This window comes from Saccharopolyspora sp. NPDC003752, from assembly GCF_053605825.1.
The window spans coordinates 55,827-165,264 of record NZ_JBSGJZ010000013.1; the positions used below are offsets into that span (position 1 = coordinate 55,827).

Sequence of the window (109,438 nt, forward strand, 5' to 3'; positions counted from 1 at the left end):
CGCCCGGCCACCGTGGCGGACCAGCCGCCGGTTCCGCCGGATCTGCCGCGCGCCGCTCACCAGGAAGACCGCGCCGAGCACCACCGGCACCAGCACGGGCAGCACGCCGAGGTCGAAGTCCACGCCCGATCAGACTCGCGCCGGGCGCCGGCGGTTCCTCAGCGGTCGGACACCAACGGCAGACCGGCCCGGTGCGCGGCGGCGAACTCCTCGTCGACCAGCACCACCTCGCGGCCCGCGCGCGCCAGCAGCGACGCCGCCGCGGCGGCCCGGTACCCGGCGCTGCAATGCACCCACACGACCCCGTCCGGGAGCTCGTGCGTCCGGTCGCGCAGCTCGAAGAGCGGGATGTGCACGGCGTTCTTGAGGTGGCAGGCCCGCCACTCGCGGCGCATCCGCACGTCCAGCACGACCGTTCCCGGGCCGGCTTCGGCGAGGTCGTCGAACGTCGCGGACGGCAGGTTGCGCACCAGGCTCGGGTCCGCGGCGAGCTCGTGCGGATGCCCGACCGCCGCCATCGGCCGCTCGATGCCGATGCGCGCCAGCTCGCGTTGCGCGGCGCAGACCTGCTCCGGCGATTCGCCGACCAGCGTCAGCGGCGCGCCCCGGTCGGCCAGCCAGCCGAGCCAGGTGGCCAGTGGCCCGTCCAGGCCGAGGCTGATCGTGCCCGCCAGGTGCGCGCGCGAGAACGCCCGGCGGGACCGCAGGTCCACCACCCAGTCGCCGACGCGCAGCCGCCGGGCCAGCTCAGCCGGCCGCACCCGGGCCGGTTCCCGCAGGTCGACCGGCTCCGGCCCGGCCGCGTTCCGCGCGCCCATCTGCGCGTAGTACGCCGGGAACGCGTCCAGCGCGGACAGGGCGTGGTCGACGAATTCGTCCTCGCCGAGCCGGAACGCGGCGTTGACCTTCTTCTGCTGGCCCACGGTCGCGGAGCCGCGGGACACGGCGTCGGCCGAGCAGTAGCTGCCGAAGCCGTGCGTCGGCCAGATCGCCGCCTCGTCCGGCAGCACCTCGGCGAGCTTGCGCACCGAGGCGTGCTGCTGCCGGGCGAGCTCCTCGCTGTGCTGCTGGCCGAGCAGATCCGTGCGCCCGGTCGAGCCGAACAGCAGCGAGCCGCCGGTGAACACCCCGACCACGCCGCCGGGCTCTTCGAGCACGTACGACAGGTGGTGGAAGGTGTGACCGGGCGTCGCCAGCACGCGCAGCCGCATCCCCGGCGACACCGCCACCACGTCGCCTTCGGCCAGCGGGCGCCGCGCGAACGACACCACGTCCGACGCCGACACCCCGTACTCCGCACCGGTCAGCCGGCACAGCTCCAAGCCGCCGGAGAGGTAGTCGTTGTGGATGTGCGTCTCCAGCACGTGGGTGATGCGGACCCCTCGGCGACCGGCGACGGCGAGCATCCGGTCGACGTCCCGCTGCGGATCCACCACGGCCGCCACCGCGCCGTCGGTGACGAGGTAGCTGCGGTCGCCCAGCGATGACGTCTCGACGACTTCCACCGCGACCATGACACCACCCGCGGGTCAGCCGGACTTCTCGTCGCGGCCGTGGACCTGGGCCGGCGGGTGCGTGGCCTCGACGGCGGTGAACGTTTCGAGAATCTTGTAGCGGTGCTCGGCGCCCTTCGGGATGATCCACGAGTCGCCCGGTTCGAGCAGCACCGTCTGGCCCTCGCTGTGCAGCTCCGCGCGGCCGCTGATCACGTATCCGGCCGTCTCGTAGTCGCGGGCCGCCGACTGCTTGTCCACGCCCGGCGGCTCGTCGCGCCACAGCCGCATCGCCAGGCCGACGCCTTCGGCGAGGTAGTACTGGCCGAGGGTGCCACGCGGTGAGTGCGCGCCGTCCACCTTGATGATCGTGGTGTCGCTCATCGAATCCCCCTCCCGTGCCCGTTTCGCCTCGATTCTCCCGCCGCGGGGGCGGTAGGGCAGCGCGGCGGGTCAGCCCCAGATCGCGGCGGCCAGCACCACGCCGAGCACGCCCGAACCGATCCCGGCGAGCGTCGTGACGACCACGTTGAGCACCGCGAACAGCCGCGCGCCGTCGAGCAGCAGCCGGACGGTTTCGTAGCTGAACGTGCTGAAGGTGGTCAGCGCGCCGCAGAAGCCGACGCCGAGGAAGGTCTGGAGCACCGGGATCGGCATGCCGAAGAGCGCGACGCCGGCGAGGAAGCCGAGGACCAGCGAGCCCATCGCGTTGACCGTCACCGTGCCCCACGGGAAGCCGGTGTCGTGCCGCGCCTGCACCCAGCGATCGGTGTGGAACCGGAGGCACGCGCCCAGCGCCCCACCGAGCGCGACCAGCACGAACGTCACCGCGGCTCCTTGCCGGCGTAGCGGATCACCTCGACCTCGTCGAGCAGCACCAGGCCGTTGGTGACCAGCCCGTCGAGCTCCGGCAGGAAGCTTCGCACCCGCTGCTCGTCGTCGACGATCACCACCGCGACCGGCAGGTCCTCGCTCAGCGACAGCAGCCGCGCGGTGTGGATCGCCGCGGTCGCGCCGAAGCCCTCGACGCCGCGGAACACCGAGGCGCCGGCCAGCCCGGCGTGCCTGGCCCGCAGCACGATCTCGTGGTACAGCGGTTTGTGCTGGTAGGTGTCGCCTTCGCCGACGATCGCGGTGAGCCGGAACGCCTCGCCCTGCAGCCGCATCACCGATCACCCCGTCCGAACAGGCGCGCCACCGAGCGCGCCGCGAGAACCCCGACGAGCACCGCGAGCAGGCAGCTCAGCACGGTCCCGACCAGGTAGGCCAGGGCGAGCGCGGGCTGGTGGTCGAGCACGAGGTGCAGCGCGTCGACGACATAGGTGGAGAACGTGGTGAACCCGCCGAGCACGCCGACGCCGAGGAACGGCCGGACCAGGCGGTGCGCGACGACGAGCTCGGTGATCACGTGCATCAGCACCCCGATGGCCACGCAGCCGATCATGTTGACCAGCAACGTCGACAACGGCCCCGGCCACGCCAGGGACGCGCCGTAGCGCAGCAGCGAGCCCAGCGTGCCGCCAGCCGCGACTACCGCGTACACGTCCCACGCGGCCCTGGCCCGGGGCTTGCTCTGCGGCTGCAGCTCAGCCGGGAATGCCGAACTCATCACGCACCTCACCTGTTCCGGTGCGAAACGCTACCTCGCTCCCCGGCGGACGTCGCCGTGGCCAGGTGATCACCGTTGGCAGGGCGGGTGATGGCCGCAATTTCCATTGAGGTTTTTCCAACCTCGTTTTGCGTGGCGGTGCGGGTAGCGGAACCTCAGAGGCTCCCTGGACTGTGGGTGCCCCTCCTGATGTATGCCCAAATACACGGCGGAGGGGCCGTCCTCGCCAGGAAGCCTCTGAGAACCCGCGGCGGTGCCGGTGTCGTAGGTGGGCTATGCGCCTGCGGCGCATGCGACACCCCATCGACATGCGGCTTTGCGACCCGCGGTTGCGGGCCGACCAGGATGAAAAACGCTCATTGAAATCGAACCTTCGATTTCAATGGAAATTGCGGTGATCCGGGACGGGCCGGCTACGCGCCGGCTCGGGTGGCGTTGGCGTTGATCGCCGTCCGGACGTACTCGGCGAGGCCGGGCACGAGCTTCTCGAAGTTCGCCGCGAACCGCTCGTCCGCCACGTACATCTCGCCGAGACCGCGGTGGATCTCGTAGGTGCAGTCGTAGCACCAGCGCGTGATGTGCCCGCGGTGCGCCTCGGCGAGGTCCATCGCCGCCTCGCCGTCCGGCGCGTGCCCGGCCCGCATCGCCTCGGCGAGCCGGCGGCCGATGTCCTCCTGCTCGGCCATGAACCGCTTCCAGTCCGCCTTGGTGAAGCCGGACATCTTCTGCTGGGACTGCCGGTAGGCGTCGGTGCCGCCCCAGCGCTGCTCGGCCTCCGCGGCGTGGTCGTCCGGGTCGAAGTCGCCGAACAGCTCGAACTTCTCCTCCTGCGTCAGGTCGATCCCCATCGTGTTCGCCTCCATCTCGCGTTCCACCGCCGCGACCATCCGCTGCAACCGCTCGATGCGGGCCAGCAGCAGCTCGTGCTGCCGCTTCAGGTGCGCGTGCGCGCCACCGTCGGCGAGGATGCTCGCGATGTCGTCGAGGCCGAGGTCGAGCTCCCGGTAGAACAGGATGCGGCGCAGCCGGTCCAGGTCTGGGCCGGAGTAGCTGCGGTAGCCCGCCGCCGTCCGGCCGCTCGGGATCAGCAGGCCGATCTCGTCGTAGTGGTGCAGCGTCCGCACGGTGACCCCGGCGATCCGGGCCGCCTCGCCGACCGAGTAGCTCATGGTCCTCGCCTCCTCGGCACCGAGCATGCGGCCTCACGTGACGTGAGGGTCAACCCGGAATTCGCCGTGCGCATGCCTACTCGGCCGGCGCCGCGCAGCCTTCGGCGCCACCGAGTGCGGGCCGGTTTCGCGCGAAACCGGCGCCCGCCTGAGGGTCGCTTTCGCGCGAAACCGGCGTCCTGCCCCGACCCCTGCCGACTAGACGTTCTCGCCTTCGGTCGTCGACGGGGGCTTGATCAGGAACGACGCGACCAGCGCCAGCGCCGTCACGGCCACCGAGATCCACAGCGCCGTGTGGTAGTCGCCGCCGTCGACGGTCGGCGCGACGATGCCGATGCCCAGCGAGGCGCCGATGCCGAACGCCGCGCCGTTCATGCCGGGCAGCGCACCGGGGCTCTCCTTCGGCGAGAGCACCACGCCGAGCCCGCTGAGCGTCGTCATGACCAGGCCGTTGTAGCCGATGCCGAGCCCGATGAACGCGGCGAACACCAGCCACCGCGAGTCGGCGAAGGCCGCGGCGAAGACCAGCGAGGCGATGCTCAGCGCGAGCCCCACGCGCAGCACCAGCCGCCAGCCGACGCGCGGCGCGAGCCAGCCGGCCAACGGCCCGGACGCCAGCCCGATCACCGCGGGCGGCGCCAGGAACATCAGGGCCGACAGGGTCGCGTTCATGCCGTAGCCGAGCTGCTCGTCCTGGCTGAGCAGCACGACGGTGAAGTTGATCGCGCAGAACACGCCGGTGAGGGCGAGCAGCGTGGTCGCCACCAGCGGCCACACCTGCCGGGACCGCAGGTGGCGAGCGGCCATCAGCGGCTCGCCGACGCGGTTCTCGACCCGCCAGAACACGGCCAGCAGCACGGCGCCGCCGATCAGCAGGCCGAGCGCGAGCGGGCTGAGCCAGCCCTGGTCGTTGCCCTGGCTGATGCCGAGGTTGAGGGCCGCGAGCGCGCCGGTCAGCGCGACCGCGCCGGCCCAGTCCATCCGGCCGCCGGTGCCGGCGTGGGTCTCGGGCACGAACCTGCCCGCCAGCAGCGCGGCGATCACGCCCAGGCCGAGGATCACCGCGAACACCGCGCGGAAGCCGACGGTGTCGGCCAGCGCGCCGCCGGCCAGCCCGTCGAGGCCGCCGACGCCGCCGTTGATCGCGGTGACCAGGCCGAGGGCCTGACCGAACTGCTTCGGCGACAGGACGTCGCGCAGGATCAGGTAGGTGAGCTGGAACGTCGCGCCGGACGCGCCCTGCAGCACCCGGGCCGCGATCAGCACGCCGATGTTCGGCGCGAGCATCGCGATCAGCGAGCCCGCGGACATCACCAGCAGCGAGATCACCAGGACCTTGCGCCGCCCGACGTGGTCGCTCAGCCGCGACAGCACGACGCCCGCGAGGCCGCCGATCAGCAGGAACATGGTCTGCGACAGGCCGACCAGGTCGGTGGTGGTGCCCAGGGTGCGGGCGATGTCCGGCATGGCCGGGGTGACCATGGTGGCGTTGAGCTGGAAGCTCACCACACCGATGATCAGCGCTGTGAGCACCAGCCCGGTGCGTTGCCGCGTTGCCGCGGGCCGATCCACGACGGACCCGACCATGATCACTCCCGTAGTGATGGAATCGATTTCCGTAGAAGGTAGGCATCGGTCGCTGGAACGTCAACGATTCGCCTAACTTTTTGTTGAAACAGCTGATAGAACTAGATCCAACTGCGCGGATAACGATTGCCGTGATTCGACCCGAGCGAGGTGGCGACTTGGCCAAGATCATCTTTGATGGCGACTACGGGATCGACGACGCGCTCGCGACGCTGTTCCTCCTGGGCCGGGACGACGTCGAGCTCGTCGCGGTCGGCACGGTGCACGGCAACGCGCCGGCCGACGCTGCCGCCGCCAACGCCCTGCAGGTGCTCGACGTCGCCGGCCGGCGGGACGTCCCGGTCGCTGTCGGCGCGCAGCGCCCGCTGGCGCAACCGCTGGACATCTCCGCGCTCGTGCACGGCGAGGACGGCCTCGGCGGACACGCCAGCCCCGTGCCCGAGCTGCGCCCCGAGCCGGTGTCGGCCGCCGAGCAGCTCGTCCGGATCGCGCGGGAGCTGCCCGGTGAGTGCACCGTCGTGGCCACCGGGCCGCTGACGAACCTGGCGCTGGCGCTGCTGCTCGAACCGCGGCTGCCGGAACTCGTGCGCAACGTGGTCGTCATGGGCGGCACGACGCGGGAACCCGGCAACATCAGTCCGTTCGCCGAGGCCAACATCTGGCACGACCCGGAGGCCGCCGCGCTCGTGCTCGGCGCGGGCTGGCCGCTGACGCTGGTCGGCCTGGACGTCACGATGCGCACCTGGCTCGACCAGTCCGATGTGGACCGGATTGCCGCGGCGCCCGGCCGCAAGGCCGAGTTCGCGCACGCGATCCTCCAGCACTACCTGCAGTTCTACCGCGGCAGGCACGCCCGGCCCGGCTGCCCGTTGCACGACCCGAGCGCCGCCGTGCTCGCGGTGCGGCCCGATCTCGCGCGCTGCGAGCAGGCCCCGGTCCGGGTGGAGCTCCGCGGAGAGCACACCCGCGGCATGCTCGTCGTCGACCGCCGCGAGTTCTCCGAGCCCGACGGCCCGCTGATCGACGTGGCGGCCGAGATCGACCGGGATCGCCTCGTCGCGGAATTCCTCACCGGCTTGCTGGGCTCGTGAGCGGTCAGCGGCTGGCGACGCGGCGGTAGCGGGCGACCGCGAGCGGCATGAAGATCGCCAGGATGGCCAGCGCGGATCCGATCGAGTAGAGCACCGCGTGCTGCGCCGGCCAGCTGTCCGGCGGCGGGCCGGTGACCCGCAGCGGGTTGCCGTAGAGCTGGCGCAGCGCGTCCGCGGTGACGGTGATCGGGTTCCACTCCGCGAAGGCGCGCAGCGGCGCGGGCATCGCCTCCGCCGGCACGAACGCCGACGAGACGAAGGTGACCGGGAACAGCCAGAGCAGCCCGGCGCTCTGCGCCACCTCGACGCTGCGCGAGATCAGCCCGATGAACGCGCCGACCCAGGAGATCGCGAACGAGAACAGCAGCAGGATGAAGAACGCGAGCAGCGCCTCGAACAGGCTGCCGCGGATCCGCCAGCCCACCAGCAGCCCGCACGCCGACATGATCACCACGGTCAGCACGCTGATCACGAGGTCCGACGAGGTGCGGCCGAGCAGCACCGCGATCCGCGACATCGGCAGCGACCGGAACCGGTCCACGATGCCCTTGTTCAGGTCGTTGGCCAGCCCGATCACGGTGAACGCGCTGTTGAACGCGACGGTCTGCACGAAGATCCCGCCGATCAGGAACTCCCGGTACGCCTCGCCGCCGAGGCTGCCGCCGAAGACGTAGGCGAACAGCAGCACGAACATGATCGGCTGCGCGGTGCTGGACAGCAGCCAGTCCGGATTGCGCTTGATGTTCACCAGGTTCCGCCACGCGACGACGCTGCTGTCGCGGATGCCGGCGACGAGCGCGCTCATGGCAGTTCCGCCTCTCCGCGTTTCACAGTCGTGGTTGCGTCCGGCTCAATCCCGCGTTTCGCTCGTGGCTGGTTTGCGTCACGTTCCCCTGAGGTGCGGTTGAGGAGGACTCGGGTTGACACAGGGCTACTCACGGCTGCCCCTCCTGCTCCTCGGTGCGGCGGCCGGTCAGGCCCAGGAACACGTCGTCCAGGGTCGGCCGGTGCAGTGCGACGTCGTGCACCGCGACGTCTTCGGCGTCCAGCCGGCGCAGCGCCTCGATCAGCGACTTCGGCCCGCTGTCCACGGCGACGAACGCCTTCCGCAGGTGCTCCTCGACCTCCGGTTCCCCGGCGCCGACCTCGCCGAGCACCCGAGCGACGACCGGCAGGTCGGCCGCGTCCTGCACGACCAGTTCGAGGCGCTCGCCGCCGACCTGCGACTTGAGCTCGTCGGCGGTGCCGCTGGCGATCACCCGGCCGCGGTCGATCACCGCGATGCTGTCGGCCAGCTGGTCGGCCTCCTCCAGGTACTGCGTGGTCAGCAGCACGGTGGTGCCGTCGGCGACGAGTTCGCCGATGACCTGCCAGGTGTCCATCCGGCCGCGCGGGTCCAGGCCGGTGGTGGGCTCGTCGAGCACCACGACGGCCGGGGCGGCGACCAGCGCGCCGGCCAGGTCGAGCCGTCGCCGCATGCCGCCGGAATAGCCCTTCGACGGCCGGTCGGCGGCCTCCTGCAGGCGGAACCGGTCCAGCAGCCGCCGGGCGCGCGCGGTCGCGTCGGCGCGGGTCATGCCGTACAGCCGGCCGACCATGTAGAGGTTCTCGTAGCCGGTGAGGTTCTCGTCGACCGCCGCGTACTGCCCGGAGAGGCCGATCGAGCGGCGGACCGCCTGCGGGTCGGCGAGCACGTCGTGCCCGGCCACGAAGGCCCGCCCGGAGTCCGGCTTGAGCAGCGTGGTGAGGATCCGCACGGCGGTGGTCTTGCCCGCGCCGTTGGGGCCGAGCAGGCCGAGCACGTGGCCGGCCGGGATCTCCAGGTCCACGCCGTCGAGCGCGCGGTTCGAGCCGAAGGTCTTCACCAGGGCTTCCGCGCGCACCGCCGTCATCGGGGCCTCCGCTGGGGTAGTCGCGGGAATCGTGAGCGCAACTCTAGGTGTCCGGTCGGACACGCCGCTGGTGCTTTCAGGCGATCGATCTCGGGGGATCGGGATTTTTCCGGTGGAACGCCCCTGGTCGCGGCCCGATTCCGGAAAGCGTCCGGAAGGCCGCTTGGCAGAAGTTACCGTCAGGTAATACCCTCTTGTTACCGACGAGTAAGGGCCGGGCCGGGCCCGCCCGCAGCAGCGCGCACGAGGGAGCCTTCGATGGGCCACTACAAGAGCAACGTCCGAGACCTGGAGTTCAACCTCTTCGAGGTCTTCAAGGTGCAGGAACGGCTGGGCAAGGGCGCCTTCGAGCAGTCCGACGAGGACACCGTGCGGGGCGTGCTCAGCGAACTCAACGAGCTGGCCACCGGACCGCTGGCCGACTCCTTCGTCGAAGGCGACCGCACCCCCGCCAAGTTCGACCCGGCCACCCACTCGGTGACCCTGCCCGAGGCGTTCAAGAAGTCGTACCAGCAGGTCATGGACGGCGAGTGGTGGCGGCTGAGCCTGCCGGACGAGCTCGGCGGCTACGGCACCCCGCCCACCGTCATCTGGTCCGCCGCCGAACTCATGCTCGGCGCCAACCCGGCCATCTACATGTACATGGCGGGCCCGAACTTCGCGACGATCCTGTGGCGCAACGGCACCGAGGAGCAGCGCCGTTGGGCCGAGCTGATGATCGAGCGCGGCTGGGGCGCCACCATGGTGCTCACCGAGCCGGACGCGGGCTCCGACGTCGGCGCCGGCCGCACCAAGGCCATCAAGCAGGAGGACGGCTCCTGGCACCTGGAGGGCGTGAAGCGGTTCATCACCTCCGCCGACCAGGACATGACCGAGAACATCATGCACCTGGTGCTGGCCCGCCCCGAAGGTCCCGGCATCGAGGCCAAGCCCGGCACCAAGGGCCTGAGCCTGTTCCTGGTGCCCAAGTTCCACTTCGACAGCACCACCGGCGAGCCCGGCGAGCGCAACGGCGCCTTCGTCACCAACGTCGAGCACAAGATGGGCCTGAACGCCTCGGCCACCTGCGAGCTGACCTTCGGCCAGCACGGCGTACCGGCCAAGGGCTGGCTGCTCGGCGAGGTGCACGACGGCATCGCGCAGATGTTCCAGGTCATCGAGTACGCCCGGATGATGGTCGGCACCAAGGCCATCGGCACCCTGTCCACCGGCTACCTCAACGCGCTGGACTACGCCAAGGAGCGCGTGCAGGGCGCCGACCTGACCAGGGCCACGGACAAGGCCGCGCCGCGCGTGACCATCACCAACCACCCGGACGTGCGCCGCATCCTGATGCTGCAGAAGGCCTACGCCGAAGGTCTGCGCTCGGTCTACCTCTACACCGCGACCTTCCAGGACCAGGTCTTCCAGGGCCAGCACGATGGCACCGACTTCAGCGTCGCCGAGCAGGTCAACGACCTGCTGCTGCCCATCGTCAAGGGCGTCGGCTCGGAGCGGGCCTACGAGATGCTGACCCTGTCGCTGCAGACCCTCGGCGGCTCCGGCTTCCTGCAGGACTACCCGATCGAGCAGTACATCCGCGACTCGAAGATCGACAGCCTGTACGAGGGCACCACCGCGATCCAGGCCCAGGACTTCTTCTTCCGCAAGATCGTCCGCAACAACGGCGCCGCCATCGGCCACATCGCCGCCGAGATCCAGGCGACGCTGGAGGCCGAGGGCGCCGACGAGCGGCTCAAGGAGGAGCGCGCGCTGGTCGCCCGGGCGCTGCAGGACGCCCAGGGCATGCTCGGCACGCTGATCGAGTTCCTGACCTCCTCGCAGGAGGACGTCAAGAACATCTACAAGGTCGGCCAGCACGCGGTGTCGTTCCTGATGAGCATGGGCGACGTGCTGATCGGCTGGCTGTTGCTGCGCCAGGCCGAGATCGCCCTCGTCGCGCTGGACGCGGGCGCCTCGGCCAAGGACCAGCCGTTCTACCAGGGCAAGGTGGCGGTGGCCCGGTTCTTCGCCAAGAACGTGCTGCCGGAGCTGACCGGCCGCCGCAAGATCATCGAGGCGGCGGACAACTCCCTGATGGAGCTGGACGAGTCCGTCTTCTGACGAACCCGGTGGTCTGCAGTTTCAATTGAAACTGCAGACCACCGGGGGTGTCTCGTGGGTGCAGTTTCAATTGAAACTGCACCCATTCGTCCTAAGTGGACCTCGGCTCAGCCCAGGGTGTAGTCGAACTCGTAGGGCACCGTGAGCTCGCCGCTGGTGGCCGTGTAGCGGCCGGTCCCGCGCAGCCCGGACAGCTCGCCGGTGCCCGATTCCGGCACCACCTCGAAGGTCGAGCGGATCGAGCCGTCGCCGCCGAAGTGGCCGCGCTCCTCGATGGCGAAGGCGCCCTCGCGCCCGTCCAGCGTCCCGCGGATCAGCTGCATCCCGGTGAACGAACCGGTCAGCTCGGTGCTGTACACGAGGGTGTACTCGCAGGCGACCTCGGCCGCCTCGATGCCACCGGTGAACTTGTTGGTGATCGCGGCGCGCGCGAGCTTCGGGTGCTGCTCGCCGTCGCCCACGATGCTCTCGTCCCAGCGGACGACGGTGAAACTGCCGGTGGTCATGGACATCCCTTCGATCGGTCTTGCGACCAGCCTGAACGCCGTACCTGACATCTCCTGTCAGGTACGCGGGGCAGAATTCGGCCATGCGCGCCGACCGGCTCCTCACCGTGCTCCTGCTGCTGCAGAACCGCGGCCGGATGACCGCGACCGAACTCGCCGAGGCGCTGGAGGTGTCGGTCCGCACCGTCTACCGCGACATCGAGGCCCTCGGCGCGGCCGGCGTCCCGGTCTGCGCCGACCGCGGACCCGACGGTGGCTACCGCCTGATGGACGGCTACCGCACCCGGCTGACCGGCCTCACCGACGCCGAAGCCGGCTCCCTCTTCCTCGCCGGCGCGCCCGGACCGGCCCGGGAACTCGGCCTCGGCGCGGTCCTGGCCACCGCGCAGCTGAAGGTCCAAGCCGCGTTGCCCGCCGAACTGGCCGAGCGGGCCCGCCGCATCCAGGACCGGTTCCACCTCGACGCGAAGGGCTGGTTCCGGGACGCCGACGACGTGCCGCACCTGGCCGAGATCGCCCAGGCGGTGTGGGAACAACGCGTCCTGCGCGTGCACTACCGCCGGTGGCGCGGCGAAGTGCACCGAGAGCTCAACCCGCTGGGCATCGTCCTGAAGGGCGGCATCTGGTACCTCGTGGCCCAGGCCGGCGAAGCCATCCGCACCTACCGGATCACCCGCATCCTGGCCGTGGAGGTCACCCCGGACGCCTTCGCCCGGCCCGCGGGATTCGACCTCGCCGCGAGCTGGGCCGAATCCGCCCGGCGCATGGAAGCCGAGATGTACCGCGGAACCGCGCGCCTGCGGATCTCGCCGCTCGCGCAGAAGCTGCTCACCGCGAAGTTCGGCTCCCTCGGCACCAACGCCCTCGCCGCCGCCGGGCCGCCCGACGAGCACGGCTGGGTGGAGGTCGACCTGCTCGTCGAACGGCAGGACGTCGCCGTCCACGACGTGCTCCGCCTCGGCGCCGAGGCCGAGGTGCTCGGCCCGCCCGAACTCCGCGCCGCGGTCGCCGAAACCGTCACCGCGCTGGCGACTCGCTACGCAACCTGAACGCGCTCCGCACCGGGCCGAAATCGTCCACAGTGGAGCGCGCCGCGAGGAATGCCACGAACAGTCCTACCAGCAGCGCCGCCCGGCCCCAGACGCCGATCATCAGCGCCTGCGACGTGAAACCGTCGTGGATGCCGTTCGGCTCGCCCGCCATGTTCAGGTAGAACCAGCGGAAGATGCTGATGCCCATCGCCAGGTCCGCCACCAGGTACGCCACGATCCAGCCCCAGCGCACCGCCACCAGCACGAAGAACGGCAGCAGCCACAACGTGTACTGCGGCGAATGCACCTTGTGCAGCAGCAGGAAACCGCACAACATCGCCGCCGAAACCTGGATCCAGGGATACGTCCCGGTGCGCTCGTAGCGCAACCAGCCGACCGCGCAAGCCACCGCGAACGACAGCAGCATCAGCAGCGGCGACACCACGCCCATCGCCGACTGGAAACCCTCGTACTCGGTCCAATGCCGGAAACCCCAGTACCAGATCGAGTTCGTGCTGATGTCCACCTGCCGCCGGGACTGGAAGTCGAACGACGCCAACCAGCCGCCGAACCCGGCCACCATGAACGGCACGTTCACCAGCACCGCCGTCCCGACCGCGGCCCCCACCACCTGCAGCGCGCCGCGCACGTCGAACCGCCGCTCGTCGCGGCCCTCGGTCAGCACGTACAACGCCAGCGGCAGCACGAAAAGCGCCGGGTACAGCTTCAGCGCGAAACCCAAGCCCAACAGCACCGCGGCCGCCGTCGCCCGCCTGCGCAACGACGCCGACGTCCACCGGTGCACGACGAACACCGCGGCCACCGCGCACGCCACCACCGGCAGATCCCAGTTGTGGAAGGCGTAAAGCACCAGCGGCGGGCTCAACGCCCACAACAGCGCCCGCCAGCCGCTCAACCGGCCCAGCCACCACGCGACGGCCAGCCCGAACGGCGCCATCAACAACGCCGACGAGGCCAGGAAACCCGCGTCCGTGTCGGCGAACAACGCACCCACCCAGATCAGCACGCCGGTCAGCACCGGGTACTCGACCACGCCGCCGTACAACGTCCCGTCGGGCTCGATCCCGCCGTGCACGTAGGGGAAGACGTGCCGGTCGATGTCCCGGCCGACCCACAGGTTCTGGATGTCGGAGTAGCACACGTCGCCGTACGCCCGCTCCTGGTAAGCGGGCTCCGAACGGCCCCACTCGTCGAAGAGCGGGCCGGTGCACCGCGCCTTGTTGGCATACCCCAGCGCCAACGCCAACGCGGTGAACATGCACAGCGCGACCAAGCCGGAGATCGTCAACCTGCGGGCCGTCTTGACGCCGATGCCGATCACTCCCGTTCGATACCGCGAAGAAGTCGATGCGTTCAGGCGACCTTGCCGCGGAGGAACGCGATGTCGTCGGCCTGGCCCTCGTCCGGCGTCTCCACCACCACCGGCGCCCCGGCGCTCGCGCACACCGCGACCAGCAGGTCCGGATCGATGTTGCCCGCGCCGATGTTGGCGTGCCGGTCCCGCGAGGAGCCGAACTCGTCCCGCGAATCGTTGAGGTGCACCAGATCGATCCGCCCGGTGATCGCCTTCACCCGGTCGACGATGTCCAGCAGCTCCTCGCCCGCGGCGTGCGCGTGGCAGGTGTCCAGGCAGAAACCCGCCCCGAACTCGCCGACCGCATCCCACAACCGCGCCAGCGCATCGAACCGCCGCGCCATCGCATTGGCGCCGCCCGCAGTGTTCTCGATCAGGATCGGCACGTCGAAACCGCCGTCCGCGGCCTGCCGCTCGAACAGCTTCCGCCAGTTCGACACGCCCTCGGCCGGCGCATCGTCCTTGGTCACGTGCCCGCCGTGCACGATCAGGCCCGTCGCGCCCACCGCGGCCGCCGCCGTCGCCTGCTGCGCCACGGCCTTGCGGGACGGGATCCGGATCCGGTTGTTCAGCGAGGCCACGTTGATCACGTACGGCGCGTGGATGAACACCTCGACGTCGCTGTCGCGCAACTGCTCGGCCTGCGGATGCGGCTTCGGGGCCTTCCAGCCCTGCGGGTCCGACAGGAAGAACTGCACGACCTCCGCGCCGCGCTCGGCGGCGGCGGCCAACGGGTCATCATCGCGAACGTGGGCGCCGATACGCATACCCGAAGTCTAGGCGGCCGACCGGACCGCCTCCCGGCGGCGTGAACGGCCCGATCCCACAGCGCGGGAAGCCACGGGATTTCTCCCGGGCCGTCACCAATGGCGGTGTTCGGGCGTTATTAATCTTGAGAGAGTGATCGGCATTCGCACGGCCGTGGGGAGACGAGACATGGGAGCACGGGGGAAACCCAATCCGCTGGTCCGGCCGAACGCGCTCGGCCGGACCGTGTCCGCGGGGCTGGTCGGCTTAGCGATCACCGCGAGCACCTTCCTCGGCGCCGGCGCCGCCTACGCGGCCGACCCGCTGGTCGTCGACCAGCCCCTGGCCATCGTCGACGCGGAACCCGGCCAGCAGATCACCATCGCGCCGTCCACGCTCGACTTCAAGGTCCGCGAGGCCGTGCTGCTCGCCATGCCGCTGGCCTTCGGCCAGGCCGACGACGCCGCCAAGAAGTTCGCCGCCCTGACGCCGATCTCGCTCGGGCCCGCGCGGGAAGGCCGCACCTTCTACTCCGGCAAGGACATCGCCGAGGCCGCCGCGCCCCGGCTCGCCGAGATCGGCCTGCCCGAGAAGAAGGTCGACGCGGTCACCTGGCACTTCACCAACCTCGTCAGCATCGGCAACGCCCTCACGGTGAAGGTCGCGAAGCCCGCGGTCGAACCGCCGCCGACCACGCATCAGCCGCCGCCCGAGCAGCCCAAGCCGACGCCGAACCCGCCGCCCAGCACGAACCCGGCGCCGCCGAGCCCCACCCTGCCGCCGCCCACGACGCCGCCACCGGCCCTGACGCCCAGCGGCGGGGCACCGGGAGCGGTCAGCGTCCTGCCGCCCAGCCTGCGGGACCTCCAGGGCGGCTCGCTGCCGTGGGCGCAGGCCCGCTACGGCCAGGTGCCGGGCCTGACGCCGGACATCGGCGACCTCCAGAAGCAGTCCCAGGAGCAGCAGAAGGCACGTGAGCAGCAGGAGGAGATCCGAGCCGCGGGCAAGGCGGAGGCGTTGCCGACGGAGGTGACGGAGCGGGTGGCGGCCCCGGTGCTGCTCGCCGCGATCTCGCTGGCGGTGGTCACGGCGGCCCTCGTCCGCAGCTGGGTCCTCCGCCGCCACTGACCTTCCTGGCGCAACCTCGACCCCACCCGGTGTCCCGCAGTTTCAATTGAAACTGCGGGACACCGGCGTGTCGCACCCCGACACGCCGACGCCTGTGGACAACTTCCGCAATTTCAATGGAAATCGGATCTTCGATTTCCATTGAAATTGCGGCACCACGAACGTCGTCGGGGGTGGGGTGGGGTGGGGTGGGGTGATGGTGGCGGCGTCGGTGCCGCTTGCTAGCCTTGTTCAGTTCGTCGACGCGAACGACCCTCCTGCCACGGAAAGCCCGTGGCCGTGAGTCCACAGGAGGTGAATGGTCTTCATGCGTCACTACGAGCTCATGGTCATCCTGGACCCGAGCCTGGACGAGCGCACCGTCGCTCCGTCCCTGGAGAACTTCCTCAACGTTGTCCGCAACGACGGTGGCACCGTCGAGAAGGTCGACGTCTGGGGCCGCCGGCGTCTCTCGTTCGAGATCGAGAAGAACGCCGAGGGCATCTACGTCGTCCTGGACCTCAACAGCGAGCCGGCCACCATCAAGGAACTGGACCGGCAGCTGAACCTCAACGAGTCGATCCTGCGGACGAAGGTCATCCGCAAGATCGTCGAGCCCCGCAAGGCCGCGCGCGCCGCCAAGGCCCGCGCCGCTCAGGCGTCCGCCTGACCGGCCCGATTCCGCTAACGACCAGACTGGAGTCCCCAGGTCATGGCTGGTGAAACGGTAATCACGGTGGTCGGCAACCTGACCGCCGACCCGGAGCTGCGGTTCACGCCTTCCGGTGCCGCGGTCGCGAACTTCACGGTCGCGTCCACGCCCCGGACCTTCGATCGCCAGTCCGGCGAGTGGAAGGACGGCGAGGCCCTGTTCCTGCGCTGCAACATCTGGCGGCAGGCCGCGGAGAACGTGGCCGAGTCGCTGACCCGCGGCATGCGGGTGGTCGTGCAGGGCAGGCTGCGGCAGCGTTCCTTCGAGACGAAGGAAGGCGAGAAGCGCACGGTCGTCGAGCTCGAGGTCGATGAGATCGGGCCGTCCCTGCGCTACGCGACCGCCAAGGTGAACAAGGTCAGCCGCGGCGGCAGTGGCTTCAGCGGTGGCGGGGGCCCGTCCGGTCCCCCGGCCGACGACCCGTGGGGTTCCGCGCCGCCCGCCGGCTCCGGTGGTGGGTTCAGCGACGAGCCGCCGTTCTAAACGGCGCAGCAACGCTTACGAAGTTTTCGCTCAGGAGGAAGACCGATGGCCAAGGCGCCCGTGCGCAAGCCGAAGAAGAAGGTCTGCGTGTTCTGCAAGGACAAGGCGGCGCAGATCGACTACAAGGACACGACGCTGCTGCGGAAGTACATCTCCGACCGCGGCAAGATCCGTGCCCGTCGCGTGACCGGCAACTGCAGCCAGCACCAGCGCGACGTCGCCATCGCGGTGAAGAACGCCCGCGAGATGGCCCTGCTGCCCTACACCTCGACCGCTCGCTGACCCGGAAGGAGACACGTCGTGAAGATCATCCTCACCGCTGACGTGACCGGTCTCGGCGAGTCTGGCGACATCGTCGAGGTCAAGGACGGTTACGCGCGCAACTACCTGCTGCCCCGCAGCCTGGCCATCGTGGCCACCAAGGGCGCGCAGAAGCAGATCGAAACGATCCGCCGCGTGCAGGAGAACCGCCGGGTGCGCAACCTGGAGCACGCCCACGAGCTCAAGCAGCAGCTGAAGGACCTCGGCGCGGTCACGCTGACCGCGAAGGTGTCCTCGCAGGGCAAGCTGTTCGGCTCGATCACCAGCGGCGACATCGTCGCCGCGGTCCGCAAGGCCGGTGGCCCGAACCTGGACAAGCGCTCCGTCGAGCTGCGCGGCCACATCAAGTCGCTCGGCAAGCACGTCGTCGACGTGCAGCTGCACCCGGACGTGACGGCCAACGTCAGCGTCCAGGTCGCCGGCGAGCAGTGACCCGGTAGTACCGGTTTCCACAACGCGGCATCGTCCACTCCGGCATTCGTGTGACGGGTGGACGATGCTGCGTCCGGTGTGCGCACCGGTTGTCACGGCGGTGACCGAGCCTCGCCGAGTTCCGACACGCCGACGAGAGCGACACGCCGGGACTTTTCCACGGATTTCTTCCACAGCCTTCGCACAGGGGCTGAACTGGGGTTTTTTGTCGATCATGCCGACTTGTCCCCAAGTTGTCCCCAGCTGCGCGAAAGGCTGCCGCGAGTTATCCACAGCTCGATTCGATCTATCCACAGGTTGTCCCGAGCTTTGTCCACAGCTTGACTTGCCTGCTCCAGGCGGGCGATCTAGCTTCGCGCGCGGGCGTTCACGCACACCACGCGTGAACGCCCTGTGCCGGAGGAGGTGACGGGTCCGGTGGCGGTGCCCGACGAGCAGGAAGATCCGTACTTCGACAGCGACGGCGGGTCGAGCAGCAGCACCACCTTCGAACGGCAGCCACCGCAGGACCTCGCCGCGGAGCAATCGGTGCTCGGCGGCATGATGCTGAGCAAGGACGCCATCGCCGACGTCGTCGAGGTGCTCAGCCCCAACGACTTCTACCGCCCGGCGCACCAGGCGATCTACGACTGCGTCCTCGACCTCTACGGCCGCGGCGAACCGGCGGACGCGATCACCGTGTCGGCCGAGCTGGAGCGCCGCCAGGAGCTGCTCAAGGTCGGCGGCGCGCCGTACCTGCACACCCTGATCGCCACGGTGCCCACGGCGGCGAACGCCGGCTACTACGCGGAGATCGTCTCGGAGAAGGCGATCCTGCGCCGCCTGGTGGAGGCGGGCACCCGGATCGTCCAGCTCGGCTACCACGGCTCCGAGGGCGCGGCGATCGAGGAGGTCGTCGACCGGGCCCAGTCCGCGATCTACGACGTGTCGGAGCGCAAGGCCAGCGAGGACTACCACGTCCTCGAAGAACTCCTCCAGCCGACGATGGACGAGATCGACGCCATCGCCTCCCGAGGAGGAGAATCCCAAGGCATCCCAACGGGTTTCGCGGACCTCGACGCCCTGACCAACGGCCTCCACGCGGGCCAGATGATCATCATCGCGGCGCGACCCGGTGTCGGTAAGGCGCTCTCGCTGGATACGCCGCTACCGACCCCGGACGGCTGGACGACGATGGGTGAGGTCGCCGTCGGCGACCACCTGATCGGCGCGGACGGTAAGCCGACGAAGGTCGTAGCGGCGACCGAGGTCATGCACGACCGCGCCTGCTACGAAGTCGAGTTCTCCGATGGCACGGTCATCACTGCGGACGCCCAGCACCAGTGGTTGACCGACACCCGGGCATCGCGGAAGTCGGCTCAAGCCGCTGCGGTCGGATACAACCGCACCCGCAACCAACGAACTTTTGCGGAAGTGCGGACGACCGAGGAGATTGCGGCGACCCTGCGTTGCAACACCGCCGACCGACGGCTCAACCACTCGGTGAACGCCGCGCAGGCACTCGACTTGCCGGAGCGAGATCTCCCCATCGCGCCCTACGTGCTGGGTGTCTGGCTGGGTGATGGCACATCGGCGTCGGCGGCCTTCACAAGCGCAGATCCCGAGATTGCGATGTACGTGGAGGCGGAGGGCTACCGCGCTCCGCGGGGGACTGTTCAGGCACTGCTCCGGACGATGGGCGTGCTGGACAACAAGCACATCCCGGCCGAGTACCTCCGAGGCTCCGAATCTCAACGCCGAGCCATCCTCGCGGGTCTTCTCGACACCGATGGCACGGTGACACCGGGTGGGTCCGTGCAGTTCAGCGTGACCAGCGAGCGGCTTGCCCGCGATGCGTACGAGCTCGTCGTCGGTCTCGGCTACCGCTGCACCTGGACGACCAAGAGGGTTCGTGGCCGAACCGAAGCGTCGTCCACGGCCTTCACGCTCACGTTCACCACGCAGGACGATGTCTTCCGGCTGAATCGCAAGAAGCTGGTCCACAAGGAACGCAACGCGCGTACTCCTCGGATGGTCGGAACCCGCTTCATCACTGATGTGCGGCCGGTGGCGAGTGTGCCGGTTCGATGCGTCGAAGTGGATTCGTCGGATCACCTGTACCTGGCCGGCCGGTCGATGATTCCGACTCACAACTCCACGCTCGGACTGGACATCGCCAGGTCGGTGTCGGTGAAGCACGGGCTCGGCAGCGTCATCTTCTCGCTGGAAATGGGGCGCACCGAGATCGTCATGCGCATGCTCTCCGCCGAGGCCCGGATCCGGCTCGGCGACATGCGCGGTGGCCGGATGACCGACGACGACTGGACGCGGTTGGCGCGGCGGATGAGCGAGATCAGCGAGGCGCCGCTGTTCGTCGACGACTCGCCGAACCTCACCATGATGGAGATCCGCGCGAAGGCCCGGCGGCTCAAGCAGCGCCACGACATCAAGCTGATCGTGCTGGACTACATGCAGCTGATGACCTCGGGCAAGCGCGTCGAGTCCCGGCAGCAGGAGGTCTCGGAGTTCTCCCGAAACCTCAAGCTGCTGGCCAAGGAACTCGAAGTCCCGCTGATCGCGATCTCCCAGCTGAACCGAGGCCCGGAACAGCGTACGGACAAGCGCCCGCAGCTCTCGGACCTCCGTGAATCCGGTTCGCTGGAGCAGGACGCGGACATGGTGATCCTGATCCACCGGCCGGACGCGTTCGAGCGGGACGACCCGCGGATGGGCGAGGCGGACCTGATCCTGGCGAAGCACCGTGCGGGCCCGACGGCCACGATCACGGTCGCCCACCAGCTGCACTACAGCCGCTTCGTCGACATGGCCCAGGAGTAGTTCCGGGTTCTTGTAGGTTCGCAAATCTGGTGGCCAATTCTCAATCTTGATGGCCACTGCCTGAGGCCGTTCGCGGTTGGAGACCGTGCCCCATGCCTGGGCAGCAGAATGATCAAGCAGCTGCGCTGGGCGAATTGCGCGGTTAGCCTCCGCGCATGCTCTCTTCGAGGTGGCGGATCCACCGGTACTTGATCATCGCGGTAGTGGTATTCGTCCTGTCGGGCGGCGGGTACTTCTGGTTCATGCACCAGAAGGTCACCGAGCCCGTCGGCATTGCGACGAACAGGGAGCCGCGGCGGGAGCCGATCCCACGGGATCGCCTTGTGCCCAGCGAAGCGACCCTGATCAAGCTGCGCACCTCAGAAGGGGGTTGCAGTGGGGATCAGGAGTCGGTCAACAGGCTCTGCGACTTCAGACCGGAATGGGGTCTGGACGGTAGCAACGAGCGTGAAATGACCGTCGACTATCTGGATTTCGGCAGGGGGCATCTCGATGCCGACCAGTACCTCGACGTCGAGCTCGAGGATTACCTCGAGGTCGAGCTCGCGACACAGCTCGATGAGTTCGACACCGTCGAGAGGTATCTCGATCGAGAGGCTTACGCCGGCGTCGACCCGGTGTTCCAGGCCGAGCGCTACTTCGGCTGGGTGCGTGGTGAAGACACCCAGGACTTCAACGGACTCGACAAGGACGACCCTGATCAACAACCGGACCCGGACAAGAGCCTGACCGAGCTCGCCGGGCCGTGGGATGAGGCGTACCTGTACGAGTGGGACATGGGCACGCCCTACTACCGCTTTGCCATGGTCGTGTTCCGCAAGGGCACTCAGGTGGTCAAGGTCGAGTACAGCGGTTCGAACAAGACCTACTGGCTCTGGCAGGACGAGGTGCGGATGCCTGCGAACGAGGCCCGCGACGGCGCCAAGGCGGCAGCTCTGGACATTGCCGCGAAGCTCTAGCCTGGGTGTTTCGCGCGGTTGTGCTCGACACCGGGTCTGAATGCGCGAAGGTTCCTATCCGGTGAGGGAAACTTGAACTTGCGACAGATCGAGTAGTCCTCACGGGAAGGCACCCCGCGAGTGAAGCGTAGCGGTAGACGTGTTCGGGTCAAGGTCAGCGCGGACGGTCTCCTCCGGTGTGGGCGTGAACGCTTCGGCCAGCTCTTGCACGGACACCGCGCAGCAGGTAGGCCGCGAGGACGGGTCCCAGGGCACGCAAGATCAACATATCGCGCGGTTTGATGGCCAGTTCTCAGTCGTGATGGCCAGTGTCCGGCCGACTGGCCATCGCCTGAGTCAGCATCAGTCGTCGGCGAGGATGGCGTACAGGTCCGAGTCGCGCCAGCCATCGCGAATGTACGCGGTGCCACGCATCCGGCCCTCGTATCGCATGCCGATCTTGCGCAACACCGCCGCCGAGGCGAGGTTGCGCGGGTCGCACGTGCCGAATATGCGGTGGCGGCCATGCTCGCTGAAGCCCATGCGCAACAGCTCCCGCGCCGCAGCCGTAGCTATGCCTCGCCTCCACAGCCGTGGGTGTACCGCGTACGCGATCTCGCCGGTGCTCGGACCGTGCAGCTTCAGCTCGGCGCTGCCCACAACGTCGCCATCGACGAGCAACCCGAACACCAGGCGGTCTGGGGGTGCCGCCACCGCAGCCCGCACATACGCCTGCGTCTGCTCGTAAGTGTTGGGGCCCCACGCCTGATAGCGGCACGACTCCGGCAAGCGGGCCCAGTCGTGGACAGCCGTGGCGTCGTCGAGCGCGAGCGGCCGGAGTTCGAGCGCCATGGCGGCAGCTTAGATCAGCACACGCGCTTCGGCGCCCGACATCCCGTGTGGCCCGTGTCAGGCCAACTCGACCAAGTAGCCCGGCGAGTCGTTCCGGTGCAGACCAAAACGGCCACAGCGGCGTTCCATTCGCCGTCCACCACACGATCTTCGCGGCACGTCACGTAGGTGGTCTGCACCTGGCGCTCCGGTAGATCCGGACAGGTCTGCTGATACAGCGCGGTTGCATCGGGGCGCAACCGTCCAGCCGCGTCGGCGGGCGTCAGCTGGGAGGCCGTCGTGGTAGAACAGCTCGGTCGCCGAGCACCTACAGATTCACGCTTTGCTACACCTGCGCCCGAAAACCGGTTTCCTGGTCGTCAGCCAGGTTGGAAGAATGCGAGCATCTTCTGGGCGGCGTCCGGCGACATCAGCAATTCCTGCACGTCCGCGGACATCCGGGCGGCAGCGCTGGTGCGTTCGAACATCTCGCGTTCGTATTCCTCGACGGCGGCGGGATAGTCGTCCGGGTGCGCGGCCAGCGCGAGGCCGAGCAGGGCACCGTCGAGCAGCGCCATGTTGGCGCCCTCCCCCACCGGCGGCATCAGGTGCGCGGCATCGCCGAGCAGCGTGACGCCTGGCGTCGCCGGCCAGGTCAGGCCGACCGGGAGAGTGGTGATCGACCGTGGCACGATCGTGTCGTCGCAGGCTGCGATCAGTGCGGTGGACCGCGGGTCCCAGCCGGTGAACTCCTCGATCAGCCGCGCCCGGGCGGCGGCTGGGTCGTCGAACGGGATCCCGCTGGTGGCGAACCAGTCCTCGGCGGTGTTGTAGAAGTTGAGGCCGATGCGTACGCGGCCGTCGCCGTTGCGCTGCGCCGCCAGGGATCGTCCGTTGCCGAGCACCCAGTAGTTGCCGCGTCCCACCATCGCCGCGAGGTCGGGGTAGGTGCGGTCGATGTCGGAAATGCAGAGCTCGACGACGTTGTGGCCGATGTGCTCTGGCCGAGCGTCGGTGAGAAGTGCGCGGACCCGGGAGTTCGCGCCGTCGGCGCCGACCAGCAGGTCGTACGTCGCACTGCTGCCGTCGGCGAAGTGCAGCACGCCGTTGTCGGCGGATTCGAACGCGTGCCCCCAGCGCACCGCGTGTTCGGGAAGCGAGTCCAGCAGCAGGTCGCGAAGATCGGCGCGGTCCACCTCGGGTCGCTCGAGCGGGGCGCCCTCGGGCGTGTCCTCCTGGAGCAGCAGGGTGCCGTCCGGCTCGAGAAGCCGCATGTCCTGGCCTTCGCCACGGGCAATCGCGTAGAACTGGTCGATCAGACCGGCCTCGCGCAGCGCCCGCTGGCCGGAATGGATGTCGAGCATGCCGCCCTGACCGCGCGCGTCGCGCGACGATTCACGTTCGTGCACAACGGCGTCGATGCCGTTTACGTGCAGCACCCGAGCAAGGGCCAAGCCGCCCAAGCCGGCTCCGACGATGGCGATGGTCATGGTTCCTCGATTCACCGTATCAGTCAATACACTGTATCAATCCCAACGCTGTATCGTCGTCGGCATGTTGGTGTGGGAGCGGCCGGAGCCGCCGGATCGACCGGTGCCGGCCCCGCTGAGCCGGGAGCGGATCGTCCAAGCGGCGATCCAACTCGCCGATGCGGACGGCCTGGACGCGGTGTCGCTGCGCAAGGTCGCCGCGGCGCTGGACGTCGGACCGATGCGGCTGTACGGCTACATCGCCACCAAGGAGGAGTTGCTCGACCTGATGGTCGATGCGGTCCACGCCGAGATCCGGCCGACCGGGGACGGCTGGCGAGAGGTGCTGCGTTCCCTTGCCGAAACCACCCGGCGGGCCGCCCACCAGCACGAATGGCTCGCCGACCTGATCGGTGGGCGCCCCCAGCTCGGGCCGAACACGCTGGCCGCCGGAGAGGCCGTGCTGGCCGCGATGGGCGGCGTCGACCTGGACACCGTCGTGCCGGCGGTCGCCGCGGTCAATGCGTACGTGATCGGCGCGGTGCGCCGGGAGATCACCGAGCGGCGCGCCGAGCGAGCCTCCGGGATGGACCAGGAGCAGTGGCAGGCCACCTTCGGGCCTTATCTGCAGCGGACCTTCGCCACCGGCCGATTCCCCGCGCTGGCCGCGGTCGTCCACGACGGCCCCCACCTGGACGCCGACCAGACCTTCCGGACCGGCCTCGACTTCGTCCTCGACGGCATCGAAGCCCGCATCTCAAGCTGACGCGCGGCCGAGGGACCAGGCGAGCGCCGACCGTTGAGACGACGCAACCTCACCGAAACTGGGGAAATGCCGCGGAAGGTGGATCTTGCGAGGTCTCACTGCGTCGCGGACCGACCTCCTCGGCCGGGCTCATGCCGAGGCCGGGGCCGCGTGGTGTGGCCGGTGTTGGGTCAGCACCAGGGGGCCGTTTTCGGTGATCGCGATCGTGTGCTCGGAGTGGGCGGTGCGTGAGCCGTCGGCCGAGCGGATCGTCCAGCCGTCGGGGTCGAAGACGATCCGGTCGGTGGTGCGGGCGAACCAGGGTTCGAGTGCCAGGGTCATGCCCGCTCGGAGCTTGAGGCCGCGGCCGGCGCGGCCCGTGTTGGGGACGTGGGGATCCTCGTGCATCGTCCGGCCGAGCCCGTGGCCGCCGAATTCCGTGTTGATCGGGTAGCCGTAACCGGTGGCGACCGCCTCGATCGCCGCTGAGACATCGCCCAGCCGGTTGCCCGGCCTCGCGGCCTCGATGCCGACGGCGAGCGCTTCTTCGGTCGCGCGGAGGAGTCGCAGGTCATCGTCGGCCGGCGTGCCCACGATGATGGTGCGGGCGGCGTCCGCGACCCAGCCGTCGATCCCGACCGCGAGGTCCATGGTGAGGACGTCCCCGTCGCGCAGTGCGTAGTCGTGGGGCAGTCCGTGGAGCACGGCGTCGTTGACCGACAGGCAGGTGACGTTGCGGAACGGGCCATTGCCGAAGGACGGGGCGTAGTCCCAATAGCAGGATTGCGCGCCGCGTTGCCGGATCCGGTTGCGGACGTGGTGTTCCAGGTCGAGGAGGTTGACGCCCACGTCGGCGAGTTCGCTGAGCTCGGACAGGATCTGGGCGACGAACTGCCCGGTGGTGTGCATCCGTTCGATCTCTGCGGGCGACTTCAACTCGATCACGGGTACCCTCACGTCCTACGTCGGTATAATAATACCAACGTAGCACCTTGCGGTATTAAAATACCAACCGTACCCTGGTGCCGTGGTCCGCAATCCGCTCACGCTCGAACAGATCGAGGCCGGCAGGCGTCTCGGGAGGCTGCTGCGTGAAGCGCGAGCAGACCGCGATCTCGGTGACGTGGCGCAGGCGGCCGGCATGTCGCCGGAGACGTTGCGCAAGATCGAGACCGGTCGGCTCCCGACCCCCGCGTTCGGCACGATCGTCTGCCTGAGCGAGGCGCTCGACCTGCCGATACAAGACCTGGCCGCCGTATGGCGCAATGGCCTGCGGCTTGAGGCGGCGTCGTAACGACCGCCTCCGCGAGGAGGCCCGATGCGGCTGACCGACTTAGGCGAGAAGGTCGCCGCTGAGACTGATCACGGGCCGACGAAGGAACCCCGGGTCGTACGAGATCGGCATGGCATGGGAGCCGACGTCCGATTCTCGGTCGCGATGTCCGCTGTCCGTCCAAATTGGACGCCTGCGAGGGAGTTCTCGGTCCTACAGCGCGAGCATCGCCGCGGCGACCTCATCGGCGGCCGCGTCGGGGATCGCGGTCGCTGCCTGTTCGAGCACGAGCAGCCGCGCGCCAGGGATCTCGCGCGCGAGCGCCTCGCCGTTGCCGACCGGGAAGAACATGTTGCGGCGACCGTGCACCACGAGCGTCGGCATCGTGAGCTCGGGCAGGCGCTCGCGCCAGCGCGGCTTGCAGTCGAGCCTGGAGAACACCATGCCCATCTGGTTGGCCAGCTGGACCGCGGGCTCCGTGCCCGGCGTGCGGTCGAAGATCCGCTCGGCGGTCGCGCGTGCCGCGGCGGGGTCGTTGCCGAGGATCTCCGCGCCGGCGGCGGCGAACTCCGCCACGGCAGCGCGGTCGGACCAGTCGGGCATCGGGAGCGCGAAGCACCTGCCCATCGTCGCCGCGTCGTGGTCGGGCAGGTCGTCGTCGACCGGGCCCGGTGCGACGGGCCGCGTCCCGGCGAGGGTGAGGGCCGAGAACGCGTCCGGGTGGTCGAGCGCGGCGACCTGGGCGACCATCCCGCCGACGCCGATGCCCGCCAGGTGCGCCGGGCGGTCGTCGAGTCCGCGGGCGAGCGCGGCGGCGTCGGCGGCGAGGTCGCGCAGCGTGTACGCCGGCGCCTCGGGGTCGACGGTCGTCGACGCGCCGGAGTCGCGCAGGTCGTAGCGCACGACGTGACGTCCGCCGCGCGCGAGCGCCTCGCAGAGCGCGTCGGGCCAGGAGAGCATGGTGGTGCCGCCCGCGAGCAGCACGAGGGGCGCCGCCGCATCGCCGAAGTGCTCGACCCCGAGCGTGACGCCGTCGGGCGTGCGGAACGAGGGGACCGTCGAAGACATCGTCAACCTCCAGAATGGCTGTGTGACCGCGGCACACGCTACGCGCGAAACGTCGCCCGCCGCCTCGGAACCGGCACCGAACACCGCGGAAACAACAGGGGCCGCCCGATCCGGGAAGGCCGCCGACAGCAGCCGAACGACTCGCCGGGAACGGGGAGAAGACGATCCCCTGGTGGCCTTCACCGAGGTGGTGACTTCCGCTCGGCGTGGCGCACGCGTGCTGCTTCGCGGGTGAGGTGATCGCGTTCCGCCAGGCTGGTGGCGGCGCGGGCGGCTTCGGCGTACAGGTCGGCTGCGGGGCCGAGATCTCCTGCTCGCTCGCGGAGGTATGCCGCCACCGCGGTGTAGCGGGGCAGGGTGGGGTCGATTTCGGCGAGTTCGGCGAGGCCTGCCTGCGGTCCGTCGGCTTCGCCGACCGCCACGGCGCGGTTGAGCCGCACGATCGGGCTGCCGGTGAGGAGCAGCAGTTCGTCGTACCACTCCGCGATCTGCACCCAGTCCGTCTCGGACGTGGTGGGGGCGTCGGCGTGCAGGGCCGCGATCGCGGCCTGGGCCTGGTACTCGCCGAGCCGGTCGCGGGCCAGTGCGGTCTGCAGGATCGCCACTCCTTCCGCGATCAGCTCGGTGTCCCAGCATGACCGGTCCTGCTCCGCCAGCGGCACCAAGCGACCGCCTGGCCCCGTGCGGGAAGCCCGGCGCGCGTGGTGCAGCAGCATGAGCGCGAGCAACCCGGCCGCTTCGGGCTCGTCGGAGAGGGCGGCGAGTTGGCAGGCGAGCCGGATCGCCTCGGCCGCCAGGTCGACATCCCCGCTGTACCCCTCGTTGAACACCAGGTAGAGCACGCGCAACACGGTCGCCAGGTCGCCGGGCTGGTCGAGCCGGACCTCGGCGATGCGCCGCTTGGCCCGGCTGATCCGCTGGGCCATCGTCGCTTCCGGGACCAGGTATGCCGCCGCGATCTGCCTGGTCGTCAGGCCGCCGACCGCGCGCAGGGTCAGCGCGACCGCCGAACTCGGCGGCAGGGTGGGATGCGCGCACAGGAAGTACAGGCGCAGCGTGTCGTCCGCGGCAGGCACCGGGCCGCCGGGTGGTTCGGCCTCCACCGCGAGCTCTCGTTCGCGCCGGGCCTTCTCGGCTCGGGCGGCGTCGAGGAATTTGCGCCACGCGACCGAGATCAGCCACGCTTTCAGGTCGCGCGGCTGATCCCCCGGGCCGGCTTCGAGCGCCCGGATCAGGGCCTCCTGCACGGCGTCCTCGGCCGCGGCGAAGTCTGCTCCGCGACGGACGAGGACGCCGATCACCGCGGGCACGAGCTCCCGCAGCCGTGGCTCGTTCATTCGGTTACCGCGGGCGGCTCGGTGAGGAACGGCCGCAATTCGAGCCATTCGTGAAGAGGTTCGCCACCGGGCCCGGGCGCCGCGGACAGCTCGCCGGCCAGTTCGACCGCGCGATCCCAGGACTCCACGTCGATGATCATCCAGCCCGCGACGAGATCCTTGGTCTCGGCGAACGGGCCGTCGGTCACCGGAGGCCGTCCCGCGCCGTCGGATCGCACGAAGGTGCCCTCGGGGGCCAATGCCTGGGAGTCCACGAACTCGCCGGTCTCCTCCAGGCGGGCGGCGAAGTCGTTCATGTACTGGATGTGCGCGTCGACTTCCTGCGGGGTCCACTGATCCATCGGCGGGTAGTCCACAGCCGGTGCCGGGCCGCCGCGGTAGTGCTTGAGCAGCAGGTACTTCATGGTCAGCTCCCTCTCGGTGGTACGGCCTGTTGGGCCGATCGTGCCCCAGGGACGGAGCCGACGTGCTGTTCTCGACAGCCGCGCCGGAAAATCCGCACATCTTTTTTGATGTGTGCCGGAGCGTGCCTAGCCGGCCGGGTCTTGGCGCGCCTGCTCCGCCGCGTGGGAGGCGAGGCCGTCGGCCATCTGCTGCATGACCCGCTGCATGACGCGCTTCATCAACCAGCCCATTCCCCATCGGGCGGCATAGGTGCCGTGCCAGTGGATGGCCGTGCCGCCGCCGGGCGCGGGCGTGAGGTCGATGACCGCCCGGTAGTCGTGGATGGCCGAGTTGAAGGCGTCCTCGTACGTCAGCTGCTTCTCCTCGTCGAGCCCGGTCAGCCGTTCCCCGGTGACCGTCCGCCCGGTGCGGAACGCGCGGACCGCGCCGACGGGATCGCGGCCGTCGGGGTCGAGGCCGCTGGAACGTTCGGTGACCAGGCTGTCGACGGTCGACCAGGTGGGCCAGGTGCGTGCGTCGACGAGCAGGCGCCAGACGACGGCCGGAGGCGCTGTCGAGGTCGCGGTCGCGTCGTAGCGGAGCATGGTCGGAATCCTTTCGTTCGCCGCCGCACCACCGTTCTCATCGCGAGAACCGCGTCCGGGCGAGTGCGCGGCGACGCCGGAGCTGCTTGGCACGGCCGAAATTAGACGACGCGGACGGCCGGGGACATGCGCTGGATTGCCGACCTTCGATCAGATCTTGCGGTACGCCGACGGCCGGACGCCGACATGGCTCAGGAAGGCCGTCGACAGCGCTCCGGGACTGGCGAAACCGCAACGCCCGGCGATCTGCGCGACGGTGAGGGCGTCGTCGGAAAGCAGCCGCTGCGCCCGCTCGATCCGCAGCCGGGTGAGGAACCGGTGGGGCGTTTCGCCGGTCGCAGCCCGGAAGACGCGGATGAAGTGGTACGCGCTGAGGTGCACTTCGGCGGCGATGTCGGCCAGCGTCAGCGGCTCTGCCAGCCGGTCCCGCATGACGGCGATGCCCGCGCGGACGGCGGCGTGTTCGGGCCCCGGCAGGCGTTCGTGCCGGCCCTGGGTCAGCAGGTGCGTCGCGAGGAACGCCCCGGCGGATTCCGCGTAGAGATCGTTCGCGCCACCGGCGGCGGGCAGTGCGCGGATGATCTGCTCGACGACCGGATCGCCCGCGCCCGCCGCGACCGAAAGCGCTTCGAAGTCCGGTCCCGGACCGCCCAATTGCGCCGCGGCTCGTTCGACGGTCGCCGATGGGATGTGCACCTGGATCGTGCGCATCGCGGACGCCGCCCGGTAGTCGCGCACGCTCGTCCGGCCGGGAACCATGAGCTCCAGATCGCCGGGAACCCAGCGGCGGCGGACCGGTTTTCCGCCGGCGCGCGTCCGCGTGGCCACGTCCCCGGCCACGAAGAGCACGAGGTGCAGGTCGGACACCCCGGGCATCGGGACGTGGTCGGCCTCGGGCGCGTGGTCGAAGCACTGCACGAGCAGCGACCGCCAGCCCGCGTCGCCCCAGCTGCAGTAGGTGCGCCGCACCAGCTCCGACGTGTCGAACTCCGCGTACGGCGCCAGATCGAAGTCAGGCGAGTCGAACACCGCACAAGGCTAGTCGATCGACGTGTCGCGCCCGTGCCACGCGATGTCGTCCACCGCCAGCCACGTCTCGCCGGCCACGGTCGTCGGGGTCGCCCCGGTGAACGCCAGGACGTCCCGATGCAGGTGGGACTGGTCGACGTAGCCGGACTCCGCCGCGATCCGGGCCGCGTTCCCGCCCGCCGCCAGGCGGTGCGCGGCGTGGTCGAAGCGGACCAGCTTCGCGGCGCGCTTGGGCGGGAGGCCGATCTGCGCCCGGAACCGGGACCACAGGCGCTTGCGGCTCCACCCGATCTCGGCCGCCAGCCCGTCGACCCGGACCCGGCCGCGGCTGCCGGCGATCTGCTGCCAGGCCCAGGCCACCTCGGGATCCACGGGCCGCCCCGCCTCGCGGCGACGGGCGAGCAGGGCGTCGGCCAAGGCGAAGCGGTCCTGCCACGACCGGGTTTCGCCGAGCTGCTCCCGGATCCGCGCCGCGTCGCGGCCCCACAGGTCGTCGAGGGTCACCACCAGGTGGTCCAGCTCCGCCGGGGAGACGCCCAGCACCTCGTGCGCGACCACCGGGGACAGGCGCACCTGCACGCACTCGACCTTCTCGCCCCGCACGCGAACAGCGCCGTGCATGAACCCGGTGACGAGATTTCCCCGCCGCTGCCGACCGGTTTCGGCGTCCACGACGAGCGGGCCGTCACCGAATTCCAGCGCCAGCGTGACGGCCGGGTGCGGGACCACCCGCACGTCGACCGGGCCCGCGCCGCGGTCGCGGAACCCGGCCATGCCGACGCCGGCCATCCGGCTGGGCCTCGGCGGCCTCGCGACGCACCACCTGGCCACCGCCTCGCGCTCGTTCCCGGCGGGTCGCATCACCCCATGCTATGGGCGGATCGACGGGAACATTCGTCCAAGACATCGGCCTGCGCCGAGGGAAACAGTGGATTCCATGAGCATCGTCCAGAACGCCTTCCAAGCGCTCGCCGGCAAGGATCCCGACAAGATCTCCGCAGTTCTCACCGAGGACGCCGAATGGCTGTCGCCACCCGGGAACGCCACGGCCGTCGCGCTCGGGGCTCCCGACCACATGGTGGGCAGGGAGGCGATCGTGCGCTTCTTCGCCGAGGACTTCCCCCGTTTGTACGCGCGTGACGTCGACGTCGTCTTTCACGGGCAGCACGTCGACGGCGAGCGGGTGGTCGTGGAGGCGACCATGACGGCGACCCTCGCCAACGGCAACCACTACAGCAACGACTACTGCTTCGTCTTCGAACTCCGGGACGGGCTGATCCACCGGGCCCGCGAGTACGCGGACACGGCGCGCGGGCACCGCATGATCTTCGGGGCAGAACCGCAGTGATCAGCGGCGCCGCAGCCGGTTCCGGCGAGTCCGAGTCCGATGTGGACGGTTGCGATGCGCGGCGAACGCGGGGTGCGGGAGCCCGCACCCCGCGGCACGTCACCGGCGCTTCGCGAGCAGCTCGAACAGGCTGGAGAAGCCCTGATCGCCGTGGCCTTCGGCGATCCGGCGGTCCATCAGGTCCTTGACCTCCCGCATCCGCACGGCCTCCACGCCGACGGATTCCCGGTGGTCGATCATGTCGTCCATCAGCGCGGCCTGGACGTTGAGCGGGCCGAGGTCCGGCGCGTACTCGCCGCTGCCGACCGCCTTGGCCATCGAGGTCAGCAGCGGCGGGTAGGCGGCCATCGAGCCGGCGATGCGCTCGGTGAACTCCACGACGTCTACGCCCTCGGCCTGGACCAGCTTGAGCGCGTGCAGGAAGCCGATGAGCAGTTCGTAGGCCACCGCGACCTGGGCCATGAACTCCACGGCTGCAAAGCCGGCGTCCTCGCCGTGGTACGCGACGCTGCCCAGCTCCCGCAGCACCGACTCGTGGGCTTCGAAAGCGCTGCGGGAGCCGCTGAACGGGAACATGACGTTCGGCGTGCCCACGTACGGCGGATCTCCCATGATCTTGCCGTCGATGTACTCGGCGCCGCGCTCGGTCGCCCAGCGCTCGTTCTCCCGTGCCTGGGCGGGAGAACCGCTCGTGACGTTCACCAGCACCTTGCCCGCGACCGCGGTTTCGATGGCGCCCAGCACCTCGTCGACCGCCGTGCTGTCGAGCAGGCAGATCACGACCAGCGGGCTCGCCGCCACCGCCTCCGCGGCCGTCGCGGCCGCCGTGGCGCCGGCGGCGACCAGTGGCTCGCTCTTGCTCGCGGTCCGATTCCAGACCGTCGTGCGGTATCCGCGGTCGACGAACGTCCTGGCGATCGCCGACCCCATGTCGCCGAGGCCGAGCACGGTGACCTGGCCGGGGTCGTCGGTTGTCGTTGTCGTCATGGGGTTCCTTCCCAACCAATCGCTCCCGGTCTGTCGCCGAGGCGAACATCGAGAGCTTGTAACTTCAAGTTATGTCGAGGTCAATGCCCTGCGACAAATCCGGTCGAGAATTCGTGACGATCCTTCTGACCTGGCGCGATGGGGTCGTCAGCTGGTATTTCGGGCCACCGGGGTGAGTGTCCGGAGTGGTTGACAATGTCAAGGTGACAATGTCACTGTGATCTCGTGCAAGATGGATGCGACCCGATGTCGGACCTGTGCGAACCGGTGCCGGGCAGGCGGGTGCGGGCCAATCCGGGCGAGGGCGGGCGGCTGCGCGAGGAGATCCTCCTCGTGGCCGAGCGGATGCTGGTCGAGGCGGGCACCGAGGAGGCGCTCACGCTGCGCGCCGTGGCCGAGCGCGCCGGCGTCACCACGCCGTCGGTGTACCGGCACTTCGCGAGCAAAGACCGGCTGGTCGAGGCAGTGTGCCTGCGGGCGTGGGACGGGCTGGGCAGCCGGATCCGCGAAGCCTGCGCGCGGCTGACGGACCCGTTCATCGCGCTGGGCCAATGCGGACGCGCCTACGTCCGGTTCGCCCTCGATCATCCGGTGCAGTACCGCGTTCTGATGCTGCACCGGCCCGGTGGCCCGGAGCTCTCGCCCGCGGCGGAGGAGTGCTTCGCGCACATGGTGGATGCGGTCACCGCGTGCGTGGACGGCGGAGTGCTGCGCGGGGATCCTCGCACGCTGGCGCTGAGCCTGTGGTCCGCGATGCACGGGTGCGTGTCGCTGCTGATCAACCAGCCTTCGCTGCCGTGGCCCGAGGATCTCGACGAGTTCGTCAACGACGTGGTGCGGATCGCCGGTTTCGGGGCGGCCGTGAGCACCCGGCTGGCGCGGACCGCGGTGCCCCGGAGCGCGGACGTGGCCGCCGGCGCCGACGCGATGGTCATGCGGGCGAGCCATGAGTAGCCCTGTGTCAACCTCAGCTCTCCTCGGCCGAGCCTCAGGGGACCGTGACGCGAGCCAGCCACGGGAAACCACGCAACGGGCGAGTGAGCTGAACGCAACCACCACTGTGGATCGCGGAGAGGCGGGCGAGTCAAGCGCGCTCAGCGGGTCGTCGACGAGATCGCCCGCGCGGGCGGCGCGGCCTCGGCCGTTCGCGCGGACCTCACCGACCGGGCCGATGTCGCGGCCATGACCGGCGAGATCCGCGACCTGTGCGGCCGCCTGGACCTGCTGGTCCTCAACGCCTCCGGCGGGATGGAGCGCGACGTCCCGCCCGATTACGCGCTCCGGCTGAACCGCGACGCCCAAGTGTCACTTGTGGACGCTGTGCTGCCGTTGCTGCCGCCGTCGGCGCGGATCGTCTTCGTCACCAGCCACCAGGCGCACTTCCACGGCAGGCGGCCCACCTACGACGAGTACGAACCGGTGGCCGCGAGCAAGCGGGCCGGCGAGGACGCGCTGCGCGACCGGATCCCCGACCTGGCGGCCCGCGGGATCGGCCTGGTGGTCGTCTCGGGGGACATGATCGAGGGCACGATCACCCCGACGCTCCTGGAGTGCGCCCGCCCCGGCATCATCGACGCCCGCCGCGCGGAGGCCGGTTCCCTGCCGACGATCTCCGAGTTCGCCGCCGAAATCGTGTCCGCGGCAACCGCCCCGCTGGAGACCGGGCACACCGCCTACGTCGGCGGCGAGGACTACCTGGCCGACCGGGGCTGAACCTCGGCCGGTGGTTCATGCGCGGTGGAGCAGGGTCGCGGCGCCATCGCCGTCGAGTTCGTCGAAGTAGGCCGTGCGGCCGGTCATGGCCATGGTCAGCGCCAGGGTGGTGCCGGACACCAGCGGCCCGGAGCCGGTGGCGAAGGGGCCGTCGGTCGCGGCGAGCCGGAGACCGGCGATCCGCTTCTTGACTGGAACTACGAGGTCGGAGCCCTGGTAGTACTCGGCCAGGCGCGTCAGGGTGTCGATCGGGTAATCGCGGTGGATGCCCAGCGGTCGCCGGATGTCCTCGGCGTGCACGATCGTTTCGCCGAGCATCGCCACGACCGGCAGCGGCGGCTTGGTGGTGCTGGTGGTGACCCGGCGGAACCTCGTGAGCGTTTCCGCCGGGTTGGCGCCCAGCTGCTCCGCCAGCCGCATGGCCACCTGCTTGTCGAAGTCGAACCGGCAGCGGATCACGCCCGCGAACCACCGAGCGGGGGTGAGGCTCGCGCCCGCGGTGAGGTGCGCAAGCACCTCGCGCACCGTGAATTCGGTGCACAGCGACGGCGTCGCCCATTGCTCGTCGGTCAGGTCGGCTAGGTCGGCGGCCAGGGCCGCCCGCTCGGCGTGCACCAACGGCCAGATTCCGGGCGCGCGTCGGGGCGTCGGTTCTGCTCTCGTCACGGCTGGATCTCCTGTGCTTCAGGTCGGTCGCGAGTAGGACCGCGGAGGGCGGGCCGAATCGTCGCTCGTGCGCGAACTTTTTCAGGGCATCCGCGACCAGAAGTCGAGGGCGTGCCCGGCCGCGTAGTCCGTGCCGCCGATCCGTTCCGGCGCCAGGGACTGGACGTGGCCGGTGGCGGCGTCGGGCCAGGCCGGCAGGTCGGCGCAGGCGGGGTCGCCGTTGGCCGCGAAGGAGCTCCAGTAGCGGTTCATCCGGTCGGCGAGCTCGCGCTGCGCCGCCGTCAGCGGCGGCGCGCCGGGGATGTCGAACTGGTACGCCAGCTCGCTGGAGTGCTGCGCGCCGGTCGGGGCTCCGGGGAGCGGCACGAGCGGCGGGGCGTCCCGGTCGGCGAACTCGTAGAACCAGGTGTCGGTGTGCGCGGCGAGAGCACGGCCCAGTTCCCAGGCCGGTCGCGCCCACGCCCGGTCGGTGCAGATCTGCGCCCAGGCGAGGTTGGGCGTGGGGAAGCCGTCGAGCGCGTAGCGCGCGGCGACATCCTCCGCCGCGTCGCCGAAGGCCTCCGCGAGCAGGTGCGGGTAGCTCTCGGCGGTGACCGGGTTTCCGGCGAGCCCGACGAAGAACCGGGCCTCGTCGAGCGTGGTGCCCAGCAGCACCGGCATCCGGTGGAAGCGCCCGGCGAGCAGCGCTTCCGCAGGTGATTCGGGCAGCGTGGTGCCGCCGAAGGCCGGCCGGATGAAGTTGCCCGACACCTGCAGCAACTCCTCCGCCGGAACCCGCCGGAGCTGCGCGAGCGCCGATCCGGCATCGCTGCCGGGCGTGATCCAGCCGTGCTCGGCGGCGGTGGCGGCACCGAGCCGGTCCAGCTCGGCCAGTGGTGTCCACATTGGAGGGAGCGCCGGAACGCCGGGCATGAAGGTGTGCGCCGGTGTCGGGCCCAGCACGCCGAACGCGCTCTGCAGGATCGCGCGGTGGAACAGCCCGGCAGAGGCGGGCGACATCAGGTGCGCCGCGACCGCGAGGGCCCCGTTGGATTCCCCGATCAGCGTCACGTTCGCCGGGTCGCCGCCGAATCCTGCGATCTCCCGCTGCACCCAGCGGAGCGCGGCCTGCTGGTCCTGCAGGCCGAAGGTGCCGCCGTCGGCGAGGCCCGGATGCCCGAAGCAGCCGAACACGCCGAGCCGGAAGTTCGGCGCCACGACGACGACGTCGCCGGAGATGGCTAGCCGCCGCGGGTCGTAGATGGCGGCGGTGCCGTTCGTCCCACCGCCGCCGTGCAGCCACACCAGCACCGGGCGTCCGGTGCCTGCGGTCGAGGGCGCGGTGACTTCGAGCGTCAGGCAGTCCTCGTCGACGGAGGTCACGTCCGCGAACGACTGCGCCAGCTGCGGCGCGGGATTCCCGGGGACGGTCGCGTCGCGGATTCCGGACCACGGCTCGACCGGCGCGGGCGGGCGCCACCGCCGCTCGCCGACCGGTGGGGCGGCGTACGGGATGCCTTGGAACGAGAGGTGTTCGTCGAGCCTGCGGCCGCGGATGGCACCGCTGCTCAACTGCGCGGTCACGTGTTCGGTCATCGTGCGTGCCCCTCGCTGAGCAATAACAATACGAGCATATTGCTACGATAGCCGCACGGCCGCGGAGTCGTCGTGAGTTTTTCTGCGATGAGGAGATCAGCGATGCCCGGTGAACACCGTGGCGATGACCGGGCGCAACGCGTCGCGCGCCGAGAAGGCGTCCGCGCCCGAGAGCGCGACCTGATCGGCCAGGCCCTGCACGGTCGCGAGGATCGTGCGGGCGGCGAGCACGGCGTCGACACCGGGCTCGACCTCGCCGCGCTCCACGCCGTCCTGGATCACCTTCGTGACGTAGTCGAGGATGGCGCCGCCCGCCTGCCGGGCGACCTCCGCGAGACCGGCGTGATGCAGCGCCTGCGCCTGCAGGCCCTGCCGAACGCGGTATTCGACGTCCCGTTCCTCGTCGAGCGGCAGCAGTTCGACGAGGCTGTCGAGCAGCACCTCGGCGATCGGGAGGCGGGCAGCCTCGCCATCGCGGACGCGAACCCGCACCCGCTCGCCCAAGCGGCGCGTGGCGTCCTCGTAGGCGAAGTGCAGCAGCGCGTCCTTGCCCGCGAAGTAGTGCTGGATGAGCCCGACCGAGATCCCGGCCTCGGTCGCCACCCGCGAGAACGAGACGCCCGCGAAGCCCTCCGCGGCGAGCAGGCGCTGGAAGGCCCGCGCGATCTGGGCGCGACGCTGATCATGATCGGCAACCCGCGGCACCCGAATATCGTACAGCCGTACTGCTATCGAGGGCAGGCCGGCGGCACCCGGATTGGAGTCCCGGCACATGCGCACCAGCCTGCGTGACGACCTGAAAACGGCCCTCAAGGCCCGGAACAACATCGCCGTCGCGGCGCTCCGCTCGGCCTTGGCGGCGATCGACAACGCCGAAGCCGTGCCCGTGGACCGCTCGCTGAGCGGCGGGAACGAACACGTCGCGGGTGCGGCGCTGGGCGTTGGCGCGGCGGAGGCGCAACGCCGCCGGCTCACCGAGGCAGACTTGCGATCGATCGTGGCGAACGAGGTGCGGGAGCGATCGGCGGCGGCGGAGGAGTACGAGCAGGCCGGGCGCGACGACCTCGCCGAACGGCTCCGCGCGGAGGCCGCGGTGCTGAGCCGCCACCTGGGAACTCCCTGACGCGTTTGCTGTTCCCGCAAACGGCGTTGCCGGATTTCGGATCGCGGGGTCATGTTGGTGTCGGAGGTGGTCGAGATGACCGAACGACAAGCCGCGCGGGATCCCTTCTCGAACGAACTGGAAGCGCGCATCTGCGAACTCGTCATGGGAGACCGGCGTCATGGCATCTGAGGTGACCGGGCAGGAGTTCTGGGACGAGCGCTACGGCAGCCAGGACCAGTTGTTCAGCGGCGAGCCGAACGGGGCGCTCGTCGCGGAAGCGGCGGACCTGCCGCCCGGGCAAGCGCTCGACGTGGGATGCGGCGAAGGCGCGGACGCGCTCTGGCTGGCCCGGCGCGGGTGGCAGGTCACCGCAGTGGACGTCTCGCGGGTCGCGCTGGAGCGCGCCGCCCGAGTCGCGGCGGGTGGTCCAGAAGTCGCCTGGACGCGCGCCGACCTGAACGCCGTCGCGCCGCCGGCCGGGGCGTTCGACCTGGTGTCGGTGCACTACTTCCCGCTCGTGAAGCAGTCCGGGCACGCGGCCCTGCGCGGCTTGCTGGCCTCGGTCTCCCCGGGCGGCACGCTCCTGTTCGTCGGCCACGACATGACGGACATGCCGCCGGAAGCCGCGCACGGCTACGAGCCGGGCGAGTTCTACCAGCCCCACGAGATCGCCGAACTCCTCGACGGCGATTGGACCGTGATGGTCGACGAATCCCGCCCGCGGAACCCCCCGTCGCCCGGCGGCCACACCCACGACACCGTCCTCCGGGCCCAACGTCTGCGGTGACGCGGCGTCTGTCCTATTAGGACTGTGTTTCAGGAGGGCTCTACCCGGCTCGTCCCGAAGCTGTCCGGTGCCTGACAACGGTGGCGGTTTCGCGCGAAACCGCCATCCCGCCCCACGCGGATCGCCGGTTTCGCGCGAAACCGGCGATCCCCGCGTTCGAGCCGCTCTGAAACCGGCCCCTACGAGCAGAGAGCGGCGTCGATGGCGGCGAACATGTCGCGGTGGATCTCGGGCGTGGCCGGGTTCAGGTTGGCCACGGCGGTGGCGCCGCGGCCGTCGGTGGTCGCGGCGGACAGGGTGGTGAAGCCGATGATGTCGCCGCCGTGGCCCCAGAATTCGCCGCCGCAGGACAGCGGCACGCTCGCCAGCCCGAGCCCGTAGTGCGCGTTCTTACCCCCGAGATCGGCCGGGACGGTGCGCTGCATCTCGGCGAGCTGCTCGGCAGGCAGCAGGCGGCCTTCGAGCAGGGCCGCGAAGAAGTGGTTCAGGTCCCGCTCGGTCGACACCAGGGCACCCGCGGCCCCGCCGATCGACGGGTCGAACTCGGTGAAGTCGATCAGCCCTGCGGGTGCGGGTGCGTAACCCCTGGGGTGTGGCGCCGGGAGGATCTCGTCGCCGCGCTTCGGCAGGTACGTGTCGTGCAGGCCGAGCGGCCCGGTGATCCGCGCGGCGATCTCGGTGTGGATGCTGTGCCCGGTGACCCGTTCGACCAGCATCCCGGCCAGGACGTAGTTGGTGTTGGAGTAGGACCACTTCGCGCCCGGCGGGAACGGCGGCTGGTGCTGCATCGCGATGCCGACCAGTTCGGCCGGGTCGGCGCCGCGGTGGCGCAGCTGTTCGGGGTCGACGTCGAGGAAATCCTGGAGGTAGTCGTAAAGCCCGCTGGTGTGCTGCAGCAGCTGGCGCACGGTGATCGCGTTGCCGTCGTTGCCGTTCCCGGCGATCACGCCCGGCAGGTACCGCTCGACCGGTGCGTCCAGTTCGACCTGGCCGTCGGCGACCAGCTGCAGCACGACGGTCGCGACGAACGACTTGGTGGTGCTGCCCGCGCGGAACCGCCCGTCCTCCGGGAACGGCAGGCCGGTGCTCACGTCGCCGACGCCGCTGCGCACCGACCAGCTCGGCCCGGTGCGGTCGTGCGCGGTGACCTGCGCTCCGGGCACGCCGTCCTGCGCGGTGAGCACGTCCAGCGCGCGCTGGACGTCCTGGTGCCCGGTCGCGGCGAGCGCGGGCGCGGCCGTCGTGGCGGTGAGCAGGAGGGCAAGGGTCGCCGCCGCGGTTATTCGCCTGCCAGGCTTGGAATTGCGCATGTCGACTCCGATCGTTGGCCTGCCGACACGCTAGGGATCGGCGCCGCACCGGGGTATCGGGCAGATCCCGGAATTCGGCTCAGGGAATTCACCAACGCCGCAGCTGATCGGGGCAGCACCGGAGGGACTTGTGTCATGATTTCGGCATGACGATTCACCGAAAGGGCGATGCCGCGTAGGTCGCCGGGCGCGTTGCGCGCCGAACGAACGCACATTCCCGGACTCCGGCCGGCGGGCCGGATTCGCGGCGCCGGACGTGGGCCCTGGTCGGAGCTCGACCGGGTCGAGGCTCGCAGGTTGTTCTGGCTCATCCTGGTTTCCCGCCCGCTCGACCGGTATCGGAGATTCGTGCGGCGGCCAGGCCGTTGGCTCTACATCCCGTCGTACGACTCACCCGGAAGTCCGGTCATGGCACGTGACGCGCTGGAACGCGTGCTGCCGAGGATGTCTCCCCGGGCCCGAGCCGAGCTCCGCCGGGTGTTGGCTCCGCTGGACGAGGAGTTCCGGCGGCGCACCATCCGGCATCCGCGGGCGCCTGCGCTGGGCGAATGGCATGCCGGGGCGTGGTGGCGACAGCGGATGGAGGAATGACCGGATCAATTAGTCCTAAGTGGACTGATTGATCCGGTGGACGTCGAGCAGGCTGAGCGGGGCAGGCGGCGGCAGGGGCCCGGCCCCCTTCAGCGGCTCGGCGAACGTGCCGAGCTTGGCGCGGCGGCGAGCTCGTGCTTGAAGTGTTCGGCGCAATCGACGGCGAGGGCGTCGTAGCCGGCACGACTGGAGAGCCTTGGCCACGGGACGTCCCTTTTTGTGGACCCGAGCAACTTTCCGGCGAGCGGAGCGTCTTTTCGGATATGAACACCTATCGGTTCCGGAACGACTGGGACGCGACGAATCGCGGTGCTGGGAAACCACGCCGGAGGGGCCGCAAGATCTTCGCGGTCGTGGTGGTCCTGGTGCTGTTACCGGTGGTGTTCGGGGCATGGCTGTGGTTCCACGTCGGCTCCTCGATCCAGCGGGTCGACGCCTTCCCGGACTACCCGGGCCGCCCGGCGGCGGGCGCGGGCACGAACTGGCTGATCGTGGGCTCGGACAGCCGCGAGGGGCTGGATCCGGAGACGGCGGCCGGGCTGCACGTCGGCGAGGCGGAGGGCCGGCGCACGGACACGATCATGATCGCGCACCTGCCGGACAACTCCACGGCCCCGACGCTGATCAGCCTCCCGCGCGACTCGCGGGTGCCGGTCCCCGGCCACGGGCGGACGATGATCAACGCGGCCTTCGCGGAAGGCGGCCCGCAGCTGCTGGCGCAGACGGTCGAGCAGGCCACGGGCCTGCGCATCGACCACTACGCCGAGATCGGCTTCGGCGGGTTCGCGGAGATCGTCGAGGCGGTCGGCGGCGTCGAGATGTGCCTGGACCAGGAGATGCACGACACCAAGACCGGCCAGACGCTGCAGGCGGGCTGCCAGCGCTTGGACGGCGCGAACGCCCTGACCTTCGTCCGCATGCGCTACAGCGATGCGACCCCGCGTTCGGACCTGGACCGGGTCGCGAACCAGCGCAAGTTCATCGGCGCCCTGGCGCAGGAGGCGTCGAGCTTCACGACACTGATCAACCCGTTCACCACCTACGCCCTGGCGGACGCGGGCGCCCAGGCGATGACGATGACCAGCGACGACGGACCGAGCGACCTGCTGTCGCTGGCGTGGGCGATGCGCGGCATCTCCTCGGGCGCGGTGGTGACGACGACGGTCCCGGTGACCGACGGCACCGCGAAGAGCTGGGACAAGAAGAAGGCCTCCGAACTCTTCGAGACCGTGAACGCCGACCAGCCCGTCCCGGAGGACCTGATCGTCGACTGAGCGCATACTCGTCGGATGTTCCCGGAACCCACGGATCCCGCGGCCTCGCGCGGCGAGGTGCTCCTCCGCTACCTCGACTTCTTCCGGGACGGCGTGATCGACAGGGTGACGGCCCTGCCGGATGCGGAGCTGCGATCCAGCCGGGTCCCGTCGGGGTGGACGCCGCTGGAACTGGTCAAACACCTGACCTTCACCGAACTGCGCTGGATCGAATGGGGATTCGAGGGTCGCCGGTTCGAAAACCCGTGGGGTGACAGGACGAACGGCCGCTGGTACGTGGCCCCGGAGGAAACCCGCGACGATCTGGTGGCGGCCCTCCGCGAACAGGGGCGGCGAACCTCCGAAGTCGTGGCGATCACGCCCCTGGAGAAGGCGGGCGAGCCGGGACCGCGCTGGAAGGGCGCGGAACCGGCGACCCTGGAAAGGGTGCTGCTGCACCTCGTCCAGGAATACGCCCGCCACCTGGGCCAGCTCGACATCGTCGTGGAACAAGCCGGCGGCCCGACCGGCGAGTGAAGTCCCCGTGTGCATTTTCTGCTGCCATGGCAACAGAAAATGCACACGGGTCTCCGGCGGCCTCAGCGGCGCGGCGGCTTCATCTGCAGCGGGACGCCGATGAGGTTCAGCGCGTTGATCAGCGCGACCTGGGCGACCAGGTGACCGAGCTCGGCCTCGTCCGGGAACGCCTTGCGCAGCGCCTCCCACTGGTCGTCGCCGATGTGCTCGCGGCGGGTGGCCGCCTCGGCGTAGCCCAGTGCGGCCCGCTCCCGCTCGTCGTAGAGCTCCGACTCCTGCCACACGGCCAGCTGGAGGAGCCGGTCCTCGGTCTCGCCGATCCGGCGCGCCTCCCGGCCGTGCATGTCGACGCAGAAGACGCAGCCGTTGATCTGCGAGACCCGGATCTTGACCAGCTCCCGCACCTTGTCGTCCAGCGGCCCCTTGCGAAGCGCGGCATCGGCGTCCCTGAAGCCCTTGTAGGGCTCCGGTGCCGCTTCGCCGAGGTTCAGACGTGCCATCGTTGTCTCCCTGTCGTTCTGGGCTGTCACCAGGGAGACGAGCGGGCCTACTCGGATGTGACCGCCTTGAGGTGGGCGAGTTTCCGCGGGTTGAGCACCCGCCGGTAGGCGACGATCCGGCCATCGGCGAACCCGAACGTGTCGACGGAGTGGATCCCGCCCCCGCGGTGGAGCACCAGCGCCGGCTCGCCGCCGATCTCGACGATGTCGATGCGGTCGGCCCGCCACCGGCGACCCACCCGGACCAGGACCTCGGCGATGCGCCGGCCGCCGAGGATGGGCACGCGGGCCGCGCTGACCTGCCCGCCGCCGTCGGTGAGGTAGACGGCGTCGGGATGCATCAGCTCGACCAGCGCGGCGAGGTCCCCGGTCTCGTAAGCGGCGCGGAACGCGATGACCAGGCGGTCCAGCTCGGCGCGCGGCACGTCCGGCGCGTTGCCCCTCGCCTCGGCGACCCGGTGCCGCGCCCGCGAGGCCAGCTTCCGGGCGGCGGGCACCGAGCCGCCCAGCACCTCGGCGATCCGCGCGAACTCCAGCCCGAACACGTCGTGCAGCACGAGGGCCACCCGCTCCGGCGGGCTCAGCTCCTCCATGATCAGCAGCATCGCGGAGCCGACCGACTCGTCGACGAGCACCGGCTCGGCGGCATCCGGCCCGGTCAGCAGGGGTTCCGGCAACCACGGCCCGAAGTAGCTCTCCCGCTGCACCCGGGCGGACTTGAGGATGTCGTAGGACCGCCGCGCGGCGACGGTGACCAGCCAGGCCCGCAGGTCGTCGACGCCGCCCAGGTCTGCCGCGGCGGCCCGCAGCCACACGTCCTGCACGACGTCCTCGGCATCGGCGACGCTGCCGAGCAGCCGGTAGGCCACGCCGAAGACGGCAGGCCGGTGCTCCTGCCACTCCGCCCCCAACCGCTCGCGGTGTCCGCCACCCATGCAGATCCTCCTGAACTGAGCCTTACCCGTAAAAATTCAATCATTAACTCGTTTGGTCTAATGATTATTACGCCAAGTAGTTCAGTAAGGTTCTCCGCATCCGCTGCGGCGGACGTTCATCCGGAAACGTTCCCGGATCTTATTGGGTAGGCGCACCTCGGCCTGCACTCCCCGATGCCCAGCGCGCTCGCGCACAGTTCTGATCGAAAGGTTGCGGAAGTTGTTGGCCAAACTCACCCGTCGCGTCCTGCTCGCCACTGCCCTGACCGCCGGAACGATGGCGACGGTCGCGGCGGTGGCCCCGGCCCAGGGCGAAACCCCCAGCACGGTCCGGCTTTCGCTGGACAACGGCCGCGGAGCGGCGCTCGGCAACGCGGTCCTGACCTGCCACCCGGCGGGCGGCACGCACAAGAACGCGGCGAAGGCGTGCAGCGACCTGGACGCGGTCGGGGCGGATTTCCGCCTGATGACGGCGAAGCCGGCGATGGCCTGCACCCTCCAGTACGAGCCGGTCACGGCGAAGCTCGAAGGGAACTGGCGCGGGCGCTCGGTGAGCTTCACCGAGACCTACCCGAACAGCTGCGCCCTGACGGTCGAGACCGGAGTCGTCTTCGACTTCTGACCCGCTAATCGAAGTCTTCGGTCTGCCAGCGATCGACGTATTCCGGTGGCGTCGGGCCACCGGAGTACGCTGTCATCCGTCCAAACAGGAGGGTGTCGGATGTCGCCGATCGAGTGGGAAGACTTCGAGAAGGTGGAACTGCGCGTGGGAACGATCGTGCAGGCGGAACCGAACGAGAAGGCACGAAAGCCCGCATACGTCCTGACCGTCGACCTCGGCGAGTTGGGGCTGAAGACGTCGAGCGCGCAGATCACTGACCACTACGAACCGGAAGCCCTGATCGGCCGCCAGGTGTTGTGCGTGTGCAACTTCGAGCCGAAGCGAATCGCGGGAGTGAAGTCCGAAGTACTGGTAACGGGAGCCCACGACGAGCAGAACAGCGTGGTCCTAGCGGGCTTCGACCACCAGGTCCCGAACGGCACCCGCCTCCTCTGACGGGGCTGCCCCGGCGCCGAAGCGGCGAGGTCGCCGGCAGTCGATGCCCGGGTGGATCCCAAGCCTCGTTTTCGAGTCAGGCCAGGTCATTCGGGGCAAGTTGGTTCGGCTGGCCGTACTCGGGCTTTTGCCACTCGAGGTTGGTGGGGCGGTCCCCGCCACTGGAGAAGAAGGTCCGGGCGGCTTGCCGGGCAGTGGGGATTGGGATTGCGGAGTCGATCGGGGCGTCGGTCCAGGTTCCGCCGTAGTCGAATCCGGAGTCGTCGGGCATTGGAACTGTGCCTTTGCTGGCTTCAAGGATGTCGGCGGGTTTGTCGCAGTAGATCAGCGAGCTGTAGTCAGGCTGGCCGAGCCCGATTTGCAGAATGTGCTGGCGGTCGGCGGTGACGAATTTCGGCGTAGGTGGGAACATCCTCCTCGATGGCGTCGGCGGTCACGCGGTCGAGGAGAGCATCGAGTTCGACAACCGTGGTGACCTCGGCGGGGGCTTCGTCGGGGTGGTACATAACGGTGAACGTCATCGCTGGAGTCCTTCTCCCGTTCCCTCGTAGACCTGGTATCCGCCCGGCCAGTAGACCGTAAGGCGAGTGCCTTCGGACAGTTGCGCAGGCAGTGTGGCTGCTAACAAGCCGAACCGGGGTCTGAGCGGCAACGAACGCCGAGATCAGCGGTACCAAGCCCGGCGGCTCGGCGCTCGATGGGGTGTCTGCCGCTGGAAGCCCAGGCAGTTGGGCTAAGGCCCTGTTCGGCCAAGCAAGGCCCCGTAGGCTCCGGCGTGTGCACAGCACCCTGACCGAGCATGCCCGTTGCCTATACGGCGACGAGTACCGGTCTGTGCCTGAGTGCGATCGTGACCACCTCGAGCAGTACTTCGTCGAGGAACTGACCTTTGCTGACGCCGAATCGATCTTGGCGATGCTGCGGGAGCTGTCTCCTCACTTGGTCGATGGGTACCTCCCCGTGTGGATTCGCAACCTGGCATACCGGCTCGTTCTGCTCCAGCGGCCTGACGAGCCACTGCTGATGCGGGAGGCGGCAGACAGTCTCCATCTGCATGGCCCGGACTGGGACGACGTTGCCGTCGAGCTGCGGAAGAGGGCTGACGCCTTGGGCGCGAGGCATTGACGACCAGCGCGGCCAGAGCCGGAACGCGGCTGTGGTGACAGTGCTGTGGAAGTAGGCGCACCCGCCTCGGGTGGTGGTCGCCATGACCCGCGCACCATCGTCCGGTTTGGGCTCGCCTGCGCGAAGTTGCGCTGATGAGCGGATTCGTGCGACGGCCGGAAGGCCTAGCATCGGAACATGGGGGACGGACGCGACGAGGACGAGAGCGTCGAGAACGAGATTTCCGGGGGAACCTTCGAGGGGCCGGTGTCGCAGATCGGTCGTGTTAGCGGCGACTACACGATCAACTGGAAATCGCCGAAAACCGAGGAAGAGTCCTCGTTCGACGCCGAGTACATGGCCTACATGCGGGCGCGGATGGCGGCTGAAGCAGCCGCGCAGCGCAAGCGCAGGACCGCGTCCACCGTTCGGGCCCTGATCATCGTCGGAGCCGTCGTCACCGTGCTCGTTCTCGGGACGCAAAACCCGACGGCGGGCATCGTCGCTGCGTTCTGCGCGATCGTCGTGATCGGCTGGATGCTGCCGTCCGGGAAAGGGTGAATCGTGGCCGGAATGCTGTTCCTGCTCATCATCGTCGTGGGCGGCGTGGCGCTGGCTCGGCTGGGGAAAGCCGCAGGCTGCGGGCCGGTCGGGATCGGGTTGTTGGTGATCTTCGGCCTCGCGGCGATCTTCGGATTCCTGGAAGCCGCTGACCTCATGGACTGAACCGCCCTCGCGGCCGAGGAAGCGATGCTTCACCTCTTCTGGCCTTGATCAGCGAGGACCGGAAGTGGGGGCTGGCAGGCCGGCATCGACGCGAATGGTGTCGTGTGATGGCGATCACTCGCGGGGGCTGAATCCTTTGGCCCACGTACCGGCTCTTGTAAGGGCCGGGACACGCCCGGCGCTGGAGGAGGTTGCCGTGAGCGTCGTCGTAGTCCAGGCCGGTCCTGCGTTGGTGGGGAGCTAGACGTGGTTGAGGCCAGTTGGCCCCGGGAGTCCCTGATCGTTGCCGCGCAGGGCGGGGACCCCGTCGCCGTCGCTGCCCTGGTGTCGGATTCACACCCGCACGTGCAGCGCTTCGCGCGCGCTCTGTGCGCTTCGCCGGAGGACGCGGAGGACTCCGCGCAGGAAGCGCTGATCGTCCTGTACCGCAAGATCGGCACTCTGCGGGCCTCCGGTGCGCTCGTGTCGTGGATGTTCCGGATCGTGCGCAATGAATGCCTGCGCCGGGTCCGCCGGGCGTTGCGCGGCGACGTCCTAGTGCGTCTCGACACGACGGTTTCGGCTGAGGACGACGTCATTCAACGGCTGGAGGCGCAACGGGTTGCCGCAGCGGTCGCCGAGTTGCCCGCCGACCAGCGTCGCGTCCTGATCATGCGGGACATCCAGGGCTATTCGGGCCGGGCAGTCGCCGCCGCGCTCGGCCTGAGCACGCCCGCGATGAAGTCCCGGCTGTATCGCGCCCGGGCGACGGTCCGCCAGTTGCTGCAAGACCCGAGCCCCCTTGCGCAACACGATCGATAGCCATCCGCGGTGTCGTGCCTCGCCACCCAATCCATTCCCGCACTTCTGCCGCTGCACGTCCGAGTCGCTCGGTCACACCTCACAAGGAGCCCCCATGCTCGAAACCGGATCCACCGCCCCTGACATCGCACTGGAGGACACCGCCGGGCATGCCGTCCGCCTCGCGGACTACCACGGCACGGACAACGTGCTGCTCTACTTCATGCGCTCGACCACCTGTCCCGTCTGCAACAGCCACGTCAAAGACCTCGCCGGGCGTGCCGCCGATCTGACGGCCGCCAACGTGCGCGTCCTGGTCGCGGTCCCCGAAGGCCGAGCCGCAGCAGCGGCCTGGCAAGCAAAGCGCGAGCTGCCGTTTCGCGTGGTCACCGGCCAGCGCGGCACGCCGCACGAGGCCGTCGGTCTGGCGAAGAAGGTATTCGGTGCCATCCAGCAGTCCGGCAGCCTGCTGATCGACCGGGACGGAGTCGTGCGCCACACCCATGCGGCGACCATGCCCACCAACAGCTACGACAAGAAAGGCATCGCCAAGGCCATCAACGACCTACCGACCACCGATCCGCTCCGTTGACCACGGCGGCGTCCGAGCCAACAACCGAATCGCCGAGCAACGAAAAGGCTGGTCGATGAGCAGGCCGGGAACGCTCCATCCGCAAGGAGCCGGCGAAGGGTGACCACCGCACCGTGGGGGGTTTGGGGGGCTCGGCCCCCCATGCAAAGGCGAAGAGCCCCGGTTCGCGAATTCCGCGAACACAGGGCTCCCGGCTCTGAGCGGATGACGGGAATCGAACCCGCGTTCTCAGCTTGGGAAGCTGATGTTCTACCATTGAACTACATCCGCGATACCTTATCGGCTCCGTCAGCCTAACACGGTGGGGCGCGAAGATCATCACCGGGTTGCCGATACGCTGGGGGCGTGTTGCTGAGTGACCGGGACCTGCGCAAAGAGCTCGATGAGGGCCGCCTCGAACTTGATCCGTTCGACGCCGCCTTGATCCAGCCGTCGAGCATCGACGTCCGGCTGGATCGTTTCTTCCGGGTCTTCGACAACACCCGGTACACCCACATCGATCCGTCGAAGCAGCAGGACGAGCTGACGTCGCTGGTGGAGACGCCCGACGACGATCCGTTCGTGCTGCACCCGGGCGAGTTCGTGCTCGGGTCGACGTTCGAGTCGGTGCGGTTGCCCGATGATCTGGCCGGCCGGCTGGAGGGCAAGTCCTCGTTGGGCCGGCTGGGGTTGCTGACGCACTCCACCGCCGGGTTCATCGACCCCGGGTTCAGCGGCCACATCACCCTCGAACTGTCCAACGTGGCCAATCTGCCGATCACGTTGTGGCCGGGGATGAAGATCGGTCAGCTGTGCCTGTTCCGGTTGTCGAGCCCCGCGGACTTCCCGTACGGCTCGAAGGAGGCCGGGTCGCGCTACCAGGGGCAGCGCGGGCCGACGCCGTCGCGGGCGTACCTCAACTTCCGGCGTACCGACACCCGTCGCTGAGCATCGCCACCACCTCGGCGGTCGCGCGAACATCGCCGAACGATCGGTAGATGGTGTGCAGCGTGGCGTTGTGGTCCGCGTCGCGGCCTGCCGCGTTGGCGTCCGCGAGCATGATCACGCGAAAGCCCAGTGTGCTCGCGTCGCGGGCCGAGGATTCGCAGCAGACGTTGGTGACCGTGCCTGCGATCAGGACCGTGTCGATTCCGCGTTGTTCCAGCAGTTCTGGCAGCACGCACCGGCCGGGGAAGAAGGCGCTGGGTGCGGACTTCTCGACGAGCACGTCGTCGTCGTGGATCGTGAACTCCGGCCACAGGCGCTGCGCCAGCGGGCCCGTTCCGCCTGCGGTGCGGTACGCCTCGGCCGCTTCCGGGCCGTAGAACTCCTGGGCCGTCTGCGTCGGTTCGGTCGTCGCCGGTAGCACCCATGCGACCGTGCCGCCGGTCTTTCGGACGGTCCGCGCCAGTCGGCCGATGTTCGGCACGATGCCCCGGCAGTAGGGGTTGCCGGACACGAAGAACGGCACCATGTCGATGACCACCAGCGCCGTCCGGGGCGGGTCGAGGGTGGGGAACGCGAAGCGCTTGCCGCGGCGCTCCTCGTGCCGGGCGTATTCGCGGTCCTCGATCAGCCACGCGTGCAGCTTTTCCGGTGCGTCCATGTCGGGCTCCTGAGGTGACAGGTGATCACGACAGGTAATCATCTAGACACGCGCCGAGTGGCGTTTTCCCTGGTGGTGTCTGTTTTGCGCCGCGTTGTCCCGGCTTGTGGTGACAGTGAGCTAGTTCACCCTGAATCGAGTAAGCAAGATGGGGATTCAGAACTTACGATCCCCCTCGCCCGGCGTTCTGGAACGATCCCGCAACGGGGCGGGGTCGGCGAGCGGGCAGCAGGAGTACTCGATGTCCGCATTGCAGTCGCGCGCCTCGGGCACTGCCAACGAGAACCTCGGGCACGTCGTGATGATCGCCGGGGCCGCGGCGCTCGGCGGGTTCCTCTTCGGCTACGACACCTCGGTGATCAACGGCGGCGTGGACGCCATCCAGCAGCACTTCAACGTCGGTTCCGCGTTGACCGGCCTGACCGTTTCCTCGGCGCTGCTGGGTTCCGCGGTGGGCGCCGGGATCGCCGGCGGGCTGGCCGACCGGGTCGGCCGGATCCGGGTCATGCAGCTGGCCGCGGTCCTGTTCATCATCAGCGCCGTCGCTTCGGCCGTGCCTTTCGCGATCTGGGACCTCGCCATCTGGCGGGTCGTCGGCGGCGTCGCCATCGGCATCGCGTCGGTGATCGCGCCCGCCTACATCGCCGAGGTCGCGCCCGCCGCGTACCGCGGGCGGTTGGGGTCCTTGCAGCAGTTGGCGATCGTGCTGGGGATCGCCGTTTCGCAGCTGGTCAACTACGCCCTGGCGCAGGCCGCCGGCGGCAGCGCTTCCGGGATGCTCGGGCCGTTGCAGGCCTGGCAGTGGATGCTCGGGGTGGCCGCGGTCCCCGCGGTGATCTACCTGGTGGTGGCTTCGACGATTCCCGAGTCGCCGCGGTACCTGGTCGCGGTCGGCAAGGTCGACCGGGCGCGGGAGATCCTGGCGCAGGTCGACTCCGGTGATCCGGACGCGAAGGTCGCCGAGATCAAGGCGGCGCTGGGCGGCGAGCGCAAGCCGCGGCTGAGCGATCTGTGGGGCCGGTTCGGGGTGCTGCCGATCGTGTGGGTCGGGATGGCCATCGCGGCGTTGCAGCAGTTCGTCGGGATCAACATCATCTTCTACTACTCGTCGTCGCTGTGGCACTCGGTGGGCATCGACGAGAGCAGTTCCCTGCTGCTGAGCCTGTTCACGTCGATCGTGAACATCGTCGGCACGTTCGTCGCGATCGCGCTGGTCGACAAGATCGGCCGCAAGCCGCTGCTGGTGATCGGTTCGCTCGGGATGGCCGTGTCGCTGGCCGTGACCGGATGGGCGTTCAGCTTCGCCGAGGTAGTCGGCGAGGAGGCGCACCTGCCGTTCCAGTGGGGCGCCGTCGCGCTGGTGTCGGCGAGCGCTTTCGTGCTGTTCTTCGCCGCCTCCTGGGGCGTGGTGATGTGGGTGCTGCTGGGCGAGATGTTCCCGGTGCGCATCCGGGCCGCCGCGCTGGCGGTCGGCACCGCGACGAACTGGATCGCGAACTGGCTGGTGACGGTGAGCTTCCCGAGCATGCGGGACTGGAACCTGCCGGTCACCTACTTCATCTACGCCGCGTTCGCGCTGATCTCGGTGGTGTTCGTGGTGAAGTACCTGAAGGAGACCAAGGGGCGCTCGTTGGAGGAAATGGGCAGCTGACCTGGTCCGATGTTCGAGGGGCGTCCCCGGTGGGGGCGCCCCTCGAAACTTTTCCGCGGGTTCGGGAACAAAGCCGGGGCGTTGCGCGTATCTAGTACCGTACAACGTACGAAGGAGCGTGCATGGCCTCTCGCGACATCACCCGGTTCCGCCTCGACATCCCGCAGCACGACCTGGACGACCTCCGGGCCCGGCTGGCCCGCGTCCGCTGGGCCGACGAGGTGCCCGGGCAGGGCTGGAGCTACGGCCCGCCGCTGGGTTACCTGCGGGAGTTGGCGGAGTACTGGCGCAGCGGCTACGACTGGCGGGCGCAGGAGGCGCGGCTGAACGAATTCCCGCAGTACACCACCGAAATCGACGGCGAGAACATCCACTTCCTGCACGTCCGGTCGCCCCGGCCGGACGCGCTGCCGCTGCTGATCACGCACGGCTGGCCCAGTTCGATCGCCGAGTACCTGGACGCCATCGGGCCGCTCGGCGAGTCGTTCCACCTGGTCATCCCGTCGCTGCCGGGATACGGCCTGTCCGGGCCGACGCGTTCGGTCGGCTGGGGCGCCACCCGGGTCGCGCGGGCCTGGGCCGAGCTGATGCGCCGGCTCGGCTACGAGCGGTACGGCCTGCAGGGCGGCGACTGGGGCACGTGGATCTCCCGCGAGCTGGCGATCCTCGCGCCGGACAACGTGATCGGCCTGCACACCAACGGGATGATCACGTTCCCCGGCGGCGATCCGGCGGAGATGGCCGGGCTCACCGAGGCCGACCACGCGCGGATGGGCGCGTGGCAGCGCTACACCGACGAGCTCTACGGCTACAAGCTGATCCAGTCGACGAAGCCGCAGGCGCTGGCGTACTCGCTGGCGGACTCGCCGATCGGGCTGCTGGGCTGGATCGTCGGCGTGCTCAAGGAGTGGACGGACTGCGCGGACACCCCGGAGGACGCCATCGATCGCGACCGCATCCTGACGACGGTGATGCTGTACTGGCTCACCAACACGGCGGGCTCGGCGGCTCGGTCCTTTGTGGAGACTCCGGACAACTCCTCGAAGGCGGAGGAGGAAGGCGTCATCGCGGAGCTGCGGAACGGCACCGTGCCGCACGGCGTCGCGGTGTTCCCGAAGGACATCCTCGCGCCGGTCCGCCCGTTCGCGGAGCGCATCAACAACATCGTGCGCTGGACGGAGTACGACCGCGGCGGAACGTTCCCGGCGATGGAGCAGCCGGACCTGTACGTCCGCGACGTCCAGGATTTCTTCGCATCGCTGCGCGGCTGACGGGCGGGGGTCGTGAGTGCTTTGTGCTGTTATAGCAACCGAAAACACTCACGACCCGAACCGGCGGGCGGGATTCGGGTTCTACGATTCCGGCTTGTGGAGATGGAAGAACGGTTTTCGCGGCTCCGGGCCGAAGCCGAAGCGGGAGATCCCGCTGCCGCGCGGGAGTTCGGCCGCCTCAGCTGCCTCCTGCCGGTGGCAGCCGAGGCGGACGACGTCAAGGAATACTGGCCCGGGGAGCCTTGGTTGCGCGCCGCGCTGGCCGCGGACCGGGATGACAGCGTCGCGGCCAACCTGCTGGCGGCACGCCTCGTCCAGCAGATCGACTTCATGCAGCAGACGGATTCCGCGCTGGACGAGGACGACGACGTCGACGAGGCCGTCGCCGCTCGCGGTGACGAGGCGGCGGAGCTGTACGGCCGGGTCCTGGCCGCTGATCCGGACGACCCGGGTGCCCGCACCGGCCTGGCAGTGCTGCAGGAAGTGATCGACGGCGAGGACTCGGAACCACAGGGGGACGCCTACAGCTACTACCTCGTCGAACTCGACTCGGTCAGCGGCTCTTCCGGGTTCTACGAAGAACTGGTCGCCACCGCTGCCGACGAGCTGCGCTGGGCCTGCGATCACTGGTTCCAGCGCGTCGACGGGCAGAAGGGATTCACGCTCGTGCCCGTCGTCTCGGGCGAACGCGGGAGCTCGATCAGCCTCGACGAGGTGTGCGCCGACGGCGCCACGGATTGGGGTGCGGTCGTCATCCCGCCGCTCAGCGGCGAGCTGCTCCCGGTCGGTTGTCCGGCGAGTTCCGATGGGCTCCGCTACCACTACGGCTACACGCTGAATATCTGCCTGTGACCCGCGTCAGCCGAGCGCTTGCCGCACGAGCGCTTCGGCGGCGGCGCGGGTGATCGATGCGGCTGAGGATTCGCCGGCGATCGAGTAGCTCACGATGGCGCCCTCGTGCAGGCTCAGCAGCTGCACGGCGAGATCCTCCGGGTTCTCGGCGCCGGCTTCGGCGAGCAGGTCGCGGAACAGGTCTCGGAGCCACTGCTTCTCGGCGACGATCAGCTGTCGCCCCGGGTGGTCGGGCTCGGGGAGTTCGGCGAAGGCGTTGACGAAGCTGCACCCCCGGCTGCTCTGCGGGAGCCATTCGGGGAGCACGTCGAACGGCACCAGCGCGCGCCGGACCGGGTCGGCCTCGGCGTCCAGGCGGGCTTCGACGAGTTCGCGCCAGCGCCGGTCGCGTGCCTTCAGGTAGGTCACGAGCAGGCCGTCCTTCGACCCGAAGCGGTCGTAGAGGGTCCGCTTGGTGACACCGGATTCGGCGGCGATGGTGTCGACGCCGACGGCGTTGATGCCTCGCGAGTAGAACAGCTCGGCGGCGACGTCGAGGATGCGCTTGGCGCCCGGCGTCAGGCGCACCTCGTCACCTGCGGTCGCGGACATCGGCCGACCCCCTTGTGTTCACAGGTCTGTGTACCTTACGGTTCGGATCGAACTTCACAGACCAGTGTAGAGGGGGATTCATGGCACGGGTGCTGCGGCGGCTGGGCGCGTTCATCCGCGACTTCGGCTCTGGGATGCACGCAGGTCACGGCATTCGCCACGGGGTGCGCCCGGCTCCCGGGCGCAAGGATTCTTCGTGAACGCCGGGCCCGCCGAGTGGCGGCTGGGTGGGGCCGCGATCGCCATGATCGGCGTGTCCTACGGCTTCGCCCGCTACGGGTACGGATTGTTCGAACCCCAGATCCGCGAGGTGTTCGGGCTTTCGGTGGGAGCGTCCGGGGCGATCGCCAGCGGCGCCTACCTCGGCTACGCGCTCGCGCTGGCCGCCGTCGGAATGCTCGCCGATCGGCTGGGGCCGCGGCCGCTGGTGATCGCCGCCGGGGTATCGGCCGCACTGGGAATGGCGTTGGTCGTGCTGGCGGAGCAGCCGTGGCAGCTGCTCGCCGGCGTGACCGTGGCCGGGGCCAGCTCCGGTTTCGCCTGGTCCCCGTACTCCGACGCCGTCGATCAGCTGGTCGCCCCCGCCCGCCGCCCCGCCTTGCTCGCCGCGATCCCGAGCGGGACCGCGTTCGCGATCACCGCGGCCGGGGGTCTCGCGCTGTCCGGAGTCGGCACGTGGCGCGGGGCTTGGACTGCGTTCTGCGGCATCGCGGTGCTCGCCACCGCCTGCAACGCGTGGCTGCTGCGCGGCACGAAACCCGCACCGCGCATGGCGGGCCGCACGTCGTTGCGGTTCTTCCTGCGTCCGGGCACGGCCGCGCTCTACTCGACGGCGCTGTCCTACGGTGTCGTCGGCGCGGTGTACTGGACGTTCGCGGTGGCCGCGATATCCGGAGCCGCGGAGGCGACCGCGGGCTTGGTGTTCTGGACCCTGCTCGGAATCGCCGGAATCACGGCCATCGGCGCCGGGCGGGTCTTCGCCCGGCTCGGACTGCGGCGCTCCCACGCACTGCTGTTCAGCGCGCTCGGCGTCGCGACCGCCCTGATCGCCGCAGGTCCGGGCTGGTGGCCCGCGATCGGGATCTCCGCGATCGCCTACGGCTTCGCCTTCATGGCCACGTCGGGCCTCCTCGCGGTCTGGAGCTACCGCGTCTTCCCGGACCGGCCGGCCGTCGGATTCACCGCGACGGTCCTGTTCCTCGGGGTCGGCGCCATCATCGGACCGGTGCTGTTCGGGGCGCTCGCCGACCTGTGGAGCCTCCGGGCGGCGCTGTTGCTCGCGGCTGCCCTCGCGATGGCGACCCTCGGCGCGGGGCCTCGCCGGACGGCAGCGCTCATCGCGGGCGATGTTCCTGGGCAGGTTGCCAGGCGCTGATGTTGCGAACGAGGCCGTGAGTGTTTTGGGGCGTTATGGCACCCCAAAACGCTCACGGACCCGAGCGGGTCAGGCGGGCCAGATCTGGTGGGCGGCGGTCAGGGCTGCCGCCTGGTACTGCGGCAGCTGCTTGCCCTCCACCACCACCTCCAGCGGCCACTTCTCCTTCAGCGCCACCCACAGCCGCGAGGACAGGCCCGCGTACGCGCTGAGCTCGTCCGTGCCTTCGGCCACCTGCAGCACGTACACCCACGCCGCCGCGTCCTGGGCTCCCGCGAGCGGCTCGCGCCAGGCGCGGCGCAGGCGGCGGCCGCCGTGGCGCGGGGCGTCCGTCGACAGGACGATGTCCGCTCGGCTCGGGTCGGGCGCGTCCTCGGGGCCGGCCGGGCTGAAGCGGTACTGCAGCGGCGGCACCGCGTCGACGACCGGCACGTCGTCCAGGTCCGGGTTGCCCGGGTCGTCCAGGGTTGAGCGGATCAGGTCCTGCTCCTCGCGGGTGATGCCGACGCCCTCGCCCTCCAGGTTGAGCAGGAGCGTCGACTCGGCCAGGTCCGACTCGCCGGCGGCGTACTGGTCGCGCACGGCTCCCAGGGTGTCGTCGGACAGCCGGCCCGCGAGCCGCGCGCACACGTCGGTGACCGCGGCGTAGGTCTTCACATCCATGGCGCTCACTTCTTCTTGTGGTAGTCGCCGAGTTCGGTCGTGGTCACGTTGCCCTGGGCGTCCTGGACGACTCTGATCATCTTGTTGCCCTTCGGGCCCTCCCACGTCCAGCTGCCATCGCCGCCGATGTCGGGGTGACTGTAGCGAGGCGGGTCGCTCACCGGCACGCCCTTCGGCTGCGGGTTCGGCGCCGGCGGGTTGGTGATCACGCCCGGGTCGGCGCTGTTCGGCGGGTACGCGGTGCGGATCTCGCCGTCGGCGAGCACGGTCGTCTTGACGGTGACGCCGTCGACCGTGCCGGTGTAGTCGTAGGCCCACGCCTTCTTGCCGTCGGCGTCCTTGGTCAGGTACGGGCCCTTCGCCGGCGGCCCCTGCTGCGTGACCTGGTGCGCCGCGTCGAGGATCTTCGGACCATCCCAGCTCTGGGGGAACTCGGTCTTCTTCGAGAGCCCGGTGCCCGCGATGTGGCCGCCCTGCCGGCCGCCGTCGCCCCCGACGATGTGCGCCTCGGAGGCGTCGCTGTGGTGGATGTCGTCCGCTTTGGGCGGGGCGGTCGGCTTGGGCGGCGCGGTGGGCTTGTTCGACGGCGGGTTGTTGGGGTTGCCCGGCTGGTTGCCGCCGGAGCCGCCCGGGCGGCCGTTCTGCGCGGCTTGGGCGGTGGCTTGCTGCGCGCTGGAGATGCCCTTGCCCGCGTCGATGTTGCCGTGCTTCTGCGGGGGTTTTCCGGTGGTGCCACCGTCGCCGCCGTCCCCGTGCGGATTCTTGGGTTTCGCCATGGACGCCTACTCGTCGAGGAGCTTGGTGAGGTTGGTGAGGCTGGTGATCAGCGACGTGGTGTAGGTGAGGATCCGCGCGGCCCACTTGACCACCGCCGCGGCGATCTGCGCGGCGACGACCGGGATCGTCACCACGAAGACGGCCTCCACCGCCCACACGATCACCCTGGCCACCAGGTCGGCGATCAGGTCGCGGACGATCTCGCGGGTCTGCTCCACCAGGCCGCCCGCGCCTTCGGTGGCCGCCGCCATCGCCGCCGAGATCGCGGCCAGCCCACCGATGGCCTCGACGTTGTTGGCCATCATGCCGCGGTAGGCGTCCGAGGCCGTGCCGGTCCAGTCGGGCAGGTCGTCCTTGAGGTGCGCTTCGAGATCGGTGGCCATGGCACCCAGCTCGGTGGCCATGTTGTTCCAGGTCTTGGCGTGCGACTGGACCACGTCCGGCGCGCCGGTCAGCTCGTCGAGCATCTCCCGCAGCGGCTCGAAGTACTCCATGGCCCAGCCCAGGCCGTTGGACAGCAGCGCGCTGATCGGGTCCAGCGCGCTCGCCGCGACCTCGACCGCCAGGCCCGCGCCGGCCAGCGCGTCGTCGACCCAGCCTTCGGACTTGATCGCGTCGGCCAGGCCGTCGATGCTGTCCGCGAGCCCGGCGCCCGTCCACGCCTCGCGGGACGACGAGGACGGGGCGACCAGTGACTTGTCGGTCATGGCATTTCCCCGCCGCTCGAACGGATCAGGCCGGCGTGCTCCTCGTCGAGGGCTTGGTAGTCGTCGCCGCTGGCGCGCAGCTCGTCGGAGAGGAGCGAAAGGTTCTCCTCCACGTACGCGATCAGCTCGTCCTGCTTCGCGTGCCGGCCCTCCAGGACACCGGAGATCCAGCCGCACAGCAGCCCGTAGGCCTGGTCGTCCTGCACGATGTTCGCGCTGGCGGACTTCACCGCGGCGAACCGGTCCTTGATCGCGTCCACGTTGGCCGCGTGCGAGCGCAGCTGCTCGATGTTGACGTTGTACCCGTCGCCCATGCTCACCACCGCTCGCGGCGGGTGTTGATCTCGTAGCCCTCGTCGTAGTCCTCGGCGTCGGGGGCGGCGGGTTCCGGAGCCGGACCGGTGCGCAGGTGCCGTTCCACGCTGTCCGCGATCGCCCGCGCCGCGGGCGATTCGGTGCCCACCGTGTCCGCGATGATCTCCTGGGACTGGTCGGCCAGCTTGTTCTTCGCGGCGCCGAGCGTGGCCATGATCGCCTGCGCGACGACGTCCGGCGCCACTCGCTGGATCCGGCTGGTCAGCTGCAGGCCCACGAGTGCGCCGGTCGAGTCGATCGTGACCTCCACCAGCCCGTTCGGGTCGCTCGCGGTGGCGCGGGCCTGCTGCAGCCGGTCGCTCATCGTCTGGGTGTCCGCGGCCAGCTTGTCGATCCGGCCCTTCCAGGCGGCCAGGCGCTCGCGTGCGCCGTCCGGATCGAGGATGTTGCCGTCCATGTCCCTCCGATTCGCCCAAGTGGCGCATTGCTCCGGGGGAGTTTAAACAGCGCGGCGTTGGCGCAGTCGGCTCGCGTTCGAAAGTGGTTGGCATCACTCGTTTCTCGATGCCGAGCCGGAAAGAACGAAGGGCTCTTCCCGCCGATCGGCGGGAAGAGCCCTTCGTCCCGGAGAACTCAGCTACCGGTGGGCGCCGTGTCTGCCGTGTCCGATGTGGACGTTTCGCCGCGTTTGACGGCGGACAGCAGCAGCTGCGCGACGTCGACGACCTCGACGGACTCGGAGGCGACCTTCTCGCTCTGGCGGGCGGTGAGGCCGTCGGAGAGCATCACCTTGCAGAACGGGCAGCCGGTGGCGATCTTCGTCGGCGCGGTCCCGAGTGCCTCGTCGACGCGCTCGACGTTGATGCGCTTGCCGATGCGCTCTTCCATCCACATCCGCGCCCCGCCCGCGCCGCAGCACATCGAGCGGTCCGCGTGCCGCGGCATCTCCCGGAACGTCGCCCCCGACGCCCCGACCAGGTCACGCGGCGGCGTGTAGACCTTGTTGTGCCGCCCCAGGTAGCAGGGGTCGTGGTAGGTGACGTCCTCGGCGACCGGCGCGACCGGCACCAGCCGCTTCTCCCGCACCAGCCGGTTCAGCAGCTGGGTGTGGTGCACCACCTCGAAGTCCCCGCCCAGCTGCGAGTACTCGTTCGCCAGGCTGTTGAAGCAGTGCGCACAGGTGGCGACGATCTTCCGCTTGCCGCGTTCGCGGCCCTCGAACACGCCGTTGAGGACCTCGACGTTCTGCTGGGCCAGCATCTGGAAGATGAACTCGTTGCCCGCCCGCCGGGCCGGGTCACCGGTGCAGGACTCCTCCGGTCCCAGCACCGTGTAGGACACCCCGGCCAGGTGCAGCAGCTCCGCCACCGCCCGCGTGGTCTTCTTCGCCCGGTCCTCGAACGCCCCCGCGCACCCGACCCAGAACAGGTACTCCACGTCGTCGGCGAGTTCGCCGTCGAACACCGGCACCTCGAAGTCCAGGCCCTCGGTCCACGCCAGCCGGTCCTTGGCGTTCTGACCCCACGGGTTGCCCTTGTTCTCCAGGTTCTTGAACATCCCGCCCAGCTCGGTCGGGAAGTTCGACTCGATCATCACCTGGTACCGGCGCATGTCGACGATGTGGTCCACGTGCTCGATGTCCACCGGGCACTGCTCCACGCACGCACCGCAGCTGGTGCACGACCACAGCACGTCCGGGTCGATGACGCCCATTTCCTCGGGGCCGCCGATCAGCGGCTTCTCCGCCTCGGCCAGCGCGAGCACGTTGATGCCCGCCAGCTTGGCCTCGGCGTCGTCGCCGGTGATGCCGACCTCGTCGCCGGCCATGTCCTTGCGGCCACCGGCCAGCAGGTACGGCGCCTTCGCATACGCGTGATCCCGCAGCGAGGTGATCAGCAGCTTCGGCGACAGCGGCTTCCCGGTGTTCCACGCCGGGCACTGCGACTGGCACCGACCGCACTCGGTGCAGGTGGTGAAGTCCAGCCAGCCCTTCCAGGAGAAGTCCTCGATCTTGCCCGCGCCGAACACGTCGGTGTCCGGGTCGGCCTCCTCGAAGTCCAGCGGCTTGCCCGCCGACATCATCGGCTTCACCGCACCCAGCGCGACGTCGCCGTCGGCCTCGCGCTTGAAGTAGATGTTGAAGAACGCGCTGAACCGGTGCCAGGCCACGCCCATCGTCATGGTCCGGGCCACCACGATCAGCCACACCGTCGCGCTCATCAGCTTGATGAACGCGAACGCCGACACGAGGTTCTCACTGGCCGGCAGCAGCATGCCCAGCGGGCCGGAGACGAACTCCGACCACAGCGGCATCGGGTGCACGCCCAGCGCGGACTTCGCCGCGCGCACCCCGATGATGCCCAGGCCCTCGATCAGGACCACGGCCTCGACGAAGTAGGCCCACGCGAAGTTCGAGCCCTGGAACCGCGACACCCGCCCCGCCCGGCGCGGGTGGTTGCGCTGCCGGATGACGATCAGCACCACGATGCCCACCACGGTGCCGACACCGAGGATCTCCATCAGCAGGCCGTAGATCGCCAGATCGCTGACGATCGGGAAGCCCCAGGTCGGCACGAAGACCTCGCCGTAGGCCTCGAAGACGGCCAGGGAGCCGATCAGGAAGCCCCACATGACCAGCCAGTGCCAGATCCCGACGTTGCGGAACTTGTTCATCCGCGTGTGGGCGGCGAACTCCTTGACGAGGGTGGCCAGGCGGGCCATGACGGGGCCGTTTCGGGTACCGTCCGGCTGCCCGAGGCGGATGATGCGCACGAACTTGGCGATCGTCGCGGCGAACATGCCCCAAGCGACGATGCCGAGCACGACAGCGATCCCGCCGAGCGTGATCTGTACAGCGCCCATTGGTTCGGGTGCCTTTCCTCCGGGGGCGGTGGTGTGAGCAGCGTACGCCGTGTTACTCATCGGTAACTATACTGCTGCCGCTCATGTCGGGAACAGACGGTGATTCTGCGAGACCACTGGACGAAAAACTAGTTGTGCAGTCGTCCAAGTTGTTTCCGTCTTGCGTGCTCCGAGGGTGATCATCCGGTCCCTTGGGGGCGCGATGCCGTTGTGGGCGTTTCGGGAGTTGTTCCTGTTAGACGTGTGCGAGGTCGCATCACGATTTCACCGCGTCCCGGGCACCGCCGCGGCCCATCGCGGCAGAATTGCGGCCGTGGTGCGATTTTCGCCACGTATTCGATCGAGCGAACGATCTGTTCGGTCAAGTCGGCGGGTGGCGTCGGAACAGGGGGATCGGCATGGGTGGGTCGGGCGGCGAAGCGATGCGCGCATCGGACGCTGATCGGGAGGCGATCGCGCAGCGGTTGCGCGCGGCGCAGGACGAAGGCCGCCTCACCATCACCGAGTACGACGACCGCCTGCAGAAGGCGTACGCGGCGACGACGCTCGGCCAGTTGCAGCCGCTGGTGGCCGACCTGCCGGAGCCGGTGCCCGCGAAGCCGTCGCCGGAGGTCGTCAAGCGCGAGCGGCAGAAGCGCAACCTGATCAAGGAGTGGCGCGACTGGGCGGGCGTCTCCTTCATCCTCATCGCGATCTGGGCGGTGACCTCGGTCAGCTCCGGCGAGCTGAAGTTCTTCTGGCCGATGATCCCGATGGGCATCTGGGCCGCGATCAACGTCGCCTCGATGATCTCCGGCGACAGCGGCGACAAGAAGCGCAAGGGCTCGGGCGACTAGGGAAAACCGCGTGCGCGCGTGATCGGCCATCCGTATGCTGAAAAAGTAGGGCGCTCGTACAAGTTTTTCTGGGAGGAAGCGTGGCCTACCTGCTGCTGGCGGTGGCGATCTTGAGCGAGGTGCTCGCCACGGTCTCGCTGAAGCTGTCCGAGGGCTTCAGCAGGACCGTCCCGTCGATCCTGGTCGTGGTCGGCTACCTGGTGGCCTTCACCGCGCTCAGCGCCGTGCTCAAGCTCGGCCTGCCGGTCAGCGTCGCCTACGCGATCTGGGCCGGGGCCGGAGTGGCGCTGGTGGCGATCATCGGCGCGGTGTTCCTCGGCGAGGGCATCACGGCGGTGCAGGTCGCCGGCATCGCGTTGGTCATCGGCGGCGTGCTGGCGCTCGAACTGGGCGGCGCGCATTGACGTCGCCGCGGCGCACCCCTGACGAGGCGGAGACCGACGGTCGCCGTCTCAAGGGTGAGCGCCGTCGCCGCGCGATCATCGACGCGACGCTGCGGGTCGTCGCCCGCGACGGCGTCGCCGCGGTGAGTCACCGCAACATCGCCCGCGAGGCCGGGGTGCCGCCCGCGTCGATCGCCTACTACTTCGCGGGCATCGACGACCTGCTGGTGGCAACGCTGCTGGAGAGCTGCGAAACCCTGATCAACGAGATCGACCGGCTGAGCGGGCAGGTCCGGGAGAACTCGGACTGGCCGCGGGTGATCGCCGAGGCGCTGGCGACGATGGTGCGCGACCAGCGCGAACGCACCCTGGGCGAGTACGAGCTCTACCTGCTCGCCGCCCGTCGCCCGGCGCTGCGCCCGGCGGCCCGCCGCTGGATCGAGGTCGCCACCGGTTTCCTCAACGGCGGCGCGGGCGGCGACGAGCCGGTGGTCCGGGCGCTGTTCGCCGGGATCGACGGCCTGCTCATGCAGGCGCTCATCGCCGACGAGCCGCCCACCGCCGACGAGCTCGAACCGACGGTGCGCTTCCTCCTGCAGCCGGTGGACTACCTGCGGGATGCGCGGCTGATCAGCTGAAGGTCGTGTTGTTCGCCCCCGGCCGCACGACGCCCACGGTGTCGCGGGCGGATTCGCCGGGATAGGTCGTGCACGCCTGCCCCTCGTAGGGCCTCGCTTCGGTGGGCCGCAATTTCCATTGAAATCGAAGGTCCAATTTCCATTGAAGTTGCGGCAGAACTGATCGGGGTCGCGGTCAGCGGGGTCCGAGGGGCCGGCGCACACTCCTCGCATGCGGGTCACGCTGGTCAGGGGCGACATCACCGAGCAGGACGTCGACGCCGTCGTGAACGCGGCGAACTCGTCGCTGCTCGGCGGAGGCGGCGTGGACGGCGCGATCCACCGGCGCGGCGGCCCGGCGATCCTCCAGGAATGCCGGCTGCTCCGCGCGAGCCGGTACCCGGACGGGCTGCCGACGGGGCAGGCGGTCGCGACCACCGCCGGCGAGCTCCCGGCGCGCTGGGTGATCCACACCGTCGGGCCCACCTACACCGCCGCGGCGGACCGGTCCGGGCTGCTGGCGTCCTGCTTCCGGGAATCCCTGCGGGTCGCCGACGAACTCGGCGCCGAGGTCGTCGCGTTCCCGGCGATCTCCACCGGCGTCTACCGGTACCCGCTCGACGAAGCGGCGCGGATCGCCCTGCGCACGGTGCGCGATGCCGAGACCGACGTCGCCGAGGTGCGCTTCGTGCTCTTCGACGCGAAATCCCTCGCCGCTTTCGAGTCCGCCTACGACGAGGTCTTCGGCGCCTGATCGATCGGTCCGAAGTAGACGGACACCGAAAGTTCGTGAGCGTTTTGGAGTGCCCTGGCGATCCAAAACGCTCACGAGCCTGGAAAACAGGTTGCTCAGCCGATGACGGTGTTGTTCGGGCCTGCCTGGACCACGCCGACCTTGGCGTAGTCGGCGTCCTGGGTGAACGTCGTGCAGCCCATCGCGCCGGGCAGCGGCAGGAACATCGCCGCCTTGCTGTTCGGCGGGTACACCCGCAGGCCCTCGGCGGCCTCGGCGCCGCAGTCCTCCGGGTTCATGTGCGCGACCGGGCTGAACAGGAACGGCGCGGACGCCGTCTCGCCCGGAGCGAGGCTGATGACCGGCCGGTCCTTGATCACGCGCTTGGCCGGCTCGCCGATCTGGCGGCCGCCGCTGCCGACGTAGGAGACGCCGGGCGCGGACGAGAGCGTGCAGGTGGTCGGGCCGGTGTTGGTGAACTGGAGCGGCGCGTAGATGTGCCCGGCGGCGCCGTCGGATTCGCCGATCGTCAGCTTCAGGACGTCGACGCCGCAGTCCTGGCGAGTGCTGGAGCCGGCCGATCCGCTGGAGCCCTGGGCGCTCGCGGCAACGGGCGACGAGTCGCCGCCCGGCTCGCCCTGGTCGCTCGACGCGATCGCGTCCGGAGTGCCCGGCTGCGGAGCGGATTGCTGCGGGCTGCAGGCCGTCGTGGCGGCGAGGACGAAAGCGCCCGCGACGAACATGCCGACCCGAATACCCCGGGAGTTCTTGAACACTGGTGCATCTCCTTGCTTCGTTCGCTGCGCCCGATCAGGAGACGCGTTGGCGGGCAACGGGTTGCGTCGGGTGCGCCGCGTCACAGGCGCGGGAGCGCCGCCGAATGGCGGAAGCCGAAAGTTGCGCGGCCGCCGACGAACGTCGCCTTCGGGAGAGTTCCGGGGTGTTTCGGGGGTGTCCCTGAGGCGTGGTCCGGGTGTTGTGCGTAATTTCGTGGGCGCGATCAAGCGGATTCAGGGGGATCACGATGGCTCGGGTGGGACTCGCCGTGGGCGGCGCGGCGTTGGTGCTGATCGGGGGAGCGGCACTGTTCTGGTGGCCGAAGTCGTCCGTGCAGGAGCGCACCACCGCGTTGGACGGGATCGAACGCGTCGAGCTCGCAGGCGGCAGCGGCGAGGTCGAGGTGCGCCACGCGCCCGGCGGCCGAGGCGAGATCGTGCAGCGCGTGCACCGCTGGGAAGGCCTGTTCTGGGGCAGCAGCGACACCACCGACGAGATCGAGCACCGCGTCGAGGGCGGCGCGCTGGTGCTGCCGACCGACTGCGGCTGGAACTGCTCCGTCGACTACCAGGTCACGCTGCCGGTCTCGGTGCCCGTGCAGGGCAACCTCGGCTCCGGCGGGCTGAACGTGGCCGGCATGCGGTCGGTGCAGGCGGAGACCGATTCCGGCGAGATGACGATCGCCGACATCGGCGGTCCGGTCGCCGTGCGCACCGGCTCCGGCGGGGTTTCGGTGGCCCGGGTGAACGGCCCGGTCGACGCGGAGACCGGTTCCGGCGAGATCGCGCTGGCCGAGGTCAGCGGTGAGGTCAGGATGAGAACCGGCTCCGGCGGGGTGTCGGCGACCCGGGTCGGCGGCTCGGTCGACGCGATCACGGGCTCCGGCGAGATCACGCTGGCGGGGATCGGCGGCCGGGTCGCGGTCGAGAGCGGCAGCGGCGGCATCATGGGAGAGGACCTGCGCGGTGCGGACGTCGTCGCGAAGGCCGAATCCGGCAGCGTCGAGCTGCGGCTGACCGGCCCGCAGACCGTCGAGGCGTCCACCGGCAGCGGTGGCATCGAGCTGACCGTGCCCGACGACCACTACCGCGTCGACACGGAGGCCGGCTCCGGCGGCGTCGAGGTGGGCGTCGTGCGGGACCCGGCGGCCGCGAAGCGCCTGACGCTGTCGACCGGCAGCGGGGGCATCACCGTCCGGTCGGCCTGACCCCTCCCCCGGCGTCGGCATGTCGACAAGGCGACGTGCCGGCGTTCGCCCATGCCCCGGTACCGGCCGATTCGATCACGACGAGGTGTCGGCCATGTCACGCCCGGGAACCTCCGTCCCTGGTCAGCCGTTGTGCTGGCAGAAAGCTTGAGTGACCCGCGCTCAATCCGGATTGACGGTGATGATGCGCAGTGGGTAAAACTTGAGTGAGCAAGGCTCAAGGGCCGGGGATGGCGCTTGAGCACAGGTTTCAAGTCGGGAGGAATTGAGCATGGCGCGAGCGGTCGGCATCGACCTGGGGACGACCAACTCCGTCGTTTCCGTCCTGGAGGGCGGTGAACCGACGGTGATCGCCAACTCCGAGGGCTCGCGGACCACCCCGTCCATCGTGGCCTTCGCGAAGAACGGCGAGATCCTCACCGGTCAGCCCGCGAAGAACCAGGCCGTCACCAACGTGGACCGCACCATCCGGTCGGTCAAGCGGCACATGGGCACCGACTGGAAGGTCCAGATCGACGACAAGCCCTACACGTCGCAGGAGATCAGCGCCCGCGTGCTGATGAAGCTCAAGCGCGACGCCGAGGCGTACCTGGGCGAGGACGTCACCGACGCGGTGATCACCGTCCCGGCCTACTTCGAGGACGCTCAGCGGCAGGCCACGAAGGAAGCCGGCCAGATCGCCGGCCTCAACGTGCTGCGCATCGTCAACGAGCCCACCGCGGCGGCGCTGGCCTACGGCCTGGACAAGGGCGAGAAGGAACAGACCATCCTGGTCTTCGACCTCGGTGGCGGCACCTTCGACGTCTCGCTGCTGGAGATCGGCGAGGGCGTCGTCGAGGTCCGCGCCACCAGTGGTGACAACCACCTCGGTGGTGACGACTGGGACGAGCGGATCGTCGAGTGGCTGGTGGACAAGTTCAAGTCCTCGTCGGGCATCGACCTGACCAAGGACCGGATGGCCATGCAGCGGATCAAGGAAGCCGCCGAGAAGGCCAAGATCGAGCTGTCCAGCTCCTCCACCGCGGGCATCAACCTGCCGTACATCACGGTCGACGCGGACAAGAACCCGCTGTTCCTGGACGAGACGCTGTCCCGCGCCGAGTTCCAGCGGATCACCTCCGACCTGCTGGAGCGCTGCCGCAAGCCGTTCGAGGCGGTCATCCGCGACGCCGGCGTGAAGCTGGACGACATCGACCACGTGGTGCTGGTCGGCGGTTCCACCCGGATGCCCGCGGTCAGCGACCTGGTCAAGGACCTGACCAACGGCCGCGAGCCGAACAAGGGCGTCAACCCGGACGAGGTCGTCGCCGTCGGCGCCGCCCTGCAGGCCGGTGTGCTGCGCGGTGAGGTCAAGGACGTCCTGCTGCTGGACGTCACCCCGCTGTCCCTGGGCATCGAGACCAAGGGCGGCATCATGACCAAGCTGATCGAGCGCAACACCACGATCCCGACCAAGCGCTCCGAGACCTTCACCACCGCGGACGACAACCAGCCGTCGGTGCAGATCCAGGTCTTCCAGGGCGAGCGGGAGATCGCCGCGCACAACAAGAAGCTCGGCATGTTCGAGCTGACCGGTCTCCCGCCGGCGCCGCGCGGCATGCCGCAGATCGAGGTCACCTTCGACATCGACGCCAACGGCATCGTGCACGTCTCCGCCAAGGACCTGGGCACCGGCAAGGAGCAGTCGATGACGATCACCGGCGGCTCCGCGCTGCCGAAGGACGACATCGACCGGATGGTCAAGGACGCCGAGGCGCACGCCGACGAGGACAAGAAGCGTCGCGAGGAGGCCGAGGCCCGCAACCAGGCCGAGACGCTGGTCTACCAGACCGAGAAGGTCCTCAAGGAGAACGACGAGAAGCTGCCCGCCGACGTCAAGGACAAGGTGAAGGCCGCGATCGGCGAGGTCAACGAGGCGCTCAAGGGCGACGACGTGCCCGCCATCTCCGCCGCGGTGGAGAAGCTCGCCACCGAGTCGCAGGCCCTCGGCCAGGCGCTGTACGCCGACGCCGGTGCCAACGCCGCGGCCGGTGCGGGTGACGCCGGTGCTGCCGGGGCCGGTGCCGCCGGGGCCGGTGCGTCGAAGGACGACGACGTGGTGGACGCGGAGATCGTCGACGACGAGGACGAGAAGAAGAAGTGACCGCGGACAGGCCGGAAATGTCGCGCAACGAAGGCGAGCAGGAGCCGGTGGTGGTCCGGGATCGGCGGCGCATCGACCCCGTGACCGGCCAGCGCCGGACGCCTGCTCCGAACGGAGAAGAGGCGCAGGTGGCCGAAAGCATCTCCGGCACCCTCGACGAGGAGATCGTCAAGGGCGCCGCGCAGGAGGCCGCGGAGCCGACCGCCGAGCAGCCCGAGGGCGAGCAGGCGGCCGGTGAGCAGGCCGGACTGCAGAAGCAGGTCGACGAGCTCACCGCCGATCTCAAGCGGGTCACCGCGGAGTACGCGAACTACCGCAAGCGGGTGGAACGCGACCGCGAATCGGTGATCGCCGCCGCGAAGGCGTCGGTGGCCGGCGACCTGCTGACGGTGCTCGACGACCTGGAGCGCGCGGAGGCCCACGGCGACCTCAACGGCGCCTTCAAGGCCGTGGCGGACAAGCTGATCACGGCGTTGAACTCGGCCGGGCTGGAGGCGTTCGGCGCCGAAGGCGACGAGTTCGACCCGTCGGTGCACGAGGCGGTGCAGCACAGCACCTCCCCGGACGTCAGCGGCCCGACCGTCACGGTCGTGCTGCGCCGCGGCTACCGGTTCGCCGACCGGGTGCTGCGCCCCGCGATGGTCGCGGTGACCGATCACGAGCCGGCCGCCGAGCCCGCCGGATCCGCCGAGCCGGCGGCCGACGAGAAGCAAGCCGAGCAGGGTTGATCGGGAACGGAGGGAGGAGCGCCCGGTGAGCGCCAGGGAATGGCTTGAGAAGGATTTCTACGCCGAACTGGGCGTCTCCTCCACGGCTTCGGCCGACGAGATCAAGAAGGCGTACCGGAAGCTGGCCCGGGAGAACCATCCGGACGCCAACCCCGGGAACGCCCAGGCCGAAGCCAAGTTCAAGGCCGTCTCCGAGGCTTACGGCGTGCTGTCCGACACGGACAAGCGCAAGCAGTACGACGAGGCCAGGAAGCTGTTCGGCAGCGGCACTTTCGGCGGTGGCCAGGGCGGCTTCGGCGGTTTCGGCAGCCCAGGTGGTGGCGGCGGCTTCGACATCGGCGACCTCTTCGGGGGCGCCGGTGGCGGTGCCGGTAGCGGCGGGCTCGGCGACCTGTTCGGCGGCCTGTTCGGCAACCGCCGTTCCGGCGCCGGCACGGCCAACCGGCCGCGGCGCGGCGCCGACGTGGAGACCGAGGTGCGCATCGACTTCGCCGAAGCGGTGCGCGGGGCCACGGTTCCGCTGCGGCTGTCCAGCCCGGTGAGCTGCCCGACCTGCCACGGTTCGGGCGCCAAGCCGGGCACCCGGCCGCGCGCCTGCGCCACCTGCACCGGTTCCGGGCTGGTGACGCGGAACCAGGGTGCGTTCGCGTTCAGCGAGCCGTGCCCGGACTGCCGGGGCCGCGGCCAGCTGATCGACGACCCGTGCCCGGACTGCCGCGGCGAGGGCGTCAGCACCCGCAGCCGGACGCTGACGGTGCGGATCCCGGCCGGGGTGTCCGACGGGCAGCGGATCAGGCTGGCGGGTCAGGGCGAACCCGGTCGGCAGGGCGCCGCCTCGGGCGATCTGTACGTCGTGGTGCACGTCAACTCGCACCGGGTGTTCGGACGTTCCGGTGATGACCTGACGATCACGGTGCCGGTCACCTTCCCCGAGCTGGCGCTGGGCACTACGTTGACCGTGCCGACCCTGGACGGGAAGGTTTCGCTGAAGGTCCCGGCCGGGACCGGCAGCGGCCGCACCTTCCGGGTGCGCGGCAAGGGCGTGGGCAAGAAGGACGGCAGCAGCGGGGATCTCCTGGTGACGCTGCAGGTCGCGGTTCCGTCCAAGTTGGACGAGAAGGCGGCCGAGGCGCTGGCGGACTACGCGGAAGCGACCGCCGACCACGATCCGCGCCGCGACCTGAACGAGCTGCTCGGGAGGTAGTCATGGCCGGTCGCCCCACCGATCCGGGCTTCGGATTCCCGCCGGGGGCCAACGAGGACACGCCGATGTTCGTGATCTCGGTGGCCGCACAGCTGTCCGGGCTGCACGCGCAGACCCTGCGCAGCTACGACCGGCTGGGCCTGGTCTCGCCCGGGCGGACCCCGGCGGGCGGCCGCCGCTACTCGTTGCGCGACATCGCCCTGCTCCGCGAGGTGCAGCGCCTCTCCCAGGAGGAGGGCGTGAACCTGGCGGGCATCAAGCGGATCATCGACCTGGAGAACGAGGTCGACGCGCTCCGCGCGAAGGTCCAGGAACTGGCCGAGGAGGTGGCGGCGGCGCACGTGGCGGCGGAACAAGCCGCGGCGGCGGTGCACGCCTCCTACCGCCGGGACCTGGTCCCGATCCGCCAGGAGACGGCCCTGGTCGTCTGGAAACCAGACCGCAAGCGCCGCTGATCTCCGGGTTCCACCGCAATTTCAATGGAAATCGAAGGTCCGATTTCCATTGAAATTGCGGAAGTTATCCACAGTCTCCGGCGTGTCGTGGTCTGACACGCCGAAGGTCCGCAACTCCATTGAGTCTCTTTCATCTTGGTCGGCCCGCAGCTGCGGGTCGTAAAGCTGCACGTCGATGGGGTGTCGCATGCGCCGCAGGCGCATAGCCCACCTACGACGCCGGCACCGCCGCGGGTTCTCAGAGGTTCCCTGGCGAGGACGGCCCCTCCGCCGTGTATTGGGCGGAGGGGCACCCACAGTCCAGGGAGCCTCTGTAACTCCCGCAGGGGGGCCGCTACCCGCACCGCCACGCAAAACGAGGTTGGAAAAACCTCATTGAAATCGAACGACCCGGGGTGGGGTCCGGCCATCGAAGCCGGCCCCGCCCCGGGTCGTTCGGTCAGTCCAGGGTGAACGGGTCGTAGCGGATGTGGTCGAGCGAGGTTCCCGCGACGAGCATGCTCGAGACCGTCGCCCGGATCATCCCCGGCGAGCCGCTGACCAGGACGTCCCAGTCCTTCCACGCGCCGTAGCGGGTCACCGCCTCGGCGAGCGTGCCGTGCTCGGCGCCCGAGACACCCGGCTCGTCCTCCAGCACCGGCGTGATCGTCAGCCACGGGTTGTGCATCGCGATGCGCTGCAGGTTCTCCAGGTCGTAGAGGTCCTCGCGGGTCCGGCCGCCGTAGAACAGCTGCACGCGCGGGTTCTCGCCGTACTGCGCGAGGTCGTCGATGATCGCGCGCATCGGGGTCAGCCCGGTGCCGCCGGCGATCATCAGCACGTCCGGGGTGTTCTCCCGGTCCACGGTCAGCCGGCCCATCGGCGAGCCGATCCGCCACTGGTCGCCGGGGCGGGCGTGGCCGACCAGCGCCCGGCTGACCCAGCCGCCCTCCACGGACCGGACGTGGAACTCCATGATCCCGTCGTCGTTCGGCGCGTTGGCCGGGGTCAGGTAGCGCCACAGCCGGGGCCGCTGCGGCACCTCGACGCTCACGTACTGCCCGGGCTGGTAGGGCACGGGGTGGTCGGACTGGACGCGGAGCACCGCGACGTCCCAGCTCAGCCGCTCGTGGTGGACGATCTGGCCGGTGTACCAGGCGGGGCCGTCGTCGGCGGCGGCCGCCTCGGTCATCGCGGAGGCCATCACGGTGTACGCCTCGGCCCAGGCGCGTTCGACGCTGTCGGTCCAGGCGTCGCCGGCGTACTTCTTGATCGCGGCGAGCAGCGCGGTGCCGACCGCCTCGTAGTGGGTGGCGATCACGCCGAACTTGCGGTGGTCGCGGCCGAGCTGGTGCAGGAACGGCAGCAGCTCGTCGGGCTTGTCGACCATCTGGATGACGTGCACGAGCGCCCGCAGCAGGCGGCTGCGCTGCACTTCCATGTTGACCGCGAACAGGTCGCGGGTGGCCGGCGAGAGGCTGAAGAGCATGCCGTAGAAGAACCTGGACACCTCGTCGGTGTGCGGCTCGACGACTGCGAAGCTCTCGCGGATCAGACGGACCATCTTGCTCACACCGGAGTTCGACGGCTCGTTGTTCGGGGGTGGTCCGGGGCTCAGTACGGCGTTCGCTGTCATGGTTCGGGGCGTTTCTCCACGTTGGCGGTCGTACCCAAGGCAGGCACACCACTACTTCCAAGCGTCCCCCGACACAGGGAGGACCCTAACTCGTGCCTAGCGACGCGTCTGCCTTGATGCCACTTTTGAGTGCTTTTCAACTACATCTTGTAGATCGTGCATCGACCTGTTGGGGGAACCTAGTATCCACCGTTGTGACGGAAGGGGGAGGCGTGACACGGTGACCCGCGTGACCCCCGATCACCCGACGCCGACCGGAACGGCCGATGCGGCGCTGCTCGACCTGGAGCTGTCCGACCCGCCGCCCCCGAACGATGCCTGGCAGGTCGTGACCCCGCTCCAGCACCACGGCCCGGCGGCCGCTCCGCCGCGCGACCCGTTCGTCGAGGAGCGGCCCGTCCCTTTGCCCGGCTCTGCCGGCGAACACCTGCTGCAACGCGCCTACGGCACCGAGAAGCGCGCCCGGAAGTTCTACGACGACCAGGTGCTGGACCACCTGAACCCGCAGATGAAGGAGTTCATCGGGCGGATGGAGATGGCGTTCGTGGCCACCTCCGACTCGCGCGGCGAGTGCGACTCCAGCCTCCGCGCCGGGCCGCCCGGCTTCATGGAGGTCCTGGACGACCGGCACCTGTGCTACCCGGAGTACCGGGGCAACGGCGTGCTGGCCAGCCTGGGCAACATCAGCGAGAACCCGCACATCGGGATCCTGCTGATGGACTTCGTCACCGACCTGATCGGCCTGCACATCAACGGCAAGGCCCGCATCGTCGAGGACGCCGACCTGCGCTCGATCTACCCGGCGCTGCCCGCCGAGTTCGACCGCGGCCGCACGCCGGAGCGCTGGGTGGTGGTGCAGGTCGAGGAGGCCTACATCCACTGCCGCAAGCACATCCCGCGGATGGTGCCGGTGCTGCGCACGCGCAGCTGGGGCACCGACGACGTCAAGCGCAAGGGCGGCGACTACTTCGAGTCCAAGGGCATGCCGCGGCCGTGGCACCGGCCCGAACCGGTGGGCAGCCGCGACTGCTGAGCCCGTCCCGCGCGGTCCCCTGCACTGCCACGCGAAATGTGTTCGAGACGTGCACTTAAAGTGGGGCGAAACGGACTAGCGTTGACTTCGCGAGGAGCGGGCCGACGGGTGGTACCGCCACGATCGTCGGCGGTGCGGGCGGGAGAGCTGTGATCGAGGACGAGGCGCGCGGGCCTATCGGCGGGGTGCGCGAGGAGGGTGTCGACCGGCGCACCGCGGCGGAATCCGTCGAGCGCGAGCTGGTGATGATGTTCCGCCGCGCCCGGAACCTGTCGACCACCGTGGCCGCGCACGTGCACCCCGACCTGGATCCGGCCTCGTACAGCCTGCTGCTGATGGTCGACGACGCCGGGCCGCTGCGCGGCATGGACGTCGCGGATCGCACCGGGCTGGACAAGTCCACGGTGAGCAGGCAGATCGCCACGCTGGTGGACCTGGACCTGCTGGAGCGGGTGCCGGACCCGGACGACGGCCGGGCCCGCCGCATCCAGCTCTCCGACCTGGGCCGCGAGCGGTTGGCCCAGGTGCGCGAGGAGCGCCGCAAGCACCTGCACGGCCAGTTCGCCAGCTGGAGCACCCAGGACCTCAAGGAGCTGGCCCGCCTGCTGGGCAAGCTCAACGGCATGATGTGAGCTCGTTCTTCCAGATCAGGGGCGCCCCCGGCCGATCTTCCCGGCCGGGGGCGCCCTTCGTTTTCGGCTGATCGCGCGAGCGGTGGGTGGCGTCACAACGGGGACAAGTTGTGTCATGCAACTAAATGGGTCTATAGTTGCGTGCAGCAACTAAAGGATTGGGCTCATGGGACCGACACTCGAGACCTGCGCCGAGCTGCTCCGACCGCTTCGAGCGATGCTCGGCCTCAAGCAGGTGGCCATGCAGCGAGGGCAGTTCACGGCGGAACAGGTGCCCTACGCCGCCGCCGGGCTGCTCACCGAACTCGTCTTCCGCGGTGAGTGCCGGGCCTCCGACCTCGCCCACCACCGGATCGTCGACGCGTCCGTGGTGAGCCGCCAGGTCGGGCAACTGGAGCAAGCCGGCCTGATCACCCGTCGCCCCGACCCCGCCGACCGGCGAGTAGCGCTGCTGCGCGCCACGGCCGAGGGGGAACGCGCGGTGGCGAAGCTGGAACGCCGGAAGGCGGAATGGATCGGCGAGGCGCTGGCCCACTGGGACGACGCCAAGGTGCGCCAACTCGCCGGACTGCTGGGGGAAGCGATGGACGACATCCGTCGCAACACGTTCAACGACGGGGCCTGCCTCACCGGCCCCGTGACCAAGGAAGGAACTCGATGACCACCTCGACGGAGACGGCGCCGGACGCCACAGCGCCGGCCCGCCGGGACGGGCGCGACGAGCCCGCCGCGGGATCGTCGATGACGCATCGGCAGATCCTCGAAGCGATGTCGGGCCTGATGCTGGCGCTGTTGGTCGCCATCCTCAGCTCGACGATCGTGTCGAACGCACTGCCCCGGATCATCGCCGACCTCGACGGCACCCAGGGCCAGTACACGTGGGTCGTCACGGCGATGCTGCTCACCTCGACCGCATCCACCCCGATCTGGGGCAAGCTCTCCGACCTGTTCAGCAAGAAGCTGCTCTACCAGCTGGCCATCACGATCTTCACGGTCGGCTCGGTGCTCGGCGGTTTCGCGCAGTCCATGGAGACGCTGATTGGCTTCCGGGCCCTGCAGGGCATCGGCATGGGCGGTCTGCAGGCGCTGATCCAGGTCGTGATCGCGGCGATGGTCTCGCCGCGCGACCGAGGCCGCTACAGCGGCTACATCGGCGCCACCTTCGCGGTCGCCACGGTCAGCGGGCCACTGGTCGGCGGCCTGATCGTGGACACCTCGTGGCTGGGCTGGCGCTGGTGCTTCTGGGTGACCGTGCCGATCGCGGTGATCGCCTTCATCGTGCTGGGCCGGACGCTGAAGCTGCCGGTGATCAAGCGGTCGGTGAAGATCGACTGGTTCGGCGCGCTGTTCCTGGTCGGCGGCGTGAGCCTGCTGCTGGTGTGGGTCTCGCTGGCCGGCAAGCAGTTCGAGTGGTGGTCGGTGGAGACCGCGACCTACGTCGGCGGCGGCCTGCTCGCCCTGCTCATCGCGGTGATCATCGAGACCAAGGTCAGCGAGCCGATCGTGCCGCTGCGGATGTTCCGCAACCCGACGGTCACGCTGGCCACCATCGGCACCGTCGCGGTCGGCACCGCGATGTTCGGCGGCTCGGTGTTCCTGGGCCAGTACTTCCAGATCGCGCGCAGCTTCACGCCGACCACGGCGGGGCTGATGACGCTGCCGATGGTCGGCGGCCTGTTCATCTCCTCGACCGTGTCCGGGCAGATCATCTCCCGGGTCACCGGCAAGATCAAACCGTTCCTGGTGATCGGCTCGATCGTGATGATCGCGTCGATGTGGCTGCTGAGCACCCTGGATCACGAGACGAACCTGGTGCTGGTCGGGGTCTACCTGTTCGGGATGGGCGTCGGCGTCGGCATGCTGATGCAGAACCTGGTGCTGGCCGTGCAGAACACCACCAGCGGCAAGGACATGGGGTCGGTGACCTCGGTCGTGACGTTCTTCCGGACCCTCGGCGGCTCGGCGGGCGTCTCGGTGCTGGGCGCGGTGCTGGCCACCCAGGTGTCGGACTACATCGTGCAGGGCCTGGCGAAGATCCCCGGCGTGCCGAAGGCGGCCGGTGCGGGCGGCGGCTCGCTCGACGTCGACCACCTGCCGGAACCCGTGCAGACCATCGTGCGGGCGGCCTACGGCGACGCGATCGGCGACATCTTCTTCGTCTCCGCGTGCATCGCGGTGGTCACCTTCCTCGCGGTGATCTTCATCCGGGAGACCCCGTTGCGCAGCACGATCGACAGTCACGAGGAAAGGGAGGCGACCACCGTGGCCGCGCACGACGACGCTGTGGACAACCTCACCCGGCCTGTGGACAACTCGGCCGCGGCGCGTCCCGCGACGAACGGCTCTGCCCAGGTTGGGGGCGTCGGGCCGCGGCCCGCGCAGCTGGCCGCCGAGCCTGTGGACAACTCTGTGGATGGCCGCTCGGATGCCTGGTCAGAGCCGGTTGCGCCGCGTCGCTACGCGACCAACGGCAAGCACTTGGCGGGCGATCTGACGACCTCGGTCGACGGCGGCGGGCTGTTCGTGCACGGCACCGTCCAGGACTCGGTCGGCACGCCGGTCTCCGGCGTCGTGCTCACCCTCACCGACGCCAACGGGCGGCAGGTCGAACGCGCCCGCACCGACCAGGACGGGCAGTTCCAGCTCGCGGTCGGCCACGGCGGCACCTACGTGCTGATCGCCTCCGGTGGCAGCTACCAGCCGACGGCGTCGATGGTCGTGGTCGGCGACCGCCCGGTGCGCCACGACGTGCAGCTGCTCGGCGCCGGGCGGCTGACCGGTCTGGTGCACGTTGGCGGCCAGGGCGTCGCCGGGGCGATGGTGGTGCTCACCGACGTCCGCGGCGAGGTGATCGCCAGCGCGGGCACCGGGCCGGACGGGCACTACCTGTTCGCGGACCTCGTCGGCGGCTCCTACGCGCTGACCGTCACCGCGCCCGGCTACCGGCCGGTGGCGAACTCGGTCACCGTGACCGACGGCGATCAGTCCGCGCTGGACGTCGCGTTGCAGTCCGGCGCGCAGCTCAGCGGCGTGGTCCGGTCGGCCAACCTCGGCGTCGCGGTCGCGGACGCGCGGGTGACGCTGCTGGATTCCGGCGGCGCGGTCGTCGGCGCGGCGACCACCGACATCGACGGCAACTACACCTTCACCGACCTGCCGGACGGCGAGTACACGGTGATCGCGACCGGCTACCCGCCGATCGCCACCTCGCTGCGGCTGTCGGGCGAGCAGAGCACCCACGACGTCGAACTCGGCTACCCGCAGGGCGACTGACCATCGGTCGTGGGTGGAGCGAACGGACTGTTCGCCTCGTTGATGTGAGTCAACGGTCCGTTCGCTCCACCGCCCCGGGCGGATGGGGTCGCTCACCAGGACTTTCAACGCGCTAGAGGAGATGTTCCAGATGGATCTCGGCCAACGACAGGCCGAAGCGCCCGGTGTCGCCGCCGCATCCGGGGCGGTCACCGCGACGGTGCGCGGCGGCGACGGCTGGCCGGTGCCAGAAGCGGTGCTGACCGTCATCGACGGCACCGGCACGCAGGTCGCGAGGGTGCAGGGCGACGCGCAGGGCTCGGTGGTCGCCGCGAGGCTGCGGGCCGGCGCCTACACCGCGATCGTCACGGCGGTCGGGCACGAGCCGCTCGCCCGGACCACGCTGGTGCACGACGGGACGGCGGCCACCCTCGGCGAGGTCGAGCTGCGCCGGGTCGGCGGGGCCGACCTGCCGGCGCCCGGGCTGTGGCGGATCGACTCGGTGCACTCGTCGATCCAGGTCACCGCCAAGCACCTGGGGATCAGCAGCATCCACGGCCGCTTCAACGAGTTCGGCGGCGAGGTGCGCATCGGCAACCCGGTGGAATCGTCGACAGTGGATGTCCGGATCGCCGCGGCCGGCATCGACACGGCCAACGGGATGCGCGACGACCACCTGCGCAGCGCGGACTTCCTGGACGTGGAGCGGCATCCCGAGATCACCTTCCGGTCCACCGGGCTGCGCCCGCGCGGCGGCGACCGCTGGGACCTCGACGGCGAGCTGACGCTGTGCGGGGTGACCCGGCCGGTGCGGCTGGACACCCGGTTCGCCGGCGTGGGCCCGGACCCGTGGGGCGGCACCCGGGCCTCGGCGACGGCGACCACCCAGCTGCGCCGCGAGGACTTCGCGATGACGTTCAACCAGGCCCTGCAAACGGGGATCGCCGCGATCGGCACCACCCTGAAGGTCGAGATCGACATCCAGGCCGTCCGCGAGGACTGAGTTCTCACCGCAATTTCAATGGAAATCGGACCTTCGATTTCCATTGAAATTGCGGACCTCCGGCGTGTCGGGCACACGACACGCCGGAGGTTGTGGACAACTTCCGCAATTTCAATGGAAATTGCGGACCCTTGAGGTCGGGGTCGAGGTCGGGGACGTGGGGTGCGTTAGACCTTTTCGAACTTGCGGACCTCGCCGGTGCGCAGCTTCTCCCGGTAGGACGCCAGTTCCCGCTTCACCACCGGGACCATGATGTACAGCCCGATGATGTTGAACAGCGCCAGCGCGAACAGCACGGCGTCCGCGAAGTTCAGCACGCTGCCCAGCGTCAGCACCGAGCCGACGACGGTGAACAGGCAGAACACCACGTTGTAGACGCGCTCGCTGGTCTTGCCGCTGCCGAAGAGGAACAGCCACGCGCGCTGGCCGTAGTAGCCCCAGGTGATGATCGTGGAGATGGCGAACATCGCGACGGCCAGCGTGAGGACGTAGGGGAACCACGGCAGCACCGTGGCGAAGGACTCCGAGGTCACCGTGACGCCGTCCGGGGTTTCGCCGCCGGCCAGCACCTGCTGCTGGGCGTCCACCCAGAACTGCGTCTTGGCGATGACGATGGTCAGCGCCGTCATGGTGCACACGATCACCGTGTCGATGAACGGCTCCAGCAGCGCGACCAGGCCCTCGGTGGCCGGGTGCTTGGTGCGCACCGCGGAGTGCGCGATGGGCGCCGAGCCGAGCCCCGCCTCGTTGGAGAAGGCGGCGCGCTGGAAGCCGACGATAAGCACGCCGATCATGCCGCCGAACCCGGCCTCCGGGGTGAACGCGCCGGAGATGATCTCGCCGACCGCGGCGGGCACCGCGTCGAAGTTGACGCCGATGACGATCAGGCACGCGGTCACGTAGATGACGGCCATCGCCGGGACCAGGCGGCTGGTGACGGCGCCGATGGACTTGATCCCACCGATGATCACGGCGCCGATGACGACCGCGAGCAGGATGCCGAAGACCAGGGCCGCGCCGTCGGAGCCGAGCCAGCCGGTGTCGCCGCCGGTGACGTCGCGCAGCTGCGCGAAGGTCTGGTTGGCCTGGAACATGTTGCCGCCGGCGATGGCGAAGAACAGGATCATCACGGCGGCCAGCACGGCGAGCACCTTGCCCAGCACCGCGCCGAACGCGCCCGGGATCCGCTCCGGGATGCCCTTGCGCAGGTAGTGCATCGGGCCGCCGGAGACGGTGCCGTCCGCGGCGATCTCCCGGTACTTCACGCCCAGCGTGCACTCGACGAACTTGGTGGCCATCCCGAGCAGGCCGCAGACGATCATCCAGAACGTCGCGCCCGCGCCGCCGATGGTCACCGCCACGCCGACGCCGGCGATGTTGCCGAGCCCGACGGTGCCCGACAGCGCCGAGGCCAGCGCCTGGAAGTGGTTGATCTCGCCCGGTTCCGCCGGGTCGGTGTACTTGCCCCGGACCAGGTCGATGGAGAGCTTGAACGCGCGGAACTGGATGAAGCCGAAGACGACCGTGAACAGCGCGGCGGCGATGACCAGCCAGGCCACGATCCACGGGAAGGTCACGCCGAAGACGGTGATCTCGCCGAAGACGATGTCGGAGAAGCCCTCGGAGATCGGGTTGAACACGCTGTTGATCGCGTTCTCGATGTCGGCCAGGGCGCCGGCCTCGGCTGCCAGAACGAGCGGCCCGTCCGGGGGTGATGTGCTGTCGGTCATAGCCGTGTAGCTAAATCGGGTGAAATCTCGCAAGCAAGCACTTTGCGGGACATTTCGTCCAAATCGACATCCGAGCATGCTCGGAAGTGAGCCAGCTGACGATTCTTGAGCGGAACTCGCTCAACTTTCCTCACGTTGTCCGGGTAACATGATGGGTGCACACGACCCGAAGCAGCCGCCCCCGGCCACGAGGTGAGGAATGGACGCGTTCAACCCGACGACGAAGACCCAGCAGGCGATCTCCTCCGCGGTGCAGGCCGCAACGGTGGCCGGCAACCCGGACGTCGACCCCGGACACCTGCTCGGCGCGCTGCTCGCCCAGGGCGACGGGCTGACCGCGCCGCTGCTGACCGCCGTCGGAGCCGACCCGGCGGACGTGCGGCGCGAGCTGGAGCAGCTCGTCAACAAGCTGCCGACCGCCAGCGGCAGCACCCTGTCCGCTCCGCAGCTCTCCCGCGACGCGGTCAAGGCGCTGACGCACGCCCAGCGGCTGGCGACGGAAATGGGCGACGAGTACGTCTCCACCGAGCACCTGCTGGTCGGACTCGCCGCCGAAGGCGGCCGGGTCGCCGACCTGCTGCGCAGGCACGGCGCGACGCCGGAGGCGCTGACCGACGCGTTCGGCAAGGTGCGCGGCTCGGCGCGGGTCACCAGCCCGGACCCCGAGGGCACCTACAAGGCGCTGGAGAAGTACGGCCAGGACCTCACCGCCCGCGCCCGCCAGGGCGAGCTCGACCCGGTGATCGGCCGGGACGCCGAGATCCGGCGCGTCGTGCAGGTGCTGTCCCGCCGCACCAAGAACAACCCGGTGCTCATCGGCGAGCCCGGCGTCGGCAAGACCGCGATCGTGGAGGGCCTGGCCCAGCGCATCGTCGCCGGTGACGTGCCGGAATCGTTGCGCGGCAAGCGGGTCGTGGCGCTGGACCTCGGCTCGATGGTGGCGGGCGCGAAGTACCGCGGCGAGTTCGAGGAGCGGCTCAAGGCGGTGCTCAAGGAGATCACCGACTCGGCCGGGCAGGTCGTCACCTTCATCGACGAGCTGCACACCATCGTCGGCGCCGGTGCCTCCGGCGAGGGCGCGATGGACGCGGGCAACATGATCAAGCCGATGCTGGCGCGCGGCGAGCTGCGCATGGTCGGCGCGACCACGCTCGACGAGTACCGCGAGCACATCGAGACCGATGCCGCGCTGGAGCGCAGGTTCCAGCAGGTGCTGGTCGGCGAGCCGAGCCCGGAGGACACCGTCGCGATCCTGCGCGGCCTCAAGGAGCGCTACGAGGTGCACCACGGCGTGCGGATCACCGACGGCGCGCTGGTCGCCGCGGCCACCCTGTCCGACCGCTACATCACCGCCCGGTTCCTGCCGGACAAGGCCATCGACCTGGTCGACGAGGCCGCGTCCCGGCTGCGCATGGAGATCGACTCCCGGCCGGTGGAGATCGACGAGGTCGAGCGCGCGGTGCGGCGGCTGGAGATCGAGGAGATGGCGCTGTCCAAAGAGGACGACCCTGCCTCGTTGGAGCGCCTCGCCGCGCTGCGCGCGGAATTGGCCGACCGTCGCGAGAAGCTCTCCGAGCTGACCGCGCGCTGGCAGCAGGAGAAGGAGTCCATCGACAACGTCCGCGACCTGAAGACGCAGCTGGAGCAGCTGCGCGGCGAGTCCGACCGCGCCGAGCGGGACGGCGACCTGGGCAAGGCCGCCGAGCTGCGCTACGGCCGGATCCCGAAGCTGGAGAAGGAACTCGAAGCGGCCGCGCAGACGCAGTCCGAACGCAAGGCGATGCTGCAGGAGGAGGTCACCGCCGACGACGTCGCGGACGTGGTCAGCGCGTGGACCGGCATCCCGGCCGGCCGCCTGCTGGAGGGCGAGACCGCCAAGCTGCTGCGGATGGAGGACGCGCTGGAGTCGCGCGTCGTCGGGCAGTCCGAGGCGGTGCGCGCGGTGTCCGACGCGGTGCGCCGGACGCGCGCCGGTGTCGCCGACCCGGACCGGCCGACGGGTTCGTTCCTGTTCCTCGGGCCGACCGGCGTCGGCAAGACCGAGCTGGCCAAGGCGCTGGCCGGGTTCCTGTTCGAGGACGAGCGGGCGATGATCCGCATCGACATGAGCGAGTACGCCGAGAAGCACTCGGTGGCCCGGCTGGTCGGCGCGCCGCCCGGGTACGTCGGCTACGACCAGGGCGGGCAGCTGACCGAGTCGGTGCGCAGGCGGCCGTACTCGGTGGTGCTGTTCGACGAGGTGGAGAAGGCCCACCAGGACGTCTTCGACGTGCTGCTGCAGGTGCTCGACGACGGGCGGCTCACCGACGGCCAGGGCCGCACGGTGGACTTCCGCAACACCATCCTGGTGCTGACCTCGAACCTCGGCTCGCAGGTGATCGCCGACCCGAACCTCACCGACCGGGAGCGCGACGAGGCGGTGCGGTCGGTGGTGCGCGGGCACTTCAAGCCGGAGTTCCTGAACCGGCTGGACGACGTGGTGGTCTTCCACTCGCTGACCACGGAAGAGCTGACGTCCATCGTGGACATCCAGGTGGACCGCCTGGCCCAGCGGCTGGCCCAGCGCCGGCTGACCCTGGACGTCCAGCCCGCGGCGCGGGACTGGTTGGCGCTCAACGGTTTCGACCCGGTCTACGGCGCGCGCCCGCTGCGCCGCCTGGTCCAGTCGGCGATCGGCGACCAGCTCGCCAAGAAGCTCCTGGCCGGCGAGATCCGGGAGGGCGACAAGATCCGCATCGACACCGCGGACGACAACGAATCCCTCACGGTCGAAGCCGCCTGACCTCGCCCCACAGGCCCTGACCGAACCCTGGGGTGTGCAGTTTCAATGGGGTTTTTCCAACCTCGTTTTGCGTGGCGGTGCGGGTAGCGGAACCTCAGCGCCCGCCTGGACTGTGGGTGCCCAACCTGATGTATGTCCAATACACGGCGGTTGGGCCGTCCTCGCCAGGCGAACGCTGAGAACCCGCGGCGGTGCAAGCTGCGCAGGTGGGCTATGCGCCTGCGGCGCATGCGACAGCTTTCGAGATTCGGTCCGTTGGCTGTCGCGGCTGCGGTCACCAGCCAAGATGAAAAACGCTCAATTGAAACTCCACACCCCAGGGTGCCCGGGTTTTCCCCAGTTTCAATTGAAACTGGGGTCAGTGGTGGGGAAGGTGCCCGTCGGTCCACTGCGGGGACCCGGCGTTTGGGCGCCGTTTTCGCGCGAAAACGGCGCCCAAACGCTCTGGGGTCAGTGGCGGGCGAAGGTGGAGAGGGCCGCGACGGTGACGAAGACGGCGGCCGTCGCCGTGAAGACCAGCGTCGCCGCGGTCAGGCCGTAGGCCGTGCTGAGGAAGCCCAGGGCGACGCTGGGGACGCTGGCCGACAGGTACGCCACGACGTAGATCAGCGCCGCGGTGCCCGCCCGGTGCTCCGGTGCCGCCAAGCCGGTCAGCATCCGGAACCCGCCCATGAACACCAGGCCCCAGCCGGTGCCGAGCACCGCCGAGCCGACGAAGAACACCACGGCGCCCTGCCCGAGCGCGGCCGCCGCCACCCCGGCGAGCCCGACGAGCATCAGCGGCGCGCCGACCCGCACCGCGCGCCGCGCCTCCCAGCCGCCCAGCAGAAGCTGCGCGAGCCCGCCGAACCCGGCCAGCGCCGCGACCGCCAAACCGCCCACCAGGTAGGGGTTTCCGCTGACCAGCCCCTTGGCCACCGACGGCCCGAGGGACATGAACATGCCGCCGACGATCCAGGAGGCCAGCAGCGTCGTCGCCATCAGCGCGAACGTCGCGCCCTTCCCGGCAGGCACGGTCGGCCGCTGCGGGCGCAGCACCTCGCGCAGCGCGCTGCGGTGCGTGACCGGCTCGGGCATCAGCAGCACGCCCGGGATCGCGAGCAGGAAGCCGAGGATCAGCAGCAGGTAGCTGGTCAGCGTCGGCCCGGGCACGAACTGCACCAGAGCGCCCGCCAGCAGCGAGCCGAGCGCCATGCCGAGCCCGGCCGCGACGCCGTTGATCAGCGATCCGCGGTTGGTGCCCGGGCGCTGGAAGTCCAGCAGGGCGCCGCTGATCGCGCTGGTCGCGATCCCGGTGGCCAGGCCCTGCAGCGCCCGGCCGACCAGCAGCCAGCCGACGCTCGGCGCGATCGCGAGCACCAGCATCGAGGCGATCTCCAGCACGAGCCCGGTCAGCAGCACCGGCCTGCGGCCGATGTGGTCGGACAGCGAACCGAACAGCACCAGCGCGAGCAGGATGAGGACCGCGTAGACGGCGAAGACCTCGGTGAGCACCGTGGTCGTGAAGTGCCATCGCTGCTGGTAGATCGAGTACATCGGGGACGGCGCGGTGGAGGCCATCAGGAACAGGGCGTACAGCCCGCCGATGAACCAGAACGACGCGGGCCGGGACAGCGCGCCGCGGCCGACGGTTCCGCTGCGGGGCTGGACGAGCTCCGTTGTGGTCATGCCTTCCTCTGCTTCCAATGGCCGCGGATCGCCCTGCTCGCAGCGGGCCGCAGCGGAATGAGTGATTCCGCTCGTGTCCAACCCGGCAGCGGAATGGATCATTCCGCTGTCCGCGTATGCTGTGGCCATGCCCACACCGGACAGGTCCGCGCGATACGACGACCAGGTCATCGCCGCCGCGCGCGAGGTGTTCGCCGCGCAGGGCTTCGCGGCGCCGATGTCGGAGGTCGCCAAGCGCGCGGGAGTCGGCGTGGCGAGCGTCTACCGGCGCTACCCGAGCAAGCAGGAGCTGGTCGAGCAGGTCCGCATCGCCGCGTTCCGGCGGATCATCGGCGAGGCGGAATCGGCTCGCGCCGAGGAATCCGATCCGTGGCAGGCCCTGGTCCGGTTCATGCGCCGCTGCCTGCGGGAGGGCTCCGGGATCGGCACCGTGCTGCCGCCGATGGACCTGCAGCACACCTATTCCGCGGAGTTCCGCGAGCTGCAGCAGGGCGTCGCGAGGGAGATCGAGGCCCTGGTAGACGCCGCGAAGCGGGCGGGCGAGCTGCGTCCGGACGTGGACTGGACGGACATCCTGTTGCTGCTCAAGCACCTCAACCCGGCGCTGCCGACGAGCGAGGCCCGGCGGGCCGAGTTCCGCGCGCGCTACCTGGCCCTGGTGCTCGAAGGCCTGCGCGCGGGAGGCGCGGAGCTGCCGGGGCCGCCGCCGGACCGGGCGGAGTGGCAGGCCCTTTGCGACAACTTCGCCATGTCCTGACCGCCGAACGAACCGGCCGCCAAATCCTGTTTCTGCAGTTCAGGTCCCGTGTGCACATTGTGTCGCCATAGCCGCACCACGTACTCACGGGTCCTGACCGGGCAAAACATCACCTAGTCCGGGCGGGCATCCCGCGCCTCAGTGTTCAGCTGGGGCGCTTTTCGCTGTTCAGGGGCATTTTCGGGGTTCTGCTTGACCTAGATCGTCCGAAAGTTATCCTATGGTCGTAGGTTAATAGAGTGATAGGGGAAGTGCTTGATCGAGTTCCGCGTCGACAGCGGTACCGGGGTGCCGCCCTACCGGCAGCTCGTGCATCAGGTCGAGCACGCCCTCCGGCTCGGGCAGCTGCAGGTCGGCGACCGCCTGCCCACCGTCAAGGAAGTCGCGAAGAACCTCGTCATCAACCCGAACACGGTGTTGAAGGCGTACCGCGAGCTGGAGCACAAGGGACTGGCCAAGGGCCGTCCCGGGGCGGGCACCTTCATCGAACGGGGCCTGACCGGACTGCCCGCGGAGAAGCAGGCCGAGCTGCGCGCCGGCCTGGAGCGGTGGCTGACCGAGGCGTACCGGGCCGGCATGGATTCCGAAGGCATCGCCGCGCTGATCGCGACGGTGCTGCACGACTTCCGTCCTGAGGGGAACCAATGACTGAAACCGCCATGACGGCGACCGGCCTCGGCAAGCGGTACGGCCGCAAGTGGGGCCTGCGGAACTGCTCGCTGCAGGTGCCTGCGGGACGGGTCGTCGGCCTCGTCGGCCCGAACGGCGCGGGCAAGTCCACGCTGCTGAACCTGATGGTCGGCCTGCTCGCGCCGACGGAGGGCGAGCTGACGCTGCTCGGCGAGCGCGTCGGCCCCGGCACCGTGCTGGACCGCGTGGCCTACCTCGACCAGGAGCACTCGCTGTACCGGAACTTCAAGGTGCGCGAGATGCTCAAGGCCGGGCGGATGCTGAACAAGCGCTGGGACGAGCGGATCGCGCTGGACCGCCTCGCCGAGCTGAACATCCCGCTGGAGAGCCGGATCGGCGGGCTCTCCGGCGGCCAGCGGGCGCAGGTCGCGCTCGCGGTGGCCCTGGCGAAGAAGCCCGAGCTGCTGATCCTCGACGAGCCGGTGGCCAGCCTCGACCCGCTGGCCAGGCGGGAGCTGATGAGCGTCCTGATGGAGACGAAGGCCGACTGGGACTGCACCGTGGTCCTGTCCTCGCACGTGGTCTCCGAACTGGAGCGGCTCTGCGACTACCTGATCGTGCTGGACCACGGCCAGGTCAAGCTCTCCGAGGACATCGACGACCTGCTGGAGCAGCACCACGTCCTGATCGGGCCGAGGGGCGCGGCGGCGGGCGTGGCCGGCGAGGTCGTGCACCGGGAGGAGCGCGGGGATCGGGTTTCCCTGCTGGTGCGCGGGAATCCCCCGGCTCCCGGCTCTTCGTGGGACGTGCAGCGCGTCGACCTGGAAATGCTCGTCATGCACTACCTGACGGCTTCGGCGCCGCAGCGCATCCGGGAGGTCGCTGCATGACCTGGTTGACCTGGCGGCAGCACCGGCTCGGGCTGGCCGGATTCGCCGTCGTCTTCCTCGGCGTCGCCGCGATCTACCTCTTCTCCGGCTCGCTCGGCGCCGACGCCTCGACGGTTTACACCGCGGCGTACGGGTTCTCGCGCCTGGTCAAGTTCGTCGAGGACGTCAGCAGCTTCCTGCTGCCGCTGCCGCTGCTGGTCGGCATGTTCGCGGGTGCTCCGCTGGTGTCCAGGGAGCTGGAGCAGCACACGTTCCGCTACGCGTGGACCCAGGGCGTCTCGCGGAGCCATTGGCTGCGCGGCAAGGTGCTCCTGGTCGGGGGCGCGGTTCTGGTGCTCAGCACGATCTTCTCCCTCGTGCACATGAGCTGGCTCGCGCCGATGGTTCCCGAGATGGGCTGGTTCCGCTTCTTCAACCAGTCGGTCCCGGCGTTCCCGATGAGCTGCCTGTTCACCTTCGCGCTGGGAGTCGCCGCCGGAACGCTGCTCAAGCGGACGGTGCCCGCGATGGCCGCGACGATGTTCGGCGGCGCAGCCGTCTTCGTGGTGATGGCCTGGTTGCTGCGGCCGAACTACATGGAGCCGATGACCCTGACCCGGGCGGTCGAACCGGTCGGCCAGCAATCCGGATCCGAGGACGTGCTCAGCGATGCGTACTACCTCGGCGCGGTTTACCGCGACAGTTCGGGCGGAACCGGGGCTTCGGCGGTCTGGCGAGAAGGCGAACCCGCGCCGCTGCGGATCGTCACCTACCACCCGGCGGACCGCTTCTGGTCCTTCCAGTTCATCGAAGCGGGGATCTACCTCGCGTTGACCATCGCTTGTCTGGCGCTGGCCTTCTACTGGCTGCGCCGCAAACTCAGCTGACCTGATTCCGGGCGAGACGAGGGCGCTGATCGCGCCCCGACCGATGCTGCCCGGAAAACCCCAAAACCGGAGGTACGAATGATCTGGTTGACCTGGCGGCAACATCGGTTGATGGTGGCCCTGGTCGGCGCGGTTCTGCTCGGTTTCGCCGCGTGGTTCCTGTTGCTGGGCAACGGAATGCGGGATTCGCTAGGGCGGGCCGAGTTGGTCGACTGCATCGGCATCGGGAACGACTGCGGCGAGTGGACGTCGTCCCTCAGCATGCTGAGCAGCCTGCAGGGGACGCTGCTTCCCGTGCTGCCGGCGCTGATCGGCGCGTTCCTGGGCGCGCCGATGCTGACGCGGGAGATCGAGCAGCGAACCTTCCGCTACACCTGGACGCAGGGGATCTCCCGCGAGCACTGGCTGTTCAGCAAGGTGTTCCTGCTCGGCGGCGCGATTGCCGTGCTCAGCACCGCGTTCTCGGCCGCGTACATGTGGTACTTCCAGCCGGCCGTGCCGGAGTGGAGCTGGTTCGACGCCTTCGGCATGGTGCTGCCGTCCTTCCCCGCGACGTGCGTGTTCGGTTTCGCGCTCGGCGTCCTGGCCGGAACGGTGACCAAGCACCTCCTCGTCGGGATGGCGTTGTCGCTGGCCGGTTTCCTGGCCGTCTTCCTGCCGATCGTGGCGTGGCTGCGACCGCACTACATGTCGCCGCAGCGCCTCACGACCGACGAGTACTACCGGGGGCCGCGCGGCTGGGTGACCGAGTTCGTCTACCGGAGCCCGGAAGGCGAGGAGCTCGACATCTTCGGGGCGCTCCGGGCCAGCGGCGTTCCGCATGCGCCGAACTCCGTCGGCTCGGCCGAGATCGACCAGCTCAGCGCGGCCGGTTACACCGAAATGGTGCTCGTCCAGCCCGGCAGCCGGTTCTGGACGCTCCAGCTCGTCGACGCCGGGGTGTTCCTGGTGCTCGCCGCGGCGTGCATCGCGCTGACCTGCTGGCTGTTGCGCCGCAAGGCGATCTGATCTTCCGGGCCTTGCCCGGGACCTTCACCGAATCGAGAGGAAAACCATGCGCATCACCAAGTTGCTCGCTGCCGCCTTCGGCGCGGCGCTGGTCGGGATCGCGACCGCCGGTAGCGCCGGCGCGATCGTCGGCGGAGCTCCGGCGGACGAGCAGTACCCGTTCATGGCGTCGCTGCAGGTGCCGGACGAGCCCAGGTTCCACTGCGGAGCGACGCTGATAGACGACGACTGGCTGCTGACCGCCGGGCACTGCGTCGACTCGTTCGACGCGGGGCAGCTGACGGCGCGCGTCGGCAGCCCGGACCGCACCACCGGCGGCGAGGAGCGCCGGATCACCGAGAAGGTCCTGCACCCGCAGTACAAGAAGGAGTACCTGGCGCAGTACGACTTCGCGCTGCTGAAGCTCGACCGGCCCGTCGACCTGCCGACGGTGCGGATCGCGGACGCCGAGCAGGTGCCGGGCAAGGACACCCGGCTGATCGGCTGGGGCCGGGAGTGCAGCGAGTTCGAGTGCGGCGAGATCCCGGCCTTCCCGCAGCAGCTGAAGCAGTACGACTCCGAAGTGGGCGACGACGCCGAGTGCGCCAAGACCGACGGCAGCGTCGACACCTGCGTGCGCGCCCCTGGCAACCGGGTGTCGGTCTGCCAGGGCGACTCCGGCGGTCCGGCGCTGATCCGCGACGCGGCCGGGCGCTGGGAGCAGATCGGCATCACGAGCCGGTTCGGCGGCACCGAGGAGACGGAGGTCTGCGGCGACGAGCCGGACATCTTCGCCGACCCGGTCGCGGTCCGGGACTGGATCGGCCAGACGATCGGCGGCTGAACACCTGATCGGAGGTGTGGCCGGGGCACGTCGCCCCGGCCGCACCTCCCCGTGACGCGTTTTCCCAGGTCAATATCAGCCGATGGAGCGGTTCCGCACCGGATGCCCAGGTGATCTTCGTGTTCGGCGATGATCGGACTACCCTGCGCTGTGTGGGCATACCTGCGTGGCTCTGGTTCGTCATCGCCGTCGTCGCCATCGGTGCGGGCGTCGTGCTGCTGATCGCCGACCGATCCCAGCGCGCGTCGAACAACCGCGAGCGACGCCGTTGGGCCGCGCTGCGCGGCTGGCAGTTCGCCGAGGTGGACCAGGTCCTGCCGACCAGGTGGGAGCGCGGCGTGCTGGCCCAGTTCGGCGGCGTGACGGCCACCGACGTGGTGGCCGGGTCCACGTTCACCGCCGACGGGCGGCGCCAGGTGTACGTCCTCGACCTCGACGTCAACGGCAAGGCGGCCGCGGTGCTGGCCGCCATCCGCTGCCGCCGGTCCGCCCCGGCCACCATCGAGCTGTGGCTGCCCGACGTCCCGGTGCCGCAGGACTCCGAGCTGGACCTGCTCGGCCCGGTCGGCTCGCGGTACGCGTTCGTCACCGAGGTGGCGGCGGCCCGGCCGCTGGTGACGCCGGACCTGGTGGACGCCACCGAGGAGGTCGGCCACGACGTCACGGTGGTGTGGCTGGAGAACGACTGGGTGCTCGCGGCGCTGCACCCCGACGACGCCGACCCGGCGCGCCTGGAGCGGCTGCTGCGCGACCTCGGCGAACTCGCCGACCTGATCGACCCCTTCGACACCGACCCGAACGAGGGCGACGGCGCCGACGCCGCGGTGGAGGACGACGAGCTCGTCGACGCCGAGCCGGAGCCGTCGGAACGCTCGCGCTGACCCCGGAAGTCCGCAATTTCCATTGAAATCGAACCTTCGATTTCAATGGAAATTGCGGGGACCCCGGCGGGTGGTCGCGGCGGGCGAACTCTTCGGTAGGTTCGGGCCATGGCTACCGCACTCGTCACCGGCGCCACCGCGGGCATCGGGCGCGCCTTCTCCCGCCGACTCGCCGCCGAGGGCCACGACATGGTCCTGGTGGCCCGCGACGCCGGACGGCTCGCCGAGCTCGCCGATCGCCTGCAGGCCCGGCACGGTGTCCGCGTCGAGGTGCTCCCGGCGGACCTCGCCGACCCGAAGCAGCGCGCCGAGGTCGAGCGGCGCCTCGCCGACCCCGACCGGCCGGTGGACCTGCTGGTCAACAACGCCGGATTCGGCACGGCCGGGGCGTTCTGGGACACCACCGCCGCCGAGCTGCAGCGGCAGCTGGACGTCAACGTCGCCGCGGTGCTGGCGCTGACCCATGCCGCGGTGCGCGGGATGCGGGAGCGCGGCCAGGGCGACGTGATCAACGTGTCCAGCGTCGCCGGCTTCTTCCCCGTCGCCGGCTCCACCTACGGGGCGACCAAGGCCTACGTGACCGCCTTCTCCGAGGGCCTGTCGGTGTCGCTGACCGGCACTGGGGTGCGGGTCATGGCGCTGTGCCCGGGCTTCACCCAGACCGAGTTCCACCAGCGGGCCGGGCTGGAGATGGGCCGCCTGCCCAGGGCGTTCTGGCTGCAGGCCGACCAGGTGGTGCACGCGGCGCTGGCCGACCTGCGCCAGGGCAAGAGCGTGTCGGTGCCGGGCGTGCAGTACAAGGCGCTGGTCGCCATCGGCCGGCTGGTGCCGCAGAAGCTCCAGCGGATGATCGTGAAGCGCACCGTCCCGGGCCGCACCTGAGCATTCGACGGGCGTCGGCCCGTGAGCGTTTTGGGGTGCCATAGCGCCCCGAAACACTCACGGACCCGTCGCGGACGAGGCCCGCAACCCGGCCGGTATGCTGAAAACTCGTGGTCAAAGTGGATGAACAGCAGCGCACCGAGCTCGCCCGCCTGGTCCGGGAACTCGCCGTCGTGCACGGTCGGGTCACCCTCTCCTCCGGCAAGGAAGCCGACTACTACGTCGATCTCCGCCGGGCGACGCTGCACCACCAGGCGGCGCCGCTGATCGGCACGCTGCTGCGCCAGCTCACCGCCGACTGGGACTACGTCGCCGTCGGCGGCCTCACCCTCGGCGCGGACCCCGTCGCCACCGCGATGATGCACGCCGAAGGCCCCGGGCTGGACTCCTTCGTCGTCCGCAAGAGCAGCAAGACGCACGGCATGCAGCGGCTGATCGAGGGCCCCGATGTCACCGGGCGCCGGGTGCTCGCCGTCGAGGACACCTCCACCACCGGCGGCAGCGTCCTCACCGCCGTCGAGGCGCTGCGCGCGGCCGACGCCGAGATCGTCGGCGTGGCCACCGTGGTCGACCGCGACACCGGCGCGCGCGAGGCCATCGAGGCCGCCGGGCTGCCGTACCGCTCGCTGCTGAGCCTGGCCGACCTCGGGTTGGCGTGAGCGAGGAGCTCGGTCCCACCGAGTGGGGCACCACCGTCGGCGTCGGGCCCTGGCCGGGCCCGTGGCCGGCGGACGAGCGCTACGACCCGGAGCTGCTGGAGCACGGCGACCGGCGCAACGTCGTGGACCACTACCGGTACTGGCGGCGCGAGGCGATCGTCGCCGACCTGGACCTGCGGCGGCACGACTTCCACGTGGCCATCGAGAACTTCCAGCACGACCACAACATCGGCACGGTGGTGCGCACCGCGAACGCCTTCGCCGCGAAGGCCGTGCACATCGTGGGCCGGCGGCGGTGGAACCGGCGCGGCGCGATGGTCACCGACCGGTACCAGCACATCCACCACCACCCGGACCTGGAGTCGCTGCGCGGCTACGCGACCGAGCACGACCTGGCGCTGGTGGCGGTGGACAACACCGCGGGCGCGGTGCCGGTCGAGCGGACGGCACTGCCCCGTCGCTGCGTGCTGCTGTTCGGCCAGGAGGGCCCCGGCCTGCGGGAGGATTCGCGGCACGGCGCGGACCTGGTGGTGTCGATCGCGCAGTTCGGGTCGACCCGCTCGATCAACGCCGGGGTCGCGGCGGGCGTCGTGATGCACACCTGGATCGAGCAGCACGCCGATCTCGCCGACGCCTGGTGATCAGCCGATGAGTTCTCCATCCGGGCGGAGTCTGTTCCGGTGTACCGCGAACAGACCCTGATCGGTTGGGGGAACCCATGACCAGCAATGCCCTGCCGCCCGTCGTCGACGCCGAGACCTGGCAGCGCGAGCTCGACGAGCTGCGCGCCCGGGAGAAGGCCGCGACCCGGGAGCTCGACGCGATCGCCGCGCAGCGCCGCCGCATGCCGATGGTCGAGATGCCCGACTACACCCTCGAAGGCGAGGAGGGGCCGGTCCGGCTGGCGGACGTCTTCGACGGCGCGTCGCAGCTGATCGTCTACAACCACATGTGGTTCGCCGGCAAGGAATGGCAGTGCCCGGGCTGCACCGGGTTCACCTCGCAGTTCACCCGGCTGGAATTCCTGCACAACTACGACGCCCGGTTTGTCGTCGTCACCCAGGGCCCGATCGACGAGGCGCTCGCCTACAAACGGCGCGTCGGCAACCAGATGACCTGGTACTCCACGGCGAACAGCCCGTTCGGCGCCGACGTCGGCGCACCGCCCGGCGGGGGATTCGCCGTCAACGTGTTCCTGCGCGACGGCGACACCGTCTACCGCACCTGGCACACCAGCGGCCGCGGCTGCGAGCAGCTCAGCCACACCTTCGCGCTGATCGACCTGCTGCCGTACGGGCGGCGGGAGGAGTGGCAGGACTCGCCCGAGGGCTGGCCGCAGGAGCCCACCTACAGCCGGTGGGCCAGCTCCGAGGACATCGCCGCGCGCTACGGCGAGGCCTGACCCGGCCCGGAAAGCAGTTCGCGCGGATCCGGAGCACCGGATCCGCGCGAAGGTGGCGACTCGTCAGCTCGCGGCGCCGCGGGCCTTCTCGCGGCGGCCCTTCAGGTACTCGATGATGATCGGGACGACCGAGACCAGCACGATCAGGATGGCCATCGCTTCGAGGTTGTTCCTGATCCACGGGATGTTGCCGAGGAAGAAGCCGAGCACCGTCATGCTGACGGTCCACGCGATGCCGCCGATCGCGGAGAAGCTGAAGAACTTCTTCTGGTCCATCTGCGCGACGCCCGCGACGGCGGTGATGAAGGTCCGCACGATCGGCACGAACCGGGCCAGGATGATTGCGCGCGCCCCGTACTTCTCGAAGAACCCGTGGGTCTTGTCCACGTGCTCCTTCTTGAACAGCTTCGAGTCGGGCTTGTTGAACATCGACGGCCCGACCTTGCGGCCGATCCAATACCCGGTCACGTTGCCCACGAACGCGCACACCGCTAGCAGCACGCACACCAGCCAGATCGGGGTGTCGATCGCGCCGGTGGCGACGAACAGGCCCGTCACGAACAGCAGTGAGTCACCGGGCAGGAAGAACCCGATGAGCAGGCCGCACTCGGCGAAGATGATCAGGCACACGCCGATCAGGGCGAACGGCCCCATCGACTGGATGATGTGCTCCGGATCGAGCCAGTCCGGCAGGAGGGCGAGCGCGGGAGTGTTCGCGGCGGCGTCGACAATCGCGGGCAATTCGGTCGTCACGCTTGCCAACGGTACCGTGACCGCCCCCGCGCCAACCCCCGGGCGAGCAAGCCCGCCGAACACGCTGGGCAATCCCATGATCACCCGGAAGTGGGTATCGGCTCAGATCGCCAGGGGGAACAGCGTGAGCGCTCCGGCGATGGCTCCGGCCAGGAGCCCGACGATCAGCGCGAACAACAGCACGCCGACCACCGGGAGGCGCTTGCGCGGCGGAGCGGGCGGAGGCTGCGGAGCCGTGCCGGGGCTGCCCCCGGCCTGGGCACGCAGCGCCGCCGACAGGAGGTGTGCTGGGTCGGGTCGGGTCACCCCCCGAGCGTAAGCGAGGGACCCGGCGGAGCAGGCCGTTGCGGCGAAGCCGGGCGGTGCGGCGGAGCCGGGTGGTGCGGCGGAGCCGGGGCTTCGCGTACCGGCCGCAATTTCAATGGAAGTTGCGGCTCTCCGGCGGAAGTTGCGGTTCTCCGGCGTGTCCGGCCACGACACGCCGGGGGATGTGGACAACTTCCGCAATTTCAATGGAAATCGGACCTTCGATTTCCATTGAAATTGCGGACCGACCCCTCGGCGCGGTGCTCAGCTCGGTTCGGCTCAGCTTGGTTCGGTCACCCAGGTTCCGTCCTTCATCACCGCGTCCAGCTCCAGGTCGGCGTTCAGCACCACCAGGTCCGCCGCGAGACCCTGGCGGATCTCGCCGATCCGGTCGCCGAGGCCGAGCAGCTGCGCCGGCTTCGCCGACGATGCCGCCACCGCCGCCGGCACCGTCAGGCCGCAGCTGCGGACCAGGTTCCGGAACGCCACGTCCATCGTCAGCGTGCTGCCCGCCAGCGAGCCGTCCGCGAGCCGTGGCTCGCCGTCGGTCACCGTGACCGGCAGCTTGCCCAGCTCGTAGGTGCCGTCGCCCGCTTCGGTCGCGCTGATCGCGTCGGTGACCAGCACGGTCCGCCCGCTGCCCGCGTGCGAGGCGGCCAGCTTCACCACCGCCGGGTGCAGGTGCACCAGGTCGCAGATGAGCTCGACGGTCACCCGCTCGTCCTCCAGCAGGACGCCGATCGGGCCCGGTTCCCGGTGGTGCAGCGGGCGCATCGCGTTGAACAGGTGAGTGGCGACCGTCGCGCCCGCCTCCACCGCGGGCACCACCTGGTCCAGCACGGCGTCGGTGTGCCCGACGGCGGCGATCACGCCCTGGTCCACCAGCCGCCGGATGGCGCTCAACGACTCCGGCAGCTCCGGCGCCAGCGTGATCATCCGGACCGCGCCCCGCCCCGCGTCCAGCAGCTGCTGGACGGCGGCGGCCTCCGGCGGGCGGAGGATCGCCGGGTCGTGCGCGCCGCAGCGCGCAGCCGACAGGAACGGCCCCTCCAGGTGGATGCCCGCCAGCGCGCCGTCGACGACCAGCTCGCTGAGCGCGCTGATCTGCTTGGCGAGGTCGGGCAGCGGCGCCGACACGAGGCTGGCCAGCATCGTCGTCGTGCCGTGCGCGCGGTGGGTGTTGATCGCGGCGTGCGACTGGTCGAGCTCGATGCCGGTGAAGGAGCCGCCGCCACCGCCGTGGCAGTGGATGTCCACGAAGCCGGGCACCAGCCACCGGCCGGCCAGGTCGACGGCGGGGCCGTCCGGCGCGGGGCCGCTGCCGACCGCGGCGATCTGGCCGCCGGAGACCCGGACCCAACCGCGGTCCAGCACTCCGTCGGCGGTGACGACCTGTCCACCGGCGAGGATCAGTTCGGGAGTGTTCACGTTGTCTTCAACCCTTCCGTCGCCAGCAGCGCTGCACCGAGGCAGCCCGCGGTGTCACCGAGCTCGGCCAATTTGAGGTGGGGGCGGCGGTGGTATGCCGCCAGCATGCCGTCCAACCGGGCGCGCAGCGGGTCGACGAGCAAATCGCCGGCCTGCGCGAACCCGCCGCCGAGCACGACGCACTCGGGCGCTGCGACCGTGATGAGCACCAGCAACCCCCTGGCCAGTGCGTCGATCGCGTCCTGCCAAACCGCCTGGGCGTCCGGATCGCCGGTCCGCACCGCGGCGGCGACGTCGGCGCCCGAGACGTCCCGCCCCGTCCGCGCCCGGTAGCGGCGGGCGACCGCGGCCGACGACGCCACGGCCTCGACGCAGCCGCTGCTCCCGCAGCCGCACGGCTCGCCGTGCCCGACGTCGATGTGCCCGATCTCGCCGGCGAAGCCGCCGCCGGAGTAGAGCCGGCCGTCGAGCACCAGCGCCGCGGCGATCCCGGTGCCGATCGGCAGCACGACCACGTCGCGCATGCCGCGGGCGGCGCCCAGGCGTGCCTCGGCGAGCCCACCGGCGCGGACGTCGTGGCCGAAGGCCAGTGGCAGGTCGATGCGGGCGGCGAGCCGGTCGCGCAGCGGCACGTCCCGCCAACCGAGGTTCGCGGAGAACACTCCGACACCGCGAGCCTCGTCGACCACACCGGGCATCACGACGCCGACGGCGTCCACCGAGTCCGCGCCGGAGCGCAGCTCGGACACCAGCTCGGCCACGGCTTCGACCACGAGGTCGGCGGTCGCTTCGCCGTCCGAGCCGCGCGGGGTCGGGCGGCGCGCATGGCGCAACTGCCGAGCGGTATCGCGGCCGACGGCCACGAGGGCGGCCTTCATGTCGGTACCGCCGACGTCTACGGCGATGGCGTGTGCGGTCACGCCGACGATCCTCCGCTACCAGCCACCCAGTGGTCTACACCAAACTGGTGTGTCGTTCGACTGGGATTTCGCGGACTTCCCCGTCGATCAGTTGCCCATCAGCTTCTGCAGGGCCTCCAGGCCGCGGCTCGCGGTCGACTTCACGGTGCCCTTCGAAACGCCCGTGGCCTCGGCGATCTCCGCTTCCGTGAGGTTCCCGTAGTACCGCAGCACCAGCACCTCGCGCTGCCGTCGCGGCAGTTTGCCCAGCGACTCCACGACCGCCTGGTGTTCGGCCGTCAACATCGCCAGCGATTCGGCCGAACGGGCGTCGGCCTGGTGCGGCGGCTGGTACTCGCGGGCCGTCTTGCGGCGCCGCAGCACCGAGCGGCTGCCGTTGACGACCGCGGTGCGCAGGTACCCGATCGCGGCGCGCGCGTCGCGCAGCCCGGACCAGTTCCGGTACAGCCCGGTGAACGCCTCCTGCACCACGTCCTCGGCCGTCGCCGGGTCGTCGACCAGCAGGATCGCCAGTCGCACCATCCGCATGCGCTGCTGGCGGTACAGGTCTTCCAGGGTCAGCGGTTGCGCCGTGGTGTCCACCGCCGCGCTGTCCAGCGCGCGCAGGTGTCCGAGGGTCTGCTCCACGCTCCGTGCGGTGCTGTGCGAATCACCGGCCATGATCGAACAACCTACCGGCTGGCCACTGGTACGGATAACACGACCGGGTAGCGTCGATATCGATCGGTGATCTGCAGCGGAGGTGTCGGGAACATGGCCAAGTTCGTGGTCGAGCTGGTGTACGGCGAGGACGAGGAGCGCCGCCTGGAGGTGCGGCCCGCGCACCGGGAGTACTGCCGCGGACTCGCCGAGCGCGGCGTGCTGCTGGCCGGCGGCCCGTTCGCCGACAACCTCGGCGCCCAGCTGATCTACGAGGCCGCCGACGCCGACGAGCTCGGCGGGGTCCTCGCCGCGGACCCCTACACGGAGGCCGGCGTGATCGCCAAGACCACCGTCCGCGAGTGGAACCTGCTCACCGGCGCCTGGGCCTAGCCGCCACCAAGATCGAATCGGCGGGCTCCCTGGCCGCCGAACCTGCAGCGTGTGAGGATGTCCACAGGATTCGTCCCGTTCTGAATCCTGTCACCGGCTTTCCAAGACAGCCCCGGCTGGGGCACTGTGACGCGAAAGTGTGGCACCGGGCCGAACGGGCCCGCTGACAACGGGCATGAGCTCGTAGGATGCTGCGCGACTTCCCGTCACCAAGACCAAACTCCACCCCCGAGGAGGACGACCGATGCCCATCGCGACCCCCGAGGTCTACGCGGAGATGCTGGACCGGGCGAAGGCGGGCGAATTCGCCTACCCGGCCATCAACGTGACCTCGTCGGAGACGCTCAACGCGGCGCTGCGCGGGTTCGCCGAGGCCGAGAGTGACGGCATCATCCAGTTCTCGACCGGTGGCGCCGAGTTCGCCTCCGGCACCAAGGTCAAGGACATGGTCACCGGCGCGACGGCGCTGGCCGAGTTCGCGCACGTGGTGGCCGCGAAGTACCCGGTGAACATCGCGCTGCACACCGACCACTGCCCGAAGGACAAGCTGGACGGCTTCGTCCGGCCGCTGATCCAGATCAGCCAGGAGCGGGTCGACCGCGGCGAGAACCCGCTGTTCCAGTCGCACATGTGGGACGGCTCGGCCATCGACCTGGACGAGAACCTGGAGATCGCCCAGGAGCTGCTGGCCGCCGCCGCCAAGGCCAAGATCATCCTGGAGCTGGAGGTCGGCGTCGTCGGCGGCGAGGAGGACGGCGTCGCCAACGACATCAACGAGAAGCTCTACACCGCGCCCGGCGACTACGAGAAGACCGTGGACGCCCTCGGCAGCGGCGAGAAGGGCCGCTACCTGCTGGCCGCCACGTTCGGCAACGTGCACGGCGTCTACAAGCCGGGCAACGTCAAGCTGCGCCCGGAGATCCTCAAGCAGGGTCAGGACGTGGTGACGGAGAAGCTCGGCCTGCCGGCCGGCTCGAAGCCGTTCGACCTGGTCTTCCACGGCGGCTCCGGCTCGCTGCTGGAGGAGATCCACGAGGCGGTCTCCTACGGCGTGGTGAAGATGAACATCGACACCGACACCCAGTACGCCTTCACCCGGCCCGTCGCAGACCACATGTTCAAGAACTACGACGGCGTGCTGAAGATCGACGGCGAGGTCGGCAACAAGAAGGCCTACGACCCGCGCAGCTACCTGAAGGTCGCCGAGCAGGCGATGGCGGCCCGCGTCGCCCACGCCTGCGAGAACCTCAAGTCCGCGGGCCGCATGCTGGCGGGTTGAGGTTTTCACCCGGAGGGCGCGATTTCGCGAGAAGTCGGCGCCCCCTCGGACTGCGACGGCCCGTTCGCCTGGTGGCGGACGGGCCGTCGTCGTACCTGGAAGGATTGGGGCATGACGAGGAACCTGTTGGAACCGCCGGAGACCCTGCTGCCGGAGAACGAGGCCGCGCAGGGCGAGCTGGCCGCCGGCACCGACCCGGCCGAGGTCGCCGCGCACCACCCCACCTTCAGCGCCGCGTGGGCCGCGCTCGCGGAGGCCGCGCTCGACGCCGACGAGCACATCGCCGCCTACGCCTACGCCCGCACCGGCTACCACCGCGGCCTGGACGCGCTGCGCAAGGCCGGCTGGAAGGGCTTCGGCCCGGTGCCGTGGCGGCACGCCCCGAACCAGGGCGTGCTCCGCTCGATCGCGGCGCTGGCGAAGGCCGCGAGGGCGATCGGCGAGGCGGACGAGTTCGACCGCTGCCGCCAGCTGCTCGCCGACAGCGACCCGGCTTCCCTGGACGCGACCGGCCTGGCCTGAGCCGCGTGCGCGACCGGGCCTCGCGCCCGGTCGCGCAGATCGAGCGAGGATCACTGCGGCGGCACTCGGATTGCGCCGCGATCTGTCGGACAATGTGGAGCGTGCACCGACTGCGCGAGGAACTCGTCCGCCGCTTGCGCCGCCTCATGCGCACCGGAGTTCCCATCGCGCAGTGCGCGATCGCGGCCGGTCTCGCGTGGTTCCTGGCCCGCCACCTGTTCGGCCACCCGGCGCCGTTCTTCGCGCCGATCGCCGCGGTCATCTCGCTCGGCGTCTCGCTGGGCCAGCGGATGCGGCGCGCCCTGGAACTCGTCGTCGGCGTCAGCATCGGCGTCGGGGTCGGCGACATCCTGATCTCGTTCATCGGCACGGGGAGCTGGCAGATCGCGCTGGTCGTCGCGCTGGCCATGAGCACCGCCGTGCTGCTGGACAGCGGCGTCGTGATCGTGCTGCAGGCCGCGTCGTCGTCGGTGCTGGTGGCGACGCTGCTGCCGCCGGCCACCGCCGGCGGGCTGACGCGAATGCTCGACGCCGCGATCGGCGGTCTGGTCGGCTTCATCGTCGCCGCGCTGCTGCCCGCCAACCCGCTCGCCGTGGCGCACCGCAACGGGCGGCTCGTGCTCGGCGCCCTCGCCGACGCGCTCCGCGGCGTCGGGAACGCGGTGGCGCGGCAGGACATCGAGCTCGCCGCCGACGTGCTGGCGAAGGCGCGCAAGAGCCAGCAGAACGTGGAGGAGCTCCGCGCGGCGCTGGAGGCCGGGCAGGAGATCGCACGGTTCGCGCCCATCCGGTGGAGGCGGCGCGGTGACCTGGAGCGCTACGAGACCGCGGCGACGCCGATCGACCGCGCGCTGCGCAACACGCGCGTGCTCGCGCGCCGGGCGCTCGCCGCGTTGCGGGACGGCGAACCGGTGCCGCGCCCGCTGCCGGGGCTCCTGGAGGAGCTGGCGGGCGCTGTGGTGCTGCTGCGCGACGAGCTGGCCAGCGGCGTCGATCCGCTGCAGACCCGCGCGGCGGCCAGATCCGTCGCCAAGAAGTCCACAGTGGAACTCCTCGGCGAGGGGGACTTCTCGATGCAGGTGGTGGTGCTGCAGGTCCGCTCGATCGCGGTGGACCTCCTGCAGGCCACCGGCCTCAGCCGGACCGAGGCGATCGCCGCCCTGCCGCCCCTGCACCCGGAGGAGAAGACCGGCTGAGCGTCAGCCCGCGGGGCGGTTGAGGACCGCGATCAGGGCGTTGTGCAGGGCCTCGTGATCGCGCGGGTCGTGGAGGTGGCAGTCGGCCGCAGAGAGCCGGTACCACTCCGCTGCGCCCGCGTAGCGGATCCACACCGTGACGTCGCCGTCGGCGCATTCGGTGGCCAGCTCCAGGTCGCCGGTGATGACCCCGACCTCGTCGGTCATCACCCCGCCCGGCGGCGCGGTCACCTCGGAGCGCCGCACCGCAGGCTCCGGTGCGGTCGAGCGATCCGGCTCTGCGTGGTCTGACATGCAACGGCCCTCCTCACGGCGCCTCGGCCGCTCCAGTATGTCCTGCCGAGAGCGGCGCGGTCGGAGGTCGGCTTCGCGCGAAACCGGCACCGGGCGTGCGTGGGGGCGCCCGTTTCACGCGAAACCTGCGGTGCCCCGCTCCCGCACGGGGCACCGCAGGCGGATCAGCAGCCGTCGAGGGCCTTTTGCAGCGCCGACTTCTCCGCGTCGGTGACGGTCAGGCCGTACTTGTTCTTGGTGCCGACCCACATCGACGCGTACGTGCAGTGGTAGCCGGCCAGCGGCGGCATCCACTCGTCCGGCGTCTGGTCGCCCTTCGCCTGGTTGACGTTGTCGGTGACCGCGATCAGCTGCGGACCCTCCAGGTCGTTGGCGAACGCCTGGCGCTGGTCCTGGGTCCACTCCGCCGCGCCGGAACGCCACGCGGCGGCCAGCGGCACGACGTGGTCGATGTCCAAATCGGACGGCTGGGTCCAGGTCTCGCCGTCGTACGGGCTGAGCCAGCTGCCGGAGGTCGGGTAGCAGTCCGAGCCGGTCTGGACGTCCTTGCCGTCGCGCTTGAGCACCGCCTCGCGGGTGTTGCAGTTGTCCGGGCCCTCGATCCAGTGCGGGAACTTCTCCCGGCTGTAGCCGTCCATCGAACCCTCCGGTGCGACGGTCAGCTTCGACAGCTCGGACTTCGCCGTCGCGGGATCCGGGATGCCGGGCGGCTCGGCGCCGGCGGGCACGGCCAGCGCGAGGCCGAGGATTCCAGCCAGGGGTAGGGCGGTCAGGGTGGCGCGCAACGATCGGTGGCCTGTCATGGCTTCCCTCCGCATGGGCGTCTCGCCGATGTCCGTGCTGACCATTGCCCACGCAGTTGGCCGGGACAATGCCGGAGAGTGGCGAACGGGTGACTTGGCGTGAAATCGCCACCGATCGTGCCACTTGCTGGTGAATTTCGCACCGACCGGAGACGGCGCGGTGCGTCGAGGACGCTCGATTCCAGGCAAAAACGGGAATCACATTTGTCGGGAATGGGTGGAATTCGGCCGGGTGATCAGCGCGCCAGTCTCAGGTCCTCGGTGTGCCGGTACCAGACCCACTTCTCCATCGGGCGCGGGTGGGCGACGCCGTCGTGGTGCACCGTCGCCGACCGGAACGACGCCTGCACCGCGCGCCCCCGCGCGACGGTGCGCCGGCTGCGCAGGAGGCCGCGGCGGACGGTGGTGACGAGGATGCCGTCGGCGGCCGGGTCGAGCATGGCGTTCATCGGGTCGGAGGTCGGCTCCGGCAACGGCGCGGCCGCCGGGTCCGGCGAGATCGTGATGCTGGTCGCGGCGCCGTTGAGCACCTGCTCGTCGTCGCAGTACACCTGCCCGGTGATCGGCTCGATCGAGCCCTCGCCGAGCAGCACGCCACCCGAGTCGTCCCGGATCAGCGCCGCCGGTCGCGGCGCGGCGGTCAGCGCGCGGTCGAAGTCGCCGGGGCGGAGCCCCCACAGCCGGGCGGCCGGCGAGTCGGCGACCGGGACGTAGCCGACGACCAGGTCGGCCAGCCGGTTCTTGCGCAGCAGGCGCAGCACCACCGACGCGAAGTCGATGTCGGTGCCGTGCACCACCAGCCGTTCCCGGGCGTCGGCGAGCAGCGGGTCCAGGTCGGCGCGGGCCGGTGCCGCCGGGACGTCGAACCATTGCACACCGTCACCGGACGGGCGCGCTGCGCGCTCGACGTTTCCGCAGGACAATGCGGTGGTACTCACGTTTCGCTCCTGGTTTACCCTGATCGACCGGCATACCCCGTGGTGGGAGCGGGCGAAGCGTGCGGTCACGCTGGCGACCACCCAGTCCAGGTTGGAGTTTCACATGCCGGCGATCGTGCTGATCGGCGCCCAGTGGGGCGACGAAGGCAAGGGTAAGGCGACCGACCTGCTCGGCGAGCAGGCGCAGTGGGTCGTCCGCTACCAAGGCGGCAACAACGCGGGTCACACCGTGGTGCTGCCGGACGGGCAGGACTTCGCCCTGCACCTCATCCCGTCGGGGATCCTCACCCCCGGCGTGACCAACGTGATCGGCAACGGCGTCGTCGTCGATCCGGGCGTCCTGCTGGAGGAGCTGGCCGGGCTGGAGGGCCGCGGCGTCGACACCTCGCGGCTGCTGGTCTCCGCCGACGCGCACCTGATCATGCCGTACCACGTGGCCATCGACCGGGTCACCGAGCGGTACCTGGGGAAGAAGCAGATCGGCACCACCGGTCGCGGCATCGGGCCCTGCTACCAGGACAAGATCGCCCGGGTGGGCGTGCGGGTGCAGGACCTGCTGGACGAGAAGATCCTGCGGCAGAAGGTCGAGGCCGCGCTGGACATCAAGAACCAGATCCTGGTCAAGGTCTACAACCGCCGCGCCCTGGACGTCGACGAGGTCGTGGACACCGTGATGTCCCAGGGCGAGCAGTTCGCGAGCCGGATCGCCGACACCAAGCTGCTGATCAACAAGGCGCTGGACCGCGGCGAGACGGTGCTGCTGGAGGGCTCGCAGGGCACCCTGCTGGACGTCGACCACGGCACCTACCCGTTCGTCACCTCGTCGAACCCGACCGCGGGCGGCGCCTGCGCCGGTTCCGGCATCGGCCCGACGAAGATCAACGCGGTGATCGGCATCCTGAAGGCCTACACCACCCGCGTCGGTGCCGGCCCGTTCCCGACGGAGCTGACCGACGAGGCGGGCGAGAACCTGCGCAAGCAGGGCGGCGAGTTCGGCGTGACCACCGGACGCTCGCGGCGCACCGGCTGGTTCGACGCGGTGATCGCGCGCTACGCGACCCGGGTCAACGGGATCACCGACTACTTCCTCACCAAGCTGGACGTGCTGTCCGGGCTGGAGTCGATCCCGATCTGCGTGGCCTACGACGTGGACGGCGAGCGGGTCGAGGAAATGCCGATGACGCAGACCGGCGTGCACCACGCGGTGCCGGTGTACGAGGAGATGCCGGGCTGGTGGGAGGACATCAGCGGGGCGCGCAGTTTCGAGGACCTGCCGGCGAACGCGCAGGCCTACATCGCGCGGATCGAGGAGCTCGCGGGGGCGCGGATCTCGGCGGTCGGCGTCGGCCCCGGCCGGGACCAGACCATCGTCCGTCACACGATGGCGTGAGTTGAACCGCAATTTCAATGGAAATCGGACCTCCGATTTCCATTGAAATTGCGGGAACCCGGGTCAGCGGTTGCGCCAGGAGCTGTCGATGGCGGCTTCCTGGAGGTCCAGTTCGCGCAGGACGCGGCGCAGCACCTCGTCGTCGACGTTGCCCGCGTCCCGCTCGTCGGCCATCGCCGACCGCTGCACCTCGATCAGGTCGCGGCGCAGGTCGGAGAACGCCTTGCTCGCCGTGTCCGCCCGTTCGTCGGGCGTGCGCCCGACCTGCTCCGCTGCGGCCATCCCCTGGTGCTCCACCAGGCCCTTCATCCGGCTGATCATCCGGTCGAAGTGCTCCGGGCTGGTGTGCAGGTCCTCGGGCGTGAGCCGCTCCAGGTAGCGCAGGGCGGCGTTGGTCGCGGTCACCCGCGCCTCCGCCTCCGCCTGGTCGTCGCGCGCGGCCTCCTCCGGGTCGGCGATGCCGAGCTTCCGGATCAGCCACGGCAGCGTGGTTGCCTGCAGCAGGATGGTGCCGACCGCGATCACGAACGCGGTGAACTGGATCAGCCCGCGCGCCGGGAACGGCTCGCCGGTGCCGGTGGTGTGCGGGATCGCGCCCGCGGCCGCGAGCGTGACCACGCCGCGCATCCCGGCCCACGACAGCACGGCGGTGCGCCGCCACCGGACGCCGCGCTTGGTGCTGGTGGCCAGCAGGTGCGCCAGGCCCGGCAGGTAGTTGGAGCCGAACATCCACAGGATCCGCACCGCGATCGTCGCGGCCAGGATGATCAGCGCGGACGCGAACACCATGCCGAGGTTGCGCCCGGCGGTGACGATGGTGGTGATGACGGTCTGCAGCTGCAGCCCGATGTAGGCGAACACCAGGCTTTCCAGCAGCAGGTTGATCGACGCCCAGACGGTGTGCTCCTGCAGGCGTCCGGCGGCCCGCGCCCGCGGCTGGTTGTGGCCGACGTACAGCCCGGCGGTGACCACCGCGAGCACGCCGGAGCCGTGCAGCTGCTCGGCGGTGAGGTAGGCGATGAACGGCACGAGCACGCCCAGCACGGTCGCCACCTGCACGTCCGGCACGCGGGTGCGGGCGACCTGCGCGAGCATCCCGAACACCAGCCCGAGGCCGACGCCGACCACCACGGCCAGCACGAACACCAGGGCGCCCTGCGCCAGGGTCGGCGTGGTGCCGACGACCGCGGCGATCGCCATCCGGTAGATGGTCAGCGCCGCCGCGTCGTTGATCAGGCTTTCGCCGCCGAGGACCGTCATCATGCCGCGCGGCAGCTTCAGCTGGCGGCCGATCGCGGCGGCGGTGACCGCGTCCGGCGGCGCGATGACCGCGCCGAGCACGATCGCCGATTTCAGCGGCAGTTCCGGGATCAGCGTGAAGGCCAGCCAGCCGACCAGGAACGACGTGGCGACGACCTGCAGCACGCCGTGGTGCACGATCGGCATGATCCGGGCCCGGAAGTTCGTGTAGGAGCTCTCCAGCGCGGCGGCGTACAGCAGCGGCGGGAGCACCACGGTCAGCAGCAGCTCCGGATCGATCTCCAGCCGCGCGGTGCCGGGGATCAGCGAGACGACCAGGCCGACCAGGACCAGCAGCAGCGGGGCGGCGATCTCGCGGCTGCGCGCGACCGCGGTGACCAGCAGTGCGCCGATCAGCACGAGCAGCAGTTGGGCCACCGGACACCTCCGTCCATCATGGACAGTTTAGGCGGCCGAATGGCCCGGCGCGGCCGGCGGCGGCGGTGCCGACTGCAGTTTCAATTGAAACTGGCCCCGAAACCAGGGGGACCGCAGTTTCAATTGAAACTGCGGTCCCCCAGGGCGTGCGGAGCGGCCGTCAGGGGCGGGTGAACTCGTCGCGGGCGGTGACCGCGATGTCCGGGTGGTCGCTGAAGATGCCGTCGATGTCCTGCTCGAACAGCGCCCGGAAGAAGCCGAAGGCGTCGCCGAAGGCGGCCGGGTCGGCCGAGGAGCGGAAGTCCGCGGGCAGGAACTTGTTCTCCGCCCGGACCGTGTAGGGCACCACCTCGAGGCCGGCGGCGTGGGCGTCGGCGACGACGGTGGTCGGCGCGGTGAGGAAGCCGTCGGCGTTCACCGGCAGGATCACCTTGGTGTCCGGGCCGATCACGTCGGCGTAGGCCGCGATCTCCCGCAGGCCCGCCGGCTTGACCAGGTCGGCGTAGGTGCGCGGGTCGCCGGCCTCGACGAAGTCCTGGGGCGCGCCGGAGTTGCTGATCAGTTGCACGAGCTGCACCCGCAGCGACCGGTCGAGCTCCTTGAGGTTGGCCACCTCGAAGGACTGCACGGCGACCTTGGCGTCCGGCCGGTTCAGGCCGTTGCGGGTCAGCGCCTCGACGACGCCGGGCTCCAGCGCCAGGCCGAGCTTGGCGAAGTAGCTGGGGTGCTTGGTCTCCGGGGCGACGCCGATGTCGCGGCGGAGCTCCCGGGACAGCCGGGCGCGCAGGTCCAGGACCTCCTGGAACGTCGGCACCTCGTAGCGGCCGTCGTAGATCGTGTTGTTCGGCCGGACGTCCGGGATGCGCTCCTTGGCGCGCAGCGTCTTGAGCTCCGCGAGGGTGAAGTCCTCGGTGAACCAGCCGGTGATCGAGCTGCCGTCGATGACCTTGGTGGTCTTGCGGCCGGCGAACTCGGGGTGCTCGGCGACGTCGGTGGTGCCGCCGATCTCGTTCTCGTGCCGCGCGACCAGCACGCCGTCCTTTGTGGACACCAGGTCGGGCTCGATGTAGTCGGCGCCCATCCGGGCGGCCAGCTCGTAGGAGGCCAGCGTGTGCTCCGGCCGGTACCCGGAGGCGCCGCGGTGCCCGAAGACCGCCACCTGGTCGGTGTCCTGCGGCCGGCTCGGTGCGGCGATGGCGGGCGCGGTGATCAGCCCAAGCGCCGCTGCGCCCGCGACGGACAGCGCCGTCAGGCGTACCCGGATGGTCATGTGCCCTCCTGTGTCTCGCGCAGCATGTCGATCAACGCTGCACATTCGGGCAAAACACTGACCGCCGCAATCGACCATTCGCGCAAGGCCGGGCAACCCCGCGACAACGGCCGGGTGAACTACCGGGATCGACCGGATGAGCTACCCCCGGCGAGGCATTCGCGCCAAAAAGGGCGGGGGCACCGCCGACGTGGCGTGCCACACGCTCTACGCTCACGGCTTGTGCGAATCCTCGTGATCGGTGGCGGTGGCCGGGAACACGCGATCGTGCTGGCGCTGTCCCGCGACCCGTCCGTGACCGCGCTGGCCTGCGCGCCGGGCAACGCCGGCACCGCTGCGCTCGCCGAGACCTACGGCGTCGACGTCGCGAAGCCGGCCGAAGTGGCCGAGCTGGCCACCAGGTGGAAGGCCGACCTCGTCGTGTTCGGCCCCGAGACGCCGCTGGTCGCGGGCGCGTCCGACGCCGTCCGGGCGGCGGGCATCGCCTGCTTCGGCCCGTCGAAGGCGGCCGCGCGCATCGAGGGTTCGAAGGCGTTCGCCAAGGACGTCATGCTCGCGGCCGGGGTGCCGACCGCGCACAGCGAAGTGGTCGACAACCCGGCGAAGCTGGACGCCGCGCTGGCCCACTTCGGCCCCACCTGGGTGGTCAAGGACGACGGCCTGGCCGCCGGCAAGGGCGTGCTGGTGACCGGCGACTTCGACGCGGCGCGCGCGCACGCGCTCAAGCTGCTCGACGGCGGGCACCCGGTGCTGCTGGAGTCGTTCCTGGACGGCCCCGAGGCCTCGCTGTTCTGCCTGGTCGACGGCACGACGGTGGTCCCGCTGCTGCCCGCGCAGGACTTCAAGCGCGTCGGCGACGGCGACGCTGGCCCGAACACCGGCGGCATGGGCGCCTACACGCCGCTGCCGTGGGCGCCGGACGACCTGGTGGAGAACGTGGTGCGCACCATCGTGCAGCCCACGGTCGACGAGCTGGCGAACCGCGGCACGCCGTTCTCCGGACTGCTGTACGCGGGGCTGGCGCTGACCTCCAGCGGCCCGCAGGTGATCGAGTTCAACTGCCGCTTCGGCGACCCCGAGACCCAGGCCGTGCTGTCGCTGCTGCACACCCCGCTGGCGTCGTTGTTCAACGCCGTCGCGCGCGGTGAGCTCGCCGAGCAGCCGCCGCTGGAGTGGGAGCCCGGCGCCGCGGTGACCGTCGTGATCGCCGCCGAGGGCTACCCCGGGCGGCCGCGCGTCGACGACGTGATCCAGGGCGGCGACGCGCAGGGCATCCTGCACTCTGGCACCCGGCGCCGCGAGGACGGCGCGGTGCTGTCCGCCGGCGGCCGCGTGCTGTCGGTCGTGGCCACCGGTGAGGACCTGGCGTCGGCCCGCGAGGCGGCGTACCGCCGGGTCGCCGGCGTGCACCTGCCCGGCTCGCACTACCGCACCGACATCGCGCTCCGCGCGGTCGAGGGCGAGATCGCCATCCCGAACTCCTGACCGAAACGGAAACTTCGGTGAAAACCGCCCGGTGATGGGGGAAACCCCGCCACCGGGCGGTTTTTTCTGGTGTTCTTGCTCTGGCCGCGAGGAACCGCGGGGACCCGCCGCCGGAGGCGCGGGGGCGAGCACGAGGAGGCGTCTGTGACCCGGGCGGGCTACAACCTGGAAGCCATGGAGGACTGCCGGGCGTCGGTGGACGGCAAGGCCGGGCCGGTCGGGGCGGTGGGGGACGGCTTCGAGGGTCAGCACGTCGATGCCGCGATCTTCGGCGAACTGGAGGCGGCGGGCTCGTTCGCCTCCGCGATCACCGAGTTCGACGCGACCGGCAAGCGCGAGTTCGACGCCGCCGAGCAGCTGCTGCGCAGCGTCAGCGGCGCGCTCGACGCGGTGCGGACCACCGTCGACGAGACCGATCGGGCGAACGTCGAATCATTCCGCTGAGCTGGGGATCTGATGGGGATTTCGGGAGAGGTGGCGAGCAAGCCCGGTGGGGGCGAGCTCGCCGAGCAGCTGCGCAAGATCGAGAACAGCAGGCCGGAGGACATCCGCGCGATCGGCAACCGCTGGCGCGACGCGGCCGGCCGCACCGGCGACCACGGCAACGACCTCGGCCAGGCGGTGCGCGGTCTCGACGGGGCGTGGGAGGGCGCGTCCGCGGACGCCTTCGTCGGCTACATGGGCAAGGTGACCGGCGGGTTCGACAAGGCCCGCGAGGCGCTGCAGAGCTCCGCCGACGTGCTGGACCGGGCGGCGCAGGGCGTGCAGTCCGCCAAGGACGAGGTCAACGCGATCGGCGAGCGGGCGCTGTCGGACGCCCGTGCCGCCGAGGACGCGTACCAGAAGGAGATCGCCGGGGCGGCCGACGACGCGGCCAAGGAAGAGGCGGCGCGCCGGCGCGACGACGCCATCACCAGGGCCATGAAGGAGCACGCCCAGGAAGCCAAGGGCAAGATCGACGACGCGAACGCGAAGCTCGGCGCCGCTCTGGGCGAGTTGCGCGGCGCCGGGGCGGGGCTGACCGGCGCGTTCTCCTCGTTGGCGAAGGCGGGCGAGCAGCCGTTCACGCCGGCCCCCGGCCGGCAGGTCGACTGGGACATGACACCGCCCGAGGCGACCAAGCAGCAGTCCAGCACGCCCGGCGGGGAGTCGAGCTCGTCCGGCGGCTCGGGTGGTTCCGGCGGGGGTTCCGGCGGCGGTGAGTCCGGCGGTGGCTCCGGTGGCGGCGGTGGTGGCCTCGGGCCCAGCGGCGGCCCGCCCAGCGGTGGCCCGCCGCCCGGCAACGTCGAGGAGTGGATCCGCGAGGCCATCAAGATCCTGCAGGCCAACGGCGTCCCGGTCACCGAGGACAACATCGACGAGATCTGGACGATCATCGAGAAGGAGTCGGGCGGCAACCCGCACGCGATCAACGACTGGGACTCCAACGCGGCGAAGGGAACGCCGTCGAAGGGCCTGATGCAGTGCATCGACCCGACCTTCCAGGCGCACAAGCTGCCCGGTCACGACGACATCTACAACCCGGTGGACAACATCATCGCGGGTGTTCGCTACACCTTCGACCGCTACGGCGGCTTCGAGGGGCACCCGGGCCTGAAGTCCATGGCCGGTGGCGGTGGCTACCAGGGCTACTGAGTTCCTGCGCCCCGTACCTGCGGGAACGCGGCGGCTGGGACGTGCCGGCGAGTGGTGGCCAGGTGTTCTGCATCGACCAGGCGCCTGGCAGGCTGTTGGCATGTTCGACAGCGCCACTGCACTTCGGGTCGCCGCGCGGGCGGCCGTTGAGCCGTTCCAGGTCATGGAGGTCCTGTCGGCGGCTGCCGCGCGGCAGCGGACGAAGGGCGACGTGGTCTCGCTGGCCGCCGGCCAGCCCGCCACGCCCGCGCCGAAGGCCGTGCGCGACGCCGCCGCGCAGGCCCTGCACCACCACGCGCTCGGCTACACCGAGCAGCTCGGCCTCCCCGAGCTGCGTGAATCGATCGCCGGGCACTACGACCGCGCCTACGGGCTCGCGGTGCAGGCCGACGACGTCGTGGTGACCACCGGCGCCTCCGGTGCCTTCCTGCTCGCGTTCCTCAGCGCCTTCGACGCCGGGGACCGCGTCGCGCTGGCCCGTCCCGGCTACCCGGCCTACCGGAACATCCTGGCGGCGCTGGGCTGCGAGGTCGTCGAGCTGCCGT

119 protein-coding genes, 1 tRNA gene and 1 pseudogene (2 of these 121 only partly in view) are annotated in these 109,438 nt (G+C 70.0%); 67 read left to right on the forward strand and 54 right to left on the reverse strand.

The features are described from left to right. The 8 genes from ACWEV3_RS18595 to ACWEV3_RS18630 form a co-directional block, all read right to left on the reverse strand. Window positions 1–123: the 5' portion of a DUF3592 domain-containing protein gene (locus ACWEV3_RS18595; RefSeq protein ID WP_452615065.1), read on the reverse strand. It extends 741 nt beyond the left edge of the window; 123 of the gene's 864 nt are visible here — the first part of the coding sequence; its start codon is at window positions 121–123; its stop codon lies beyond the left edge, outside the window. A 35-nt stretch (window positions 124–158) separates the two neighbouring features. Continuing rightward, window positions 159–1,514 (reverse strand): MBL fold metallo-hydrolase, encoded by a 1,356-nt coding sequence (locus ACWEV3_RS18600; RefSeq protein WP_452615066.1) that lies wholly within the window; start codon window positions 1,512–1,514, stop codon window positions 159–161. 15 nt (window positions 1,515–1,529) lie between these two features. Beyond that, on the reverse strand, window positions 1,530–1,877 hold the full coding sequence (locus ACWEV3_RS18605; protein ID WP_452615067.1) for a cupin domain-containing protein: 348 nt from the start codon (window positions 1,875–1,877) through the stop codon (window positions 1,530–1,532). A 69-nt stretch (window positions 1,878–1,946) separates the two neighbouring features. Then, a complete protein-coding gene (gene crcB / locus ACWEV3_RS18610) occupies window positions 1,947–2,321 on the reverse strand; it encodes a fluoride efflux transporter CrcB (RefSeq protein WP_452615068.1) in 375 nt (124 codons plus the stop codon). Then, window positions 2,318–2,659 carry a DUF190 domain-containing protein gene (locus ACWEV3_RS18615; RefSeq protein WP_358577855.1) on the reverse strand — a complete coding sequence of 114 codons (342 nt, stop codon included), beginning with the start codon at window positions 2,657–2,659 and terminating at the stop codon, window positions 2,318–2,320. Before ACWEV3_RS18615 ends, crcB begins: the two co-directional genes overlap by 4 nt. Next, window positions 2,659–3,102 (reverse strand): fluoride efflux transporter FluC, encoded by a 444-nt coding sequence (locus ACWEV3_RS18620; protein ID WP_452615069.1) that lies wholly within the window; start codon window positions 3,100–3,102, stop codon window positions 2,659–2,661. Before ACWEV3_RS18620 ends, ACWEV3_RS18615 begins: the two co-directional genes overlap by 1 nt. A gap of 413 nt (window positions 3,103–3,515) precedes the next feature. Next, complete coding sequence (locus ACWEV3_RS18625) at window positions 3,516–4,271, reverse strand: MerR family transcriptional regulator (protein WP_452615070.1); 756 nt, start codon at window positions 4,269–4,271, stop codon at window positions 3,516–3,518. 198 nt (window positions 4,272–4,469) lie between these two features. Further along, window positions 4,470–5,858 carry an MFS transporter gene (locus ACWEV3_RS18630; RefSeq protein WP_452615071.1) on the reverse strand — a complete coding sequence of 463 codons (1,389 nt, stop codon included), beginning with the start codon at window positions 5,856–5,858 and terminating at the stop codon, window positions 4,470–4,472. Between the two features lie 158 nt (window positions 5,859–6,016). Between ACWEV3_RS18630 and ACWEV3_RS18635 the strand changes: the two genes are divergently transcribed. Then, entirely contained in the window at window positions 6,017–6,949 is a 933-nt protein-coding gene (locus tag ACWEV3_RS18635; protein ID WP_452615072.1) for a nucleoside hydrolase, read from the forward strand. A 4-nt stretch (window positions 6,950–6,953) separates the two neighbouring features. On the opposite strand, the gene ACWEV3_RS18640 is transcribed toward ACWEV3_RS18635, so the two are convergent. Together ACWEV3_RS18640 and ACWEV3_RS18645 are read right to left on the reverse strand one after the other, a co-directional pair. Next, the gene (locus ACWEV3_RS18640; protein ID WP_452615073.1) at window positions 6,954–7,754 is read right to left on the reverse strand and encodes an ABC transporter permease; all 801 of its coding nucleotides are present in this window, start codon (window positions 7,752–7,754) and stop codon (window positions 6,954–6,956) included. A 130-nt stretch (window positions 7,755–7,884) separates the two neighbouring features. Continuing rightward, window positions 7,885–8,841 (reverse strand): ATP-binding cassette domain-containing protein, encoded by a 957-nt coding sequence (locus ACWEV3_RS18645; protein ID WP_452615074.1) that lies wholly within the window; start codon window positions 8,839–8,841, stop codon window positions 7,885–7,887. Window positions 8,842–9,099: 258 nt separating this feature from the next. Here ACWEV3_RS18645 and ACWEV3_RS18650 point away from each other — a divergent pair, with 258 nt between their 5' ends. Beyond that, on the forward strand, window positions 9,100–10,944 hold the full coding sequence (locus ACWEV3_RS18650; protein ID WP_452615075.1) for an acyl-CoA dehydrogenase: 1,845 nt from the start codon (window positions 9,100–9,102) through the stop codon (window positions 10,942–10,944). A gap of 107 nt (window positions 10,945–11,051) precedes the next feature. On the opposite strand, the gene ACWEV3_RS18655 is transcribed toward ACWEV3_RS18650, so the two are convergent. After that, entirely contained in the window at window positions 11,052–11,450 is a 399-nt protein-coding gene (locus ACWEV3_RS18655; protein ID WP_452615076.1) for a DUF3224 domain-containing protein, read from the reverse strand. A gap of 83 nt (window positions 11,451–11,533) precedes the next feature. Between ACWEV3_RS18655 and ACWEV3_RS18660 the strand changes: the two genes are divergently transcribed. Further along, window positions 11,534–12,499 (forward strand): helix-turn-helix transcriptional regulator, encoded by a 966-nt coding sequence (locus ACWEV3_RS18660; RefSeq protein WP_452615077.1) that lies wholly within the window; start codon window positions 11,534–11,536, stop codon window positions 12,497–12,499. Here the strand turns inward: ACWEV3_RS18660 and ACWEV3_RS18665 are convergent. Together ACWEV3_RS18665 and ACWEV3_RS18670 are read right to left on the reverse strand one after the other, a co-directional pair. Continuing rightward, window positions 12,468–13,823 (reverse strand): glycosyltransferase family 87 protein, encoded by a 1,356-nt coding sequence (locus tag ACWEV3_RS18665; RefSeq protein WP_452615078.1) that lies wholly within the window; start codon window positions 13,821–13,823, stop codon window positions 12,468–12,470. The genes ACWEV3_RS18660 and ACWEV3_RS18665 overlap by 32 nt on opposite strands. Window positions 13,824–13,855: 32 nt before the next feature. Next, window positions 13,856–14,623: a deoxyribonuclease IV gene (locus tag ACWEV3_RS18670; protein ID WP_452615079.1), complete on the reverse strand. Its 768-nt coding sequence runs from the start codon at window positions 14,621–14,623 to the stop codon at window positions 13,856–13,858. A gap of 169 nt (window positions 14,624–14,792) precedes the next feature. Here ACWEV3_RS18670 and ACWEV3_RS18675 point away from each other — a divergent pair, with 169 nt between their 5' ends. The 7 genes from ACWEV3_RS18675 to ACWEV3_RS18705 all read left to right on the forward strand — a co-directional run bounded on the left by ACWEV3_RS18675 (window position 14,793) and on the right by ACWEV3_RS18705 (window position 21,434). Continuing rightward, window positions 14,793–15,731 carry a hypothetical protein gene (locus ACWEV3_RS18675; protein WP_452615080.1) on the forward strand — a complete coding sequence of 313 codons (939 nt, stop codon included), beginning with the start codon at window positions 14,793–14,795 and terminating at the stop codon, window positions 15,729–15,731. Between the two features lie 298 nt (window positions 15,732–16,029). Further along, complete coding sequence (gene rpsF / locus ACWEV3_RS18680) at window positions 16,030–16,380, forward strand: 30S ribosomal protein S6 (protein WP_010312877.1); 351 nt, start codon at window positions 16,030–16,032, stop codon at window positions 16,378–16,380. A 42-nt stretch (window positions 16,381–16,422) separates the two neighbouring features. Beyond that, a complete protein-coding gene (locus ACWEV3_RS18685; RefSeq protein WP_093263833.1) occupies window positions 16,423–16,905 on the forward strand; it encodes a single-stranded DNA-binding protein in 483 nt (160 codons plus the stop codon). 45 nt (window positions 16,906–16,950) lie between these two features. Next, entirely contained in the window at window positions 16,951–17,187 is a 237-nt protein-coding gene (rpsR, locus tag ACWEV3_RS18690; RefSeq protein ID WP_093151213.1) for a 30S ribosomal protein S18, read from the forward strand. An 18-nt stretch (window positions 17,188–17,205) separates the two neighbouring features. Next, the gene (rplI, locus tag ACWEV3_RS18695) at window positions 17,206–17,658 is read left to right on the forward strand and encodes a 50S ribosomal protein L9 (RefSeq protein ID WP_132481853.1); all 453 of its coding nucleotides are present in this window, start codon (window positions 17,206–17,208) and stop codon (window positions 17,656–17,658) included. A 423-nt stretch (window positions 17,659–18,081) separates the two neighbouring features. Then, window positions 18,082–20,475, forward strand: coding sequence for a replicative DNA helicase (gene dnaB / locus ACWEV3_RS18700; RefSeq protein WP_452615232.1), 2,394 nt, complete (start codon window positions 18,082–18,084; stop codon window positions 20,473–20,475). Between the two features lie 188 nt (window positions 20,476–20,663). Continuing rightward, a complete protein-coding gene (locus ACWEV3_RS18705; RefSeq protein WP_452615081.1) occupies window positions 20,664–21,434 on the forward strand; it encodes a hypothetical protein in 771 nt (256 codons plus the stop codon). A gap of 342 nt (window positions 21,435–21,776) precedes the next feature. Here the strand turns inward: ACWEV3_RS18705 and ACWEV3_RS18710 are convergent, their stop codons facing one another. Further along, window positions 21,777–22,265, reverse strand: coding sequence for a GNAT family N-acetyltransferase (locus ACWEV3_RS18710; RefSeq protein WP_452615082.1), 489 nt, complete (start codon window positions 22,263–22,265; stop codon window positions 21,777–21,779). Window positions 22,266–22,624: 359 nt separating this feature from the next. Beyond that, window positions 22,625–23,734 (reverse strand): FAD-dependent oxidoreductase, encoded by a 1,110-nt coding sequence (locus tag ACWEV3_RS18715; protein ID WP_452615083.1) that lies wholly within the window; start codon window positions 23,732–23,734, stop codon window positions 22,625–22,627. A gap of 64 nt (window positions 23,735–23,798) precedes the next feature. Here ACWEV3_RS18715 and ACWEV3_RS18720 point away from each other — a divergent pair, with 64 nt between their 5' ends. After that, a complete protein-coding gene (locus ACWEV3_RS18720) occupies window positions 23,799–24,479 on the forward strand; it encodes a TetR/AcrR family transcriptional regulator (RefSeq protein ID WP_452615084.1) in 681 nt (226 codons plus the stop codon). 129 nt (window positions 24,480–24,608) lie between these two features. Here ACWEV3_RS18720 and map read toward each other — a convergent pair whose 3' ends face one another. After that, window positions 24,609–25,403, reverse strand: a complete 795-nt coding sequence (map, locus tag ACWEV3_RS18725) for a type I methionyl aminopeptidase (RefSeq protein WP_452615233.1) — start codon at window positions 25,401–25,403, stop codon at window positions 24,609–24,611. A gap of 82 nt (window positions 25,404–25,485) precedes the next feature. Here map and ACWEV3_RS18730 point away from each other — a divergent pair, with 82 nt between their 5' ends. Further along, the gene (locus ACWEV3_RS18730; protein WP_358577699.1) at window positions 25,486–25,752 is read left to right on the forward strand and encodes a helix-turn-helix transcriptional regulator; all 267 of its coding nucleotides are present in this window, start codon (window positions 25,486–25,488) and stop codon (window positions 25,750–25,752) included. A 192-nt stretch (window positions 25,753–25,944) separates the two neighbouring features. On the opposite strand, the gene ACWEV3_RS18735 is transcribed toward ACWEV3_RS18730, so the two are convergent. The 6 genes from ACWEV3_RS18735 to ACWEV3_RS18760 form a co-directional block, all read right to left on the reverse strand. Beyond that, the gene (locus tag ACWEV3_RS18735) at window positions 25,945–26,799 is read right to left on the reverse strand and encodes an alpha/beta fold hydrolase (RefSeq protein ID WP_452615085.1); all 855 of its coding nucleotides are present in this window, start codon (window positions 26,797–26,799) and stop codon (window positions 25,945–25,947) included. 179 nt (window positions 26,800–26,978) lie between these two features. Continuing rightward, the gene (locus ACWEV3_RS18740; protein ID WP_452615086.1) at window positions 26,979–28,136 is read right to left on the reverse strand and encodes an RNA polymerase sigma factor; all 1,158 of its coding nucleotides are present in this window, start codon (window positions 28,134–28,136) and stop codon (window positions 26,979–26,981) included. Then, on the reverse strand, window positions 28,133–28,540 hold the full coding sequence (locus ACWEV3_RS18745) for a YciI family protein (protein WP_452615087.1): 408 nt from the start codon (window positions 28,538–28,540) through the stop codon (window positions 28,133–28,135). The genes ACWEV3_RS18740 and ACWEV3_RS18745 overlap by 4 nt, the downstream gene beginning before the upstream one ends. 126 nt (window positions 28,541–28,666) lie before the next feature. Next, entirely contained in the window at window positions 28,667–29,125 is a 459-nt protein-coding gene (locus ACWEV3_RS18750; RefSeq protein WP_452615088.1) for an SRPBCC family protein, read from the reverse strand. 150 nt (window positions 29,126–29,275) lie between these two features. Next, window positions 29,276–30,154, reverse strand: a complete 879-nt coding sequence (locus ACWEV3_RS18755) for a helix-turn-helix domain-containing protein (protein ID WP_452615089.1) — start codon at window positions 30,152–30,154, stop codon at window positions 29,276–29,278. 9 nt (window positions 30,155–30,163) lie between these two features. Beyond that, on the reverse strand, window positions 30,164–31,015 hold the full coding sequence (locus tag ACWEV3_RS18760; RefSeq protein ID WP_452615090.1) for a helix-turn-helix domain-containing protein: 852 nt from the start codon (window positions 31,013–31,015) through the stop codon (window positions 30,164–30,166). Window positions 31,016–31,091: 76 nt separating this feature from the next. Here ACWEV3_RS18760 and ACWEV3_RS18765 point away from each other — a divergent pair, with 76 nt between their 5' ends. Beyond that, window positions 31,092–31,502 (forward strand): nuclear transport factor 2 family protein, encoded by a 411-nt coding sequence (locus tag ACWEV3_RS18765; RefSeq protein WP_452615091.1) that lies wholly within the window; start codon window positions 31,092–31,094, stop codon window positions 31,500–31,502. A gap of 99 nt (window positions 31,503–31,601) precedes the next feature. On the opposite strand, the gene ACWEV3_RS18770 is transcribed toward ACWEV3_RS18765, so the two are convergent. Continuing rightward, the gene (locus ACWEV3_RS18770) at window positions 31,602–32,489 is read right to left on the reverse strand and encodes an NAD(P)-dependent oxidoreductase (protein WP_452615092.1); all 888 of its coding nucleotides are present in this window, start codon (window positions 32,487–32,489) and stop codon (window positions 31,602–31,604) included. 246 nt (window positions 32,490–32,735) lie between these two features. Here ACWEV3_RS18770 and ACWEV3_RS18775 point away from each other — a divergent pair, with 246 nt between their 5' ends. Both ACWEV3_RS18775 and ACWEV3_RS18780 read left to right on the forward strand, forming a co-directional pair. Next, a complete protein-coding gene (locus ACWEV3_RS18775) occupies window positions 32,736–33,443 on the forward strand; it encodes a TetR/AcrR family transcriptional regulator (protein WP_452615093.1) in 708 nt (235 codons plus the stop codon). A 138-nt stretch (window positions 33,444–33,581) separates the two neighbouring features. After that, window positions 33,582–34,202: pseudogene (locus ACWEV3_RS18780) on the forward strand (SDR family oxidoreductase); the annotation flags it as partial. Window positions 34,203–34,217: 15 nt separating this feature from the next. Here the strand turns inward: ACWEV3_RS18780 and ACWEV3_RS18785 are convergent. The 3 genes from ACWEV3_RS18785 to ACWEV3_RS18795 all read right to left on the reverse strand — a co-directional run bounded on the left by ACWEV3_RS18785 (window position 34,218) and on the right by ACWEV3_RS18795 (window position 37,148). Beyond that, window positions 34,218–34,868, reverse strand: a complete 651-nt coding sequence (locus ACWEV3_RS18785; protein ID WP_452615094.1) for a maleylpyruvate isomerase family mycothiol-dependent enzyme — start codon at window positions 34,866–34,868, stop codon at window positions 34,218–34,220. A gap of 81 nt (window positions 34,869–34,949) precedes the next feature. Beyond that, the gene (locus tag ACWEV3_RS18790; protein ID WP_452615095.1) at window positions 34,950–36,443 is read right to left on the reverse strand and encodes a carboxylesterase/lipase family protein; all 1,494 of its coding nucleotides are present in this window, start codon (window positions 36,441–36,443) and stop codon (window positions 34,950–34,952) included. Window positions 36,444–36,539: 96 nt separating this feature from the next. Beyond that, the gene (locus ACWEV3_RS18795; RefSeq protein WP_452615096.1) at window positions 36,540–37,148 is read right to left on the reverse strand and encodes a TetR/AcrR family transcriptional regulator; all 609 of its coding nucleotides are present in this window, start codon (window positions 37,146–37,148) and stop codon (window positions 36,540–36,542) included. A 67-nt stretch (window positions 37,149–37,215) separates the two neighbouring features. On the opposite strand from ACWEV3_RS18795, the gene ACWEV3_RS18800 reads away from it, so the two are divergent. After that, window positions 37,216–37,566: a GatB/YqeY domain-containing protein gene (locus ACWEV3_RS18800; protein WP_452615097.1), complete on the forward strand. Its 351-nt coding sequence runs from the start codon at window positions 37,216–37,218 to the stop codon at window positions 37,564–37,566. A gap of 160 nt (window positions 37,567–37,726) precedes the next feature. Continuing rightward, window positions 37,727–38,335 (forward strand): class I SAM-dependent methyltransferase, encoded by a 609-nt coding sequence (locus tag ACWEV3_RS18805; RefSeq protein WP_452615098.1) that lies wholly within the window; start codon window positions 37,727–37,729, stop codon window positions 38,333–38,335. A gap of 179 nt (window positions 38,336–38,514) precedes the next feature. On the opposite strand, the gene ACWEV3_RS18810 is transcribed toward ACWEV3_RS18805, so the two are convergent. Beyond that, window positions 38,515–39,645 carry a serine hydrolase domain-containing protein gene (locus tag ACWEV3_RS18810; RefSeq protein WP_452615099.1) on the reverse strand — a complete coding sequence of 377 codons (1,131 nt, stop codon included), beginning with the start codon at window positions 39,643–39,645 and terminating at the stop codon, window positions 38,515–38,517. A 408-nt stretch (window positions 39,646–40,053) separates the two neighbouring features. Between ACWEV3_RS18810 and ACWEV3_RS18815 the strand changes: the two genes are divergently transcribed. The 3 genes from ACWEV3_RS18815 (at window position 40,054) to ACWEV3_RS18825 (ending at window position 42,026) form a co-directional block, all read left to right on the forward strand. Continuing rightward, window positions 40,054–40,236, forward strand: coding sequence for a hypothetical protein (locus ACWEV3_RS18815; RefSeq protein WP_452615100.1), 183 nt, complete (start codon window positions 40,054–40,056; stop codon window positions 40,234–40,236). A 263-nt stretch (window positions 40,237–40,499) separates the two neighbouring features. After that, on the forward strand, window positions 40,500–41,510 hold the full coding sequence (locus ACWEV3_RS18820; protein ID WP_452615101.1) for an LCP family protein: 1,011 nt from the start codon (window positions 40,500–40,502) through the stop codon (window positions 41,508–41,510). A gap of 15 nt (window positions 41,511–41,525) precedes the next feature. Next, complete coding sequence (locus tag ACWEV3_RS18825; protein WP_452615102.1) at window positions 41,526–42,026, forward strand: DinB family protein; 501 nt, start codon at window positions 41,526–41,528, stop codon at window positions 42,024–42,026. A 62-nt stretch (window positions 42,027–42,088) separates the two neighbouring features. On the opposite strand, the gene ACWEV3_RS18830 is transcribed toward ACWEV3_RS18825, so the two are convergent. Together ACWEV3_RS18830 and sigJ are read right to left on the reverse strand one after the other, a co-directional pair. Beyond that, on the reverse strand, window positions 42,089–42,526 hold the full coding sequence (locus tag ACWEV3_RS18830) for a carboxymuconolactone decarboxylase family protein (RefSeq protein ID WP_452615103.1): 438 nt from the start codon (window positions 42,524–42,526) through the stop codon (window positions 42,089–42,091). Between the two features lie 47 nt (window positions 42,527–42,573). Further along, a complete protein-coding gene (sigJ, locus tag ACWEV3_RS18835) occupies window positions 42,574–43,461 on the reverse strand; it encodes an RNA polymerase sigma factor SigJ (RefSeq protein ID WP_452615104.1) in 888 nt (295 codons plus the stop codon). Window positions 43,462–43,681: 220 nt separating this feature from the next. Here sigJ and ACWEV3_RS18840 point away from each other — a divergent pair, with 220 nt between their 5' ends. After that, entirely contained in the window at window positions 43,682–44,083 is a 402-nt protein-coding gene (locus ACWEV3_RS18840; protein WP_452615105.1) for an SSI family serine proteinase inhibitor, read from the forward strand. Between the two features lie 99 nt (window positions 44,084–44,182). Further along, window positions 44,183–44,518: a tRNA-binding protein gene (locus ACWEV3_RS18845; RefSeq protein ID WP_452615106.1), complete on the forward strand. Its 336-nt coding sequence runs from the start codon at window positions 44,183–44,185 to the stop codon at window positions 44,516–44,518. Between the two features lie 76 nt (window positions 44,519–44,594). Here ACWEV3_RS18845 and ACWEV3_RS18850 read toward each other — a convergent pair whose 3' ends face one another. Next, window positions 44,595–44,930: an Imm1 family immunity protein gene (locus ACWEV3_RS18850; RefSeq protein WP_452615107.1), complete on the reverse strand. Its 336-nt coding sequence runs from the start codon at window positions 44,928–44,930 to the stop codon at window positions 44,595–44,597. Window positions 44,931–45,295: 365 nt separating this feature from the next. Between ACWEV3_RS18850 and ACWEV3_RS18855 the strand changes: the two genes are divergently transcribed. The 5 genes from ACWEV3_RS18855 to ACWEV3_RS18875 all read left to right on the forward strand — a co-directional run bounded on the left by ACWEV3_RS18855 (window position 45,296) and on the right by ACWEV3_RS18875 (window position 47,720). Continuing rightward, the gene (locus tag ACWEV3_RS18855; protein WP_452615108.1) at window positions 45,296–45,643 is read left to right on the forward strand and encodes a hypothetical protein; all 348 of its coding nucleotides are present in this window, start codon (window positions 45,296–45,298) and stop codon (window positions 45,641–45,643) included. Window positions 45,644–45,820: 177 nt separating this feature from the next. Beyond that, a complete protein-coding gene (locus ACWEV3_RS18860; RefSeq protein ID WP_452615109.1) occupies window positions 45,821–46,183 on the forward strand; it encodes a hypothetical protein in 363 nt (120 codons plus the stop codon). A gap of 3 nt (window positions 46,184–46,186) precedes the next feature. Then, window positions 46,187–46,348 (forward strand): hypothetical protein, encoded by a 162-nt coding sequence (locus tag ACWEV3_RS18865; RefSeq protein ID WP_358577763.1) that lies wholly within the window; start codon window positions 46,187–46,189, stop codon window positions 46,346–46,348. Between the two features lie 246 nt (window positions 46,349–46,594). Continuing rightward, entirely contained in the window at window positions 46,595–47,149 is a 555-nt protein-coding gene (locus ACWEV3_RS18870; protein WP_452615110.1) for an RNA polymerase sigma factor, read from the forward strand. A gap of 94 nt (window positions 47,150–47,243) precedes the next feature. Next, a complete protein-coding gene (locus ACWEV3_RS18875; protein ID WP_452615111.1) occupies window positions 47,244–47,720 on the forward strand; it encodes a peroxiredoxin family protein in 477 nt (158 codons plus the stop codon). A 199-nt stretch (window positions 47,721–47,919) separates the two neighbouring features. Here the strand turns inward: ACWEV3_RS18875 and ACWEV3_RS18880 are convergent. Beyond that, a tRNA-Gly gene (locus ACWEV3_RS18880) sits at window positions 47,920–47,990 on the reverse strand. 75 nt (window positions 47,991–48,065) lie between these two features. Here ACWEV3_RS18880 and dcd point away from each other — a divergent pair. Then, window positions 48,066–48,647 (forward strand): dCTP deaminase, encoded by a 582-nt coding sequence (gene dcd / locus ACWEV3_RS18885; RefSeq protein ID WP_452615112.1) that lies wholly within the window; start codon window positions 48,066–48,068, stop codon window positions 48,645–48,647. On the opposite strand, the gene ACWEV3_RS18890 is transcribed toward dcd, so the two are convergent. Next, a complete protein-coding gene (locus tag ACWEV3_RS18890; RefSeq protein ID WP_452615113.1) occupies window positions 48,616–49,305 on the reverse strand; it encodes an isochorismatase family protein in 690 nt (229 codons plus the stop codon). The two genes, dcd and ACWEV3_RS18890, sit on opposite strands and share 32 nt — an antisense overlap. 241 nt (window positions 49,306–49,546) lie before the next feature. Here ACWEV3_RS18890 and ACWEV3_RS18895 point away from each other — a divergent pair, with 241 nt between their 5' ends. From ACWEV3_RS18895 to ACWEV3_RS18905, 3 genes are all read left to right on the forward strand, one after another. Then, a complete protein-coding gene (locus ACWEV3_RS18895; RefSeq protein WP_452615114.1) occupies window positions 49,547–50,956 on the forward strand; it encodes a sugar porter family MFS transporter in 1,410 nt (469 codons plus the stop codon). Between the two features lie 122 nt (window positions 50,957–51,078). Further along, window positions 51,079–52,227, forward strand: coding sequence for an epoxide hydrolase family protein (locus ACWEV3_RS18900; protein WP_452615115.1), 1,149 nt, complete (start codon window positions 51,079–51,081; stop codon window positions 52,225–52,227). Window positions 52,228–52,323: 96 nt separating this feature from the next. After that, window positions 52,324–53,079: a hypothetical protein gene (locus ACWEV3_RS18905; RefSeq protein ID WP_452615116.1), complete on the forward strand. Its 756-nt coding sequence runs from the start codon at window positions 52,324–52,326 to the stop codon at window positions 53,077–53,079. Between the two features lie 6 nt (window positions 53,080–53,085). On the opposite strand, the gene ACWEV3_RS18910 is transcribed toward ACWEV3_RS18905, so the two are convergent. Then, window positions 53,086–53,670: a TetR/AcrR family transcriptional regulator gene (locus ACWEV3_RS18910; protein ID WP_452615117.1), complete on the reverse strand. Its 585-nt coding sequence runs from the start codon at window positions 53,668–53,670 to the stop codon at window positions 53,086–53,088. A 196-nt stretch (window positions 53,671–53,866) separates the two neighbouring features. On the opposite strand from ACWEV3_RS18910, the gene ACWEV3_RS18915 reads away from it, so the two are divergent. Next, window positions 53,867–55,045 (forward strand): MFS transporter, encoded by a 1,179-nt coding sequence (locus tag ACWEV3_RS18915; RefSeq protein WP_452615118.1) that lies wholly within the window; start codon window positions 53,867–53,869, stop codon window positions 55,043–55,045. 69 nt (window positions 55,046–55,114) lie between these two features. Here ACWEV3_RS18915 and ACWEV3_RS18920 read toward each other — a convergent pair whose 3' ends face one another. The 6 genes from ACWEV3_RS18920 to ACWEV3_RS18945 all read right to left on the reverse strand — a co-directional run bounded on the left by ACWEV3_RS18920 (window position 55,115) and on the right by ACWEV3_RS18945 (window position 60,369). Then, window positions 55,115–55,708: a hypothetical protein gene (locus ACWEV3_RS18920; RefSeq protein ID WP_452615119.1), complete on the reverse strand. Its 594-nt coding sequence runs from the start codon at window positions 55,706–55,708 to the stop codon at window positions 55,115–55,117. 5 nt (window positions 55,709–55,713) lie between these two features. Next, window positions 55,714–56,484, reverse strand: coding sequence for an EndoU domain-containing protein (locus tag ACWEV3_RS18925; protein ID WP_452615120.1), 771 nt, complete (start codon window positions 56,482–56,484; stop codon window positions 55,714–55,716). Window positions 56,485–56,490: 6 nt separating this feature from the next. Beyond that, window positions 56,491–57,192 (reverse strand): WXG100 family type VII secretion target, encoded by a 702-nt coding sequence (locus tag ACWEV3_RS18930; protein WP_452615121.1) that lies wholly within the window; start codon window positions 57,190–57,192, stop codon window positions 56,491–56,493. Further along, complete coding sequence (locus ACWEV3_RS18935; protein WP_452615122.1) at window positions 57,189–57,506, reverse strand: type VII secretion target; 318 nt, start codon at window positions 57,504–57,506, stop codon at window positions 57,189–57,191. Before ACWEV3_RS18935 ends, ACWEV3_RS18930 begins: the two co-directional genes overlap by 4 nt. A 2-nt stretch (window positions 57,507–57,508) precedes the next feature. Next, entirely contained in the window at window positions 57,509–57,964 is a 456-nt protein-coding gene (locus tag ACWEV3_RS18940; protein ID WP_452615123.1) for a YbaB/EbfC family nucleoid-associated protein, read from the reverse strand. A 176-nt stretch (window positions 57,965–58,140) separates the two neighbouring features. Next, window positions 58,141–60,369, reverse strand: a complete 2,229-nt coding sequence (locus ACWEV3_RS18945; RefSeq protein ID WP_452615124.1) for a (Fe-S)-binding protein — start codon at window positions 60,367–60,369, stop codon at window positions 58,141–58,143. A 398-nt stretch (window positions 60,370–60,767) separates the two neighbouring features. Between ACWEV3_RS18945 and ACWEV3_RS18950 the strand changes: the two genes are divergently transcribed. The 4 genes from ACWEV3_RS18950 (at window position 60,768) to ACWEV3_RS18965 (ending at window position 62,959) form a co-directional block, all read left to right on the forward strand. Then, entirely contained in the window at window positions 60,768–61,205 is a 438-nt protein-coding gene (locus ACWEV3_RS18950; RefSeq protein WP_452615125.1) for a DUF1707 SHOCT-like domain-containing protein, read from the forward strand. An 80-nt stretch (window positions 61,206–61,285) separates the two neighbouring features. Beyond that, the gene (locus ACWEV3_RS18955) at window positions 61,286–61,609 is read left to right on the forward strand and encodes a DMT family transporter (protein ID WP_452615126.1); all 324 of its coding nucleotides are present in this window, start codon (window positions 61,286–61,288) and stop codon (window positions 61,607–61,609) included. After that, window positions 61,606–62,226, forward strand: coding sequence for a TetR/AcrR family transcriptional regulator (locus tag ACWEV3_RS18960; protein WP_452615127.1), 621 nt, complete (start codon window positions 61,606–61,608; stop codon window positions 62,224–62,226). Before ACWEV3_RS18955 ends, ACWEV3_RS18960 begins: the two co-directional genes overlap by 4 nt. A 211-nt stretch (window positions 62,227–62,437) precedes the next feature. Further along, complete coding sequence (locus ACWEV3_RS18965; RefSeq protein ID WP_452615128.1) at window positions 62,438–62,959, forward strand: O-acetyl-ADP-ribose deacetylase; 522 nt, start codon at window positions 62,438–62,440, stop codon at window positions 62,957–62,959. A gap of 95 nt (window positions 62,960–63,054) precedes the next feature. On the opposite strand, the gene ACWEV3_RS18970 is transcribed toward ACWEV3_RS18965, so the two are convergent. Beyond that, the gene (locus tag ACWEV3_RS18970; protein WP_452615129.1) at window positions 63,055–63,714 is read right to left on the reverse strand and encodes a DUF4232 domain-containing protein; all 660 of its coding nucleotides are present in this window, start codon (window positions 63,712–63,714) and stop codon (window positions 63,055–63,057) included. A gap of 248 nt (window positions 63,715–63,962) precedes the next feature. Between ACWEV3_RS18970 and ACWEV3_RS18975 the strand changes: the two genes are divergently transcribed. From ACWEV3_RS18975 to ACWEV3_RS18995, 5 genes are all read left to right on the forward strand, one after another. Continuing rightward, on the forward strand, window positions 63,963–64,922 hold the full coding sequence (locus ACWEV3_RS18975; protein ID WP_452615130.1) for a DUF4097 family beta strand repeat-containing protein: 960 nt from the start codon (window positions 63,963–63,965) through the stop codon (window positions 64,920–64,922). 271 nt (window positions 64,923–65,193) lie between these two features. Then, a complete protein-coding gene (dnaK, locus tag ACWEV3_RS18980; protein ID WP_452615131.1) occupies window positions 65,194–67,065 on the forward strand; it encodes a molecular chaperone DnaK in 1,872 nt (623 codons plus the stop codon). Window positions 67,066–67,082: 17 nt separating this feature from the next. Then, on the forward strand, window positions 67,083–67,793 hold the full coding sequence (grpE, locus tag ACWEV3_RS18985) for a nucleotide exchange factor GrpE (protein WP_452615234.1): 711 nt from the start codon (window positions 67,083–67,085) through the stop codon (window positions 67,791–67,793). Window positions 67,794–67,818: 25 nt separating this feature from the next. Continuing rightward, a complete protein-coding gene (dnaJ, locus tag ACWEV3_RS18990; protein WP_452615132.1) occupies window positions 67,819–68,997 on the forward strand; it encodes a molecular chaperone DnaJ in 1,179 nt (392 codons plus the stop codon). A 2-nt stretch (window positions 68,998–68,999) separates the two neighbouring features. Continuing rightward, window positions 69,000–69,452, forward strand: coding sequence for a heat shock protein transcriptional repressor HspR (locus tag ACWEV3_RS18995; RefSeq protein ID WP_452615133.1), 453 nt, complete (start codon window positions 69,000–69,002; stop codon window positions 69,450–69,452). 21 nt (window positions 69,453–69,473) lie between these two features. Here ACWEV3_RS18995 and ACWEV3_RS19000 read toward each other — a convergent pair whose 3' ends face one another. Both ACWEV3_RS19000 and ACWEV3_RS19005 read right to left on the reverse strand, forming a co-directional pair. Continuing rightward, on the reverse strand, window positions 69,474–69,656 hold the full coding sequence (locus tag ACWEV3_RS19000) for a hypothetical protein (protein WP_452615134.1): 183 nt from the start codon (window positions 69,654–69,656) through the stop codon (window positions 69,474–69,476). A gap of 235 nt (window positions 69,657–69,891) precedes the next feature. Further along, window positions 69,892–70,995, reverse strand: coding sequence for an FAD-binding oxidoreductase (locus ACWEV3_RS19005; RefSeq protein WP_452615135.1), 1,104 nt, complete (start codon window positions 70,993–70,995; stop codon window positions 69,892–69,894). A gap of 301 nt (window positions 70,996–71,296) precedes the next feature. Between ACWEV3_RS19005 and ACWEV3_RS19010 the strand changes: the two genes are divergently transcribed. From ACWEV3_RS19010 to ACWEV3_RS19030, 5 genes are all read left to right on the forward strand, one after another. Continuing rightward, window positions 71,297–72,100 carry a pyridoxamine 5'-phosphate oxidase family protein gene (locus ACWEV3_RS19010; RefSeq protein ID WP_452615136.1) on the forward strand — a complete coding sequence of 268 codons (804 nt, stop codon included), beginning with the start codon at window positions 71,297–71,299 and terminating at the stop codon, window positions 72,098–72,100. A gap of 149 nt (window positions 72,101–72,249) precedes the next feature. Further along, window positions 72,250–72,732: a MarR family winged helix-turn-helix transcriptional regulator gene (locus tag ACWEV3_RS19015; RefSeq protein ID WP_452615137.1), complete on the forward strand. Its 483-nt coding sequence runs from the start codon at window positions 72,250–72,252 to the stop codon at window positions 72,730–72,732. Between the two features lie 166 nt (window positions 72,733–72,898). Continuing rightward, on the forward strand, window positions 72,899–73,393 hold the full coding sequence (locus ACWEV3_RS19020) for a MarR family winged helix-turn-helix transcriptional regulator (protein ID WP_452615138.1): 495 nt from the start codon (window positions 72,899–72,901) through the stop codon (window positions 73,391–73,393). Further along, entirely contained in the window at window positions 73,390–76,005 is a 2,616-nt protein-coding gene (locus tag ACWEV3_RS19025) for an MFS transporter (RefSeq protein ID WP_452615139.1), read from the forward strand. The genes ACWEV3_RS19020 and ACWEV3_RS19025 overlap by 4 nt, the downstream gene beginning before the upstream one ends. Window positions 76,006–76,135: 130 nt before the next feature. Continuing rightward, entirely contained in the window at window positions 76,136–76,987 is an 852-nt protein-coding gene (locus tag ACWEV3_RS19030; protein ID WP_452615140.1) for a YceI family protein, read from the forward strand. A gap of 167 nt (window positions 76,988–77,154) precedes the next feature. Here the strand turns inward: ACWEV3_RS19030 and ACWEV3_RS19035 are convergent, their stop codons facing one another. Continuing rightward, entirely contained in the window at window positions 77,155–78,717 is a 1,563-nt protein-coding gene (locus ACWEV3_RS19035; protein WP_452615141.1) for an alanine/glycine:cation symporter family protein, read from the reverse strand. Between the two features lie 199 nt (window positions 78,718–78,916). Between ACWEV3_RS19035 and clpB the strand changes: the two genes are divergently transcribed. Then, on the forward strand, window positions 78,917–81,499 hold the full coding sequence (gene clpB / locus ACWEV3_RS19040; RefSeq protein ID WP_452615142.1) for an ATP-dependent chaperone ClpB: 2,583 nt from the start codon (window positions 78,917–78,919) through the stop codon (window positions 81,497–81,499). Window positions 81,500–81,949: 450 nt separating this feature from the next. Here the strand turns inward: clpB and ACWEV3_RS19045 are convergent, their stop codons facing one another. After that, window positions 81,950–83,167, reverse strand: coding sequence for an MFS transporter (locus tag ACWEV3_RS19045; RefSeq protein ID WP_452615143.1), 1,218 nt, complete (start codon window positions 83,165–83,167; stop codon window positions 81,950–81,952). A gap of 127 nt (window positions 83,168–83,294) precedes the next feature. Between ACWEV3_RS19045 and ACWEV3_RS19050 the strand changes: the two genes are divergently transcribed. The 11 genes from ACWEV3_RS19050 (at window position 83,295) to ACWEV3_RS19100 (ending at window position 91,965) form a co-directional block, all read left to right on the forward strand. Beyond that, window positions 83,295–83,924 (forward strand): TetR/AcrR family transcriptional regulator, encoded by a 630-nt coding sequence (locus ACWEV3_RS19050; protein ID WP_452615144.1) that lies wholly within the window; start codon window positions 83,295–83,297, stop codon window positions 83,922–83,924. A gap of 255 nt (window positions 83,925–84,179) precedes the next feature. Continuing rightward, complete coding sequence (locus ACWEV3_RS19055) at window positions 84,180–84,572, forward strand: GntR family transcriptional regulator (protein ID WP_452615145.1); 393 nt, start codon at window positions 84,180–84,182, stop codon at window positions 84,570–84,572. Continuing rightward, entirely contained in the window at window positions 84,569–85,444 is an 876-nt protein-coding gene (locus ACWEV3_RS19060) for an ABC transporter ATP-binding protein (RefSeq protein WP_452615146.1), read from the forward strand. The genes ACWEV3_RS19055 and ACWEV3_RS19060 overlap by 4 nt, the downstream gene beginning before the upstream one ends. Then, window positions 85,441–86,310: an ABC transporter permease gene (locus tag ACWEV3_RS19065; RefSeq protein WP_452615147.1), complete on the forward strand. Its 870-nt coding sequence runs from the start codon at window positions 85,441–85,443 to the stop codon at window positions 86,308–86,310. The genes ACWEV3_RS19060 and ACWEV3_RS19065 overlap by 4 nt, the downstream gene beginning before the upstream one ends. Window positions 86,311–86,388: 78 nt before the next feature. Beyond that, window positions 86,389–87,318, forward strand: coding sequence for an ABC transporter permease (locus ACWEV3_RS19070; protein WP_452615148.1), 930 nt, complete (start codon window positions 86,389–86,391; stop codon window positions 87,316–87,318). Between the two features lie 46 nt (window positions 87,319–87,364). After that, a complete protein-coding gene (locus ACWEV3_RS19075) occupies window positions 87,365–88,141 on the forward strand; it encodes a S1 family peptidase (RefSeq protein WP_452615149.1) in 777 nt (258 codons plus the stop codon). 152 nt (window positions 88,142–88,293) lie between these two features. Next, window positions 88,294–89,022, forward strand: a complete 729-nt coding sequence (locus ACWEV3_RS19080) for a hypothetical protein (RefSeq protein WP_452615150.1) — start codon at window positions 88,294–88,296, stop codon at window positions 89,020–89,022. Window positions 89,023–89,130: 108 nt separating this feature from the next. Next, window positions 89,131–89,904: an SDR family NAD(P)-dependent oxidoreductase gene (locus ACWEV3_RS19085; RefSeq protein ID WP_452615151.1), complete on the forward strand. Its 774-nt coding sequence runs from the start codon at window positions 89,131–89,133 to the stop codon at window positions 89,902–89,904. A gap of 110 nt (window positions 89,905–90,014) precedes the next feature. Continuing rightward, window positions 90,015–90,563 carry an orotate phosphoribosyltransferase gene (gene pyrE / locus ACWEV3_RS19090; protein ID WP_358580738.1) on the forward strand — a complete coding sequence of 183 codons (549 nt, stop codon included), beginning with the start codon at window positions 90,015–90,017 and terminating at the stop codon, window positions 90,561–90,563. Next, window positions 90,560–91,204: a TrmH family RNA methyltransferase gene (locus tag ACWEV3_RS19095; RefSeq protein ID WP_452615152.1), complete on the forward strand. Its 645-nt coding sequence runs from the start codon at window positions 90,560–90,562 to the stop codon at window positions 91,202–91,204. Before pyrE ends, ACWEV3_RS19095 begins: the two co-directional genes overlap by 4 nt. Window positions 91,205–91,281: 77 nt before the next feature. Further along, window positions 91,282–91,965, forward strand: coding sequence for a DUF899 domain-containing protein (locus ACWEV3_RS19100; protein WP_452615153.1), 684 nt, complete (start codon window positions 91,282–91,284; stop codon window positions 91,963–91,965). 63 nt (window positions 91,966–92,028) lie between these two features. On the opposite strand, the gene ACWEV3_RS19105 is transcribed toward ACWEV3_RS19100, so the two are convergent. From ACWEV3_RS19105 to ACWEV3_RS19125, 5 genes are all read right to left on the reverse strand, one after another. Continuing rightward, complete coding sequence (locus ACWEV3_RS19105; protein WP_452615154.1) at window positions 92,029–92,718, reverse strand: DedA family protein; 690 nt, start codon at window positions 92,716–92,718, stop codon at window positions 92,029–92,031. A 102-nt stretch (window positions 92,719–92,820) separates the two neighbouring features. Then, window positions 92,821–93,024 (reverse strand): hypothetical protein, encoded by a 204-nt coding sequence (locus ACWEV3_RS19110; RefSeq protein ID WP_358580747.1) that lies wholly within the window; start codon window positions 93,022–93,024, stop codon window positions 92,821–92,823. 279 nt (window positions 93,025–93,303) lie between these two features. Next, the gene (gene nagA, locus ACWEV3_RS19115; protein WP_452615155.1) at window positions 93,304–94,452 is read right to left on the reverse strand and encodes an N-acetylglucosamine-6-phosphate deacetylase; all 1,149 of its coding nucleotides are present in this window, start codon (window positions 94,450–94,452) and stop codon (window positions 93,304–93,306) included. Continuing rightward, window positions 94,449–95,372, reverse strand: a complete 924-nt coding sequence (locus ACWEV3_RS19120; protein WP_452615156.1) for an ROK family protein — start codon at window positions 95,370–95,372, stop codon at window positions 94,449–94,451. Before ACWEV3_RS19120 ends, nagA begins: the two co-directional genes overlap by 4 nt. An 87-nt stretch (window positions 95,373–95,459) precedes the next feature. Further along, entirely contained in the window at window positions 95,460–96,032 is a 573-nt protein-coding gene (locus tag ACWEV3_RS19125) for a SigE family RNA polymerase sigma factor (RefSeq protein WP_452615157.1), read from the reverse strand. 93 nt (window positions 96,033–96,125) lie between these two features. On the opposite strand from ACWEV3_RS19125, the gene ACWEV3_RS19130 reads away from it, so the two are divergent. From ACWEV3_RS19130 to ACWEV3_RS19145, 4 genes are all read left to right on the forward strand, one after another. Continuing rightward, on the forward strand, window positions 96,126–96,404 hold the full coding sequence (locus ACWEV3_RS19130; protein WP_452615158.1) for a YciI family protein: 279 nt from the start codon (window positions 96,126–96,128) through the stop codon (window positions 96,402–96,404). Between the two features lie 244 nt (window positions 96,405–96,648). Further along, on the forward strand, window positions 96,649–97,683 hold the full coding sequence (fbaA, locus tag ACWEV3_RS19135) for a class II fructose-bisphosphate aldolase (protein ID WP_132482065.1): 1,035 nt from the start codon (window positions 96,649–96,651) through the stop codon (window positions 97,681–97,683). A gap of 111 nt (window positions 97,684–97,794) precedes the next feature. Then, window positions 97,795–98,205 carry a DUF3151 domain-containing protein gene (locus tag ACWEV3_RS19140; RefSeq protein ID WP_132482068.1) on the forward strand — a complete coding sequence of 137 codons (411 nt, stop codon included), beginning with the start codon at window positions 97,795–97,797 and terminating at the stop codon, window positions 98,203–98,205. 92 nt (window positions 98,206–98,297) lie between these two features. Further along, a complete protein-coding gene (locus ACWEV3_RS19145; protein WP_452615159.1) occupies window positions 98,298–99,401 on the forward strand; it encodes an FUSC family protein in 1,104 nt (367 codons plus the stop codon). Window positions 99,402–99,404: 3 nt separating this feature from the next. Here ACWEV3_RS19145 and ACWEV3_RS19150 read toward each other — a convergent pair whose 3' ends face one another. The 3 genes from ACWEV3_RS19150 to ACWEV3_RS19160 form a co-directional block, all read right to left on the reverse strand. After that, a complete protein-coding gene (locus ACWEV3_RS19150) occupies window positions 99,405–99,695 on the reverse strand; it encodes a hypothetical protein (protein WP_452615160.1) in 291 nt (96 codons plus the stop codon). A gap of 164 nt (window positions 99,696–99,859) precedes the next feature. Continuing rightward, a complete protein-coding gene (locus ACWEV3_RS19155) occupies window positions 99,860–100,498 on the reverse strand; it encodes an HNH endonuclease family protein (RefSeq protein ID WP_452615161.1) in 639 nt (212 codons plus the stop codon). 236 nt (window positions 100,499–100,734) lie between these two features. Continuing rightward, window positions 100,735–101,436 (reverse strand): hypothetical protein, encoded by a 702-nt coding sequence (locus tag ACWEV3_RS19160; protein ID WP_452615162.1) that lies wholly within the window; start codon window positions 101,434–101,436, stop codon window positions 100,735–100,737. A 103-nt stretch (window positions 101,437–101,539) separates the two neighbouring features. On the opposite strand from ACWEV3_RS19160, the gene ACWEV3_RS19165 reads away from it, so the two are divergent. Then, entirely contained in the window at window positions 101,540–102,826 is a 1,287-nt protein-coding gene (locus tag ACWEV3_RS19165) for an adenylosuccinate synthase (protein ID WP_452615163.1), read from the forward strand. Window positions 102,827–102,889: 63 nt separating this feature from the next. On the opposite strand, the gene ACWEV3_RS19170 is transcribed toward ACWEV3_RS19165, so the two are convergent. Both ACWEV3_RS19170 and ACWEV3_RS19175 read right to left on the reverse strand, forming a co-directional pair. Next, the gene (locus ACWEV3_RS19170; RefSeq protein ID WP_452615164.1) at window positions 102,890–104,503 is read right to left on the reverse strand and encodes a Na+/H+ antiporter; all 1,614 of its coding nucleotides are present in this window, start codon (window positions 104,501–104,503) and stop codon (window positions 102,890–102,892) included. Window positions 104,504–104,663: 160 nt separating this feature from the next. Beyond that, complete coding sequence (locus ACWEV3_RS19175) at window positions 104,664–105,773, reverse strand: glycerophosphodiester phosphodiesterase (RefSeq protein WP_452615165.1); 1,110 nt, start codon at window positions 105,771–105,773, stop codon at window positions 104,664–104,666. Between the two features lie 222 nt (window positions 105,774–105,995). Between ACWEV3_RS19175 and purD the strand changes: the two genes are divergently transcribed. The 4 genes from purD to ACWEV3_RS19195 form a co-directional block, all read left to right on the forward strand. Continuing rightward, window positions 105,996–107,258, forward strand: coding sequence for a phosphoribosylamine--glycine ligase (gene purD, locus ACWEV3_RS19180; RefSeq protein ID WP_452615166.1), 1,263 nt, complete (start codon window positions 105,996–105,998; stop codon window positions 107,256–107,258). Between the two features lie 144 nt (window positions 107,259–107,402). Beyond that, window positions 107,403–107,702, forward strand: coding sequence for a hypothetical protein (locus tag ACWEV3_RS19185; RefSeq protein ID WP_452615167.1), 300 nt, complete (start codon window positions 107,403–107,405; stop codon window positions 107,700–107,702). Window positions 107,703–107,714: 12 nt separating this feature from the next. Then, window positions 107,715–108,893, forward strand: a complete 1,179-nt coding sequence (locus tag ACWEV3_RS19190) for a transglycosylase SLT domain-containing protein (protein ID WP_452615168.1) — start codon at window positions 107,715–107,717, stop codon at window positions 108,891–108,893. A gap of 100 nt (window positions 108,894–108,993) precedes the next feature. Further along, on the forward strand, window positions 108,994–109,438 hold the 5' portion of the coding sequence (locus ACWEV3_RS19195) for a pyridoxal phosphate-dependent aminotransferase (protein WP_452615169.1). Its footprint extends 728 nt past the window's final position; 445 of the gene's 1,173 nt are visible here — the first part of the coding sequence; the start codon lies at window positions 108,994–108,996; its stop codon lies off the right edge, out of view.

Bases quoted from the DNA above. Each gene is read 5' to 3' on its own strand.
- ACWEV3_RS18600 (WP_452615066.1), bottom strand. From the start codon at position 1,514: ATGGTCGCGGTGGAAGTCGTCGAGACGTCATCGCTGGGCGACCGCAGC.
- ACWEV3_RS18605 (WP_452615067.1), bottom strand. From the start codon at position 1,877: ATGAGCGACACCACGATCATCAAGGTGGACGGCGCGCACTCACCGCGT.
- ACWEV3_RS18615 (WP_358577855.1), bottom strand. From the start codon at position 2,659: ATGCGGCTGCAGGGCGAGGCGTTCCGGCTCACCGCGATCGTCGGCGAA.
- ACWEV3_RS18620 (WP_452615069.1), bottom strand. From the start codon at position 3,102: ATGAGTTCGGCATTCCCGGCTGAGCTGCAGCCGCAGAGCAAGCCCCGG.
- ACWEV3_RS18625 (WP_452615070.1), bottom strand. From the start codon at position 4,271: ATGAGCTACTCGGTCGGCGAGGCGGCCCGGATCGCCGGGGTCACCGTG.
- ACWEV3_RS18630 (WP_452615071.1), bottom strand. From the start codon at position 5,858: ATGGTCGGGTCCGTCGTGGATCGGCCCGCGGCAACGCGGCAACGCACC.
- ACWEV3_RS18640 (WP_452615073.1), bottom strand. From the start codon at position 7,754: ATGAGCGCGCTCGTCGCCGGCATCCGCGACAGCAGCGTCGTCGCGTGG.
- ACWEV3_RS18645 (WP_452615074.1), bottom strand. From the start codon at position 8,841: ATGACGGCGGTGCGCGCGGAAGCCCTGGTGAAGACCTTCGGCTCGAAC.
- ACWEV3_RS18650 (WP_452615075.1), top strand. From the start codon at position 9,100: ATGGGCCACTACAAGAGCAACGTCCGAGACCTGGAGTTCAACCTCTTC.
- ACWEV3_RS18655 (WP_452615076.1), bottom strand. From the start codon at position 11,450: ATGACCACCGGCAGTTTCACCGTCGTCCGCTGGGACGAGAGCATCGTG.
- ACWEV3_RS18660 (WP_452615077.1), top strand. From the start codon at position 11,534: ATGCGCGCCGACCGGCTCCTCACCGTGCTCCTGCTGCTGCAGAACCGC.
- ACWEV3_RS18670 (WP_452615079.1), bottom strand. From the start codon at position 14,623: ATGCGTATCGGCGCCCACGTTCGCGATGATGACCCGTTGGCCGCCGCC.
- ACWEV3_RS18675 (WP_452615080.1), top strand. From the start codon at position 14,793: ATGGGAGCACGGGGGAAACCCAATCCGCTGGTCCGGCCGAACGCGCTC.
- rpsF (WP_010312877.1), top strand. From the start codon at position 16,030: ATGGTCTTCATGCGTCACTACGAGCTCATGGTCATCCTGGACCCGAGC.
- ACWEV3_RS18685 (WP_093263833.1), top strand. From the start codon at position 16,423: ATGGCTGGTGAAACGGTAATCACGGTGGTCGGCAACCTGACCGCCGAC.
- rpsR (WP_093151213.1), top strand. From the start codon at position 16,951: ATGGCCAAGGCGCCCGTGCGCAAGCCGAAGAAGAAGGTCTGCGTGTTC.
- ACWEV3_RS18710 (WP_452615082.1), bottom strand. From the start codon at position 22,265: ATGGCGCTCGAACTCCGGCCGCTCGCGCTCGACGACGCCACGGCTGTC.
- ACWEV3_RS18715 (WP_452615083.1), bottom strand. From the start codon at position 23,734: ATGACCATCGCCATCGTCGGAGCCGGCTTGGGCGGCTTGGCCCTTGCT.
- ACWEV3_RS18720 (WP_452615084.1), top strand. From the start codon at position 23,799: ATGTTGGTGTGGGAGCGGCCGGAGCCGCCGGATCGACCGGTGCCGGCC.
- ACWEV3_RS18735 (WP_452615085.1), bottom strand. From the start codon at position 26,799: ATGTCTTCGACGGTCCCCTCGTTCCGCACGCCCGACGGCGTCACGCTC.
- ACWEV3_RS18740 (WP_452615086.1), bottom strand. From the start codon at position 28,136: ATGAACGAGCCACGGCTGCGGGAGCTCGTGCCCGCGGTGATCGGCGTC.
- ACWEV3_RS18745 (WP_452615087.1), bottom strand. From the start codon at position 28,540: ATGAAGTACCTGCTGCTCAAGCACTACCGCGGCGGCCCGGCACCGGCT.
- ACWEV3_RS18750 (WP_452615088.1), bottom strand. From the start codon at position 29,125: ATGCTCCGCTACGACGCGACCGCGACCTCGACAGCGCCTCCGGCCGTC.
- ACWEV3_RS18760 (WP_452615090.1), bottom strand. From the start codon at position 31,015: ATGCGACCCGCCGGGAACGAGCGCGAGGCGGTGGCCAGGTGGTGCGTC.
- ACWEV3_RS18765 (WP_452615091.1), top strand. From the start codon at position 31,092: ATGAGCATCGTCCAGAACGCCTTCCAAGCGCTCGCCGGCAAGGATCCC.
- ACWEV3_RS18770 (WP_452615092.1), bottom strand. From the start codon at position 32,489: ATGACGACAACGACAACCGACGACCCCGGCCAGGTCACCGTGCTCGGC.
- ACWEV3_RS18775 (WP_452615093.1), top strand. From the start codon at position 32,736: ATGTCGGACCTGTGCGAACCGGTGCCGGGCAGGCGGGTGCGGGCCAAT.
- ACWEV3_RS18790 (WP_452615095.1), bottom strand. From the start codon at position 36,443: ATGACCGAACACGTGACCGCGCAGTTGAGCAGCGGTGCCATCCGCGGC.
- ACWEV3_RS18800 (WP_452615097.1), top strand. From the start codon at position 37,216: ATGCGCACCAGCCTGCGTGACGACCTGAAAACGGCCCTCAAGGCCCGG.
- ACWEV3_RS18805 (WP_452615098.1), top strand. From the start codon at position 37,727: ATGGCATCTGAGGTGACCGGGCAGGAGTTCTGGGACGAGCGCTACGGC.
- ACWEV3_RS18810 (WP_452615099.1), bottom strand. From the start codon at position 39,645: ATGCGCAATTCCAAGCCTGGCAGGCGAATAACCGCGGCGGCGACCCTT.
- ACWEV3_RS18815 (WP_452615100.1), top strand. From the start codon at position 40,054: ATGGCACGTGACGCGCTGGAACGCGTGCTGCCGAGGATGTCTCCCCGG.
- ACWEV3_RS18820 (WP_452615101.1), top strand. From the start codon at position 40,500: ATGAACACCTATCGGTTCCGGAACGACTGGGACGCGACGAATCGCGGT.
- ACWEV3_RS18825 (WP_452615102.1), top strand. From the start codon at position 41,526: ATGTTCCCGGAACCCACGGATCCCGCGGCCTCGCGCGGCGAGGTGCTC.
- ACWEV3_RS18830 (WP_452615103.1), bottom strand. From the start codon at position 42,526: ATGGCACGTCTGAACCTCGGCGAAGCGGCACCGGAGCCCTACAAGGGC.
- sigJ (WP_452615104.1), bottom strand. From the start codon at position 43,461: ATGGGTGGCGGACACCGCGAGCGGTTGGGGGCGGAGTGGCAGGAGCAC.
- ACWEV3_RS18845 (WP_452615106.1), top strand. From the start codon at position 44,183: ATGTCGCCGATCGAGTGGGAAGACTTCGAGAAGGTGGAACTGCGCGTG.
- ACWEV3_RS18850 (WP_452615107.1), bottom strand. From the start codon at position 44,930: ATGTTCCCACCTACGCCGAAATTCGTCACCGCCGACCGCCAGCACATT.
- ACWEV3_RS18860 (WP_452615109.1), top strand. From the start codon at position 45,821: ATGGGGGACGGACGCGACGAGGACGAGAGCGTCGAGAACGAGATTTCC.
- ACWEV3_RS18875 (WP_452615111.1), top strand. From the start codon at position 47,244: ATGCTCGAAACCGGATCCACCGCCCCTGACATCGCACTGGAGGACACC.
- ACWEV3_RS18890 (WP_452615113.1), bottom strand. From the start codon at position 49,305: ATGGACGCACCGGAAAAGCTGCACGCGTGGCTGATCGAGGACCGCGAA.
- ACWEV3_RS18895 (WP_452615114.1), top strand. From the start codon at position 49,547: ATGTCCGCATTGCAGTCGCGCGCCTCGGGCACTGCCAACGAGAACCTC.
- ACWEV3_RS18900 (WP_452615115.1), top strand. From the start codon at position 51,079: ATGGCCTCTCGCGACATCACCCGGTTCCGCCTCGACATCCCGCAGCAC.
- ACWEV3_RS18910 (WP_452615117.1), bottom strand. From the start codon at position 53,670: ATGTCCGCGACCGCAGGTGACGAGGTGCGCCTGACGCCGGGCGCCAAG.
- ACWEV3_RS18920 (WP_452615119.1), bottom strand. From the start codon at position 55,708: ATGGATGTGAAGACCTACGCCGCGGTCACCGACGTGTGCGCGCGGCTC.
- ACWEV3_RS18925 (WP_452615120.1), bottom strand. From the start codon at position 56,484: ATGGCGAAACCCAAGAATCCGCACGGGGACGGCGGCGACGGTGGCACC.
- ACWEV3_RS18930 (WP_452615121.1), bottom strand. From the start codon at position 57,192: ATGACCGACAAGTCACTGGTCGCCCCGTCCTCGTCGTCCCGCGAGGCG.
- ACWEV3_RS18935 (WP_452615122.1), bottom strand. From the start codon at position 57,506: ATGGGCGACGGGTACAACGTCAACATCGAGCAGCTGCGCTCGCACGCG.
- ACWEV3_RS18940 (WP_452615123.1), bottom strand. From the start codon at position 57,964: ATGGACGGCAACATCCTCGATCCGGACGGCGCACGCGAGCGCCTGGCC.
- ACWEV3_RS18945 (WP_452615124.1), bottom strand. From the start codon at position 60,369: ATGGGCGCTGTACAGATCACGCTCGGCGGGATCGCTGTCGTGCTCGGC.
- ACWEV3_RS18950 (WP_452615125.1), top strand. From the start codon at position 60,768: ATGGGTGGGTCGGGCGGCGAAGCGATGCGCGCATCGGACGCTGATCGG.
- ACWEV3_RS18965 (WP_452615128.1), top strand. From the start codon at position 62,438: ATGCGGGTCACGCTGGTCAGGGGCGACATCACCGAGCAGGACGTCGAC.
- ACWEV3_RS18975 (WP_452615130.1), top strand. From the start codon at position 63,963: ATGGCTCGGGTGGGACTCGCCGTGGGCGGCGCGGCGTTGGTGCTGATC.
- dnaK (WP_452615131.1), top strand. From the start codon at position 65,194: ATGGCGCGAGCGGTCGGCATCGACCTGGGGACGACCAACTCCGTCGTT.
- grpE (WP_452615234.1), top strand. From the start codon at position 67,083: ATGTCGCGCAACGAAGGCGAGCAGGAGCCGGTGGTGGTCCGGGATCGG.
- ACWEV3_RS18995 (WP_452615133.1), top strand. From the start codon at position 69,000: ATGGCCGGTCGCCCCACCGATCCGGGCTTCGGATTCCCGCCGGGGGCC.
- ACWEV3_RS19000 (WP_452615134.1), bottom strand. From the start codon at position 69,656: ATGCGCCTGCGGCGCATGCGACACCCCATCGACGTGCAGCTTTACGAC.
- ACWEV3_RS19005 (WP_452615135.1), bottom strand. From the start codon at position 70,995: ATGGTCCGTCTGATCCGCGAGAGCTTCGCAGTCGTCGAGCCGCACACC.
- ACWEV3_RS19020 (WP_452615138.1), top strand. From the start codon at position 72,899: ATGGGACCGACACTCGAGACCTGCGCCGAGCTGCTCCGACCGCTTCGA.
- ACWEV3_RS19025 (WP_452615139.1), top strand. From the start codon at position 73,390: ATGACCACCTCGACGGAGACGGCGCCGGACGCCACAGCGCCGGCCCGC.
- ACWEV3_RS19030 (WP_452615140.1), top strand. From the start codon at position 76,136: ATGGATCTCGGCCAACGACAGGCCGAAGCGCCCGGTGTCGCCGCCGCA.
- ACWEV3_RS19035 (WP_452615141.1), bottom strand. From the start codon at position 78,717: ATGACCGACAGCACATCACCCCCGGACGGGCCGCTCGTTCTGGCAGCC.
- clpB (WP_452615142.1), top strand. From the start codon at position 78,917: ATGGACGCGTTCAACCCGACGACGAAGACCCAGCAGGCGATCTCCTCC.
- ACWEV3_RS19045 (WP_452615143.1), bottom strand. From the start codon at position 83,167: ATGACCACAACGGAGCTCGTCCAGCCCCGCAGCGGAACCGTCGGCCGC.
- ACWEV3_RS19050 (WP_452615144.1), top strand. From the start codon at position 83,295: ATGCCCACACCGGACAGGTCCGCGCGATACGACGACCAGGTCATCGCC.
- ACWEV3_RS19060 (WP_452615146.1), top strand. From the start codon at position 84,569: ATGACTGAAACCGCCATGACGGCGACCGGCCTCGGCAAGCGGTACGGC.
- ACWEV3_RS19065 (WP_452615147.1), top strand. From the start codon at position 85,441: ATGACCTGGTTGACCTGGCGGCAGCACCGGCTCGGGCTGGCCGGATTC.
- ACWEV3_RS19070 (WP_452615148.1), top strand. From the start codon at position 86,389: ATGATCTGGTTGACCTGGCGGCAACATCGGTTGATGGTGGCCCTGGTC.
- ACWEV3_RS19075 (WP_452615149.1), top strand. From the start codon at position 87,365: ATGCGCATCACCAAGTTGCTCGCTGCCGCCTTCGGCGCGGCGCTGGTC.
- ACWEV3_RS19085 (WP_452615151.1), top strand. From the start codon at position 89,131: ATGGCTACCGCACTCGTCACCGGCGCCACCGCGGGCATCGGGCGCGCC.
- ACWEV3_RS19100 (WP_452615153.1), top strand. From the start codon at position 91,282: ATGACCAGCAATGCCCTGCCGCCCGTCGTCGACGCCGAGACCTGGCAG.
- ACWEV3_RS19125 (WP_452615157.1), bottom strand. From the start codon at position 96,032: ATGGCCGGTGATTCGCACAGCACCGCACGGAGCGTGGAGCAGACCCTC.
- ACWEV3_RS19130 (WP_452615158.1), top strand. From the start codon at position 96,126: ATGGCCAAGTTCGTGGTCGAGCTGGTGTACGGCGAGGACGAGGAGCGC.
- fbaA (WP_132482065.1), top strand. From the start codon at position 96,649: ATGCCCATCGCGACCCCCGAGGTCTACGCGGAGATGCTGGACCGGGCG.
- ACWEV3_RS19140 (WP_132482068.1), top strand. From the start codon at position 97,795: ATGACGAGGAACCTGTTGGAACCGCCGGAGACCCTGCTGCCGGAGAAC.
- ACWEV3_RS19145 (WP_452615159.1), top strand. From the start codon at position 98,298: ATGTGGAGCGTGCACCGACTGCGCGAGGAACTCGTCCGCCGCTTGCGC.
- ACWEV3_RS19150 (WP_452615160.1), bottom strand. From the start codon at position 99,695: ATGTCAGACCACGCAGAGCCGGATCGCTCGACCGCACCGGAGCCTGCG.
- ACWEV3_RS19155 (WP_452615161.1), bottom strand. From the start codon at position 100,498: ATGACAGGCCACCGATCGTTGCGCGCCACCCTGACCGCCCTACCCCTG.
- ACWEV3_RS19165 (WP_452615163.1), top strand. From the start codon at position 101,540: ATGCCGGCGATCGTGCTGATCGGCGCCCAGTGGGGCGACGAAGGCAAG.
- ACWEV3_RS19175 (WP_452615165.1), bottom strand. From the start codon at position 105,773: ATGACCATCCGGGTACGCCTGACGGCGCTGTCCGTCGCGGGCGCAGCG.
- ACWEV3_RS19190 (WP_452615168.1), top strand. From the start codon at position 107,715: ATGGGGATTTCGGGAGAGGTGGCGAGCAAGCCCGGTGGGGGCGAGCTC.